Origin of the sequence: Kutzneria buriramensis, assembly GCF_003387475.1 — a bacterium.
In the GTDB taxonomy this organism is placed as follows: Bacteria; Actinomycetota; Actinomycetes; order Mycobacteriales; family Pseudonocardiaceae; genus Kutzneria; species Kutzneria buriramensis.
Genome location: NZ_QUNO01000007.1, coordinates 1 through 114,821 on the forward strand (window position 1 = coordinate 1; position 114,821 = coordinate 114,821).

General features: G+C 70.8%; 101 protein-coding genes and 1 pseudogene (1 of these 102 running past the window's edge). 57 read left to right on the top strand and 45 right to left on the bottom strand.

Features of this window, described 5'->3' with window-relative positions:
• A partial coding sequence (locus BCF44_RS20915; RefSeq protein ID WP_116176049.1) for a DUF222 domain-containing protein occupies positions 1-693 on the bottom strand: 693 nt, incomplete at its 3' end.
• A gap of 661 nt (positions 694-1,354) precedes the next feature.
• The gene (locus BCF44_RS20920; RefSeq protein ID WP_116176050.1) at positions 1,355-2,437 is read right to left on the bottom strand and encodes a glycoside hydrolase family 88/105 protein; all 1,083 of its coding nucleotides are present in this window, start codon (positions 2,435-2,437) and stop codon (positions 1,355-1,357) included.
• 284 nt (positions 2,438-2,721) lie between these two features.
• Between BCF44_RS20920 and pqqA the strand changes: the two genes are divergently transcribed.
• A complete protein-coding gene (gene pqqA / locus BCF44_RS20925) occupies positions 2,722-2,847 on the top strand; it encodes a pyrroloquinoline quinone precursor peptide PqqA (protein ID WP_116176051.1) in 126 nt (41 codons plus the stop codon).
• 48 nt (positions 2,848-2,895) lie between these two features.
• On the opposite strand, the gene BCF44_RS20930 is transcribed toward pqqA, so the two are convergent.
• The 3 genes from BCF44_RS20930 to BCF44_RS20940 all read right to left on the bottom strand — a co-directional run bounded on the left by BCF44_RS20930 (position 2,896) and on the right by BCF44_RS20940 (position 5,813).
• Positions 2,896-3,276 carry a DUF4440 domain-containing protein gene (locus BCF44_RS20930; protein ID WP_116176052.1) on the bottom strand — a complete coding sequence of 127 codons (381 nt, stop codon included), beginning with the start codon at positions 3,274-3,276 and terminating at the stop codon, positions 2,896-2,898.
• 29 nt (positions 3,277-3,305) lie between these two features.
• Positions 3,306-4,097 carry a polyphosphate kinase 2 gene (ppk2, locus tag BCF44_RS20935; RefSeq protein WP_116176053.1) on the bottom strand — a complete coding sequence of 264 codons (792 nt, stop codon included), beginning with the start codon at positions 4,095-4,097 and terminating at the stop codon, positions 3,306-3,308.
• Positions 4,098-4,166: 69 nt separating this feature from the next.
• Positions 4,167-5,813, bottom strand: a complete 1,647-nt coding sequence (locus tag BCF44_RS20940; protein ID WP_116176054.1) for a M28 family peptidase — start codon at positions 5,811-5,813, stop codon at positions 4,167-4,169.
• 156 nt (positions 5,814-5,969) lie between these two features.
• Between BCF44_RS20940 and BCF44_RS20945 the strand changes: the two genes are divergently transcribed.
• Positions 5,970-7,073: an acyltransferase family protein gene (locus tag BCF44_RS20945; protein WP_116176055.1), complete on the top strand. Its 1,104-nt coding sequence runs from the start codon at positions 5,970-5,972 to the stop codon at positions 7,071-7,073.
• Here the strand turns inward: BCF44_RS20945 and BCF44_RS20950 are convergent.
• Positions 7,064-8,974, bottom strand: a complete 1,911-nt coding sequence (locus BCF44_RS20950) for a hypothetical protein (RefSeq protein WP_116176056.1) — start codon at positions 8,972-8,974, stop codon at positions 7,064-7,066. The genes BCF44_RS20945 and BCF44_RS20950 overlap by 10 nt on opposite strands.
• 264 nt (positions 8,975-9,238) lie before the next feature.
• On the opposite strand from BCF44_RS20950, the gene BCF44_RS20955 reads away from it, so the two are divergent.
• The 4 genes from BCF44_RS20955 to BCF44_RS20970 all read left to right on the top strand — a co-directional run bounded on the left by BCF44_RS20955 (position 9,239) and on the right by BCF44_RS20970 (position 13,520).
• Positions 9,239-9,985: a 3-hydroxybutyrate dehydrogenase gene (locus tag BCF44_RS20955; protein ID WP_116176057.1), complete on the top strand. Its 747-nt coding sequence runs from the start codon at positions 9,239-9,241 to the stop codon at positions 9,983-9,985.
• A 17-nt stretch (positions 9,986-10,002) separates the two neighbouring features.
• Positions 10,003-11,301 (top strand): MFS transporter, encoded by a 1,299-nt coding sequence (locus BCF44_RS20960; RefSeq protein ID WP_116176058.1) that lies wholly within the window; start codon positions 10,003-10,005, stop codon positions 11,299-11,301.
• A gap of 4 nt (positions 11,302-11,305) precedes the next feature.
• Complete coding sequence (locus BCF44_RS20965; protein ID WP_116176059.1) at positions 11,306-13,141, top strand: helix-turn-helix domain-containing protein; 1,836 nt, start codon at positions 11,306-11,308, stop codon at positions 13,139-13,141.
• A 76-nt stretch (positions 13,142-13,217) separates the two neighbouring features.
• A complete protein-coding gene (locus BCF44_RS20970) occupies positions 13,218-13,520 on the top strand; it encodes an early set domain-containing protein (protein ID WP_116176060.1) in 303 nt (100 codons plus the stop codon).
• A gap of 277 nt (positions 13,521-13,797) precedes the next feature.
• Here BCF44_RS20970 and BCF44_RS20975 read toward each other — a convergent pair whose 3' ends face one another.
• Positions 13,798-14,424: a hypothetical protein gene (locus BCF44_RS20975; RefSeq protein WP_116176061.1), complete on the bottom strand. Its 627-nt coding sequence runs from the start codon at positions 14,422-14,424 to the stop codon at positions 13,798-13,800.
• Between the two features lie 113 nt (positions 14,425-14,537).
• On the opposite strand from BCF44_RS20975, the gene BCF44_RS20980 reads away from it, so the two are divergent.
• Positions 14,538-14,792: a Smr/MutS family protein gene (locus BCF44_RS20980; RefSeq protein ID WP_116176430.1), complete on the top strand. Its 255-nt coding sequence runs from the start codon at positions 14,538-14,540 to the stop codon at positions 14,790-14,792.
• A 1-nt stretch (position 14,793) separates the two neighbouring features.
• Here the strand turns inward: BCF44_RS20980 and BCF44_RS20985 are convergent, their stop codons facing one another.
• The 6 genes from BCF44_RS20985 to BCF44_RS21010 all read right to left on the bottom strand — a co-directional run bounded on the left by BCF44_RS20985 (position 14,794) and on the right by BCF44_RS21010 (position 18,287).
• The gene (locus BCF44_RS20985; RefSeq protein WP_116176062.1) at positions 14,794-15,255 is read right to left on the bottom strand and encodes a phage tail protein; all 462 of its coding nucleotides are present in this window, start codon (positions 15,253-15,255) and stop codon (positions 14,794-14,796) included.
• A 64-nt stretch (positions 15,256-15,319) separates the two neighbouring features.
• Positions 15,320-16,180 (bottom strand): class I SAM-dependent methyltransferase, encoded by an 861-nt coding sequence (locus BCF44_RS20990; RefSeq protein WP_170217657.1) that lies wholly within the window; start codon positions 16,178-16,180, stop codon positions 15,320-15,322.
• A gap of 59 nt (positions 16,181-16,239) precedes the next feature.
• Positions 16,240-16,692 (bottom strand): hypothetical protein, encoded by a 453-nt coding sequence (locus BCF44_RS20995; protein WP_116176064.1) that lies wholly within the window; start codon positions 16,690-16,692, stop codon positions 16,240-16,242.
• A 12-nt stretch (positions 16,693-16,704) separates the two neighbouring features.
• Positions 16,705-17,145, bottom strand: a complete 441-nt coding sequence (locus tag BCF44_RS21000; protein WP_116176065.1) for a VOC family protein — start codon at positions 17,143-17,145, stop codon at positions 16,705-16,707.
• 20 nt (positions 17,146-17,165) lie between these two features.
• Complete coding sequence (locus tag BCF44_RS21005) at positions 17,166-17,642, bottom strand: macro domain-containing protein (protein WP_116176066.1); 477 nt, start codon at positions 17,640-17,642, stop codon at positions 17,166-17,168.
• A gap of 45 nt (positions 17,643-17,687) precedes the next feature.
• Positions 17,688-18,287, bottom strand: coding sequence for a TetR/AcrR family transcriptional regulator (locus tag BCF44_RS21010; protein WP_116176067.1), 600 nt, complete (start codon positions 18,285-18,287; stop codon positions 17,688-17,690).
• 102 nt (positions 18,288-18,389) lie between these two features.
• On the opposite strand from BCF44_RS21010, the gene BCF44_RS21015 reads away from it, so the two are divergent.
• From BCF44_RS21015 to BCF44_RS21050, 8 genes are all read left to right on the top strand, one after another.
• Positions 18,390-19,184, top strand: a complete 795-nt coding sequence (locus BCF44_RS21015) for an SDR family oxidoreductase (protein WP_116176068.1) — start codon at positions 18,390-18,392, stop codon at positions 19,182-19,184.
• Entirely contained in the window at positions 19,181-21,208 is a 2,028-nt protein-coding gene (locus tag BCF44_RS21020; protein ID WP_116176069.1) for an acetate--CoA ligase family protein, read from the top strand. The genes BCF44_RS21015 and BCF44_RS21020 overlap by 4 nt, the downstream gene beginning before the upstream one ends.
• A 28-nt stretch (positions 21,209-21,236) precedes the next feature.
• Positions 21,237-22,421, top strand: coding sequence for an acyl-CoA dehydrogenase family protein (locus tag BCF44_RS21025; protein WP_116176070.1), 1,185 nt, complete (start codon positions 21,237-21,239; stop codon positions 22,419-22,421).
• Entirely contained in the window at positions 22,418-23,125 is a 708-nt protein-coding gene (locus BCF44_RS21030; protein ID WP_116176071.1) for an enoyl-CoA hydratase/isomerase family protein, read from the top strand. Before BCF44_RS21025 ends, BCF44_RS21030 begins: the two co-directional genes overlap by 4 nt.
• A 65-nt stretch (positions 23,126-23,190) precedes the next feature.
• Entirely contained in the window at positions 23,191-24,645 is a 1,455-nt protein-coding gene (locus tag BCF44_RS21035; protein ID WP_116176072.1) for a purine-cytosine permease family protein, read from the top strand.
• Positions 24,646-24,786: 141 nt separating this feature from the next.
• The gene (locus tag BCF44_RS21040; protein ID WP_116176073.1) at positions 24,787-25,446 is read left to right on the top strand and encodes an HU family DNA-binding protein; all 660 of its coding nucleotides are present in this window, start codon (positions 24,787-24,789) and stop codon (positions 25,444-25,446) included.
• Positions 25,447-25,827: 381 nt separating this feature from the next.
• Positions 25,828-29,052 (top strand): EAL domain-containing protein, encoded by a 3,225-nt coding sequence (locus BCF44_RS21045; protein ID WP_147328566.1) that lies wholly within the window; start codon positions 25,828-25,830, stop codon positions 29,050-29,052.
• Complete coding sequence (locus BCF44_RS21050) at positions 29,049-30,599, top strand: ABC transporter substrate-binding protein (protein WP_246015354.1); 1,551 nt, start codon at positions 29,049-29,051, stop codon at positions 30,597-30,599. The genes BCF44_RS21045 and BCF44_RS21050 overlap by 4 nt, the downstream gene beginning before the upstream one ends.
• A gap of 84 nt (positions 30,600-30,683) precedes the next feature.
• On the opposite strand, the gene BCF44_RS21055 is transcribed toward BCF44_RS21050, so the two are convergent.
• Positions 30,684-31,070, bottom strand: coding sequence for a VOC family protein (locus BCF44_RS21055; RefSeq protein ID WP_116176075.1), 387 nt, complete (start codon positions 31,068-31,070; stop codon positions 30,684-30,686).
• A gap of 128 nt (positions 31,071-31,198) precedes the next feature.
• On the opposite strand from BCF44_RS21055, the gene BCF44_RS21060 reads away from it, so the two are divergent.
• The 4 genes from BCF44_RS21060 (at position 31,199) to BCF44_RS21075 (ending at position 35,975) form a co-directional block, all read left to right on the top strand.
• Positions 31,199-31,822, top strand: coding sequence for a TetR/AcrR family transcriptional regulator (locus tag BCF44_RS21060; protein ID WP_116176076.1), 624 nt, complete (start codon positions 31,199-31,201; stop codon positions 31,820-31,822).
• Complete coding sequence (locus BCF44_RS21065) at positions 31,815-32,576, top strand: SDR family NAD(P)-dependent oxidoreductase (RefSeq protein WP_116176077.1); 762 nt, start codon at positions 31,815-31,817, stop codon at positions 32,574-32,576. Before BCF44_RS21060 ends, BCF44_RS21065 begins: the two co-directional genes overlap by 8 nt.
• 229 nt (positions 32,577-32,805) lie before the next feature.
• Positions 32,806-34,665, top strand: a complete 1,860-nt coding sequence (locus BCF44_RS21070) for a phosphatase PAP2 family protein (protein WP_246015357.1) — start codon at positions 32,806-32,808, stop codon at positions 34,663-34,665.
• Positions 34,662-35,975 (top strand): jacalin-like lectin, encoded by a 1,314-nt coding sequence (locus BCF44_RS21075; RefSeq protein ID WP_170217658.1) that lies wholly within the window; start codon positions 34,662-34,664, stop codon positions 35,973-35,975. The genes BCF44_RS21070 and BCF44_RS21075 overlap by 4 nt, the downstream gene beginning before the upstream one ends.
• Here the strand turns inward: BCF44_RS21075 and BCF44_RS21080 are convergent.
• The 4 genes from BCF44_RS21080 to BCF44_RS21095 all read right to left on the bottom strand — a co-directional run bounded on the left by BCF44_RS21080 (position 35,960) and on the right by BCF44_RS21095 (position 40,343).
• Complete coding sequence (locus BCF44_RS21080) at positions 35,960-37,207, bottom strand: cation:proton antiporter domain-containing protein (RefSeq protein ID WP_116176080.1); 1,248 nt, start codon at positions 37,205-37,207, stop codon at positions 35,960-35,962. The two genes, BCF44_RS21075 and BCF44_RS21080, sit on opposite strands and share 16 nt — an antisense overlap.
• 101 nt (positions 37,208-37,308) lie before the next feature.
• Positions 37,309-38,019, bottom strand: a complete 711-nt coding sequence (locus BCF44_RS21085; protein WP_116176081.1) for a DUF2306 domain-containing protein — start codon at positions 38,017-38,019, stop codon at positions 37,309-37,311.
• A 99-nt stretch (positions 38,020-38,118) separates the two neighbouring features.
• Positions 38,119-39,711, bottom strand: coding sequence for a long-chain-fatty-acid--CoA ligase (locus tag BCF44_RS21090; protein ID WP_116176082.1), 1,593 nt, complete (start codon positions 39,709-39,711; stop codon positions 38,119-38,121).
• A gap of 50 nt (positions 39,712-39,761) precedes the next feature.
• Positions 39,762-40,343 carry a PadR family transcriptional regulator gene (locus tag BCF44_RS21095; RefSeq protein WP_116176083.1) on the bottom strand — a complete coding sequence of 194 codons (582 nt, stop codon included), beginning with the start codon at positions 40,341-40,343 and terminating at the stop codon, positions 39,762-39,764.
• 93 nt (positions 40,344-40,436) lie between these two features.
• On the opposite strand from BCF44_RS21095, the gene BCF44_RS21100 reads away from it, so the two are divergent.
• On the top strand, positions 40,437-41,300 hold the full coding sequence (locus BCF44_RS21100) for an alpha/beta fold hydrolase (protein ID WP_116176084.1): 864 nt from the start codon (positions 40,437-40,439) through the stop codon (positions 41,298-41,300).
• 2 nt (positions 41,301-41,302) lie between these two features.
• Here BCF44_RS21100 and BCF44_RS21105 read toward each other — a convergent pair whose 3' ends face one another.
• Together BCF44_RS21105 and BCF44_RS21110 are read right to left on the bottom strand one after the other, a co-directional pair.
• The gene (locus BCF44_RS21105) at positions 41,303-43,156 is read right to left on the bottom strand and encodes a glycoside hydrolase family 9 protein (RefSeq protein ID WP_116176085.1); all 1,854 of its coding nucleotides are present in this window, start codon (positions 43,154-43,156) and stop codon (positions 41,303-41,305) included.
• A gap of 69 nt (positions 43,157-43,225) precedes the next feature.
• Entirely contained in the window at positions 43,226-44,221 is a 996-nt protein-coding gene (locus BCF44_RS21110; RefSeq protein WP_116176086.1) for a helix-turn-helix transcriptional regulator, read from the bottom strand.
• A gap of 60 nt (positions 44,222-44,281) precedes the next feature.
• Here BCF44_RS21110 and BCF44_RS21115 point away from each other — a divergent pair, with 60 nt between their 5' ends.
• On the top strand, positions 44,282-44,680 hold the full coding sequence (locus BCF44_RS21115; RefSeq protein WP_116176087.1) for a VOC family protein: 399 nt from the start codon (positions 44,282-44,284) through the stop codon (positions 44,678-44,680).
• 66 nt (positions 44,681-44,746) lie between these two features.
• Complete coding sequence (locus BCF44_RS21120) at positions 44,747-45,535, top strand: class I SAM-dependent methyltransferase (RefSeq protein WP_116176088.1); 789 nt, start codon at positions 44,747-44,749, stop codon at positions 45,533-45,535.
• Here BCF44_RS21120 and BCF44_RS21125 read toward each other — a convergent pair.
• Positions 45,489-47,744, bottom strand: coding sequence for a LuxR C-terminal-related transcriptional regulator (locus BCF44_RS21125; protein ID WP_116176089.1), 2,256 nt, complete (start codon positions 47,742-47,744; stop codon positions 45,489-45,491). The genes BCF44_RS21120 and BCF44_RS21125 overlap by 47 nt on opposite strands.
• 82 nt (positions 47,745-47,826) lie before the next feature.
• Here BCF44_RS21125 and BCF44_RS21130 point away from each other — a divergent pair, with 82 nt between their 5' ends.
• Positions 47,827-48,546, top strand: coding sequence for a DUF4386 domain-containing protein (locus BCF44_RS21130; RefSeq protein ID WP_147328567.1), 720 nt, complete (start codon positions 47,827-47,829; stop codon positions 48,544-48,546).
• On the opposite strand, the gene BCF44_RS21135 is transcribed toward BCF44_RS21130, so the two are convergent.
• Together BCF44_RS21135 and BCF44_RS21140 are read right to left on the bottom strand one after the other, a co-directional pair.
• Positions 48,527-50,635 (bottom strand): AfsR/SARP family transcriptional regulator, encoded by a 2,109-nt coding sequence (locus tag BCF44_RS21135; RefSeq protein WP_246015360.1) that lies wholly within the window; start codon positions 50,633-50,635, stop codon positions 48,527-48,529. The two genes, BCF44_RS21130 and BCF44_RS21135, sit on opposite strands and share 20 nt — an antisense overlap.
• A gap of 142 nt (positions 50,636-50,777) precedes the next feature.
• Positions 50,778-51,752, bottom strand: a complete 975-nt coding sequence (locus BCF44_RS21140) for a LysM peptidoglycan-binding domain-containing protein (protein ID WP_116176091.1) — start codon at positions 51,750-51,752, stop codon at positions 50,778-50,780.
• 167 nt (positions 51,753-51,919) lie between these two features.
• Between BCF44_RS21140 and BCF44_RS21145 the strand changes: the two genes are divergently transcribed.
• The 20 genes from BCF44_RS21145 (at position 51,920) to BCF44_RS21240 (ending at position 73,734) form a co-directional block, all read left to right on the top strand.
• The gene (locus BCF44_RS21145; RefSeq protein WP_170217659.1) at positions 51,920-54,610 is read left to right on the top strand and encodes a helix-turn-helix transcriptional regulator; all 2,691 of its coding nucleotides are present in this window, start codon (positions 51,920-51,922) and stop codon (positions 54,608-54,610) included.
• 83 nt (positions 54,611-54,693) lie between these two features.
• Positions 54,694-55,626, top strand: a complete 933-nt coding sequence (locus BCF44_RS21150) for a hypothetical protein (protein ID WP_116176093.1) — start codon at positions 54,694-54,696, stop codon at positions 55,624-55,626.
• 49 nt (positions 55,627-55,675) lie between these two features.
• Positions 55,676-56,872 carry a hypothetical protein gene (locus BCF44_RS21155; protein ID WP_116176094.1) on the top strand — a complete coding sequence of 399 codons (1,197 nt, stop codon included), beginning with the start codon at positions 55,676-55,678 and terminating at the stop codon, positions 56,870-56,872.
• A gap of 12 nt (positions 56,873-56,884) precedes the next feature.
• Positions 56,885-57,346, top strand: coding sequence for a hypothetical protein (locus tag BCF44_RS21160; protein ID WP_116176095.1), 462 nt, complete (start codon positions 56,885-56,887; stop codon positions 57,344-57,346).
• 16 nt (positions 57,347-57,362) lie between these two features.
• On the top strand, positions 57,363-57,569 hold the full coding sequence (locus tag BCF44_RS21165) for a hypothetical protein (protein ID WP_116176096.1): 207 nt from the start codon (positions 57,363-57,365) through the stop codon (positions 57,567-57,569).
• The gene (locus BCF44_RS21170; protein WP_116176097.1) at positions 57,566-60,220 is read left to right on the top strand and encodes a hypothetical protein; all 2,655 of its coding nucleotides are present in this window, start codon (positions 57,566-57,568) and stop codon (positions 60,218-60,220) included. The genes BCF44_RS21165 and BCF44_RS21170 overlap by 4 nt, the downstream gene beginning before the upstream one ends.
• Positions 60,217-62,079 (top strand): hypothetical protein, encoded by a 1,863-nt coding sequence (locus BCF44_RS21175; protein WP_116176098.1) that lies wholly within the window; start codon positions 60,217-60,219, stop codon positions 62,077-62,079. Before BCF44_RS21170 ends, BCF44_RS21175 begins: the two co-directional genes overlap by 4 nt.
• Positions 62,076-62,567 (top strand): hypothetical protein, encoded by a 492-nt coding sequence (locus BCF44_RS21180; RefSeq protein ID WP_116176099.1) that lies wholly within the window; start codon positions 62,076-62,078, stop codon positions 62,565-62,567. Before BCF44_RS21175 ends, BCF44_RS21180 begins: the two co-directional genes overlap by 4 nt.
• A gap of 10 nt (positions 62,568-62,577) precedes the next feature.
• Positions 62,578-63,096: a hypothetical protein gene (locus BCF44_RS21185; protein WP_147328568.1), complete on the top strand. Its 519-nt coding sequence runs from the start codon at positions 62,578-62,580 to the stop codon at positions 63,094-63,096.
• 15 nt (positions 63,097-63,111) lie between these two features.
• Positions 63,112-65,124: a hypothetical protein gene (locus BCF44_RS21190; protein WP_116176101.1), complete on the top strand. Its 2,013-nt coding sequence runs from the start codon at positions 63,112-63,114 to the stop codon at positions 65,122-65,124.
• A complete protein-coding gene (locus tag BCF44_RS21195; RefSeq protein ID WP_116176102.1) occupies positions 65,124-65,483 on the top strand; it encodes a hypothetical protein in 360 nt (119 codons plus the stop codon). Before BCF44_RS21190 ends, BCF44_RS21195 begins: the two co-directional genes overlap by 1 nt.
• 10 nt (positions 65,484-65,493) lie before the next feature.
• Positions 65,494-66,036 (top strand): hypothetical protein, encoded by a 543-nt coding sequence (locus BCF44_RS21200; RefSeq protein WP_116176103.1) that lies wholly within the window; start codon positions 65,494-65,496, stop codon positions 66,034-66,036.
• A complete protein-coding gene (locus BCF44_RS21205; RefSeq protein ID WP_116176104.1) occupies positions 66,033-67,502 on the top strand; it encodes a baseplate J/gp47 family protein in 1,470 nt (489 codons plus the stop codon). The genes BCF44_RS21200 and BCF44_RS21205 overlap by 4 nt, the downstream gene beginning before the upstream one ends.
• 3 nt (positions 67,503-67,505) lie before the next feature.
• On the top strand, positions 67,506-69,785 hold the full coding sequence (locus BCF44_RS21210) for a hypothetical protein (protein WP_116176105.1): 2,280 nt from the start codon (positions 67,506-67,508) through the stop codon (positions 69,783-69,785).
• On the top strand, positions 69,782-70,579 hold the full coding sequence (locus BCF44_RS21215) for a hypothetical protein (RefSeq protein WP_116176106.1): 798 nt from the start codon (positions 69,782-69,784) through the stop codon (positions 70,577-70,579). The genes BCF44_RS21210 and BCF44_RS21215 overlap by 4 nt, the downstream gene beginning before the upstream one ends.
• Before the next feature lies 1 nt (position 70,580).
• Complete coding sequence (locus tag BCF44_RS21220) at positions 70,581-71,276, top strand: hypothetical protein (RefSeq protein ID WP_116176107.1); 696 nt, start codon at positions 70,581-70,583, stop codon at positions 71,274-71,276.
• Complete coding sequence (locus BCF44_RS21225; protein ID WP_116176108.1) at positions 71,273-72,232, top strand: ATP-grasp domain-containing protein; 960 nt, start codon at positions 71,273-71,275, stop codon at positions 72,230-72,232. The genes BCF44_RS21220 and BCF44_RS21225 overlap by 4 nt, the downstream gene beginning before the upstream one ends.
• Positions 72,229-72,966 carry a hypothetical protein gene (locus tag BCF44_RS21230; protein ID WP_147328569.1) on the top strand — a complete coding sequence of 246 codons (738 nt, stop codon included), beginning with the start codon at positions 72,229-72,231 and terminating at the stop codon, positions 72,964-72,966. Before BCF44_RS21225 ends, BCF44_RS21230 begins: the two co-directional genes overlap by 4 nt.
• A 61-nt stretch (positions 72,967-73,027) precedes the next feature.
• Positions 73,028-73,492 carry a DUF2975 domain-containing protein gene (locus BCF44_RS21235; RefSeq protein WP_116176110.1) on the top strand — a complete coding sequence of 155 codons (465 nt, stop codon included), beginning with the start codon at positions 73,028-73,030 and terminating at the stop codon, positions 73,490-73,492.
• Positions 73,492-73,734, top strand: a complete 243-nt coding sequence (locus BCF44_RS21240; protein ID WP_116176111.1) for a helix-turn-helix domain-containing protein — start codon at positions 73,492-73,494, stop codon at positions 73,732-73,734. Before BCF44_RS21235 ends, BCF44_RS21240 begins: the two co-directional genes overlap by 1 nt.
• Here BCF44_RS21240 and BCF44_RS21245 read toward each other — a convergent pair.
• Positions 73,706-75,172 carry an aldehyde dehydrogenase family protein gene (locus BCF44_RS21245; RefSeq protein ID WP_116176112.1) on the bottom strand — a complete coding sequence of 489 codons (1,467 nt, stop codon included), beginning with the start codon at positions 75,170-75,172 and terminating at the stop codon, positions 73,706-73,708. The two genes, BCF44_RS21240 and BCF44_RS21245, sit on opposite strands and share 29 nt — an antisense overlap.
• Positions 75,169-76,794 carry a GMC family oxidoreductase gene (locus BCF44_RS21250; RefSeq protein WP_116176113.1) on the bottom strand — a complete coding sequence of 542 codons (1,626 nt, stop codon included), beginning with the start codon at positions 76,792-76,794 and terminating at the stop codon, positions 75,169-75,171. Before BCF44_RS21250 ends, BCF44_RS21245 begins: the two co-directional genes overlap by 4 nt.
• A 94-nt stretch (positions 76,795-76,888) precedes the next feature.
• On the opposite strand from BCF44_RS21250, the gene BCF44_RS21255 reads away from it, so the two are divergent.
• Positions 76,889-78,112 (top strand): PucR family transcriptional regulator, encoded by a 1,224-nt coding sequence (locus BCF44_RS21255; protein WP_170217660.1) that lies wholly within the window; start codon positions 76,889-76,891, stop codon positions 78,110-78,112.
• Positions 78,113-78,116: 4 nt separating this feature from the next.
• Here BCF44_RS21255 and BCF44_RS21260 read toward each other — a convergent pair whose 3' ends face one another.
• Together BCF44_RS21260 and BCF44_RS58565 are read right to left on the bottom strand one after the other, a co-directional pair.
• A complete protein-coding gene (locus BCF44_RS21260) occupies positions 78,117-78,887 on the bottom strand; it encodes an NYN domain-containing protein (protein ID WP_246015362.1) in 771 nt (256 codons plus the stop codon).
• Between the two features lie 85 nt (positions 78,888-78,972).
• The gene (locus BCF44_RS58565; protein ID WP_116176115.1) at positions 78,973-79,707 is read right to left on the bottom strand and encodes an RICIN domain-containing protein; all 735 of its coding nucleotides are present in this window, start codon (positions 79,705-79,707) and stop codon (positions 78,973-78,975) included.
• A gap of 104 nt (positions 79,708-79,811) precedes the next feature.
• Between BCF44_RS58565 and BCF44_RS21270 the strand changes: the two genes are divergently transcribed.
• A complete protein-coding gene (locus BCF44_RS21270; RefSeq protein ID WP_116176116.1) occupies positions 79,812-80,600 on the top strand; it encodes an SDR family oxidoreductase in 789 nt (262 codons plus the stop codon).
• On the opposite strand, the gene BCF44_RS21275 is transcribed toward BCF44_RS21270, so the two are convergent.
• The 3 genes from BCF44_RS21275 to cysD form a co-directional block, all read right to left on the bottom strand.
• A complete protein-coding gene (locus BCF44_RS21275) occupies positions 80,561-81,730 on the bottom strand; it encodes an HNH endonuclease signature motif containing protein (RefSeq protein WP_116176117.1) in 1,170 nt (389 codons plus the stop codon). The two genes, BCF44_RS21270 and BCF44_RS21275, sit on opposite strands and share 40 nt — an antisense overlap.
• 346 nt (positions 81,731-82,076) lie before the next feature.
• Positions 82,077-83,885 (bottom strand): adenylyl-sulfate kinase, encoded by a 1,809-nt coding sequence (gene cysC, locus BCF44_RS21280; RefSeq protein WP_116176118.1) that lies wholly within the window; start codon positions 83,883-83,885, stop codon positions 82,077-82,079.
• Positions 83,885-84,796: a sulfate adenylyltransferase subunit CysD gene (gene cysD, locus BCF44_RS21285; protein ID WP_116176119.1), complete on the bottom strand. Its 912-nt coding sequence runs from the start codon at positions 84,794-84,796 to the stop codon at positions 83,885-83,887. The genes cysC and cysD overlap by 1 nt, the downstream gene beginning before the upstream one ends.
• Positions 84,797-84,901: 105 nt before the next feature.
• Between cysD and BCF44_RS21290 the strand changes: the two genes are divergently transcribed.
• Complete coding sequence (locus BCF44_RS21290; protein ID WP_116176120.1) at positions 84,902-85,378, top strand: nuclear transport factor 2 family protein; 477 nt, start codon at positions 84,902-84,904, stop codon at positions 85,376-85,378.
• On the opposite strand, the gene BCF44_RS21295 is transcribed toward BCF44_RS21290, so the two are convergent.
• The gene (locus tag BCF44_RS21295; protein ID WP_116176121.1) at positions 85,347-86,246 is read right to left on the bottom strand and encodes a helix-turn-helix domain-containing protein; all 900 of its coding nucleotides are present in this window, start codon (positions 86,244-86,246) and stop codon (positions 85,347-85,349) included. The genes BCF44_RS21290 and BCF44_RS21295 overlap by 32 nt on opposite strands.
• A 71-nt stretch (positions 86,247-86,317) precedes the next feature.
• Here BCF44_RS21295 and BCF44_RS21300 point away from each other — a divergent pair, with 71 nt between their 5' ends.
• The 3 genes from BCF44_RS21300 to BCF44_RS21310 are packed head-to-tail and all read left to right on the top strand — an operon-like array spanning position 86,318 to position 89,387.
• Complete coding sequence (locus BCF44_RS21300) at positions 86,318-87,514, top strand: hypothetical protein (protein ID WP_116176122.1); 1,197 nt, start codon at positions 86,318-86,320, stop codon at positions 87,512-87,514.
• Between the two features lie 4 nt (positions 87,515-87,518).
• The gene (locus tag BCF44_RS21305) at positions 87,519-88,679 is read left to right on the top strand and encodes a sulfotransferase family protein (RefSeq protein ID WP_116176123.1); all 1,161 of its coding nucleotides are present in this window, start codon (positions 87,519-87,521) and stop codon (positions 88,677-88,679) included.
• 15 nt (positions 88,680-88,694) lie between these two features.
• Positions 88,695-89,387 carry a TSUP family transporter gene (locus BCF44_RS21310; RefSeq protein WP_116176124.1) on the top strand — a complete coding sequence of 231 codons (693 nt, stop codon included), beginning with the start codon at positions 88,695-88,697 and terminating at the stop codon, positions 89,385-89,387.
• Here the strand turns inward: BCF44_RS21310 and BCF44_RS21315 are convergent.
• Positions 89,377-90,366 (bottom strand): LacI family DNA-binding transcriptional regulator, encoded by a 990-nt coding sequence (locus BCF44_RS21315; RefSeq protein ID WP_116176125.1) that lies wholly within the window; start codon positions 90,364-90,366, stop codon positions 89,377-89,379. The two genes, BCF44_RS21310 and BCF44_RS21315, sit on opposite strands and share 11 nt — an antisense overlap.
• A gap of 138 nt (positions 90,367-90,504) precedes the next feature.
• Between BCF44_RS21315 and BCF44_RS21320 the strand changes: the two genes are divergently transcribed.
• From BCF44_RS21320 to BCF44_RS21340, 5 genes are read left to right on the top strand one after another with little or no spacing between them, the layout of a single operon-like run.
• Positions 90,505-91,422 (top strand): carbohydrate ABC transporter permease, encoded by a 918-nt coding sequence (locus tag BCF44_RS21320; RefSeq protein ID WP_170217661.1) that lies wholly within the window; start codon positions 90,505-90,507, stop codon positions 91,420-91,422.
• A 50-nt stretch (positions 91,423-91,472) separates the two neighbouring features.
• Positions 91,473-92,282 (top strand): carbohydrate ABC transporter permease, encoded by an 810-nt coding sequence (locus tag BCF44_RS21325; RefSeq protein ID WP_379797680.1) that lies wholly within the window; start codon positions 91,473-91,475, stop codon positions 92,280-92,282.
• A 31-nt stretch (positions 92,283-92,313) separates the two neighbouring features.
• Positions 92,314-93,660 (top strand): ABC transporter substrate-binding protein, encoded by a 1,347-nt coding sequence (locus BCF44_RS21330; protein WP_116176127.1) that lies wholly within the window; start codon positions 92,314-92,316, stop codon positions 93,658-93,660.
• 40 nt (positions 93,661-93,700) lie between these two features.
• On the top strand, positions 93,701-95,452 hold the full coding sequence (locus BCF44_RS21335) for a glycoside hydrolase family 35 protein (RefSeq protein WP_116176128.1): 1,752 nt from the start codon (positions 93,701-93,703) through the stop codon (positions 95,450-95,452).
• Positions 95,453-95,463: 11 nt separating this feature from the next.
• Positions 95,464-96,462, top strand: a complete 999-nt coding sequence (locus BCF44_RS21340; RefSeq protein ID WP_116176129.1) for a glycoside hydrolase family 5 protein — start codon at positions 95,464-95,466, stop codon at positions 96,460-96,462.
• On the opposite strand, the gene BCF44_RS21345 is transcribed toward BCF44_RS21340, so the two are convergent.
• The 5 genes from BCF44_RS21345 to BCF44_RS21365 all read right to left on the bottom strand — a co-directional run bounded on the left by BCF44_RS21345 (position 96,463) and on the right by BCF44_RS21365 (position 103,689).
• Positions 96,463-97,053, bottom strand: coding sequence for a TetR/AcrR family transcriptional regulator (locus BCF44_RS21345; RefSeq protein ID WP_116176130.1), 591 nt, complete (start codon positions 97,051-97,053; stop codon positions 96,463-96,465).
• A gap of 8 nt (positions 97,054-97,061) precedes the next feature.
• Positions 97,062-98,105 carry a hypothetical protein gene (locus BCF44_RS21350; protein WP_116176131.1) on the bottom strand — a complete coding sequence of 348 codons (1,044 nt, stop codon included), beginning with the start codon at positions 98,103-98,105 and terminating at the stop codon, positions 97,062-97,064.
• A complete protein-coding gene (locus BCF44_RS21355; RefSeq protein ID WP_116176435.1) occupies positions 98,102-99,535 on the bottom strand; it encodes an FAD-dependent oxidoreductase in 1,434 nt (477 codons plus the stop codon). Before BCF44_RS21355 ends, BCF44_RS21350 begins: the two co-directional genes overlap by 4 nt.
• Positions 99,536-99,599: 64 nt before the next feature.
• Entirely contained in the window at positions 99,600-101,828 is a 2,229-nt protein-coding gene (locus BCF44_RS21360) for a hypothetical protein (RefSeq protein ID WP_116176132.1), read from the bottom strand.
• Positions 101,829-101,940: 112 nt separating this feature from the next.
• Positions 101,941-103,689 carry a coagulation factor 5/8 type domain-containing protein gene (locus BCF44_RS21365; protein WP_211353137.1) on the bottom strand — a complete coding sequence of 583 codons (1,749 nt, stop codon included), beginning with the start codon at positions 103,687-103,689 and terminating at the stop codon, positions 101,941-101,943.
• Between the two features lie 394 nt (positions 103,690-104,083).
• On the opposite strand from BCF44_RS21365, the gene BCF44_RS21370 reads away from it, so the two are divergent.
• Both BCF44_RS21370 and BCF44_RS21375 read left to right on the top strand, forming a co-directional pair.
• Positions 104,084-105,937 (top strand): glycoside hydrolase family 3 protein, encoded by a 1,854-nt coding sequence (locus BCF44_RS21370; protein ID WP_116176133.1) that lies wholly within the window; start codon positions 104,084-104,086, stop codon positions 105,935-105,937.
• Positions 105,938-105,956: 19 nt separating this feature from the next.
• Entirely contained in the window at positions 105,957-106,715 is a 759-nt protein-coding gene (locus BCF44_RS21375; protein WP_116176134.1) for a ThuA domain-containing protein, read from the top strand.
• A 2-nt stretch (positions 106,716-106,717) separates the two neighbouring features.
• On the opposite strand, the gene BCF44_RS21380 is transcribed toward BCF44_RS21375, so the two are convergent.
• The 3 genes from BCF44_RS21380 to BCF44_RS21390 form a co-directional block, all read right to left on the bottom strand.
• Positions 106,718-108,022 carry a S8/S53 family peptidase gene (locus tag BCF44_RS21380; RefSeq protein WP_170217662.1) on the bottom strand — a complete coding sequence of 435 codons (1,305 nt, stop codon included), beginning with the start codon at positions 108,020-108,022 and terminating at the stop codon, positions 106,718-106,720.
• Positions 108,023-108,114: 92 nt separating this feature from the next.
• On the bottom strand, positions 108,115-109,953 hold the full coding sequence (locus BCF44_RS21385; protein WP_116176136.1) for a hypothetical protein: 1,839 nt from the start codon (positions 109,951-109,953) through the stop codon (positions 108,115-108,117).
• A gap of 93 nt (positions 109,954-110,046) precedes the next feature.
• Positions 110,047-110,520 carry a hypothetical protein gene (locus tag BCF44_RS21390; RefSeq protein WP_147328571.1) on the bottom strand — a complete coding sequence of 158 codons (474 nt, stop codon included), beginning with the start codon at positions 110,518-110,520 and terminating at the stop codon, positions 110,047-110,049.
• Positions 110,521-110,842: 322 nt separating this feature from the next.
• On the opposite strand from BCF44_RS21390, the gene BCF44_RS21395 reads away from it, so the two are divergent.
• Positions 110,843-111,847, top strand: coding sequence for a trypsin-like serine peptidase (locus tag BCF44_RS21395; RefSeq protein WP_147328572.1), 1,005 nt, complete (start codon positions 110,843-110,845; stop codon positions 111,845-111,847).
• Positions 111,848-111,851: 4 nt separating this feature from the next.
• Here the strand turns inward: BCF44_RS21395 and BCF44_RS57675 are convergent, their stop codons facing one another.
• From BCF44_RS57675 to sbnA, 5 genes and pseudogenes are all read right to left on the bottom strand, one after another.
• Positions 111,852-112,022, bottom strand: coding sequence for a hypothetical protein (locus BCF44_RS57675; RefSeq protein WP_246015364.1), 171 nt, complete (start codon positions 112,020-112,022; stop codon positions 111,852-111,854).
• Positions 112,023-112,107: 85 nt separating this feature from the next.
• The gene (locus BCF44_RS57680) at positions 112,108-112,266 is read right to left on the bottom strand and encodes a hypothetical protein (RefSeq protein ID WP_246015366.1); all 159 of its coding nucleotides are present in this window, start codon (positions 112,264-112,266) and stop codon (positions 112,108-112,110) included.
• Positions 112,227-112,670, bottom strand: a pseudogene (locus BCF44_RS57685) (APC family permease); the annotation flags it as partial. The gene BCF44_RS57680 and the pseudogene BCF44_RS57685, both read right to left, overlap by 40 nt.
• A 121-nt stretch (positions 112,671-112,791) precedes the next feature.
• Positions 112,792-114,021, bottom strand: a complete 1,230-nt coding sequence (gene txtE / locus BCF44_RS21405; protein WP_246015370.1) for a 4-nitrotryptophan synthase — start codon at positions 114,019-114,021, stop codon at positions 112,792-112,794.
• Positions 114,022-114,256: 235 nt separating this feature from the next.
• Positions 114,257-114,821 carry the 3' portion of a 2,3-diaminopropionate biosynthesis protein SbnA gene (gene sbnA, locus BCF44_RS21410; RefSeq protein ID WP_116176139.1) on the bottom strand. 437 nt of this gene lie beyond the right edge of the window, so 565 of the gene's 1,002 nt are visible here — the last part of the coding sequence; its start codon lies beyond the right edge, outside the window; the stop codon is at positions 114,257-114,259.

Below are 114,821 nucleotides of genomic sequence, written 5' to 3' on the forward strand. Positions count from 1 at the left end.
GCCGCCTTCGTCGGGCAGCTTGTCGCTACCGGCCGCGAGCTCGATGATGTCGGTGAAGGCGTCGCCTTGTCGCTGCGGGGTGGTGCGGGTGTCGTCGGCTTTCGGCTTGGCGAGGGGGCTGATCAGTGCGGCGAGCAGTGCGCCGCTCTCGGGGTCGATGGTGCCTCGGAAGGCGACGGACCCGTCCACGCGGTTGCTGTAGTGGAACTCCCGCTTGGGTTGTGCGAGGTCGTCTTTGGGTTCTGGTCCGTCCTGATCGAGCAGGACCAGGATTCGTTTGGCGGCCAGGCGGAACTGGTGTAGTGGAAGGTCGCTGTGTTGAAGGAGCTCCGCTTCGACCCTGTCGCGGTCCGGAATCGGCGCTTGGGTCAGGGTCTGGTCGAGAACGGTGAGCCGGTCCGCGTCCAGATCACCCGCGCGTGCCGCGTCCCGGACCGCCTCCCTGCCGAAGAGCTGCGCGTGGGCAACGATCTGCAACGCGTCCTTCTTGGTGACGCGCAACTGAGTCTGGACCTGCGCGACCAACGACACCCGGTCTTCTTTTGACCGCCCGGTGCGGTTCCACAGCTCCGCGACCATCTCGACCAAGCGCGTGTAGGCGGCGCGGCGGAGGTCTTGGGCTTCACCGCAGGCGTGCCAGAGCGACGCGTCGTCCATCCGCCATGCGGCGGTGGCGTCCCGGGTCGCTTCCATGCTCCTATTCTACCGTGCTGATCAGGCTTTTTTCGTTGCGTGGACTGGGAATACCCGTTCGAGTGAGGCAATGGAAAGCGCTTTCCTCAACCTGTCGGCGTCCCCGACTTCCTCACCCGTCCAAAGCCCTCTGTAGAAGCAACCACCTACGGAGCAGGCCGCAAACCACCTGGCGTGCTTCCCGCCTGAAATGAGCGAACTGGGCAACTATCACGCAGGCCCGTAACCACGGTCTGGGTGGTGGTGGCGAACATGGTTGGTGGTGAGAGATGGGGCGGGTGGGTGGGAAACCGGCGCACTACGGCCGGAGTGTGTGGTGGGGTAGGTGGTCGGCAATGAGTGATGGAGTAGGTGGGTGGGAAACCGGCGCACTACGGCCGGAGTGTGTGGTGGGGTAGGTGGTCGGCAATGAGTGATGGAGTAGGTGGGTGGGAAACCGGCGCACTACGGCCGGAGTGTGTGGTGGGGTAGGTGGCCGGCAATCAGAGATGGAGCAGGTGGGCGGGAAACCGACGCACCACGGCCCGAGGGCGGGGGCCTGACCTACCGAGGGCGCAACCGTTGGTGCCTGGTGTTGCGGTGCTTGGGGCAGTAGGCGGGAACCTGACGCAACCGAGGTCTCGGTCGCCGGTGGCTTCACATCCACCGCCACCTGAGTCGGTCACAATCCGCACAGTTGTCCGAGTTGGCTGCCGGCGAGCAGGAAAGCGCCGACTCCGTAGTTCGCCGTGGATCCAGCCGGCGCCTTTGCCGGCGCGCTGCCGACCGGTTGTACGTATCCGAGAAAACCGTCGGAGTGCACCGATGTGCCGGCCATTGCCTGCCATGCCCGTGTGACGACGGGTGTGTACGTCGCTGCGTCGAGAACACCGTGGTTGATGCCCCACGCAATGGCGTAGGTGAACAGGGCGGTGCCGCTGGTCTCGGGGCCCGGGAACTGCGACGGGTCGCGCAGGCTGACGTACCAGAATCCGGACGGCTGCTGCAGGGCTTTCAACGCGGCGGCCATCTGACGGAGCGTCTGCACGTATTCGGCACGGTGCTGATCGGTCGCGGGCAGGACCTCGAGGGTGCGGGCCAGCGCGGCGGCGGCCCAGCCGTTGCCGCGCGACCAGTACACGTTCTTGCCGACGAAGGTGCCGTCGCGCCACCACAGCCCGACGGCCGGGTTCCACAGCCCGCGGGTCTGCTTGGTGTCGTGGAACAGCCCGTACAGCTTGGCCAGGTCGGCCGGGCTGTTGTCGACCTGGGCCAGCTCGGCGAAGGCCGGCATGGCCATGAACAGGGCGTCGACCCACCACCACTCGTTGACCGCCGGCCGGTTGACCATGGTCCGCACGCTCTGCCGGATCTGAGTGAGATCCGCGGCCGGGTGGGCGGGATCGTGCTGGTAGAGCTGGATGTACGTCTGCGCGGCGGCCTGGCTGTTGGCGTCGGACGTGGTCGGCCCGCCGTCGAGGGCGAACCGCTGTGCCCGGGCCCACCGGGCCGCGTACTCGAGGTACGGCTGGTCGCCGAGCGCGTCGGCGGCGGCCATGTCGCCGGTGAAGTACGTGCCGACGGTCCAGTCCCGCGACGCCGGGACGGGGTTGTGGGACTGCCAGTAGTCGTTGACCAGCCGCATGGTCGACCCGATGCCGGTCGGGCAGGAGGCCGGCGGGCTCGGCGCCGCGGCGGCCGGGGTGACGCCGCCGGCCGCCACGCCGACGATCGCGCATATCGCTGCGACGCATTTCTTGATCACGGGAGTTTCCTCGTGTCGATTGTGACGTTGACGAGTGGTCAAGTCGTGCAAACGATGGTGAAACCGGGTGGGCCGATTTCGGATTGCGTCTGGTGCAACGGGGTCGGGCTTATCCCCGTCGACCTGGGAGCGCTTCCCTGTCGAGTGGGGAAAGGGTAGCCGCACGGCGCGAGGCTTGTAAACAGGCCATTCCACGGTGTCAATTGTGTGCGGGTCGGAGCTGGCGGAAGCCGCCGCCGCGGCTCTACCGTGAAAGCGCTATCCCGTCGTGAGAGGAGCGAGCGATGTCCGCACGGAAGATCGCCAAGCCGGCCCGCAGGCCCGCGCCGGTCCGCAAGTCCTGGGTCAAGCCCGATTTCCGCGACTACGACACGCCGATGGAGGTCACCGCCTACGCCGCCCGGGCCTGACCCGACGGCGCGAAGACGAGGATGTCTCGAGCCGGCGTGGCGGCAGGATCACGCCGGCTCGCGGACGGCTGTCTCGTGCACGTACGCCCACCGCCACGCGCTGCCGACGGCATGCAGCAGCGCAGTGGTGAGGCGGACGGCCCGTTCTTCGTGCGCGACATGTGTCTCCGTGAACCGAACCAGCACGAAGTCGTCCATGCGAGCCACAACCACGACGTCGGAGACGTCGATGCGCAGCCCGGGCCTGGCGCCGGCGGACGCCTCCAGCGCGGCGAGCAACTCGTCACGATCGAGCACACTTCCGCGGGCAGTCACCAGGGTGAAATCGGCTGTGTGCGCGGCGCGCAGGTCGGCCAGGACTGTCGCCGGGGCGGACGATCCCAGCCACTGGGCCAGCAGGTGGTGGTGCGCAGCTACCACGTCGTACATGGTCGGAGTCCAAGGCCTCGCGTCTGTGGTCACAGCGTCGCCGCGTGGTCGGGCACGAAGTGCTGACTGCTCATCGGCGGCCGCACGTAGCCGGTGGACGGCGGCCGGGGCGGCAGGTGCACCGGCCGCTGCTTCACGTCGTGATACGGGATCGTCGACAGCAGGTGGGCGATCATGTTGATACGGGCGGCCCGCTTGTCGTCGCTGTGCACCACGTTCCACGGCGCCTCGGGGATGTCGGTGTGCACGAACATCTCGTCCTTGGCCCGGGAGTAGTCCTCCCACCGGGTGATCGACTCCATGTCCATCGGGGACAGCTTCCACTGCCGCATCGGGTCGTCGAGCCGGGCCTTGAACCGCTTCTGCTGCTCCTCGTCGGACACCGAGAACCAGTACTTGCGCAGCAGCAGCCCGTCCTCGACGAGCAGGCGCTCGAAGATGGGGCACTGGTGCAGGAAGCGCCGGTACTCGTCGGGGGTGCAGAAGCCCATCACGTGCTCGACGCCGGCCCGGTTGTACCAGGACCGGTCGAACAGCACGATCTCGCCGCCGGCCGGCAGGTGCGCGGTGTAGCGCTGGAAGTAGAACTGGGTCCGCTCGCGCTCGGTCGGGGCCGGCAGCGCGGCGATCCGCACGACGCGGGGGTTGAGGTACTGCGCGACCCGCTGGATGGCGCCGCCCTTGCCGGCGGCGTCGCGGCCCTCGAAGATCACCGCGACCCGGGCGTTCTCGGCCCGCACCCACTCCTGGAGCTTGACCAGCTCCGCCTGGAGGCGGAACAGCTCGGGCTCGTACAGCTCTCGGGCGAGGCGCTTGCTCATGCTCAGATCCCTCCGACGACACGCGACCACGTCACGCTAGCCGTGACGTGGTCGGCGCGCCGCCGGAGGTCAGCTGGTCGGGGAGTGCGGCGCGGGCGCGATGCTCGCGTGCGCGGGTTTGCTGCCGGGGTGCAGCACCGACCGGTTGAACGCCATGTCGACGACCATGGTGGCGAAGCCCCGCGAGATGAAGGTCATCACCTTCGGATCGTTGTTGGCGAGGTTGTCGCACCAGCGGAACGGGTTGTCCACGCAGCCGCCGTCGGTGCCGGGCACGGTGCCCTCGAAGTTGCCGGTGGTGCCGCCGAACAGCGCGACGTCGCCGTCGGTCTTGCAGCAGTCCTGGCCGGTCAGCACGCCGCTGGCGGGGATGCCCGCCTGGTTGAAGTTGAACGCGTCGGTGCCGACCGGGGAGAACAGCTCGTTCTTCAGGCCGATCGAGGTGAAGTAGCCGATGCCCTGGTCCCGGGCCACCGTCGACGGCTGGTAGACCTGCGGCGGGAACTGCGTCGTCACGGTGCGGCCGAACAGGTCGACGCCGGCCGGATCGAGCACGCCGACCACGTAGTTGCGGGTCGCGGTGACGTCCGCGTCCAGGTCGTAGCCGATCTTGGCCAGGTCGGTCGGGCTCAGGCTGTTCACGTACGCGGTCGAGCCGAGCAGGCCGAGTTCCTCGCCGCCGAACCAGATGAAGCGCAGCTTGTTGAGCGGGTGCACCTTCCGCATCTGCTGGGCGATGTCGAGGATCGTCGCCGAGCCGGACGCGTTGTCGAGCATGCCGGCGCCGTAGATCGCGTCCAGGTGCGCGTCGACGACCACGACGTGGTTCGGGTCGCCGCCGCGCGAGTCGGCGATGACGTTGTAGTCGTCGGCGTTCGGGTTCACGACCGCCTTGATGGCGATGCTCATCGTCGGCGGCGTGCCGGAATTGGCCTGGGTGAGCAGGTCGCTGCCGGCGGCGAAGGACGTGAAGGCGACGGGGATCGTCGGCACGATCCGGTTGCCGGCGGCGTCGCTGAGGGAGCCGTTGAGCACGGCGGTGCGCCCCGGGTTGCCCTCGTTGAAGATCACCACGCCGGAGGCGCCGGCCGCCTGGGCGTTCTGCACCTTCACGCCGAACGGGCAGGTGCCGCGCTGGATCAGGGCGATGTGGCCGGGCACGAAGGTGGCGAAGTCCGCCGCCGTGCAGCCGCTGGACGAGGTGGGTGTGGGCGTCGGCGGGACGATGATGCCGCCGGCCGGCTGAAGGGTCGCGGTGGCTGTTCCGGTGCTCTGCCCGGAGTTCCACTCGCTGACGATCGTGTAGTCGTGCGTCGTCGGCGACGTCTCGCTGAACGTCGGGATGGCGGTGTAGGCGAAGTAGAAGAACTTGTACGTCTGGATCGAGACGTCGTAGCCGGCCTGCCGCATCTGCCTCGCGACATAGTCGGCCGACGCCTTGTACCCCGGCTCGCCGGAGTTGCGCGACGGGTGGCCGTCCGGGCCGGGGTTGGCGTCGGCGATGGCCTGGAAGGCCCGCATGTGCCGCCAGAGATCGTCGGTTCGGATGCACGGCACCAGCTTCTTCGCGGTGTCGTTGACCCGGTGGTCGCAGCCGTTGTGGTCGGGCGACGCCGGCTGTGCCGTCGCCGGCGCGGCCGCCGCGCCGGCGACGAGGGCGACGGCGGCGCCCAGAACCAGGAGCAGACGGGACGTGCTTCGAGGACGACGGGACATTCGGCCAAGCTCCCCTCGCTAGCCGCTGGAATCGGCTCACGGTGGCACACATCCGGCCGACTGGGCAGGAGCTCCTTGCGCCGATGGTCGTTACGGCCGGAGGGTTTCCCGCAGTCGGCCTGTTGCGCGGTACTGTCCACTCGCGGGAGGTCCGTGATGAGCGCCGGTCGGTTCCACAGCCTCGACGTGCTGCGCGCGGTCGCCGTCTGCCTGGTCGTGTACTGCCACGTGGTCGGCGTCTGGCTGCACCAGCACGACGTCCGCTCGACCGCGGGATCGATTCTGGAGGGCTTCGCGGCCGATCCGCTGGCACTGGCGCTGAACGTCGGCAACCTCGGCGTGGTGATCTTCTTCCTGGTGAGCGGATTCATCGTGACGCACACCGGTTTCGCCGAGAGCCCCGGGCAGTACGCGGTCAAGCGGCTGCTGCGGATCTACCCGATGCTGGCGGTCGCGGTCCTGCTGTCGGCGGCGCTGTTCACCATCGGCCTGCACCCGCTGTCCACCGGCGACGGCACCGACGTCGACCCGATGAGCCTGCTGACCAACGTGTCGCTGGCCAACTACCTCATGGCGCCGCGCGTCGTGCTCGTCGACGTCGGCTGGACGCTCGTCATTGAGGTCCTGTTCTACCTCCTGTTGCTGGCCGCGCTTCCGTTGCTGCGCCGCGCGGTGTGGCCGGTGATCGTCGGCGAGGTCGCCCTCGTCGCCGCCGTGCTGGCGACCACCCATCTCGGCGGGACGTCGTACGGGCTGCTCGCCGTGAATGTCGGCTATCTGCCGGCTTTGCTGCTGGGGCAGGTGGTCTGGGCCGTGTGGAGCCGTCACGTCTCGCCGGGGACGGGTGCGGCGCTCGGGATTGCCGCCGTGGCCGAGTACGTCTGGGCCGGACTGCCCGGCATGGGACGGCAGCCGACCGTCTACCACTACAACCTCACGCTGGCGGTCGGCTTCGGGGTGTTCCTCGCCGTGCTTCTCGCGGAGCGGCGACTGCGTCCGATCGGCGTGGTCGGCTACCTGGCCGACCACAGCTACTCGCTGTACCTGCTGCACGGCCTGCTCGCCATCGCGCTGATGAACGTGTTGTACCCGCTCGTCGGATACCCCGGGGCGGTATTCGGCGGCCTGGCCGCGACGGTCCTCGGCGCGCACCTCGGCTACCGCTGGGTGGAGCGCCCGGGCATGCGGCTGGCCCGCCGGCTGGGCCGGCACTGGACCGGGCTCGACGTCCGGGCGTCCCACCCACCGGGTCACCGATAGAGCTCCTCGATGTGGTTGTCCACCCGCCGATAGACGACGTGCTCGGTCTTGTCGACACTCCAGGTGTAGCCGGTGGGCTTGCCCACCGCGAGACCGGGATTGCCGGCGGCGCTGGTCAGGTCGTTGTAGTTCCAGACGCCGTTGAACCACAGCTCGTGGATGCGGCCGTCACCGCCGCGGTAGACCACGTGCTCGGTGCTGTCCACGCTCCACGTGTAGCCGATCGGGTCGCTGCCGGCCAGCGGCGGTCCGCCGGCGGCCCGGGTCAGGTCGTTGTGGTGCCAGGCGTTGTTGAACCACAGCTCGTGGATGTGCCCGTCGACGCCGCGGTAGACGTTGTGCTGGGTATTGTCCACGCTCCACGTGTAGCCGAACGGGTCGCCCGCCGAAAGTGGCGCGCCGCTGGCGGCGTTGGTCAGGTCGTTGTGGTGCCAGGCCCCGTTGAACCACAGCTCGTGGATGTGGCCGTCCGCGCCCCGGTACGTCACGTGCTCGGTCTTGTCGACGTCCCAGGTGTAGCCGGCCGGCACCCCGGTGGCGGGCGGCGCGGCCGCCGCGACGGTGAGGTCGTTGTGGTGCCAGGCGCCGTTGAACCACAGTTCGTGGATGTGGGTGTCGATGCCCAGGTACACAACGTGTTCCGTGCTGTCCACGGCCCACGTGTACCCGGTCGGCTTGCTCGCCGCGAGCGGCGCGGACGCGGCGACGGTGAGGTCGTTGTGGTGCCAAGTGCCGTTGAACCAGAGCTCGTGGATGTGCCCGTCGAGGCCCCGGTACACCACGTGTTCCGTCTTGTCGATGCTCCACGTGTAGCCGATGGGATCGCTGGACGCGAACGGCGCGCTGGTGGCGTTGGTCAGGTCGTTGTGGTGCCAGGCCCCGTTGAACCACAGCTCGTGGATGTGCAGGTCGTAGCCGCGGTAGACGTTGTGCTCGGTGCTGTCGACGTCCCAGGTGTAGCCGGCCGGGTCGCCGGCGGCCAGCGGCGCGCCCGCCACGGCCGTCAGGTCGCTGCGGGCCCAGCCGGCCTCGCCGCGGTAGCTCAGCTCGACCTCGCCGTTGGTCGACCCGTCGACGGCGATCACCGTCTTCTGGCCGCAGTCGGTGACCGAGTTGTTGACCGACCAGTTCAGCGCCGGCGCGGTCGCGCCGGTCCGGATGGCGATCTGGGTCATCGGCGTCGTGTCGGTGGCCGGGTAGTCCGAGCACCTGGTGATGTTGTAGGCCTCCAGCGTCTCCGTTGCCCACGTCAGCTGCGGGTTGTTGGCGACGGTCAGCGAGGTGTTGGCGACGTTGGTGAACGTCGAGGTGTAGTTGAAGCTGTTGCCGCTCTGGCTGTTCAGCGTCATCACGCCGACCAGCACGTCGCCCTCGTTGACCGGCACCAGCGTGGAGTGGAAGGCGTTGCCGCCGCCGACGTACCAGGAGGCGACGGCCCAGAAGTTGCCGCCGCCGGCCGCGGACGGCCCCCACTGGAGCACCGGCTGCAGGATGTGGCTGCCGTCGTTGGGCTCGATGCCGTTGAACAGGAAGATGGTCTGGCCGGAGTGCGTGCTGGGCGCCCGGGGCACGGTCCAGGTGGTGGTGAACGAGGAGATCGGCGTGCCGGTGCCGTTCAGCCAGCTGGAGAAGGTGATCCAGCCGGAGCCGAAGGCCGGCGTCACGTTCTCGCCCACCGGCTCCCGCAGGGTGAAGCGGGTCAGCAGCGTGCTCGCGGCGTCCAGCAGGTGCAGCTCGCCGTCGACGCGGGCCAGGCGGTGGCCCTGCTCGACCAGGTGCACGGTGGATCGGCGGCGCGGTCCGCCCGGGGTGATCACCAGGTCGGCGTCGGCCAGCACGTGGGCGCCGGCGTCGTCGACGTGGACGGTCTGGCCGGGCTCGACCTGCGTGACGGTGGACATCGATCGCGGACCGCCAGGTGCGACGACCCGGTCGTCTGAACTATCGGTCATTGCGCTACCCCCGTACGTGTTGGTCCGTCAGGATTTGCGCGCGCCATCGGGTTAGTTCGTCCCATTGGCCGGGTGTGCAACGGGGCCCGGCCGTTCCTCACTCGTTCAGCGGCAGGGTCCGCCCGATGTGTGGTTCGGCACCATAAGGTCACCGCTGACCGTGGTTGTCGGCCACATGGTCAGCCGGGCGTGAGCTGCCTACGGTGGGCGACCATGACGAGCCCACTCGACGGCAGGACCGCCCTGGTCACGGGCGGCGGCAGCGGCATCGGACGGGCCTGCGCCGAGGCGCTGGCGGCGGCCGGCGCCAAGGTGCTGGTGGTCGACATCGACCCCCACACCGCCGCCGAGACCGCGGCCCGCGTCGGCGGCACCGCGCACGTCGCGGACCTCGCCTCGGGGCGCATCGGCGACCTGCCGTCGGACATCGACATCCTGGTCAACAACGCCGGAGTCCAGACCATCGCTCCGGTGCACGAGTTCCCGCCGGACCGGTTCGAGCACATCCAGCGGCTGATGGTGACCGCGCCGTTCCTGCTGGCCCGGCACTGCCTGCCGCACATGTACGCCAACGGCTGGGGCCGGCTCGTGCACGTCTCCAGCGTGCACGGGGTGCGGGCCAGCCCGTTCAAGGCGGCGTACGTGGCGGCCAAGCACGGCCTGGAGGGGCTGAGCAAGGTTATCGCCCTCGAGGCGGCCGAACACGGCGTGACCAGCAACTGCGTCGCGCCCGGCTACGTGCGGACGCGGCTGGTGACGGGCCAGGTCGCCGACCAGGCCGCCACCCACGGCATCGACCCCGACCAGGTGCTCACCGACGTGCTGCTGCGGCGGTCCGCGATCAAGCGGCTGATCGAGCCGCGCGACGTGGCCGCGCTGGTCACCTGGCTCTGCGGCGAGCATGCCGCCCACCTCACCGGCGCCAGCCTGCCCGTCGACGGCGGCTGGACCGCGTCCTGAAAGGCGTTGAGTCAACGATGACCCAAACCCTGTCCCCGTCCAGAGAACGCATCGCCCGAGTCGTCACCGCCAGCCTGATCGGCACCACCGTGGAGTGGTACGACTTCTTCCTCTACGGCTCCGCCGCGGCCCTGGTGTTCAACAAGGTCTTCTTCCCGACCGCCGACCCGCTGACCGGCACCCTGCTGGCGTTCGCCACGTACGCCATCGGTTTCGGCGCCCGGCCGCTCGGCGGCCTCGTGTTCGGCCACTTCGGCGACCGCCTCGGCCGCAAGCGGCTGCTGGTGCTGAGCCTGCTCATGATGGGCGGGGCGACGTTCCTGATGGGCCTGCTGCCGAGCTACGCCTCGATCGGCATCGGCGCGCCGCTGCTGCTCACCGCGCTCCGGCTGGTGCAGGGCTTTGCGCTCGGCGGCGAGTGGGGCGGCTCCGTGCTCCTCGTCGCCGAACACGGCAGCGCCCAGCACCGGGGATTCTGGGCGTCGTGGCCGCAGGCCGGCGCACCCGGCGGCAACCTGCTGGCCACCGGCGTGCTCGCGGTGCTGGCGGCCGTGCAGTCCGAGCAGGACTTCGTGTCCTGGGGCTGGCGCATCCCGTTCCTGCTGTCCGGTGTGCTGGTGGCGATCGGCCTGTGGATCCGGCTGCGCGTCTCGGAGACGCCGGTGTTCGAGGCGGCTGCCTCGCGGGCCGCGGAGGGCGTGGAGCGGCTGCCCATCGTCACGGTGCTGCGGACGCAGTGGCGCGAGGTGCTGGTCGCGATGGGCGCGCGGATGGGCGAGAACATCTCGTACTACGTGATCACCTCCTTCATCCTCGTCTACGTCGTCGAGACGTTGAAGCTGCCCAAGCAGACGGCGCTGAGCGCGGTGCTGATCGGCTCGGCGGTGGAGCTGGCGGCGATTCCGTTGTGGGGCGCGCTGTCCGACCGGATCGGCCGCCGCCCGGTGTACCTGTTCGGGGCCATCGGCATGGCGGTGTGGGTGTTCGTGTTCTTCGCGCTGCTCGGCAGCCGCTCGCCCGGCGCGATCATCGCCGCCACCACGGTCGCCCTCGTGCTGCACGGCGCGATGTACGGGCCGCAGGCCGCGTTCTTCTCGGAACTCTTCGGCACCCGGGTGCGGTACTCCGGCTCGTCCATCGGCTACCAGCTGGCGTCCATCCTGGCCGGCGGCCTCGCGCCGTTGATCGCGACCGCGCTGCTGGCGGCCTTCGCCTCCGCCACGCCGATCGCGCTCTACGTCGCGGCCGGGGCGGCGATCTCCGTGCTGGCCGTCGTGCTGTCGCGTGAAACCACCGGCGGGTCGTTAGAGTCCTGAGCCGATGGAGGCATTGTGGCGACTGCTCGAACTGCTCGACCGAGGCGGCTCGGCCGAGCAGTTCGCGCAGGTCGCCACCTCCGCCGGCCCCGACGAACTCGCCGACGTCAAGCGGGCCACCGAGGCCGCGCTGCGCATCCGCGCCACGCTTACCCAGCATCGCCGCCGAGAGGCGGAGCTGGCCGCGTTGTTCGACACCGCCAGCGACCTGGCCAAGCTGCGCGACACCGACGGCGTGCTGCGGGCCATCGTGCACCGGGCCCGCATGCTGCTGCACACCGACGTCGCCTACCTCAGCCTCAACGACGTCGCCGTCGGCCAGACCACCATGCGAGTGACCGAGGGCTGCACCTCCGCCCTGTTTCAGCAGGTCATCCTGGGGATGGGGGAGGGGCTCGGCGGGTTGGTCGGGCAGACGGCGCGGCCGTACGCGACCGTCGACTACCTGCGGGACCCGCGGTTCGAGCACACCGCCACCATCGACGCCGCCGTGCAGGACGAGGGCCTGGTCGCGATCCTCGGCGTACCGCTGCAACTCGGCAGCCGGGTCCTCGGCGTGCTGTATGCCGCCGACCGCACGCCCCGCGAGTACACCACCGCCGAGGTGGCACTGCTCGGTTCGCTGGCCGACCACGCCGCCATCGCGCTCGACGCCGCGCAGCGCATGGAGGAGGCGCGTTCCGCGCACGAGACGATCCGGCAGCACAACGAGGCCATGCGACGGGCGGAGGACGCCCACGACCGCCTGTCCGACCTGGTGCTGCGCGGCGGCGGCGTGGTGCAGGTGGCCACCGCTTTGGCCGATGTGCTGCGCGGCGGCATCGTCATGCACGACGCGGCCGGCGGCGAACTAGCGCGCGTCGGCGTGGAGCCGATGGCGCAGCCGATGCCGCTCGTGGAGGAGTCGCGGACCAGCGGACGCGCGGTGGCACACAACGGGATCTGGGTGTGTGCCGTGCTGGCTGGGCCGAAACCGTTGGGCAGCATCACGTTGACCGGTCACGGTGAACTCGGAGACGCCGACCGACGGCTGTTCGAACGCGCCAGCGTCGTGACGGCGCTGCTGTTGCTGCTGCGGCAGTCCGTCGCCGAGACCGAGGACCGGGTGCGGGGCGAACTCGTCACGGATCTGTTGACGGCGCCCGATCGCGATCCCGCCGGCTTGATCGCCCGGGGCAAGCGGCTCGGCGTCGACCTCACCGCGCCGCACGTGGTCGCCGTCGCCCACGCCGCCCAGGAATCCCGGCACCGCCTCGCCACCGCGGCCTCGTCGCGCGTTCCTCGTACGAGCCTCATCGGCACGCACGCGGACCGGTTGGTGCTGCTGGTGCCCGGCACGGTGTCGGCGTCCGACCTCGCCCGCCAGCTCGGCGACGCCCTCGGCCGCCCCGTCACCGTCGGCGTGGCCGGGCCCGCCGCCGGTCCGGCCGACCTCGCCGCCGCCCACGCCGAGGCCGAACGCTGCCTGCGGGCCCTGCTCCAGCTCGGCCAGATCGGCCGCGGCGCCGACCTCGCCGGGCTCGGCTTCGTCGGCGTGGTGCTCGGCGACCGCGCCGACGTCGACGGCTATGTGCGGCGCACCCTCGGGCCGGTGCTGGACTACGACGCCGAACGCGGCTCGGAACTGATCGCCACGCTGCACGCGTACTTCGACAGCGGCGGCAACCTCAACCGGGCCAAGGATGTGCTGCACGTCCACGTGAACACCGTGACCCAGCGGCTGGAACGCGTCACCGCGCTGCTGGGTCCGCGCTGGCGTGAACCCGAGCCCGCGCTGGAGGTCCAGCTCGCGCTGCGGCTGGCGCGCGTCATCCACGGCCCGGATCACCCGATGCGGTGATTGGCCGGGGCGGCGCGGGCCGTGGCGCTACCATCCGACGCAGGCGCCCACGACCCCGATCCGAGGGATTCTGCCCGTGCTGCATCGCATCGAGCCCATCGACGCCCAGTCCTGCACCGTCCGCTTCCGCCTCGACCGCTCGCAGATCGACCGCGCCGGCACCACGTCGGTCGTCGGCGACTTCAACGGCTGGCGGCCCGGCCACGCCCCGTTCGTCTACCGCGGTTTCGGCGGTTACCAGGCCGCGATCGTCGTGCCCGCCGGCACGACCATCCGGGTGCGGTATCTGTCCGAACGGGACGGTTGGGGCAACCCCGGCAACGTCGACGACAGCGACGGTCCCAACTCGGTCATCCACGTGACACCCGGCCGAAGCTGAGGATCACTCGCGATCCGGCGAGGCTGACGTCGCGGAACTGGCTGGTGGTAGGGGCGTTCGCCGTCAGGTGGTGGCGGTGACGAGGCGGTGGAAGGCTTCGGCGTCACCCTCGAGCTCGACGCAGTCCTCCGCGTCGAGCGGCCGGCCCAGGATGAACACCATGCGGAACGTCGCGGTGTCGGCGGCCTTGAGCGGCGACCGTCGACCCCAATCGCCGAGGGCCAGCAGGAGGGGTTCGAGCTCGCGGCCGCGGTCGGTCAGCTCTGCGCACCGCTTATCACGGCTCCATCACGTAGTACGCACGACGGCCCTTGCTGACCGGAGCCGCGTGCAGCACCTCGAACAGGGCGCCGGCATCGCTGTTCCTGCTCGCCAGAATCTTCAGCACCTGGAGATCCTCGACCTTCTCGACTGGATCCACCGCCAGGAGGTAGCAGAGGGTGTAGATGCCGAACAGCATGACGGCGTCGCCCGCCATCTCGGGCGTGAACGAGCCGTCCAATCGGGACTCCAGCTCGCCCAGCGTCAGCATCAGCTTGGTGACGAACTTCGGCCTGGTGTTGTCCTCCGGCACCAGGTAGTCGAACAGGCGGTTGTCGGAGTACAGCATCGTGAACAGGCGGTCCCGGGCGGAGGTGACCACCTGTTGCTGGGCCGGCGTGAGGGAGTCCTCCAGTCCGAAGCGTTGGACCACTTCCCGCAGCAGGAGAACGGTGTTCCGCAGCTGGTTGACCGTTCGCTCCCGGTCGGCCCGGTCGCTCACGCTGCGCAGGAGGCGCGCCCTCGTCGTCTCCTGGCGGCGGAAGAGCAGGATGGGAATCACGATGCCCGTCGCCGCTATCGCCGCGGCGACCAGGGGCACTATGACCGATTTGACCAGATCGCTGACGGGCATCGTGATCACGACCCTCTTGTCGCCGTCCCTGCGTTACCCGGGAATCGACGGGCGCGGACAGGGCGTTAGCGCGCGGAGGTCGGCGCTGCGGGATCGTCACGTCGGGGAGCATGATGGCCGGCATGAAGTTGAAGCTGGACCTGCACGACATCTACAACCGCGGCGGCGAGATCGACCGGGCTCTGCGGGCTGTGATCGACGAGGCCGTGGCGAAGAAGGCGCCGCTGGTGGAGATCATCCCCGGCAAGGGCTCCGGGGCGCTGAAGAAGCACGTGCTGCGTTTCCTGGACCGCAAGGAGATCAAGGCGCTCTACCACCGGGTGGAGAAGGACTCCGACAACTTCGGCCGGGTCTTCGTGCATTTCCGGTGGAAGTAGGTCAGTGCTCGTTCTTGATGACGAAGTAGGAGCCGCGGATGGTGCCGGCGAGCTTCGACTTCTGCCGGGCGAACTTGAACGAGGACAGCTCCGAGGGGACCTCCATCCCGTCGGAGAGCTTGAACCCGACCGCCCGCTTCCCGCCGTCGTCGAGGGTGTACATCACGTTGATCGACAGGCCGTCCTCGTAGAAGACGTAGGCCATCCGGATGTTGTCGACCTGGAACTCGGTCGCCTCGAGCGGGCGGGCGGAGATGACGATGCCGCGTTCGTCCTTGAGGATCCCGTGCACCCAGTCGATCGTCGCGGTGGCGTCGCTCGCGGGCTCGGTCGTGAAGACGTGGTCGTACTTGTTCTTGAAGTACCGGGCCTCGTTCGCCCGCAGCCCGGCCAGCGCGGTCGCGGCCGGCGAGGACTCCAGGCCGACGGTCGACACGGTGTCGAAGTCCACGGCGTACGACATGGGGTTCCTCCACGTGTGTGTCCGGGCGCGGCCAGCGTACGCGCTGGTCACGACCCGTCTTGGATCACGGCTGGTCGCGCCGGGGTTTCGTGCCCACTATGCACCGCGCCAGGCCCGGAACCCGCACTGCGCCGTCGCTCTCGTAGGCGCGCACGGTCGTGACGGCGTGTGCCCGAATCCGCTCCCGCGCCGGCTCGTCGACCTTCTGGAGCGCCGCAACGGCCAGCGAGACGTGGTCGCTGATCATCTGCCAGTACTGCTCGGGCGATTCCGTCACGAGCTCGACCGGGACGTCCCACTCGGCCGTGTCACGCAGCCCGGCGGCCTCGTACAGGGTGGTGACGTATCCCGGGGCGGCGCACCGGAACATGTTCGGCGCGTCCGGGGCTGGCGGCGCCACCTCCGCCTCGCTGGCGATCGCCTGCATCGCGATCGCGGTCCACGGGTTCTCCTCGGGCTTGATCCACACCGACGCGCACACCCGCCCGCCCGGCTTGAGCACCCGTGCGAACTCGGCCGTCGCCTTGGCCATGTCGGGGAAGAACATGTACCCGAACCGCACCGAGACGCTGTCGAAGGTGCCGTCGTCGAACGGCAGATCGTCGGCGCTGCACACCTTCGTCTCGACATTGTCGACGCCCCGGGCCCCGGCCCGTCGCGCCGCGATGTCGAGCATCTCCGGCACCAGGTCGGTCAGCACCACCCGCCCCTTCGGCGCCAGCTTCGCGATGGTCAGACCCGGCTCGCCCGTGCCGGACGCGATGTCGAGGTGCCGCTGGTCGTCGGCGACGCCGAGGCCGTCGATGATCGCCGCGCCGACCGGGCCCAGCTGATCCATGATCACCGAGTCCCACTTCTCCCAGCCCGCGGCCAGCCCCGCCCACGTCGTCCGCTGGACGTCCCGGATCTCGTCGGAACTCGGCATCGGCCCTCCTCGCGGTGTGCACGCATGATGCCCGCCGCGGGCCGAGTCCGCCCGGCCGGTCAGTCGCCGGAGAAGCCCCAGATGACAACCTGGGTCGGCACACCGTTCTCGTGGAGGGTGGTGAAACGGCCGCTCCATCGCGGGAATTCGTCGATGAGATCGTCCCCATCCGCGTAGACGGCGTCGAACTGCTCGCGGGTCGGCGTGTCGGTCGTGAACACGGCCCGAACCCGCTCCGGGGACAACGGCAGGATCGTGCCGTAGTCGTCCGGCGCGCCCGCGGGGCCGACGTTGTAGACGTCGAGGATGGAATGGGTTCCCTCCTCGGACAGGTACTGCGTGTTCTCGTCGCGGTACAGGTCGTGCAGCGCGCTCAACGTGGCCGGCCGAGGCACATCGGCGTCGAACCAGTAGTAGTCGCCCTCGTCCAGCACGCGCTGATGCAGGGCGGCCAGAAGCGCCCGCGGATCGGCCTGATAGTCGACGTAATAGGTCCAGCCTGATGCGCCCATGGTGATCCCCCTTCAGTCGATCTGCTCGGCCAGGCCGACGATGATGCCTTCCGGCCCGCGGACGTAGCAGAGCCGGAACATGTTCTCGTACTGCTCCACCGTGCCCACGAGCTCGGCGCCGTGGGCGCGCACGCGGGCGATCGTGTCGTCGATGTCGTCGACGGCGAACATGACGCGGCGGATGCCGAGGGTGTTCGCCGGCGCGTCCTTCGGCTCCGGGGTGATGACCGCCGGCTGGTGGAACTTCGCCAGCTCGATTCGCCCGTTGCCGCCGGGGACCCGCAGCATGGCGACGTCCTGCTGGACGTCGGTGAGGCCGACGACCCGTTCCGCCCCGCGCCAGTCCAGCGGCCCCTTGCCCTCCAGCTCCATGCCCAGTTCGACGAAGAACGCGATGACGGCATCGAGATCGTCGACGACGATGAGGACGTTGTCCATGCGCTGGATCGCCACGCCGGATCTCCTTCGCGGGGTCAGTCGAAGTCGTACACGGTGGTGGACACGTTACGGGTCAGCAGCGTGTCGGCGATGATCGGCTCGATGCGCTCCCAGCGGCCGCCGGCCAGCCCGCAGCCGATCCGGGGCATGTGCACGCCGGCGCCGAGCCGGACGGCGTGGTCGGCGAGCGCGGTCAGGCACTGCGCCACGGCGTCGTAGCGGATCGGGGGTCCCTTGCTGCCGGTGCGCATGCCGCGCTGGCCGATCATGTTCGCCACCCACGTGTCGGGACGAACCGGCACGAGCTGGGTGGCGCCGAGGCCGAAGTCGTTGGCCGCGCGGTGCCGGTGCCAGTCGCGGTAGGCCCGCTCCGGTTCGGGCCATCGCCGGGAGACGGCCAGCACGAAGCCCTTGCCCCAGCCCCCGAGGTCGTTGCAGACGTGGGCGATGATCTTCGGCCCCTTGGCCTGCGGGTTGGTCGCGTCGCCCTTGAGGATCCGAATCGCCGCCATGGCCGAGATGCTGCCAGCGTCAAGATCAAGCGTCGACGGGATTTGTCAGACGGGCGCGCCGGCGACGAGTTCGCGGCGGGCGAAGTCCACGAGCAGCTCCCGCATCACGGTGACGGTGACGGCGGGGGAGCCGGTGAGGACCTGGATGGCGAGCCCGTCGGTGAGGGCGGTGAGCCGCAGCGCGACCTGGTCGGCGTCGACGTCGCGGAAGACGCCCTGGCGCAGCCCGCGCCGGACGATGCGCACGACGGTCTCCCGCCAGCGGGCGTAGAACTCGTTGTGCACGGGGCGCAGTTCCGGCCGGATGGCGGACTCGGCCCAGTACTGGAGCCACACCGACCACTCGTCGCGGACCGGCCCGACCTTGGGCAGCTGCATGTCGATCAGCTTGAGCAGCCGCTCGTAGGCGTCGTCGATCTGCCGCAGTTCCTGGCTCTGCCGCGCGAAGGCGTGCTCGACGCAGTGCTTGAGCGCCTCGGTCAGCACGTCGTGCTTGCCGGGGAAGTAGTAGTGCACGGTCCCGGTGCTGGTGCCGCACACCTTGGCGATGTCGGCGATCCGGACGGCGTGGTAGCCGCGCTCGGCGATCAGCCGCCAGGTGGCGTCGAGTATCGCGGCGCGTCTGTCCTCATCCTGCTGCCCCATGCCGTCAGCCTAACTGACGGGCCAGTCAAACGCACTACGGGCCCTTGACAAGCGCTGTTTACTGAGTCTGACTGACGCGTCAGTTAGACGGAGGAGGCGATAGTGGCGGGTGTTCTCCGGCCGGACGTGCACGCGGGCAAGGTCGCGGTGGTCAGCGGTGGCGGCACCGGCATCGGCCGGGCGGTCGCGCTGGACCTCGCGGCGGGCGGCGCGAAGGTGGTGGTCTGCGGCCGACGAGCCGAGCGGCTCAAGGCCGTGCACGACGAGATCGTGGCGGCCGGCGGGCAGTGCCTGACGCAGGTCGCGGACATCCGCGAGGACGTCACCGGCGTGGTCGACGCGGCTCTCGACGCGTACGGCCAGGTCGACGTGCTCGTCAACAACGCCGGTGGCCAGTTCGCGGCCCCGGCCGAGGACATCAGCCCGTCGGGCTGGCGGGCCGTGCACCGGCTCGCGGTGGACGCCACCTGGGCCATGACCAGGGAAGTCGCCACCCGGACGATGATCCCCCGTCGACAGGGCGTGATCATGTTCATGGCCTTCTCGCCACGGCGCGGCATCCCGGGCATGGTGCACGCCAGCGCGGCGCGGGCGGCGTTGGAGAACCTCGCCTCGGGCCTGGCGTTGGAGTGGAGCCGCTACGGCATCCGTTCGATCTGCGTCGCCCCCGGCACGATCGCCACGGAGGCGTTGGACGAGAACTACACCGAGGCCGACCGGCAGAAGTGGGCGCAGGCGGTTCCGCTGGGACGCCTGGGCACACCCCAGGACGTCTCGGGCCTGATCTCCTTCCTCGCCTCGGACGGCGGCGCGTACGTCACCGGCACGACGATCGTCGTGGACGGCGGCGCGGACGCCTGGGGCGCCGGCTATCCCGCGCCGGCGGTGACGCCGTGAGGAGCCTGGACACGCTGTTCACCCCGCGCACGGTGGCGATCCTCGGGGCCAGCAACGACGAGGCCAAGTACGGCAACTGGATCAGCGTGCAGGCGCTGCGGATGAGCCGGCCGGTGTACCTGATCAACCGCCGGGGCGAGAAGGTGCTCGGCGAGCCCACCTACCGCCGCATGGCCGACGTGCCGGAGCCGGTCGACCTCGTGGTGATCACGGTGCCGGCCGGGGGTTTCGAGGAGGCGGTGGACGACGCGCTGGCCGCCGGGGCGACGGCGATCGTCGGTATCACCTCCGGCTTCGCCGAACTCGGCGACGAGGGCCGGGCGGCGCAGGTCGCGGTGGCGGCGAAGATCCGCGCGGCCGGCGCGGTGCTGCTCGGCCCGAACTGCCTGGGCGTGCTGGACACCACCAGCGACCTCTACCTGGTGTCGAACCCGCTGCCGCGCGGGCCGATCGGGCTGGTCTCGCAGAGCGGCAACATGGCGTTGGAGCTGAGCAAGTTCCTCGCCGACCGCGGCCTGGGCTTCTCCCGGTTCGCCTCGCTCGGCAACCAGGCCGACCTCGGCGCGGCCGACCTGATCCGGGCCTACGCCCACCACCCCGGCACCGAGGTGATCGCGGCGTACTGCGAGGACTTCCAGGATGGTCGAGCTTTCGTGGCGGCCTGCGGCGAGGCCGTCGCCGCAGGCAAACCCGTCGTGCTGCTCACGGTCGGTCGGAGCACCGCGTCCACCCGCGCCGCCCGCTCCCACACCGGCTCGCTGACCAGCGACAGTGCGGTGATCGACGCCGCCTGCCGCGCGGCCGGCGTGGACCGGGTGCGCAGCCCCAGGGAGATGGCCGACCTGGTCACCGCGCTGCACCGGCACGGCTCCGCGCCGGCCCGGCGGGTCGCGGTGATCGCCGACGGCGGCGGGCACGCGTCCACCGCGGCCGACATCGCCGACGCCAACGGCCTTGCGGTGCAGGAATTCCGGCCGGAACTACAGGCCGCGCTGAAGGCCGACCTGCCGCCGTCCGCGGGCGTCGCCAATCCGGTCGACCTGGCCGGGGCGGGTGAACAGGACATCGCCTCGTTCGCCCGCACGATCGACCGGGTGCTGACCGATCCCGACATCGACTCCGTGCTGGTCACCGGCTATTTCGGCGGCTACGGCGATTACGGTCCCGACCTGGCCGCCCGCGAGATCGCCACCGCCACTGCGATGGCCGAACACGTGCACCGGCACGGAAAGCCCCTGGTCGTGCACACGATGTGCTCCGACAGCCTCGCCGCCGACGAACTCCGCCGGCACGGCATCGGCGTGTTCCGGACCGTCGACGACGCCGCCCGCACGCTGGGCATGCTGGCCGATCACGCCGAACACCGCCCGGTGACGAAAACGCTGCCGGAAGCCGCGCAACCCGTCACCGAGAGCGGCTACTGGCACGCAAGAGAGCTGCTGAAGGCCGGCGGCCTCACCTTTCCCGACGCGCGCCTGGCCACCGATGTCGTGCAGGCCGCGGAGGAGATCGGCTACCCGGTCGTGCTGAAGGCGATGGGCCTGCTGCACAAGTCCGACGCCGGCGGTGTCGCGATCGGACTGTCCGATCGGGACGAACTGTGCCGGGCCCACCAGGACATGGTCAAGCGGCTCAACGTGTCGGAGTACTGCGTCGAACGCATGGCCGGCGGGGGAGTGGAGCTGATCGTCGGCGTTCGCCGGGACGCCGGCTTCGGGCCGGTGCTGATGGTCGGCCTGGGCGGCGTGTTCACCGAAATCCTCAAGGACGTCACGTTCGCGCTCGCGCCGGTCACGCCCCAGGAAGCCGAAACCATGCTCCGTTCCCTGCAAGCAGCGCCGTTGCTGCACGGGGCCAGGGGCCGCGAGCCGGTCGACCTCGCCGCCGCGGCCGAGGCCGTCGCGGCGATCAGCGAGGTCGGGGCCGCGCACCCGGAGATCGCCGAACTCGAAGTCAACCCCCTGCTGGCCACGCCGAGCGGCTGCCTCGGCCTGGACGCCCGAATCGTGCTCGTCGAACGCTGAAGTCGGTAGCCGAAAAGGAGAAAGCACCGTGGAGTTCGCCTACACCCCGAGGCTGGCCGAGCTGAAGCAGCGCGCCGCCGACCTCACCGCCAAGATCATGCAGCACGAGGACGCGTGCGAGGCCGACAACGGCCTGTCCGCGGCCGCGCTGGACGCGATCCGCCAGGACGTGCTGGCCAGCGGCCTCCAGGCGGTCAACATGCCGGTCGAGTGGGGCGGCGCCGGGCTGTCCGTGCTGGAGCAGGTGGTGGTCCAGGACGAGCTCGGCAAGTTGACCAACGCCCTGTGGGACACCGTGTGGCGGCCGGCCAACTGCCTGCGCGCCTGCACCCCCGAGCAGCGGGAACGCTATCTGGTGCCGGACATCCAGGGCCGCCGCCGGGATGCGGTCGCGATCACCGAGCCGGGGGCCGGCTCCGACCCGTCGGCCATCGCGACCACCGCCGCGAGGGACGGCGACGGCTACGTGATCAACGGCGAGAAGTGGTTCGTCACCGTCGGCGACACCGCCGACTTCCTGATCGTGCTGGCCACCGTGGGCGGTGCGCCGACGTTGTTCCTGGTGGACAAGGACCTCCCCGGCGTGTCGGTCAAGCGCACGCCCCGCTACACGCACACCTTCGTCTACGAGCACCCGGAGTTCCTGTTCGAGGACGTGCGCGTCGGCGCGGACGCGGTGCTGGGCGGCGTCGGCAACGGCTACGACCTGACCAGGGACTGGTTCACCGAGGAGCGCCTGATGATCGGCGCGCGCACGATCGGCGCCGCCGAGCGGTCGCTGACGCTGGCCACCGAGTGGGCCTCGCAGCGCGTGCAGGGCGGTCAGCCGCTGATCGAGCGGCAGCTGATCCAGGGCATGATCGCCGACTCGGTGGTGGACATCGCCACCAACCGCGCGCTCACGCACCAGGTGGCCTGGGAATTCGATCACGGCGGCCAAGGGGGAGATGACACAGCCCGGAAGACCCTGCACGCCAAGGCCGCCACGGTGAAGCTGGCCGCGTCGGAGGCGTCCAACCGGGTCGCCGACCGCGCGGTGCAGATCTTCGGCGGCCGCGGCTACATCCGGGACTACCCGGTCGAGCGGCTGTGGCGGGAGCTGCGGGTGGACCGGATCTGGGAGGGCACCTCGGAGATCCAGCGGCTGGTGATCGCCAACGAGGTGGCCAAGCGCGGGCTGTCCGGCCTGCTGACCTTCACCTCCGGCACGTGATCGGGGACGTCGAAGTCGCCCGGCACGGCGACGTCGCGGTGCTCACGCTGCGGCGTGAGGCCAAGCTCAACGCGCTGTCCACGCACATGGAGTCGCGCCTGCTCGACGCCGTGCGAAGCGTCGGGGACAGCCGAGCGGTGGTGATCACGGGCGGGGACAAGGTGTTCTCGGCCGGCGCGGACACGTCCGAGCTGAAGGAGATGACGCCCGCCTCGATCGCCCGGTACTACCGGGAGAGCGGCGCCGTGTACGAAGCAATCGCCGCCCTGCCGCAGCCGACCGTCGCGGCGATCGCCGGCTACTGCCTCGGCGGCGGCTTCGAACTCGCGCTGGCGGCCGACTTCCGGGTCGCCGACGAGACGGCCGTGTTCGGTCTGCCGGAGGTCGGGATCGGCATCCTGCCCAGCTCCGGCGGCGTCACGCGGCTCGTGCGGGCCGTCGGCCCGGCCCGCACCCGTGACCTGGTGCTGAGGTGCCGTCGCATGTCCGCCGCCGAGGCCCACTCCTGGGGCCTGCTCACCGAAACGGTGGGATCCGGCGAACACCTGGCCAAGGCGCTGGAGATCGCCGGCGAGCTGGCGGAACATCCGCCGCTGGCCGTTTCCACGGCGAAACAGGTGATCACGGCCGCGGCCGACGCCTCCCGCGAAACCGGACTGTTGCTCGAACAACTCGCCTACGCCACGCTCAACCGCATCGGTTGAGCCGGGCGTCCGAACTGGGGGACGCACGCCTTCCGCCACCACGGCAGCTCAACGAGGAGAACCCTATGGCGGCCAATCCACCCACCATCGTCCGACCCGACCAGGTCCGGCACACGCCGGGCATCGAGACCCGCTCCATCGACTACGTGCCCATCGCCGAGCGGCACGGCAAGGTGTGGCACCTGTTCCCCGTGTGGTTCGCGGGGGACGCGCACCTGGCCACCATCGCGACCGGCATCATCGGCGTGGCGCTGGGCGGCAACCTGATCTGGACGGCCATCGCGGTCGTGCTGGGCAACGCGTTCGGCACGTTCTTCATGGCGTTCCACTCCACCCAGGGCCCACAGCTGGGCCTGCCGCAGATGGTGCAGTCGCGGCCCCAGTTCGGCTTCGTCGGCGCGCTGCTGGTGTGGGTCGTCGCGCTGGTGACCTACATCGGCTACACCGGCTTCAACCAGATCCTGGTCGGCAGCACCATGGGACACCTGGTCAACCTGCCCACGCCGGTCAGCTACATCGGCTACGCGGTGATCAGCGTGGTGCTGGCCATCGTGGGCTACGACTTCATCCACAAGGCGTCGCGCTGGCTGACGTACCTGATGCTGGTGCTGCTGGTCGTGTTCACGATCGGCCTGCTCGTCGCGCAGCCGTTCAACGCCGAGCAACTCGACCTCGGCGCGTTCGCGCTGACCCCGTTCCTGGTGCAGTTCTTCACCGCCGCCGTGTACCAGCTGTCGTGGTCGATCTACGTCTCCGACTACTCGCGCTACCTGCCGCGCGATGTCGGCGTGCGGTCCTCGTTCTGGTGGACGTACACGGGCGCGGGCCTCGGCGGCGCGTGGATGATGCTCGTCGGCACCGTGGCGGCCGGCCTGTTCCCGAAGGCCGACACCGTCGACGCCGTGCTTTCCGCAGGTGACAAGGCGATTCCGGGCTTCGGCCTTGTGCTGCTGATCGGCTCGGTGCTGCCGCTGATCACCATCGGCACGCTGAACTTCTACGGCGCCAGCCTGACCCTGCTGTCCTGCGTGGATTCCCTCAAGCGGTTCCGGCCGACCACCGGGAAACGCGTGGTCGCGCTGCTGGTCGTCGGCGTGCTGGCCACCGCGATCGCCTTCGCCGCCAACGACAGCTTCCTGGAGGACTTCGGCTACTTCCTGACCGTGCTGGGCTACCTGTTCACGCCGTGGACGGCCATCAACCTGGTCGACTTCTACGTGGTGCGGCGCGGGCACTACTCCATCCGCGAGATCTTCAACCCGCGCGGCATCTACCGCCGCTGGAGCTGGCGCGGACTCCTCGCCTACGGCGTCGGCTTCGCCGCGATGATGCCGTTCGCCGTCGTCGGCGAGCTCAAGGGGCCGGTCGCGAAGGCGTTGGGCGGCGCGGACATCTCCATGCCGATCGGGCTGATCGTGGCCGCCGGCCTGTATCTCGTGCTGTGCCGTTCGCTCGATCTCGTGGCGGAGCGGGAAATCGTCGCCGTCGCGGACGCCGGACTCGACCCGGATGCCGCCTGACGAACCGGAATCCACCGCGTAGACGTCCCTCGAAGGAGTGAAATCCGCCGATTCGCAACGTATTTCGCGTCGGAATGCGTGCGTGTCGGCGGTTTCTCTGCTTACCGTGCAGGAAATCCGTCCCGCACAGGAAGGCAGCAGATGAACAAGGGACAGCTGATCGAGATGCTCGGCATGCGGCTGGGCATGGACAAGAAGGCCGCCGCCGCGGCGGTCGACGGCATGTTCGACATCATCGTCCGCAACGTCAACCAGGGCGAGAATGTGACCCTCACGGGATTCGGCGTGTTCGAGAAACGCGTCCGGGCGGCCCGCACCGCCCGCAATCCTCGCACCGGCCAGGCGTTGCGGCTCAAGCGCACCAATGTGCCCAACTTCCGGCCCGGCACGCTGTTCAAGGAGGTCGTGGACGGCACGCGGAAACTGCCGCGCGTCGGCGCGATGCCGGCCGCGACGGCCAAGCCGGCCGCCAGGCCCGCCGCGAAGCCGAAGGCCGCGGCGACCAGGACCAAGGCCGCGGCGACGAGGTCCACGGCGACCAGGACGGCGAGGACGGCGACGACGAGGACCGCGACGACGAGGACCGCGGCGGCCCGCACCACCACCAGGTCGACCAGCACGGCGGCCAAGCGCCCGGCGGCGACGACCCGGACGGCGGCGGCGAAGAAGACCACGCGCGCGGCCGCCGGAAAGGCGACGGCGAAGGCGAGCCGGCCGGCCACCAAGAAGGCGGCGACCGTGAAGAAGACGGCCACCGCGAAGAAGGCGAAACCGGTCGCGAAGAAGCGCGCCAAGAAGTGATCCGAGGTTGACGCAGCGGCGGCGGGTCCGGTCGGCGAAGGCCGGTCGGACCCGCCGCCGCATTCGTGAACGTTCCCGGGGTCAACTTGCGGCCGTCAACTTGCACGTATTTCGGTGACCGACGGTGTCCGGTGGTCGGCCACCGGCTCCGCACCGTTATGCTGCGCCGGGTGTCGCAGCCGTTCGGCGAACTGATTAGGCCAGGTGCTTCCGTGTCGAAACCGCCGAACCCTAAGGTGGGCGGGGCCACATTCTGGAAGCCGATGGGGTGTTGAACCTGTGACGAGGTGTCCCGGTCCGCGCGGCGTGCGCCCGGCCTGGTGGCGGCCGCGTGTCTGGCACAGACTTGCGATCATCGGACTGGCGTTCACGCTGCCCCTGGTGACCTCCACATATCTGTTGATGGTGAACAACGGCCAGCGCATCGAGTTCAGCCGGAACGAGCTGCGCGGCCTGGACTACCTGCGGCCGCTCCAGGCGCTGCTGGTCGACGTGACGGCGGACAAGACGCTCGACCGGCGCGCGGCCGCCGGGCAGTCCGAGCCGCTGCACGACGCCCAGTCCAAGGTCGACGCCGACTTCGCCGCGCTGCTGGAGGTCGACGCCCGGGTCGGCGACGACCTGCGCACGACCGGCGCGCAGCTCAACGCCAACGTGCTGCCGGCGACGCTGGCCAAGAACTGGCGGTCCTGGGAGGCCGGGCAGCACGATCCCGGCACCGACGCGGCGTTCCACTCGCTGATGGTCGCCAACCTGGGAACGCTCGTCTCCTACGTCGGCGTGACCTCGAACCTGGTGCTGGACCCGGAACTGAGCCCCTATCACATCGCGGACGCGCTGGCGGTGCGCGCGCCGGCGATCGTCGTGCACACGAGGGCGGTCGGGGACACCGTCGACGGGATGCTCGCCGACGGCCGCGTGATGCTGTCGGACCGGACCGATGTCGCCGCCACCGTGGCGACGCTGACGTCCGATGCGGACGGCTTGCAGTCCGACCTGTTCACCACGTTCCAGGACGGCGGCGGCTCGTCCGCGCGCGCCGTGCAGAACGCGCTCGGCCCGCTGCTGACGTCCACGTACCTCAACGTGGCCAACCTCGGCACGATGATCACCCGGAACTTCGTGCAGGCGGCCCAGATCCAGTTGGGACGGCCGACCCTCAACCAGGCCGTGGACAGCGCCGTCGCGTCCGTGTCCGCGCTGACGACGGCACTGTCCCAGCACGAGGCCGAGATGCTCCAGGCCCGCATCGACATGGACTCGATGAGCCGGGAGCTGGCCCTGGCGGCCGTGTTGGCGGTGCTGGCGGTCACCGTGCTGCTCACCGTCTGGCAGTCTCGCCGGATCACCACCGACGTCGGCACCGTGTCCCGCGTCGCGGCCTCGCTCGCCGACGGCGACCTGACCGGCCGGGCGCAGGTGCGCAGCCGGGACGAGGTCGGCGTGATGGCCACGGCCTTCAACGGCATGGCCGAGCGCCTCCAGCACATGGTCGAGGAGCAGCAGCGGGCGGAGCGGACGCTGCGGTCCGAGCGGGACTTCGTCGACGCCGTGCTGGAGATCGCCGGCAGCCTGGTGCTGGTGATGGACCGCGACGGCCGCATCGTGCGGTTCAACCGGGCCTGCGAGCTCACCACCGGCTACACCGCCGAGGAGGTCCTCGGGCGGCTGTGCTGGGAGCTGTTCCTGCTGCCCGAGGACCGGCCCTGCATCGAGGCGCACTTCGCCGACCTGACGCCGGCGAAGTTCCCCCAGACCTTCGAGTGCCCCTGGCTCACCCACGACGGCGGGCAGCTGCGGATCGCCTGGTCCAACACCGCGCTGGTGGACGACAGCGGCGCCGTCACGCACGTGATCGCGACCGGCATCGACGTGACGGCGCAGCGCACCGCCGAAGCCGCGCTGCGGGAGGCGAAGGAGCGGTTCCAGAAGGCGTTCGACCACGCGTCGATCGGCATGTGCCTGGTCGACATGGACGCCGGGTTCCTCCAGGTCAACCGGGCGCTGTGCGAGATGCTCGGCCGCAGCGAGCAGGAGCTGCTGACGCTGCGGGTCTGCGACGTCACCCACCCCGACGACCAGGCGGCCAGCATGGCGGTCGTGGCGGTGGCGAAGCAGCGCGACGCCGTGCCGCACCGGCTGGAGAAGCGCTACCTGCGGCCCGACGGCCGGGTGGTGTGGGCGCAGGTCACGGCCTGCACGATCCACGCCGAGGACGGCGAGGCCTCGTACCTGGTCACGCAGGTCGAGGACGTGACCGAGCGGCGCGAGGCCGAGGCCCGGCTGGTGCGGCAGGCCATGCACGACCCGCTCACCGGCCTGCCCAACCGGACGCTGCTGATGGACCGGCTGCGGCAGGTGCTGGCCCGCGCGGACCGGCATCCGGAGCTGACGGCCGTGCTGTTCATCGACCTGGACGGCTTCAAGGACGTCAACGACAGCCTCGGGCACGACGTCGGCGACGAGGTGCTGCGCGAGGTCGGCCGGCGGTTGCAGGGCAACATCCGCCCACTGGACACCGTCGCGCGGCTCGGCGGCGACGAGTTCGTGGTGCTGTGCCAGGACCTGGCCGGCGAGCAGAACGTCGTGGAGATCTCCGAGCGGCTGGCCGGCGTGCTCGCCGAGCCGGTGGCCGTGGGCACGTTCGAGGTGGTCGTCACGGCCAGCGTCGGCATCGCGCTGGCCAACGGCCGGGTGCCGGCGCCCGAGGACCTGCTGCGCGAGGCCGACGCCGCGATGTACGGGGCCAAGACGCGCGGCAAGAACCGCTGCGAGATCTTCGACGCCGGGCTGCAGGCACGGGCCGTGGACCGGATCGCGATCGCGTCGGCGCTGCGCCGGGGCCTGCGCGACGACCGGTTCGTGCTGCACTTCCAGCCCGTGGTCGACATCTGCACCGGCGACACCGTGGCCGTGGAGTCGTTGGTGCGCCTGGACGATCCCGATCGCGGGCTGCTCGCGCCCGGCACGTTCATCCAGGTCGCCGAGGACAGCGGGCTGATCGTGCCGATCGGGACGTCCGTGCTGGAGCAGGCCTGCCGCGAGCTGGTGGCGTGGCGGGCCAGCGGCGCGGCCGGGCCGGGCCTGCGCACCGCCGTCAACCTGTCGGCCCGCCAGGCGACCCGGCCGGACCTGGCCGAGACGATCGAGCACGCGCTGGCCCAGGCCGGGCTCGAACCGTCCGCGCTGACCCTGGAGCTCACCGAGACGGTGCTGATGGAGGCCGACGCCGCGACGCTGCGGCAGCTGGAGCGGATCCGGGAGCTCGGGGTGGGGCTGGGCATCGACGACTTCGGCACCGGCTACTCCTCGCTGACCTACCTCAAGCGGCTGCCGGTCAGCTTCGTCAAGATCGACCGGTCGTTCGTCGCCGGCCTGATCACCGACCCGTCCGACCGGGAGATCGTGACCGCGGTGATCCGGCTCGGCCAGGCGCTGGGCCTCACCACGATCGCCGAGGGCGTCGAGGAGCCCGCCCAGTTCGACGCGCTGCGGCAGCTCGGCTGCGACCAGGCGCAGGGATTCCTGCTGGGGCGGCCGAAGGCCGGGCCGCCCGGCGACATCGCCGCGGTGCGGGCGATGCGGACCGCGGCGCGCGTGTCGTGACCGTCTCGCGGCGCGCCGTGCTGCGGGCCGGGGCGCTGCTCGGCGTCGGCGCCTTAGCCGCCGGCTGCGCCGACGACCAGGACACGCGGTCGGTCAGCGCGGCGGCGCTCGGGCCCAGCAAGCACGGGGGAGTGCTGCGGGTGGGCATCACCGGCGGCAGCGCCGCCGACGGCCTCGACCCGCACCACCCGCCGACCTACACCGACCAGGCGCGGGTCTCCAACCTGTACGAGCCGCTGTTCGTGCACGACGTGGCGTACAACATCCTGCCGGTGCTGGCCGAGTCGATCGAGCCGTCGGATCACGGCCGCACCTGGACGCTCCGGCTGCGCGACGGCGTGGAGTTCCACAACGGCAAGCGGTTGGACGTCGACGACGTGATCTTCACGTTCCACCGCATCATCGGTACGTCGGCGAACAACGGGGCCGCGGCGCTGAGCATCATCGACCTCGCGGGCCTGCGCCGGCTGGACGCCCGGACCCTGCGCATCCCGCTCACCCAGCCGTACGCGCTGTTCCAGGACGAGCTCGCGCAGTACTACAACGCGGTGGTGCCGGTCGGTTTCGATCCGGCGAAACCCGTTGGCACCGGGCCGTTCCGGCTCGGCGCCTTCACGCCGGGGGACCGCAGCTCCTTCCCCCGGTTCACCGGCTACTGGCGCGGCGACCAGCCGTACGTCGACGAGCTGGTGATCATCGACTTCGCCGACGACGAGGCGCAGCTGGAGGCGTTGCTGCGCGGCGAGGTGGAGGCGATCGACAACCTCGCGCCGGAGCGCATCGCGACCGTGAAGGCGGCCGGCGGCAACGTGTTGGTGTCCGAGACCGGCAACTGGACGCCGTTCACGATGCGCGTCGACACCCCGCCGCTGGCTGATCCCCGGGTGCGGCAGGCGCTGCGGCTGGTCGTCGACCGCGAGCAGATGGTCAGCCAGGCCCTGAACGGCCAGGGCCGGATCGGCAACGACCTGTACGCGCCGTTCGACGTATGTTACGCGAAGCAACTTCCGCAGCGGCAACAGGATCTGGACCAGGCCCGGTCGCTGCTGCGCAGCGCCGGCCACCCCGGTCTCCAGCTCGAAATCGTCACCTCCGACGCGATCGACGCCGCCGCCGTGGCCGCCGCCCGGCTGTTCGCCGACCAGGCCGCCGGCGCCGGGATCGACGTGCGGGTGCGCGTGGTCGACAGCGGCGTCTTCTACGGCAACGACTATCTGAGTTGGGACTTCGCCCAGGACTACTGGTACACGCGGAGCTACCTGCCGCAGGTAGGCCAGGGTTCGCTGCCGAACGCGCCGTACAACGAATGCCATTGGAACGACCCGACATTCAACTCCCTGATCGCCAGCGCCCGCGCCGAACTCGATTCCGCGCGGCGCAACCGGCTGCTCCAGGACGCGCAGCAGCTGGAGTACGACCACGGCGGATATGTCGTGTGGGGCTTCAAGAACCAGGTCGACGCCTACACCAACAAGGTCACTGGCTTCATTCCCGACCGCGGCCTGCCGCTGTCGTCGTTCCAGTTCCGCACCGTCTCGTTCGTCTGAGCGGCCCAACCGACCCAGCGGCATGCCCAACTACAACAATGAAGGCTTCTCGATGGCCGGCGCCGCGGCACCATCACCTGCTGACTATCCCCTGCACACGAACTCGAGGCTGTACCCGTCCGGATCGAGCACGTTGGCGGCGTAGTACCCGGGCCCGTAGTACACGCGATCGCCCGGCGCCCCATCGTCCGTCCCGCCAGAGGCAATCGCCGCGGCGTACGCGGCGTCAACCAGCTCCCTGGACGCCGCCGCGAAGCCGATGCGAACGGTCCCGGCGACACCCGCCCCCTCGCGCAGCCAGAACAGGTAGCGGTTGCCGTCGCTGTAGCCCTTGAGGTCAGGGTGGCCTTCAGGCCCGGCCGCGCCGTCGAAGTCGACGGCGTGGCTGATGCCGAGCGGTGCGAGGGTCTTGTCGTAGAAGGCGAGCGAACGGTCCACATCGCTCGCGGCGAGGATGACGTGATCGAGCATGGCGACCTCTTCCAGGTGTCGGTTTCGGCTGTCCCGAGGGACGCTAGAGCCCGACCAGGTCAGATCCTGTCCTGGTTGCCACTCACGCTTTCTGGACCGGGCGTTCTTGAATCTGTTACGGTGGGGGCATGGCGCGGCATCGGGAGTTCGACGTGGGCCGGGCCTGCGAAGCCGCGATGGAACTGTTCTGGCGCAAGGGATACGAGGCGACCTCGGTCAACGACCTCGTCGCCCACCTCGGCATCGCCAAGGCGAGCCTGTACGCGACCTTCGGCACCAAGCACGATCTGTACACGACGGCGCTGGGCCGGTACGTGGAGCGGACGAACGACCAGATCGTGCGGGACCTGTCGGGCCCGGGCTCGGCGCTGGCGGCGGTGCAGCGGCTGGTCGACCGGTTCGCGGACGAGATCCTCGCCGACGAGCAGCGGCGCGGCTGCATGGTGGTCAACGCGGCGACGGAGCGGCTGCCGGGCGACCACTCGGCGGTGCGCCTGGTGGAACACAGCTGGGACGTCCTGGAGACGTCGCTGACGATGGCGTTGTCGCGGGCGCTGGCCGAGGGCGAGCTGCGCGCCGGTAGCGACCCGCGGGCGTTGGCCCGCATGCTGATGGCCCTGTTGCAGGGCATGCGGGTGTTCGGCAAGAGCGAGTACGCGGCGGATCGCGTGCGGGACGCGGCGCGGGAGGCACGCCGCGTGGTGCAGCCCGATTCTGGTACGAATGGTCTTGAAATGAGGGGCGATGGCTGAACGGTTCACGGGCAAGGTCGCGCTGGTCACCGGGGGCAGCTCCGGCATCGGCCGGACCATCGCGGTGGCCTTCGCCCGCGAGGGCGCGACCGTGGTCGTCTCCGGGCGCAACGCCGAGGCGCTGGCGCAGACGGTCAAGGAGTGCGAGGCGGCGGGCGGCACCGCCACGGCGGTGGTCGCCGACGTCAGCGACGCCGCCGAGGTGGCGAACCTGGTGGCCACCACCGTCGAGCGGCACGGCGGCCTGGACATCGCCGTCAACAATGCCGGCATCGCCGCCAAGCCGGCCCCGACCGCCGACATCGACGACGACGTGTTCGCGGCGGTGTTCGCCACCAATGTCACCGGCACGTTCCTGTGCATGAAGCACGAGATCGCGCACATGCGCGGCCACGGCGGCGGCGTGATCGTGAACATCTCGTCGAGCATCGGCCCGCACGGCCGGCGGCCCGGCATGGCCGCCTACGCAGCGTCGAAGGCCGCCGTGAGCGCGTTGACCAGGACCGCGGCCCGCGATCACATCGGCGACGGCATCCGGATCAACGCGGTGAGCCCCGGCGCGAGCGACACCGAGATGTCCCTACGCCCCGGTGAGACCGACTCCGACCGGGCCGCCCGGGTCGCGTCGACGGTCCCGCTGGGCCGCGTCGGCACCACCGCCGAGGTCGCGAATGCGGTGCTGTGGCTGGCCTCGCCGGAGTCGACCTTCGCGGTGGGGCACGACCTCGTGGTGGACGGCGGCGTGACCGCCTGACGACCTCGGCCGATCCGACGTGAAAACGGCGAGGACGTCGAATTCGACGAATTCGAGATACCGTCAAATGTGTTTCGGCATACGGCAGGTTGCGGACCGGAGAATCCCTTCCGACGGTTCTTGACGGTCGGCTCCCGGCAGCTGATCATTCCTGGCGGCCCGCGGCGAATGTGAGCATCGGCTCCATTCCCGTCGGCCTGCCTGGGACGGTCGGCACGGGAGACGGAATTTGAGATCGGGAACCTTGGGGCGGCGGGCCTTGCTGCGCCGATCGGCCCTAGTCGCGGCCGGCCTGGCCGTCGCGCCGGCGGTGGATGTTTCCGCCGCACAAGCGGACGAGTCGGTATTGGCGTTCGTCGACAATTACCGCACCAACATTTCGGCGAACCGGACGGTGCAGAGCAATGCCGCCGTCCGGGCGCTCGCCGGAATGCAGCGGCTGTGGCGGACGGGAACCACCTGGAACGACGGCCGGGTGTTGGATTCGACGGTGCTGCGGGCGAATATCCGTCACGTCGTCGCCGTCACCCGATCGCGGACGGTGGCGCAGGCGAAGCGGGCGTTCGTCTATGACCGCCAGCACCAGTCGTACGCGGCGATCGGTGGCCTGGGGCCGCTGGCCGATCTCTACCGCGCGGGTGCGAAGGCCGTCACGAACATCGTCACCGCACCGGACGGCACGCCGCCGACCACGATCGACGACGCGATCCCGACGGGCGCGCCGGCGGGATCGGCGCTCGGAGCCGGCGCGGAGGACTCGGAGCTGGGCCTGGTGGCGCAGCTGGTCGACACGCTGCGCGGGCCGTACGCGTCGGGGAACCCGAGCAAGTACGCCTACCAGTACCCGCGGCCGTGGCGGCTCAACGCGGACAGCCGGGTCGTCGACACCGGACACCTCGACGCCTTCGGATTCCCCGTGTACCAGTCCGATGTGGTTGTGGCGCCGCAGTTGCTGCGGCAGCGGAACACCAGTCCGGTGGACGATGCGGGCTACCCGAGCGGCCACACCAACGCATTCCATCTGGCGTGCCTGGCGTTGGCGTACGCGATCCCGGAGCGGTTCCAGGAGCTGGTGGCGCGGGCCTACGACCTGGCCGACACCCGCATCGTCGCCGGCATGCACTCGCCGCTGGACGTGATCGGTGGTCGGATCCTCGGCACCGCGCTCGCGGCCGCGACCCTCGCCGACCCGGCCAACGCCGAGCTCAAGGCGGCCGCGCGCGATCAGGCGCTGCGGTACTTCACCTCGAAGACCGGCACCACCCCGGACACCCTGTACGCAAAGGCGCACACCGGCCCGGACGAGTACGCGAATCGCCGGGCGAACGCGGCGATGGTGGCCTCGCACGCCACCTACAACCTGCCGTGCGAGGGCACGAAAGCACCGATGACCGTGCCCAAGGGCGCGGAGGTGCTGCTGGAGACCCGGCTGCCCTACCTCGACGCCGGGCAGCGGCGGGAAGTGTTGCGCACGACGGCCTTCCCGGCGGCGAACGCGTTGCTGACCGGCCCCGAGCAGTGGGGGCGGTTGAATCTCTTCGCGGCGGCCGACGGCTACGGCGCGTTCGACGCGGACGTCCACGTCTCGATGGACGCGGCACGAAATGGCTTCTGTGCCGACGACAACTGGCGCAACGACATCGCCGGCGCCGGCGGCCTGACCAAGGCCGGCGCCGGAACCCTGACCCTCAGCGGAGACAACCGGTACTGCGGCGGAACTCGGCTCCAGGCCGGGACCTTGGTCGCCGCCTCGCCGAGCGCGCTGGGCACCGGGCCGGTGGAAGTCACCGGCGGCACCGTGAAACTCAACTGCGGCCTGCACGTGCAGAGCTACCGGCAGGTCGGGGGAGTGCTCACCCTCCGCCTCGGCGACACCCTCTCCGCCGCCGGTGGCTCCATGGTGATCTCGGGCGGCGTCCTGGAGATTCTCGTCGACGAAGCGTGCCCGCGAGGGCAGATCCGAGTGCTCACCGCGCGGAACCTGCACGGCCGGTTCGCCGCGATCAAGGTCACCGCCCCGGGGCTGCGCGCGGTCCCCACCTACACCCCGACCAGCCTGTCCGTCCGAATCCTGTGGGAGCACTCGTGAAACGCCTTGTCGCCCTGGTCGCCGCCGCGACGTTGCTGTCCCCGGCGGCCGTGCACGCCGACACCACCGACGGCGGCACGTTCTCCGTCCTGAGCTACAACGTCGCCGGCCTGCCCGAGGGGATCTCCAGCGCGCCGACGCCCCGCCAGTCGGCAACCACCGCGATCGGGCAGCGGCTCGGCCCGTACGACCTCGTGCACGTCGAGGAGGACTTCAACTACCACGCCGCCCTCTACGCCGCTGACAACCACCCGTACCGCACGCCCACCAGTGGTGGCGCGGGAGTCGGCAGCGGCCTGAACTCCCTGTCGTCGCTGCCGTACGACCAGGACGACTTCGAGCGCGTGCACTGGAACTCGTGCCAGCTCGACTCCGGGGACTGCCTGACGCCCAAGGGTTTCACCTTCATGCGGATGCGCCTCGCCGAGGGCGTCTACGTCGATGTCTACAACCTGCACACGAATGCCGGCGACAACAGCGGCGACGAGGCCTCCCGGGCGTCGAACCTGGCTCAGCTGAGCGACTTCGTCCAGACGCATTCCGCCGGCAACGCCGTGATCGTCATGGGCGACACCAACACCCGCTACACCCGCAGCGCCGACACCATCGCCAACTTCGCCGCCACCAACGGACTCACCGACGCCTGGGTGCAACTCGTGCGCGGCGGCAGCGCTCCCGCGCCGGGCAGCCCGGCGCTGCTGTGCGACGAGCAGAACATCACCAACGACTGCGAGGTCGTGGACAAGGTCCTCTACCGCAGCAGCAAGCTCGTCAACCTCAACGCCTCGTACTACAACAACGAGCACGCGAAGTTCCTCGACGACGCCGGCAAGATGCTTTCCGACCATGACCCGATCACCGTGAAGTTCAGCTGGAGCCGCAATCCCGCGCTCCAGCTGTCCGAGCAGTTCGGCGGCCCGCACGGCGACTACTTCACCGACGTCAACGCCATGCCGGCCGCTGTCCAGACGCTGACCATGCGCAGCGGCTCCCGCGTCGACCAGGTCGGTGTCAGGCTGACCAACGGCACCACGCTGACGCACGGCGGCAGCGGCGGCACGCAGTCGTCACTCACGTTGGGCAGCAACGAATACCTCACCTCGGTGACCCTGTGCGAAGGCAGCTACCAGGGCCACACGCGGATCTTCTCGGCGCAGTTCGTCACCAACCTCGGGCACGCGCTCGCCGGCGGTTCCACCACCTCGGACTGCGTCACCCGAACCGCGCCCACCGGCTGGCAGATCGCCGGTTTCCACGGCCGGTCCGGCGACGAGCTCGACAAGGTCGGCGTCATCTACACCGCACGCTGAACGGTGAGCAGCTGGGTGACCGGTCGCGCGCCGATGCCGTGCACCAGCACACTGCCGAGCACGCAGACCACCGTGATCACCAGGATGGTGTCGGCGGTCGACCCCTCCGGCAGCCGGTTGAACGCCAGCAGCCCGAACACGATCGAGGTAGTGCCGCGGGGCCCCAGCGCCCCGACGAGCAGCCGCTCACGCCCGGAGAACTTCGAGCCGATCAACGACAGGAGGACCGGTCCCACCCGGACCACGGTGAGGGCCAGCGCGCAGAACACGACCACCTGCCACGGGATCCCGATCAGGACGGTGAGCACGGCGGCGATGCCGACCATGAACCACATGATCATGGTCAGCACGGTGGTGATGTCCTCGAGCAGGTGGAAGTCCTGGCTCAGCGCGTGGGTCGCACCGGCCGGCGCGGTGCGAAGCCGGCGCGCCTTGACCAGCCGGTGCACGTACCGGAAGGCGACGCCGCAGATGAACGAGGCGACGAACCCGTTGCCGTCGATGCCGACGGTGACGGTGTAGGTCAGCAGCGGGGCGAGCAGCACGGTGATGCGGCCGGACTGGTCGGTCATCCAGCCGGCTCGCTCCGCCGCGTTGATCAGCAGCGCCAGCACGGTGCCGAGCACGACGCCGACGACGAGGGCCTTGAGCGCGAACGGCACGGCCGTGCCCAGGGCGTCCAGCGGCGTGCGCTGCTGGTCGTGATCGCCGGCGAGGATCAGCGCGAACAGGAACAGCGGCGACACGATGCCGTCGTTGTAGCCGCTCTCCACGTTCAGGGCGCTGCGCACGCGGGTCGGCAGCCCGCGGTCGCGGACGAGGCGCTCGGCCGGGGCGAAGTCGGTCGGCACCACGACCCCGGCGATCAGCAGCAGCACCGGCCACGGCAGGCCGGGGAACAGCAGCCAGCCGAACGCCATCGCCAGCAGCAGGCTCAGCGGCAGGGCGATCAGCAGCACCCGGGCGACCGGGCCGGCGGAGCCGCCGAACAGGCGGCCGCCGCGGACCTCGGTGGCGTCGGTGAACAGCAGCACCGCGAGGATGATCTCCGCGGCCTGCTGCACCGCCTGCGTGTTCAGCACGGCCGACAGCGAGTCCTCGTTGAGCAGGCCGACGGCGACGCCGGCCAGCACCATCACCACCGGCGCGCCGAGGTTCCACCGGTCCAGCCGGGCGGCCGCGAGCGACCGGACCATCAGCGCGACGGCGATCGCGAGGAAGAGGGAGTTCATTCGACCGATGCTCGTTTTCGTCGTCGGGCCGGGGCGGCTCGGATCATAATCGACCGGGTCCACATCGGACCTTGCCAGCCGGCCCTTTCGACGAATTCGAGTCACGTCCGCGCTGTGGCCTTCGGCACCCCGTAGCGGCGCTGGAGATACCACTCGGCGGCGACCACCGGGAGCACGATGCCGACCCAGACGCTGCCGCTGGCGATGTCGTGCGAGATCGCGAGGCCGTCGCCCCGGTAGATCGGCCCGGTGGCCTGCGACACGACGAGCATCGCGACCACCGGCGTCACGAGCCGGCTGAACAGCGAGGCGAACGTCAGCGCGTAGTTGCGGATCATCCACCGGCGGTGGTCGGCGAACCGGCGCTGCCGGGCGGCCCGGTAGCCGGCCACGGCGGTGATGATCCACGCCACGTCGATCGCCACCAGCCCGGCCTGGTTGGACACGCCGAACGCCGCCAGCGCGGCCATCGGGATCGCCAGCACCGAGGACGGGAACACGCCGAGGAAGAAGTAGGCGCGGCCGGTCCAGCGGTGCACCCGCGGGTGGTTGTTGCGCAGCCAGGGCCAGAACTGGGCCAGGCCCGTGACCGTGGCCACCGTGGCGGTGAAGATGTGGCCCACCAGCACCACGTATTCCCAGACCTGGTCGAAGTGCACCCGGCTGGTGCTCATCTCCGGCGGCACGTAGACCCGCACCATGTAGATCAGGATCGCGATGGTCAGCACCGCGAACGAGATGAGCGGCCAGCGGCGCCGGCGTCGGCCGCCGGCGGCGGTGGTGGTCGGTTCCGGTCGTGTGATCACGGACATCTGCGTGGCCCCCTTGGCTGTGTGCGCCTAGATCCTGCTGCGGCGCGGCCGGTGGGGGCACTGGTTCTGGGGGCCTTCGTCGGGGTGGTGCTAGACCCACTACCCGACGGGGTGGAACGGCGCGTCGGCGGCCGGGCGGTGCCAGACGGGATCGGCGCAGTCGAGGCCCTGCGCGGCGAGCGTGCGCTTCAGGACCTTGTACGTCGCGGTGCGCGGCAACTCCGCGGTGATCCGCACGTACCGCGGCGCCTGCTTGGGGCCGAGGTCGGGCTGCGCGGCGAGGAACGTCGCGAAGTCGTCGGGATCGAGCGTGGTGCCGGGGCGGGACACCACCGCCGCCATCACCTGGTCGCCGACGGTCGGATCGGGAATCCCGTACACGGCGACGTGCGCGATGTCCGGATGCCGGGCGATGATCCGCTCGATCGGCGCGGTGCCGAGGTTCTCGCCGTCGACCCGCAGCCAGTCGCCGGTGCGCCCGGCGAAGTAGCAGTAGCCGTCCTGGTCGACGTAGCCGAGATCCCCGCTGTGGTACCAGCCGTTGCGCAGCCGGGCGGCGTTCGCCTCGGGATCGCCGTAGTAGCCGGCGAACCAGCCCGCGCCGGAGGTGTTCACCAACTCGCCGACGGCCTGCTCGCCGTTGCGCAACCGGCCGTTGGCGTCGAATTCGGCCGGCGGGCAAGGTTTTCCGGTGTCCGGGTCGAGGACCACGGTGCCGTCGGTGAGCTTGCCGAGCGCGGCCGGCGGCGTGTCCGGCGTCCGGACGATCGCCACGCCGCCCTCGGTCGAGCCGAAGCCGTCGAGCACCCGGCAGCCGAACCGCGCGGCGAACCGGGGGATGTCCTTCTCGGCGGCCTCGTTGCCGTAGACGATGCGCAGCGGATTGTCGGCGTCGTCCGGACGTTCCGGCGTGGCCAGGACGTAGGACAGCGGGCGGCCGACGTAGTTGGCGTAGGTGGCGCCGAAGGCGCGGACGTCGGGCAGGAAGCCGGAGGCGGAGAACCGGCGGCGGAACGCGAGCGTCGCCCCGGCCGCGAGTCCGACCGACCAGCCGGCCATGATCGCGTTGGAGTGGAACATCGGCATCGACAGGTAGACGGTGTCCGATGTGGACAGAGCGAAGCGGTCTGCCAGCATGCGGCCGGGGAACGCGATCTTGCCGTGGGTGCACCGGACCGCCTTGGGATCGCCGCTGGTGCCGGACGTGAAGATCAGCATCAGCAGGTCGTCCGGGGTGGCGGGCGCCGGCGCCGGCGGCGCGTCCGCGGCTGTCATCTCCCGCCAGGCGGGGGAGTTCACGTCGATGATCCGGTCGGCGTCGACGCCGAGATCCAGGCCGGCCAACAGGTCCGCGTGCCGGGACTCGGTGAGGACGAGCTGGCAGTCGGCCAGCCGGACGTCGCGGGCCAGGGCCGGGCCGCGCCGGGTGGTGTTCAGGCCGACCAGGACCGCGCCGGCCAGCGCCGCGCCGCCGAGCGCGAAGGAGAACTCCGGCAGGTTGTCGGCCAGAATGCCGATGTGGAAGGGAAGTTCGGGCCGGCGCAACGCGCGGAAGGCCGCCGCGTAGGCGGCCGAGGTGCGGATGTGGTCGGCCCAGGACCACGAGGAATCCTCGAACCGCAGGCCCGGGTGGGCGTCGTCCGCTCGTGCCAGTAGCAGGTCGGTGACGGTGGGCGTGTCAGGGCCTGCCATGACCGGGACAGTACACACCGTTCACTCCGGTGGCAGCCCCCAGACGGTGATCACTCGCCTTGGTCACCGGCCAGCGCCGCGAGCTCGTCCTCCGTCCAGGCCAGCCGGCCGGCCGCCAGATCCGCCAGCGCCCCGCGTACCCAGGTCAGCTCGGCGGTGGTGATCGCCAGCAGGTAGTCCGAGTCCATGGTCAGAATCCGCGGCAACCCGTCGGTCTTCTTGTGGGCGGCCACCGCGGCCTCCAGCGCCGCGGCGCGGCGGGTCAGGGCGTCGGCGATGGCGTCCGGGGCCAGCATGGTCAGCAGCGACAGCGCGGCCGGGAACTCCGGGTACTCCTGTTTGGGCGTGGCCAGCATGGCGTCCAGCCACTCGTGGGCGGTCGCGCTGCCGGCCTCGGTCACCTCGTAGACCGTCCGCTCGGGGTACTGGGCGTCCCGGCCGGTCTCGCGGACGGCGATCAGGCCCGCGGCCAGCAGTCGCTCCATGGTCCGGTACAGGCCGGCCCGCTGGTCCACGTTGACGACCTGGTCCTTGCCCCACTCCTTGAGCAGCCGCTGCACGCCGTATGGATGCAGCGGCCGGTAGTGCAGCAGGGACAGCACGGTGAGGGCCAGCGGCGAGCTCTTGGTCATGCCGTCATGCTACCCACAATCGAACTAGTTGACATCAACTAGTCGCAGTGCAACTATTGGTCGCGAGCAACCACCAGCGGAGGGGGAGTTTCGATGTTCACCACGGGATCAGTGACTTCGGCCGACGGCACCACGATCGGCTACCGGCAGGTCGGCGCCGGCCCCGGCGTCGTGCTGCTGCACGGCTCCAACCAGCACGCGGGCAGCCACCTGAGCCTGGCGCAGGCGCTGGCCGACCAGTTCACCGTCTACCTGCCGGACCGGCGGGGCCGGGGCGCGAGCGGGCCCTACCCGGCCGACTACGGCGTGCGGCACGAGGTCGAGGACCTCGCCGCGATCCTCGCGCACACCGGGGCCCGCAACGTGTTCGGCGTCAGCGCCAGCGGCGTCGCCGTGCTGGAGGCCGCGCGCACGCTGCCCGGCGCCATCGACAAGGTCGTCGCCTACGAGCCGGCGTTGCTGATGGACGGCACGAAGCACACCGCCTGGCTGGCCCGGTTCGACGACGAGATGGCCCGCGGCAAGGTGGCCGCCGCGCTGATCACCAGCATGTTCGGGCTCGACCTGGCGCCGGCCGCCATGCGGATCATGCCGCGGTTCCTGCTCGAGGCCGTCACCGAGAAGTTCATGAAGGCCGAGGAGCGCGACGCCGCACCCGACGCTGTGACCATGCGCCGGCTGGCACCGACGCTGCACTACGAGGGCGTGCTGCTGGCCGAGATGGAGGGCACGGTCGACCAGTTCGCCGCGGTGAAGGCGCAGGTCCTGCTGCTGCGCGCGGGCAAGGGCCTCCAGTTCCTGCACCCGGCGATCGACCGACTCGCCGCCGTCGTGCCGAATGCGACAGTCGTCGACCTGCCCGGGCTCGACCACGGCAGTGCCGCCGACGTCAGCAAGGCCAACGCCGGCGGCCGGCCGGATGTCGTCGCCGCGCAGCTGCGGGCGTTCTTCTCCTGACGTCAGCCCGCCGCGGCCAGGCTGAGGGCGAGCGTGCCGGTCGAGGTGTAGTCGTCCGCGGGCTCGTTCGTCGCCCACGTGAGGATGTTGTCCAGGTACCGGACCGCGGTGGAGTCGTAGGTCTTGTACGAGGGGTCGCTGCACGCCCGGTAGCCGTCGGGCAGCGGGTCGATGGTGTCGAACTGGTGGGCGTCGGTCGGGCCGCTCGCCACGCCGCCGACCGCGATCTTGCCGCTGCCGGTGAGGCTGCCGGACAGGTTGGCCACCTGGTTGTGCACGCACTTCGGGAAGTTGCCGGAACCGATCAGCATCGAGATGCCCCACGCGTTGGATCCGAGGACGTAGTCGCGCTGCTGGGTGGCGAAGGCGTCGTAGTCGTGCTTGCCGGTCAGCCGGCCGTACAGCAGCGCGGTGGTCATCAGGCCGAAGGTGTGGGTGGCCCCGTCGCCGTCCTGCATCGGCCAGCCGGTGCGGAACGGGCTCTTGGCCGCCTGCGCGACCGCTGCCGACAGCTGACGGGCCAGGTCACCGGTCAGCTGGGACTCGGTGACGGCCAGCTTGGGGGCGCCTGCGCGACGCAGCAGCGTGACGAGGTCGGCGTGGGCGAGCGCGCTGGTGTCGTACAGGTTGAGGGAGTCGTGGTTGCTGCTGGCGATGTACGCCTTGGCGTACTTGCCGGCGTCGGTCGCCCAGCCGGTGGCGCGGTTGTCGCCGAGCGCGGTGGCGGCCAGGGAGAGCTCGGCGGCGCCGAGCTCCAGGTCGTCCAGGTAGGAAGACTCCGGGTAGTACTCGTGGGGGAAGACCGAGACGATGCTGCCGCCGGCGGTGTTGGCCAGCGCGTAGATCGTCGCCGCCGTGGACAGGTACTGAGCGGCCTTCGCCTTGTCGGTGGCGGCCAGGTTCTGGGCCGCCAGCGCGAACGACGCCGCCATGCGGCCGGCCAGGTTGGGGCTGATCTTCTCGCCGGGCTTGTTGGCCGCGAACACCGGCCGGTACTTGATGTAGTAGTTCTTGTCGCCGACCGGCGCGGTCAGGGCGTCGTCGGCCTCCGGCAGCCGCCACACCTCGTGGTCGCCGACGAAGTTGTCCTTGGGATTGCCGATGCCGATGCCGACCTGCGCGTACAGGACGCCGTTGCGGGCGTCCCACATCTTGTTCAGGTAGTCCAGGCCGTACTGCGCCTCCGCCGCCAGTGCCGCGTTCGGGTGAGCCCGTTGCGACAGCAGGAGATTCGTCACCGAGTACGAGGCCGTCGCGGTGAACTTGAGGAAGTCGCCGGCGTCGAACCAGCCACCCGAGGCGTCGATCGTCGTGCCGGTCTTGGTCATCTTGCTGGTGATCGTCTCGCCGTCGAACGTCGGCGTCTGGTAGACGGCGGCCGTCTTGTCGGTGAGGTGGCTCGGCTTGCGGTTCATGACGCCCGGGATGACGTCCGCGCCGTCCCGCTGCATCTGGAAGAACGTCACCGTGTCGTCGGCCAGCGGGGCGAACAGGGTGCTGGCGCTGTCCACCCGGAAGGCCGGGGAGACGGTGCCGCCGACCTTGATCTGGTACGTGCCGGCGGTCTTCAGCGCGGAGACGTCGATCGGGTAGACCGCCGAGTACGCGGTGCTCCACTTGCCGGTGCTGGCGCCGACCTTGCCGGTCAGCACCGACTTGCCCGCGGCGTCGGTGACCGTGAAGGTCGCGCCGGCGTTCGAGGTGGTGCCCATCAGGTAGGCGGCCTTGGTCTCGCCGGTCGCGTAGCCGACCTCGTCCACCCGGATCTGAGCGGTGGTCGCCGCCGCCGCGGGCACGGCGGCGCTCACCGACGCGACCGCGGCCATCGCCGCGATCGCTGCTGTCGCAACTCGCATGGGTTCCTCCGGTGCAGGGGCCGGCGGCAGGCCACAGTTAGGAAAGTTTCCTAATTATTGTGGAGGACGTTACTTGCTGCCAAGGGGCCGGTCAACGCGCCCGTCGGCGATGCTGTCGAGCAGCCGTTCGGCCAGCGCCAGGATGCCGTCCCGGAGTTCGGGTGGTTCCTCGACGACGAACGGCGAGTCGAGGCCGACGAGCACGCGGGGCACCCAGTCCAGGCGCTCGGCCCGCAGGCGCAGCCGAACCCAGCCCGGCTCCCCGTCGATGGGTTGGACCGACGCGATGCCGGCCGGCAGCCTTGAGCGGACGGCGTCGGCGTCTCCCCGTACCCGTACGGAGACCGAGTGCTGCCAAGGGGTTCGGGCGAGACCGTCGAGCACCCGGGCCGCCGGGTCGAAGTCGGCCGGCACCTCGAACGTGCCGTCGCCGACAGCGGTGTGAGCGATGCGGTCCAGCCGAAACGTGCGGATGTCTCCGCTGGCGGAGTCGGCGCCGGTCACGTACCAGCGGCCGGAATGAGCGACCACGCCGTACGGGTGCAGGGTCCGGTCGGTGCGGCGGCCGTCGCGGCCGGTGTAGGCGATCGTCACGGGCCGGCGGTTGCGGGCGGCCTCGGCGAGCCGCAGCAGGATCGCGGTGGCCGGGGTGATCACCGGACGTGCCGGCGCGGTGAAGTCGGTGATCTGCAACAGCGCATCGAGGCGGGCCGCCAGCTGCTTCGGCAGCACTCGTCGCAGCTTGGCCACCGCTCCCTCGACCGCCGCCTCCGAGCTGGTCACCAGCCCGGCGCGGCGGCCGGCCACCAGCCCGAGCACGATCGCCAGCGCCTCGTCGTCGGTGAGCATCAGCGGCGGCATCCGGTAGCCGGCGGCGAGGCGGTAGCCGCCGTAGCGGCCGCGCACCGAGTCGATCGGGATGTCCAGGTCGATCAGGTGCGAGAGGTAGCGGCGGACCGTGCGCTCGTCCACGTCCAGCCGGTCGGCCAGCGTGGCCGTGGTGTGCGTGCCGCCGCCCTGCAGGATCTCCAGCAGGGCGAGGACGCGGGCGGTAGGGCGGGCCACATCGACATCGTGTCATATACCGGGCGGAATCTGCCCGGTATTGGTTCTAGCGTCGTGGGCATGAGGATTTCTTCGCTGCGCATGATCACCGACGACGTCGCCCGGCTCGTCGACTTCTACGAGCACGTCACCGGCCTGACCGCCGCCTGGGCCACGCCCGACTTCGCCGAGATCGCCACCCCGGCGTTCACCCTGGCCATCGGCGGCACCCGCACCGTCGCCCTGTTCGGGCCCGGCGCCGCCCGACCTGCCGACAACCACAGCCTCATCGTCGAGTTCCTCGTCGACGACGTCGACGCCGAGTACAAGCGGCTGGTCGACAGGTCGGTCGACGTCGTCGCCGAGCCCACCGACATGCCCTGGGGCAACCGGTCCCTGCTCGTACGCGATCCCGACGGCACGCTCGTGAACCTCTTCACCCCCGTCACCGAGCAGGCGATCGCCAAGTGGTCGGCCTGAGCGAACCCGGCGCTGCTGTGGGCAGAACGGCCGTCGAGGTGCCGCTGAGATGCCCAGACTGTCGCCATGGACCTGGGATTTCGGGGCGAGGTCGCCGACTTCTACCACCGGTTCCGCCGTGGCTATCCGCCGGCGGTGATCGACTCGCTGGTGGACGCGTTCGGGTTGACCGCCGACGACGTGGTGGTGGATCTCGGCTGCGGAACCGGCCAGCTGGCGCTGCCGATCGCCGACCGCGTGCGGTCGGTGGTCGCCGTCGACCCGGAGCCGGACATGCTGCTGCGCGGACGCCGGGCCGCCGCTGAGCGCGGGGTCGACAACGTGAGCTGGGTGATCGGGGCCGACACCGACATGCCGGCGCTGGGCGCGCTGCTCGGCGACCAGCGGGTGGGGATGGTGGCCGTCGGTCAGGCACTGCACTGGATGCGGCACGACGAGTTGTTCCGCGCGACGGTTCCCGTCGTCCGGCCCGGCGGCGGAATTGCCGTGGTCGCCAACGGAACACCGTTGTGGCTCCAGGATTCCGCGTGGTCCCACGCCTTGCGGGACAGCCTGGCTGACTGGTTCGGCAGCAAGCCGTCCGCCGCCTGCGGCACGGATGACGCCAGCCGACAACGATACGGCGACAGCTTGACCGCCGCCGGTTACGACGTGGCCGTCACCGCTGTCGACTACACCGACGAGCTCAGCTTGGAACAGGTCGTCGGCGGTGTCTATTCGGCGCTGCCCGTCGACCGGCTGCCCGCTCCGGCGGAGCGTCCACGGTTCGCCGAGCGGCTGGGCGAGGCGCTCCAACCGCATCGGCCGTTCATCGAGCGGGTTCGGGTGACGATCCTGACCGGCCGGCGTCGGTGATCCAGGTGGCGACCTGAGTCCGGGAGGTGCAGCCCAGTTTGACGAGGATGCGCCGGATGTGGCTGTCGACGGTGTGGTCGGAGATGTGCAGGCGGGTGGCGATCTGCCTGTTGCTCAGGCCCTCGGCGACGAGGTGGGCCACCTCGGCCTCGCGCGGGGTGAGCGGGCCGGCGGCTGTGCTGGTGGCGGCGGCCGGGGCGGGTTCGCCCAGCGCGAGCGCGATGGCGTCGGCACGGCTCAGGCGTCGGCCGTCCTCGAGGCACGCCTGGTAAGTGGTGTCGCCAAGGGCGGCTCGGGTGGCTGCACGGGCGGTGTCCAGCGCTGGAGTCAGGTACGGCCGCAGCGTGGTGCCGGCGCGGAGGGACTCGGTGGCGCCGAGCAGTTGGGCGGCGAGCCGCTGCTGCTGGGTTGCGGCGGCGTGGCAGGCGAGCGCGCCGAGGACGTGGTGCTGGGCGACCCGGTCGTCGAGGCGGCGGGCGATGTGCAGGGCCTCGGCGAGCAGCGGCCGCGCCTCGTCGAAGTCCGGCGTGGCCAGGGCGAGGTTGGCCAGCATCATCTCCAGCGCGTACAGGTCGTCGACCGCGCGGCACCGGCGGATTCCGTCGGCGGCCGCGGTCCGGACGGTGGCGAGGTCGCCGTCGAAGAGCCCGATGATCGACTCCGCCTGGCGCACGGAGATGGTGGACAGATGGTCGTTCGGCGCGAGACCGGCGGCGGCCTCGAGCAGATCGTGGCCGTCCTCGCCGGCGGTGTGCGCGACGATGGCGGCCAGCGTCAACGCATGCACCTGAACGGGGACGAGACCGGCCCGTTCGGCGGCGGCCGCGGCCCGTCGGAGCAGCGGACCGGCGGTGTCGGCATCGGCCTGGAGCACGGCGAGAAACCCGCGCATGAACTGGGCGAGGAGGTGCTCCCCGGCGTCCAACTCGTCGAGCCAGCGGACGCCTTCGCTGGTGGCGCGGGTGGCCCAGAACCACCCCGCGGCGGCGGCGAGATCGAGCCCGAGCCGCCGGTCGCCGCGGAGCACGCATTGCCCCAGCACGGACCGGATGTTGTCGATCTCGACGTCCATCCAGGCCAGCCACTCGAGCAGGCGGAAACGGACCTGCGGCAGCGACTCCAGGCAGCGGTCGCGGTAGTACTCCGCGCAGCGCCGTTCGAACGATTCCTGTTCACCGGCCTCGCGCAGCTTGATGCCGGCGTACTCGCGCATGGTCTCGTGCAGCCGATAACACGCCACCTCGCCGACGTCGTCGCGGATCAGCAGCGACTTGTCCACGAGCGACGCCACCGCATCCAACACGCCCGCAGCCGGAAGGTCCTGCGCGCAAACGGATTCGACGTCGTCCACGGTGAACCGTCCACCGAAGACGCACAGCCGCCGCAGCAGGGCCTGCTCGTCGGCGGTCAACAGGTCGTGGCTCCAGTCGATGGTGGCTCGCAGCGTGTGGTGGCGCGGCGCCACCGCCTGGCCACCGGTCAGCAGGGCGAACCGATCGGCGAGGCGGGGAAGGATCTGCGCCACCGACAGGACCCTGGTCCGGACCGCGGCCAGCTCGATCGCCAACGGCAGGCCGTCGAGCCGGCGGCACAGCTCGACCACCGCCGACGCGTTCGCGGCGGTCAGTTCGAACCGGCCGATGGCCGTCGCACGCTCCACGAACAGCTGTACGGCCTCGTTCTGGCGCACCTGTACCAGCGACGCCTGAGCCAACGGAAGATCGAGCGGCGGCACTGTGACGACATGCTCGCCCGCCACCGACAGCGGTTCCCGGCTGGTGACGACCACGCACACACCCGGCGCGGTGTGCAGGATCCTGCTCAGCAGCGCGGCGGTGGCCGCCAGCAGGTGCTCGCAGTTGTCCACCACCAACAAGAGCCGCTTGTCACGCAGATACGACAGCACCAGCTCCGCCGGTTCGGCGGCTTGATCCCGTAGGTCGAGCCCGGCCAGCACGGCGTTGGCCACCAGGCCTGGATCCCGTAGATCGGCCAGCTCGACCAGCCACGTCCCGTCCGGGAAACCGCGGGCCAGCTCGGTCCCGGCCCGCAGGGCCAGGCGCGTCTTGCCGACCCCGCCCGGACCCACGAGGCTGACCAGCCGCGCCTTGGCGAGCTTCTGCCGGACCTCGGCCAGCTCCCGGCGGCGACCCACGAAACTGGTCGCATCGGCCGGCAGGTTGCCCGGGCGGCGCGCAGGTCTGGCCATGACCCCTCGAACCCTACTATCCCGCGCCCATCACGAATTCCCGTGATACCGGGCGGCCGGCGCCGTTCCTACGGTGGCCGGTGTGACCACGGCAAACACCCTGATCGCCCCCGATGCAACGATGTCGCCCCGGGCGAGGGCGAGGCTGGCCGGCGTCTTCGAGGCGCTGGAGGGAACGGCGTCGGCCGGCGGCCAGGTGGTGATCCTCGGGCAGTTCGTCGTGCCCGGCGGGGACGCCGCCACGGCGCACAACATCCTGGCGCACGAGACCCTGTTCCGCTTCGGGTTCCTGCTGTCCCTTGCCGGCGTGGGGTTCCACCTCGCCTGGGGCCTGCTGATCTACCAGGTGCTCAAGCCGGTGAACCGCACGGTGTCGCCGGTCGCCGCCTTCATGGTGATCATCACCAGCGCCATGCAGGCGGTCACCGCGCTGCTCTACCTCGCTCCGCTGGTTGTGCTGAAGGGCGGCGGCGGTCAGGCTCCCGGGCTGGCCGCCGAGCTGGTCAAGCTGAACGGCGCCGCGTTCCAGGTCGACCTGACCTTCTTCGGGTTCTGGTGCGTGCTGACCGGTTATCTGGTCCTGCGATCGCGGTTCCTGCCCAGGCTGCTGGGCGTGCTGCTGATGGTCGACGGCGTCGGCTGGAGCCTGTATCTGTGGCCGCCGCTGGCCACCGCGCTGTTCCCGGCCATCGCGGTGGCCGCCGGGCTGGCAGAGGTGCCGATGCAGGTGTGGCTGATCGTCCGAGGCGTGAACAACGGGAGATGGTACGAACAGGCGGGGATCAGTCCAGCAACGCCGTGATCGACATGCCCAGCGCGGCCGCGTGCTCGGTGCCGGCGACGACTTCTCGTTCGCCGGCAGCCGCGTCGCCGGGCCGGCCGCGCAGCAGCAGCGCCTGCCCGTAGCGGATTCGACACACGACGACGGCGGGCCAGTGCCCGAGGGCGAGGTTGTGCTGGATCGCGGTGTGCAGATGTCGCACCGCGCGGTCGATGTCGCCGGTGGTGAGCGCGGCGATGCCCAGCGAGTGGTGGGCGGAGCCGAAGCAGGCCACGGCCAGGCTGGGCATGATCGGCAGGTCGGCGAACGGCCGGAGCTGCTCGTACACCTGGGTGGCGGTGGCGGTGTCGCCGAGCCGGTACGCGGCCTCGGCGATGCCGCTCATCGACACCAGCCACGTGCTCGACCGCGGCAGCGCGGCCAGGCCGTGACCGGTCAGGCGGGCCAGGGAGCTCGCGGCCTTGCGCTGGTCGCCGGTGATCGCCGCGGCGGCCGCCAGGGCGGCGAAGTAGGAGTTGTCGATGGTGCTGAGGGTGGTGGAGTGCACGAGTTCGTCCAGCATCGGCAGGACCTCGGCGAGCCGCCCCTGGAACCAGCGGATCGCCACCAGCTGCGCGCCGTACCAGCCCATCGCGTCGGCGTCGCCCGCCTCCTGCCCGAGCTCGGCGCAGGACAGGGCCAGCTTCTCCGCCTCCTCGAACCGGCCGGCGCGGATCGTCAGCATCACGCGCATCGCCGTCACGGCGAAGCCGACCGCCAGGTGCTCGCGGTCGGCCAGCAGGTGCTCCAGCTCGCCCAGCCGTCTCTCGGCGTGCGGGTCGGCCGCCATGAACAGGTCGATGGTGTGCCACAGCAGGCCCATCAACCGGTCGATGGGCCGCCCCGTCCGGTCGCTCTCGCCGATCAGCTCCAGGGCGAGCGTCTGTCTCAGCCGGCCGTGGTCGGGGCCGAGCACGCAATGGTGAGCGATGCTCAGCGCCTCGGCGTGCGCGACCGGGTCGCCGGCCAGGCGCGCCTCGGCGAGCACGGCGAGGATCTCGTCGTGCTCCGCGTGCTGGTACTGGGACTCGCCGGCGAGGCGGATCCGGAGCCGCAGCGCCAGCGGCGACCGAGGATCGACGGCAGCCAGCGCGTGCCGCAGCCGTGACCGCATCTGGTTCGCGGTGGTCGCCGTGCGATGTTCGTGCACCCACAAACCGCACAGTCCCAACACTGCCAGCGCCTGACCGGCGGCGTCGCCGGCCTGTTCGGCGAGGCGGAAGGTGATCTCGAACTGCTGCCGGCTGGTCAGCAGGCTGCCGTCGACGCACAGCGCCTGCGTGCCGGCGGCGAGCGCCGCTTCGAGCTGGTCGGTGTGCTGTGCGCGTTGTGGGCCGGGGCCGAGCAGGTTGTCGTCCTGGGTGAGGATCCGCCGGTGGATGTCGGTCAGCACCGGCGACGGCTCGACGCCGAACTCCTCGATCAGCACCAGCCGGGCGCGGCGGAACGCCTCCAGCGCGTCGGTCTGCCGGCCCGCGCGGTACAGCGCCGTCATCAGCTGGCCCCACAGCCGCTCGTTCTCGGGATGGCTCGTGGTCAGCCCCTCGAGCTCGGCGACGAGGTGCTGGCCGTGGCCGGTCGCCAGCTCGGCGTCGATCCGGTCCTGCACGGCGTCGTGGCGCAGCTGCGCGAGGCGGCGTCCCTCGGACGTCAGGGCGGGCAGACCCGGGAAGTCCTCGTAGGCGTCGCCCCGCCACAGGCGCAGCGCGGCCGCCAGCTGTCCGATCGCGACGTCCGGACGGCCGGCCTCCAGCGACCGATGGCCCGCCGCCGCCAGCCGTTCGAAGCGGACGGCGTCGACCAGGTCGGGGTCGCCCCGCAACAGGTAGCCGGGGGCGCGGGTGATGATCAGCTCCGGCGACCCGATCGCCTTGCGCAGCCGCGAGACGTAGGTGCGCACGGTCCGGTCCGCGTCCAGCGGCGCGTCCAGTCCCCACAGCAGCTCCACCAGCGCGGACACGGCGACCGGGTGGGCGTCGGCGGCGACCAGCCGCGCGAGTAGGGCCCGCAGCCGCGGCCCGCCGAGGTTCACCGGCACGCCGTCGACGTCGACCTCCAGACAACCCAGCACCCGGATGTCAACGACACGCGGAATATCGCCCACACCGCCCCCAGCACAGGTTGTGTCACCTGCCAGGACAGGAGCGGCGGCCCGTTTGTCGGATACGTCGGACCGTGCCGGCGCTGCTGATCGGCGGAGGGGTTGGCGCCGGTCAGGGGATGATCAGCACCTGCCCGGGGAAGATCACGTTCGGGTTGGCGATGCCGTTGGCCGCCGCGATCGCCTGGTACGTGGTGCCGAAGCGCGCGGCGATGCCCGACAGCGTGTCGCCGGGCTGCACGGTGTAGGTGCGGCGGGCCGGCTCGGGCCCGTCGATCAGCAGCACCTGGCCGGGGAAGATCCGGTTCGGATCGGCGATGCCGTTGATCTGCTGGAGATGCTGCCAGGTGGTGCCGAACCGGGCGGCGATGCCGGACAGCGTGTCGCCGGCCTGCACGGTGTACGTCCGACCGGACGGCGGCGGTGGGGGCGGGGGCACCGGTCCGGAGCCCCCGAGGGTGAGGTCGGCGAGGGTGAACGCGCCGACGGTGACGTCCCGGTCGACCGGCCCGGCGACACCCGGCACGACGCCTTCGTCGCTATGCTGGTGCAGGGCGAGCCGGGGATGGCTGTAGCCGCCGGTGTCGCCGGGCGCGCCGTTGAACAGGGCGAGCCAGACCGCCACATCGCCGTCGGCCCATTCGTCCGGACGCAGGGTGTTGCGCCAGGTGGACAGGCTGGCGTAGACCGCGACCCGCTGCACGCCGGTGGCCTCGCGCAGCAGTCGGATCCAGTCGGCGACGAATCCGTTGGCAGTGCCCGCATCCCAGTGGATGTGGTCGGTCGGCGAGTCCTCGATGTCCAGCATCGGGAGGAAGGAGCCGGCGCCGAGCACCCCGAGCTTGGTGGCCATGCCGGCGAACGTGTCGACGTTCGCGCCGACGCCCGGACCGGGGTCGCCGAAGTGGTAGCCGCCCGCCGCGATGCCCGCGCCCCGAGCGCCGTCCACCTGCGCGACGCAGGTCGGCGAAAAGTAGTAGTCCCCCTGCGTGAGCTTCACGGAAGTGTAGGAGATGTTGTTGCCGCTGACAGCGTTCCAGTCGGTGACGTTGTTCCACTGCGACACGTCGATTCCGAAGTCGGGCATGGATTCCCCTCCTGTTGCGGACGTCGGCGACGACCATGCCAACGCGCGTCGACAATCCGTCGACAACGCTCGTCAGAAACGCACCGCGGCGAGGGTTGGCTGTCGACGGATTGTCGACGGGTCGTGCGACCGTCCACGCCGGAGGAGGGCGGGGGAGGAGCGGGGGCATGGCTGTGTTGGGACGGACGCGGGAGGTAGCGGCGCTGCTGCGCGCCGTGACGGATGCGTCGGCGGGCAGCGGGTCGGCGCGGATTCTGTTGGGGGAGGAGGGGATCGGGCGGTCCACTGTGTTGCGGCACCTCGCGGACACGGTGTCGTGCCGGGTGCTGTGGGTGCGGGGCTGCCGGGCCGAGGCGGAGCTGCCGTTCGCCGGCGCCGCGCAGCTGCTCGGCGGCCTGGGGGAGCACTTCGCGCAGGTGCCGCCAGCGCGGCGGCGGGCGTTGGAGGTGGCGCTGGCGCTCGCGGACGGACCGGCGCCGAACGTGCTGGCGGTCTGCGCCGGGGCACTGGACGTGTTGGGTGCGGCCGCCAAGCGGGGACCGCTGCTGGTGCTGGTGGACGATCTCCAGTGGATCGACCCGGAGTCCCGGCTGCTGCTTGCCTACGTCGGGCGGCGGCTGGCGCGGGAGCGGATCGCGCTGGTGATGGCGCTGCGCGAGATGCCCGCCGACCCGGAGCCGGAGCTGCCCGTGGTGGCGCTGCGCGGCTTGAACGTTGCGGACAGTCGCCGGCTGGCCCGGTCGCACGGGTTGACCGCGCACGATCACGAGGTGGCGGCGGCTGTCGAGGCGACCGGCGGAAACCCGTTGGCACTGCTGGAGATGCTGACCGGTGCCTCGAAGCGGACGGTGTGGCACGACGTGCTGGCGGAACTGCCCGAGGCGACGCGGCGGGCGCTGTTGGTGCTGGCCGTGGCCGGGCCGCTGGAGCCGGCGTCGCTCGATGCGACGCTGGCCGAGCTGGAGCTTTCGTTGCACGACCTGGATCCCGCCGAAAGGCTGGACTTGGTGACCGTCGGCGACCAGTTCCGACTGCGGCACCCGCTGCTGGGGGCGGCGCTGACCGCGGTGACGCCGACCGCGACCAAGCGGGCGGTTCATCGCGCGCTGGCCGCTACATCGGAGCCGGATCGGCAGGCGTGGTACCAGTCGATGGTCACCGCAGGTCCGGATGACGAGTTGGCGACACGCCTCGCCGGGATCGCCCGGCGGGCGGGGGAACGCGCCGATCATGAGGCGGCGGCCCGGTTCATGCACCGCGCGGCCGATCTCACCGGGGCTTTGCCGGCAAAGGCGGAGCGGCTGCTCTCCGCGGCGGCGTCAGCGATGCGGGACGGGGCCGGCGAGCGGGCGGTGTCGTGGTGCCGGCACGCCATCGCAATCCGGGCCGATCCCGGTCTCCTGCCGGCCGCCACGGTGATCTCCGGACGTGCGCTGGCCGTGGCCGGCCGACACCGGGAGGCCTACGACACGCTCACCGATGCGGCATCGAGGGTCGCACGACACGACCCTGTGGCGGCGGCCGTGCTGCTGTGCGAGGCGACGGTGCCGGCAACAGTTCTGGGCCAGGGGCGACTGGCCTGCGAAGCCGCCGGCGAGGCCGAGTCGCTCGCCGGCGGCGCGCCGCTGCCCGCGCGGGCACGGTTGCAGGCCACGGCGGCACGCGTTTTGCACGGCCTGCCGGACAAGGCGGCATGGCCGGACGGCGAGGCGGCGTTGCCGTCGGTGGACGAGCTCGCCGGCGACACGATGTCGTTGGTGCAGGCGGCAACCGTGCACCTGTGGGCGGAACGGCCGGAGGCGGCGCGGATGGCGGTCAACGCGGCGATCGACCGCCTGCGGCGCGGCGGTTCGCAGTCGCTGCTGGCCGTCGCGTTGACGGTACGCAGCGACCTCGCCTTCCGCGCCGGCCGGTGGATGTCGGCACAGGCCGACGCCATGGAGGCCGTGAAGGCCGCTGAGTCCAATGGAACCGTCGCGTTCGGACTGATCGCGCTGGCGCGACTCGACGCCGTTCGGGGCGACGACACCCTGTGCGGCGAACGAATCGCCCGCAGCCGCCGGGAAGCCGGCCCGTACGGGATCGACCTGCGCCTGCTGCTGGAACCCGCGGTCGAAGGGCTGGCGGCGCTCGGCGCCGGCGAACCGGCAGCCGCGCTGGAGCCGCTGGAGGCCGCGTGGGCGCAGGCCCTCGAGGGTGGCGTGGGAAACCCGAACGTCGTGCCGTTCGCCGCCGATCTCGCCGAGGCAAATGTCCGATGTGGACATCGGAAGAGGGCGACGGAGGTGTTGTCCTGGCTGGAAGAACGGGCGGCCACGCTGCGGCTGGCCGGTCCCCTGAGAGGTGCGCTGCGCGGCAAGGGCCTGCTCGACGCTGACGTGGAACTGCTGGCCGCCGCCCGCCAGGCCTGCGACAACCCGTTCGAACTGGCCCGAATCCTGTTGTGCGAGGGCGAAGTCCTCCGCCGAACCCGTCATCCCGCCGCCGCCCGGCCGTCGCTGCGCAAAGCGCTGCGCCTGTTCGAAGGCCTCGGCGCAAAAGGCTGGGCCGAACGCGTCGCCACCGAACTGGCCGCCGCCGGCGAGCGCGACGTCACCGCTCCCGACAGGACCGTCGAAGTGCTTACCCCGCAACAGCTCCAGATCGCACGCCTGGTGGCGGCGGGCCGCAACAACGTCGAGACGGCCGAGGCGCTGTTCCTGTCCCGAAAGACGGTCGAGGGCCACCTCACCCAGGTGTACCGCAAGCTCCGCGTGCACTCTCGGACACAGCTGGTGAACGCCTTGTCACGCCTGGACAACACCCTTGGGGGAGCAGGGGCCGTGTTCGAGGGACACCACGTCGACATCGGACCGTGAGATCGAGGGAGCCACCCGATGCGGCCGGCCGGCTCCGGCAGCCAGAGTTGAGGAACAGCAACGCCAACGGCACGGGGAGAGACATGGACACCGCCAGCCAGATCGTGTTGCGCCTGGCCGATCCGTCGGCCCGACCGGGCGTGCTCACGGCTGACGCGCTGCTCGCCGTCGCCACCGTCGCCTACGACCTCGACCCGGCGCTGGCGACGGCCCCCGCGACGGCGGTCTTCGACCGGTTCGACCTGGCGGTGCCGCTCGGCTCGCACGTGAGCGCGACGGCGCAGTTCCGCCGCACCGGCGAGCCGATCCCGTGGGAGGTGGCCGCCAGCTGGGACACCGGCGCGGTGCCGCCGCCGGCCGCCGACGCGGTCTGGGCCGGCAGCATCGTGGTACGCACCGCGATCGTCACCGACACGATCGTCGGCGTCAGCACCGCCGAGCCCGACCTGGACGCCGCGTTCGCGGCCGCGCTGGCCGGACTGCCGGCGACCGCGACGCCCGACCAGGTCCGGGCGGCGCTGCGCGGCGCGGCCGCCACGGTGGACTCGCCGCCGCTGACCGACACCGAACTGGACGGGGTGCTGGCGGCCTTCGCCGCCGGTTCCACCGACGTCCGGGTCCTCGGTCGCGCGGTCGGCGGCCGCGAAACGCTCGTCACCGGCCTGCGGATGAGCCCGGCCGGACAAGATCCGGCCCCGGCCCCGGTGGCCCTGCCCGTCGTGGTGTCGTTCCTGGTCGCCGACGCGGCCACGAGCCCGCGAACGCTGTTGCAGGGCACCGTGGCCGCCCGGCTGGGCGCGGCCCGCTACCCCGCGGCGGCCGCCCCGGCCGGCGCCCCGGCACGCCTGCACGACCGCCTGGTCTGCTGGGTCGTGCCGGGGTCCCTGTTCGACGATCCCGGCTGGCCGGGCGGGGCGAGCGGCACCGCCGCCCAGCAGCGCGCCGCCCGGCTGACCGCCGCCCGGAGCTGGCTCGCCGGCCAGGGCGTCGCCGTCGTCACGGTGGATCTGCCGTGACGACGACCAAGTCCCGTCTCGCACGCCAACACCACGCCCGGAGACCGGCATGACATCTCTCGTCCAACCCGCCTTCCCCTTCGTCAACGTCACCGTCGACGCCAGCGCGCTGATCCCGACCGCGCAGCGCGCGCCGGGGGTCGTCGCGGTCGTCGGCAACGCCGACGGCGCCACCGCCCCGCCCTCGACGCCGCTCGTGGTGACCAGCCACGACGACGCCATCAACCTGTTCGGCAAGGCGAAGGCGGCCACCGCGCTGAGCAGCAGCCTCGACCTGGTGCTCCAGCAGGACCCGCAGCCGAGCAAGATCTACGGCGTCCGCACGCCGACGGCCGGCAACTACGCCGCCGCGCTGACCGGCCTGGAGGCCGCCGACGACGTCACGTTCGTCTGCCTGGCCAACGAGACGTCGATCGGCGCGGCCACCGCCGGCGCCACCGCGGCCACCGGCCTGCACGCGCTCACCGAGCACGTGGAGAACATGTCGGCCGCCGGCAGCCGCCGGATGGCTGTCGCGATGATCGACCCGACCCTGCCCCGCACCGCCACGTACGTCACCGACGTGCTGGCCACGACCAGCTACGGCTCGCTCAAGAGCCCGACCGGCCGGCTGATCCTCATCGCCGCCCGCGGCGCCACCACCAACGCGGCGGTCACGCCGGCTCCGGTGGCCGACGCCGCCGCGGCGGCGATGGGGGCGATCGCCGGCTACGCGCCCAGCACCAGCGTCGTGCTCAAGCAGGTGCGGGGCTTCACCGTCCCGGTCACCCAGCAGTACGTGCCGGCGGAGGTCACCGCGCTGGCCGCCGCGGGCGCGATCCCGCTGATCGACCCGGCGCTGATCCCGGGCTCCGGCCTGTTCTTCGGCGACGGCGGCGCCTTCTCGGCCGATCCCGCGTTCAACTACGTCGACGAGCGCCGGGCCATCGACCAGATCGAGTTCCAGCTGCGCGCCGGGCTGATCGGCACGGTCGGCGACGCGCGGATCACCAAGGCCGGCCTGACCACCGTGCGGGTGCGGGTGGAGAGCATCCTCGGCCCGCTGCTGCTCGGCGGCGTGATCGACGCCTTCTCGGTGAACATCCCACTGCTGTCGATCCTGACCCTGCCGGACAGCGCCCGCAGCGCCACCGACCAGGCCCAGGTCGTGACCGCCCGCCAGAACCGGCAGGTCTCCGTCCTCATCAGCGTCACCTACGGGCCGGCCGTGCACCGGCTCAACGTGACGCTCGCCCCCCAGTTCTGAGCAGGAGCCACGATGACGAATCCCGAGACCAGCTGGAACACCCGGCTGACGGTGCACTACACCGACGACAAGGGCGTCGATCACGAGATCTCGCCGATCCAGTCGTTCACCCCGACCTTCGCCACCACCGCGGAGCCGCTGCACAGCATCGAACGCACGCACGTCGGCGTGGTGGTGCAGCCCTACTCGCTGACGTTCTCCATGACGGTGAACGCGATCGGGCCGGCCAGCGCCCAGCTGACCGCGCTGGCGTTGAACGGCACCGAGTTCAGCATCTCGTTGCAGGAGAAGACCGGCAACGACTGGTCGTTCTCGACGATCGTGCTGCGGCGCTGCGTGCTCACCAGCGCCTCGCCGACGGCCGCCACCGTGACGGGTGCGCCGCAGGCGACGTTCTCCGGCTTCTCCATGCAGGTCGACGCCACCGACAGCCACGGCGCCAAGACGTCCGGGCCGCCGCAGGCGATCGGCTGACCAGAGGGGAACTCCCATGTCCGACGACTCGGCTCTCGACGACGGCAGCGGCGTGCTCGTCCCGCCGCCGCTGGACGGCCCGCCCGACGTGGCCGACGCGGACGGGCTGGTGCTGCGGTTCCCGGTGGAGATCGAGGTGCGGCTGGTGGCCCCGTTCGACCGGGAGCAGCTGGTCAGCGAGGCGCTGGATCGGCTGACCGCGGCGTTGGAGGGGCTGGCGTGACGACCGTGCAGGTGCCGGTGCGGATCCGGCTCGAGCTCGACGGCGACCAGCCGCATCCCGCGCTGGTGGAGTTGGTGGGCGCGGCGACGCAGAAGGCCACCACGCGCGCCCTGCGACGGGCCGGAGACGTGTCAGCGGTCGCCGGCTCGTCCTGGCCCGCGGAGGGCCCGGACGTCAGCGTGCGGTTCACCGGCGACCAGGCGCCGCAATGGTTGGCGGATCAGCTCACGGCCGGCGTGCACAGCGCCGTCGGAACCGCGGCGGCGCAGGCGCTCGCCGGTCCCCAGGCCCCGCCGGCCTACACCGTCACGCCGATCACCACCGCCATCAGCCTGCGGACGTTCACCACCGACGACGAGCTGGAGCTGGCCGCGCTGGCCTGGTACGGCGGCGCCCCGCCGGCGAAGTTCCTTGCCATCGCCCGAAACGGGGGCGGCGAGGCCTGGCAGTGGCTGGTCGAGCAGGGGCCGGGCGGCGAGTCGTGGGGCGTGCAGTCGCTCGGGTCGCTGCGGGAGTTCCACCTGCCGCCGGGGGCTGGGCCGGCCGAGGCCGTGGCCGGCTTCGGGCACCGCGCCGACGGGCTGCGTTTCGTGGACACCGCCGCCACCGCGGCCGCCCAGCGCCGGGTGTTGACCGGTCTGATCCTGGGGTACCTGCGCGGTGGATCCAGCCACGCGCCGGACAAACGGTTGGCGGCCAAGGCCGCCGAGCTCGCCGCCCGGTACCCGTGGACCCGGCCCGTGCTCGTCTACGAGTTCACCTACCGGGGCGCGGCGGTGACGTGGCTGCGAAGCCCGCACGACCTGACCCGCGGCACAGTGCCGGTGGCCATGCTGACCGAGGAGATCCCGGTCGAGCAGCTGCGCACCCGCGGCTACGGCGACTGCCCGCCGCTCACGCAGAGCCTGGTCGACCCGATTCCCGATGCCGGTTCCCCGTTCCTGCACGAACTCGCGCTGGAGGACTGGGACGCCGACGAGTACTCGGTTTTCAGCGACCTGATCGAGCAGATCGCCTTCGAGGCGGACGTGGCCCCGGGGCGGTTCGCCGCGTCGTTCGTGCTGGCGACGTTGGCCCAGATCGGCGACCAGCTCGAAGGGCTGGGCGAGCTGGACGCCACCTGGGCCCGGCAGTCGCAGCTCAAGCACGCCGCCACCGCGCTCGGGCTGATCAACGCCCTGATGTTCGCGGTCAGCAAGGCGATGCTCGACCGCGACCGCGCCAAGCGGCTGTCCTGCCCGCTCGCCGGCAACGCCGGCCAGTGGGCCACGCACCTCCAGAACCTCTACTTCCCGCTGCGGCAGCGGGTGATCGGCTCGATGTTCGTGGCGGCCTGCCAGGACGTGCTGCTGGCCAAGATGGAGAGCAGCGCGGCCGAGATCCAGCGCCGGATCACCGAGCAGGCCCAGTACATGGAGGTGACCCGGGCGACGCTGCTGATCCTGCTGTCCGACCTCGGCGAGCTGACCGACCTGCGGGACCGGATCAACGCCCGGGCGAGCGCCAACCGCCCTGCGGCCTACGTCGTCGGGCTCGCGCAGGGCTGGGACCGGGCGGCGTCCGACCTCGTCGCCCGCCTCGACCCGACCATCGAGTTCGACGCCGGGGACGGGGTGGTTTTCCGGGCCGGGGCGTACCGGATCCAGGACCGCCACGGCGTGTGGTGGTCCCGTGCGGACCTGGACGCGGCGATCGAGGCGATGCGCGCCGAGGCGTTCGAGATCGACCCGCTGCTGGCCCGGCTGACCGACATCCCCGACGTCGTGCGGCGCCTACGGGCGGCGCAGCAGCTGGACAGCGTCGGCCTGACGGGGCTGGCGACCGCCACCAACGCCGCGATCGACCGGGAGTTCCTGGGGCTGCTGGACGAGATCAGGGCGGAGAACGCCAAGCGCACCCCGCAGGTGCGCCGCGACCGTGAGATCGCGTTCGGGCTGGCCACGTTCCACGACACGGCCGGCAAGGGTGCAGCCGCCGAGCTCTCCGGCATCTACGCGAAGGCCGACGAGCTGCTGCGCCCGATGTTCGCCGACACGCAGATCTACCTCGACGGCCTGAACGCGTTGGCCAGGCACGAGATCGGCAAGGCCAACCTGCTGGAGTTCGTGAACCTGGCCGGGCTGCCGCTGCTCGGTGTGTTCTTCCCCGTGACGGCTTTCCTCATCGGCGCGGCCCAGGCGGTGTCGAACCTGCGGACGGCCTACCAGCACCGCGGCATCCAGGAGTCGCTGCTCGGCGGCGACGACATCATCTCGCGGGCCCAGGTCGAGGCCGAGCTGTGGGGCGCGTGGATCGGCGCGGTGCTGGCTTTCCTGCCGGAGCTGCCGAAGGGCGGCCGGGCGATCGGCTCGCTGTTCCGCGGCGAGCTCCGTGCCGGCCTGCGGGCCGGCATCCAGGAGCTCGTGACGCGGCTCGGCGAGGCCACCGTGCAGCGCCTCGTGCTCGCCTACGTCCGCGACGCCACCAAGGGCTGGCTGGTGAACCTGGCGCTGTCCGCCGCGATCGGGCGGTTCACCGCGGCGGTCGCGGCCCAGGTCGAGAAGGGCGGCGACGTCTCGGTGCTGGCCCTGCCGCAGCTGATCGACGACGCGCTGTCGCAGGCGGCGAGGGAGAACCCGCGGCCCGATGCCGACGGGGAGGGCCCGCGATGAGCCCGATCAATCTGCGTGACCCGCACATCCGCGCGCGGGTGCACTCGGCGCTGGGCGAGCATCCGCACCTGCCGGTGGCGATCGAGCGCATCTCCCGCGCGGCGGGGATTCCCGAGGAGCTGGTCAAGGGGCACCTCGAGGAGGCCGTGCTGGAGACGCTCGAGGTGTTGGGCGACCGGTACGTGAGCGAGATGGGCGCGGCGCTGGTCCGCGTGCAGCGGCTGCGCGATGCCGTGCACGGCTTCTACGAGCGAGCGTTGGCCGGCCAACTCGGGCGCGGCGACCGCTCCGGCCTGAAAGCGGCGCTGGAGTCGTTACGTGACGCCACCCGCGAGCTGGTGGACCCCAACGCGTGGGCGAAGCGGCGGGCGAGCGGCACGGGCCCGGTGCCGGCGGCCGCGCTGGAGGAAGGCGACCCGCTCGCCGGCGTGGAGAAGTTCGACGTCGACGCGCACCGGCCCGCCGCGGGACCGCCCGCGTCCCCGGCGAGACTGCGCGATGCGCGGCGGATCTCGTCGCTGCCGGAGGATCTGAGCAAGCCGTTCGTCCGCGCGCGGGAACTCGCGCCGGACGAGATGGCGGCCGCGCTTCGCGGCGACCCCGGCGCGCGGAAGGCGTTGCGGGACAAGCTACGCGGGCAAGTCGGCAGCGACGAACTGTCCCGAGCCCTGGACGCCGTCGACGCCGTTCGCGACCCCGACCCGGGTTACGCGCTCGGCGGCGGCGCCGACGGCCGCCCGCCGTCGGACGAGGTGCGGCAGGCCTTCCGCGACCTGCCGGCCCGGCAGCGCGACGCCGTCAAGCGCGCCGTCGCGATCGACCCGGAGTTCGTCCGCGGCCTCGTGCTCGCGGAGGTGGAGATCGGCCCCCGGCGCGGCGCGAAGGTCGTCGAGCGCTTCGCGGACCTGGACCGGTTCGCCGCCGAGAACGACATCACCGGGCAGCGGCGCGCGGATCTGGAGGAGGGCCTGCGCGCGCTGAACGAGGGGCATCGGGAGGCGCGCCGGGCGGCGGCGAAGGACGAGCTGGACAGCGCGACCGGCGAGCGGCGGGAGGTGCTGCTCGACGAGCTGGCGGAGCGGCTCGGGCTGCCGCCGAAGGGCGCGATCGTCAAGCAGCTGGGGGACAGCCAGCTGCTGCGCGACCTCGCGGCCGACTCGCCCACCCAGCTGCTCGACCTGGCCGGCGCCTGGCTCGAAGCCTCCGCCCGACGGGTCGCGGCGGGCAAGCGGCCGGTCCGGCTGCGCGGCTACGTGCTGGGCATCATGGGATCCCACGTCCGCGGCCTGTTCGGCGAGCTGGGGTCGGTGTTCCAGCTCGGCAAGGACTTCTGGGTGCTCAAGGCGCCCGACCTGCTGGTGACCGAGCCGGGCACGGACTTCGTCGTCGTCGCCCGGGCCACCGGCGAGATCTGGTTCTCCGACAACAAGACGCTGTCCTCGGCCGGGCTGTCCGGGGTGACCAGCCTCATCGAGAACTTCGGCAAGAACCTCGCGGAGGACGTGGCGGCGTTCGAGGAGATCCTGCGGCAGCGCGACCTGCCGCCCGCCCTGCGCAAGGCGATCGTCCGCGCCCGCGAGGCCTCGGCGCTGGTCAGCGACGAGGTCGACGGGCTGCCGCCCGAGCAGATCAAGTCGGACGTGGTGCAGGCGCGGATCGCGAAGATCCTGGCGCCACGCGGGATCCGGCGCGTGGTCAGCAACACCGGCGGCGAGCTGACCGAGCTCTCCGAGCGGCTGCAGAAGTTCCAGATCGACCTGGCCGACCTCGAGTCCGCGGTGCGCAAGTTGCCCACGCGACGGCTGCGCGGCTTTCGGCCCGCCGGCGAGAAGCCCGGCAATCGGAGGGGTGCGCCATGAGTTTTTTCGAGCCATACCTGCACACGCCCAGCGCGGTGCTGTCCGACGGCGTGGTGCCGGTGCCGCTGTGGGCGGTGTCCCAGCTGTCGATCGAGCAGTCGTACTTCGTGCCACAGGTCGGCGGTACGCGCCAGCGGGTGGCGGTAGTGACGCACGACGACACCATCTCGCTGAGCGCGACGCTGGTGGGGCCGCTGCGGTTCGCCTGGAAGGCAGCGCTGGAGAACCTGGCCGAATCCAGCCGTCAGGGCACCGCGCTGTCGCGGCTGACCCGGGGCGCGGTCGGCGGGCTGGTGCTGGTGACGACGGCGACCATCCGGACCGACCTGGCGGTGCAGTCGCTGTCGTTCTCCCTTACGTCGCAACGGCGGGACACGATCGACGTGAGCCTGCGCATGCTGCACCTGCCGCGCCCCAACGGGTTGGCCAAGTTGCTGGACGTGTCGTCCATCGGAGTCGGCGCGCTGACCGACGCGCTGCCGTTCTAAGGGGTCGAGGATGCCCGTGCTGCCCGCACTGATCAGCCGTCCGCTGCTGGACGCGCCCGCCGCCGGCGACGACGGTTCGCAGACCGTGCAACAGGAGTTGGCCGCCGGCCTGCCGGCCCGGATCGACCTGGACGGCAACCGCGGTCTGGTGCTGGCGCTGCCGCTGGGGGTGGCAGCGGCCGTGCTGAACGCGGATCCGACGGCAGTCGTGTTCGACACCGGCACGCCCAACCCGTCGGACCTCACCGCGCTGCGGGACGACTGCGGCGCGTGGCCGCGGCTGACCCTGGTGGTGGCCGGCGGGGTCGGGCAGACGGTGCCGGTGGTGCTCGGCGTCCCGGCCCGCCTCGCCGCGGTCGGCGTAGGGGTGGTCGAGGTGACCGTGGTTCGGCTGGTGATCACCGCCGGCACGCTGCGCAGTCCCGGCCGCTTCGGCAGCAGGATCGCGTTCCGCTGGCGCGACCTCACTCCCGCGCCGGATGCCGGACCACCGGCGCCGGTCGGCGACCCGAGCATCCCGCAACCGTAGCGGCAGGAGCTTCCGATGAGCCTGTTCAGCCTTGCCTCCGCCAACGCGGGCAGCGGAGCCGTCACCACGGGCACCGTCCCCGCCTGGGCGCTGGTGTTCCGCGACGAGACCACCGGGCAGACGCTGCGCACGATCGGCAGCGACGTCTACTACGGCTCGGTGCGCGCCACCCTGCCGACGGGGTTGGCCGGCGGCAGCTACGAGATCGTCGTGGAGGGCATGACCGACGACGACTACGCCCGGATCCGGCTGCCCGCGGGCCGGCCGGTGTCCGCGGACCTGCACCTGTGGTGGAAGAACGCGCCCAGCGGCGTGCTCGGCGACCTGGCCCGGTTCACCGGCCTGGACAGCCCCTTCGGCGCGGCCACCTCGGACCCGCCGCCGTTCAGCCTGGTGGCGGTGATCCGGGTGGACCGGCTGCGCCGGCGCGCCGGCGCCCGCTTCGTGGAGGCGGTGATCACCGGCCGTGAACTGGTGTGGTCGCGGCTGGCCGAGCGCCGGGTGGAGGGCCGCTGCTTCCGCGACCTGGCGGCGTCCGTCGCCGGCATCGCCCGCGACGCGATCTCCGTTGTCGGGCACGGGTTGGAGCGGGCCGCGCATCCCGATGAGGGAAGTGTCGACGTCGCCAAGATCGCCAACGTCGATCCGGGGACCGCGCTGAACGCGATGACCACTCAGATCGGGCAGGTGCGGGCGGTCCTCGGCCTGTACGGGCTCGAGGTCGGCATGATCCGGGACAACACGCTGCACGTGGGGGAGTGGACCGCCGGCGGGACCACGCCGAGGCTGGACGTGCTGCGGCCGCTGGACGACCGCAGCGGCCTGCTGCTGGTCGACCGCGGCACGGCCCGCGACCGCGAACTGGCCGTCGGCAACGGCCGACCGGACACACCGCCGGCCCGGCTCACGCTGTCCGTGACGGCGTTGGGTCGCCCGGACATCAAGCCCGGCGACCTGGTGGCGGTGGCGCTGCCGCCGGAGGACTTCCCGACCACGGAACCGCCGAGCATCGGCGCGACCCTGCTGTCGGCGGTGCCCAGCTCGCTGCTCGGCGGCGCGGGCCCGGACCCGGAGCCGTCGCTGTGTCGGATCGCCGACGTCACGCACACGCTGTCCCGTGAGCAGGGCTTCCTCACCACGTTCCACGCGATGGTGTTGGGCCCCAACGACGACGGCTGGGACCACGTCGGCCCCACCGAGGCCCGGCCGGCGAAGGCGCCGCAGAAGGCGGGCACGCCGTACTCCGACAGCGCTCACGGGGCGGCCACCGCCGTGCACTCGATGGTGCGGGGTACTGCCGCGCGGCTGTCGGCGGCGCGCCAGTCCCGACTCGGCATCGTGCACGATCACGTAGTCGGCGCCGCGCCTCGGCACACCAGCGACGTCTGGTACGCCGACGTGACGCCGGACGGCTCGCCCGGCGCGGCGCAACGCACCCCCATCACCGAGGAGCAACACGGGGAGCTGCAAGGGATTCCGTACCTGACGCCGTTCGCCTGGGGCAGCTACGGGCTGGTGCTGCCGCGCTATCCCGGCACGCGGGTGGTGCTGGGCAACGCCGGCGGCGGGCCCGGGGACTTCGTCGACATCGGCGCGGTATGGCCGCGTGACGGCGGCCCGAACGCCCAGCCGGGGGACTACTGGCTGGCGCTGCCGGTGAACATCGACCAGCGCGAACACCTTGCGGACAGCACGAAACAGTTGCCCACGGACGGCCCGGCGACGCACGACCTGATCGACGCCGGCGGCACGCGGGTGATCGAGACCGCGCGGTTCGTGCTGCGGGTGACCGACGGCCTGACCCGAGCCCCGGGCCGCCCGCAGCCCGGCGACGACGCCGCGGCCGGCAGCGTGGTGATCGAGAGCCGGTCCGGGGCGGACACCGTCGCACGGATCGTGCTCAAGGGCGACGGCAGCATCACCGTCACCGGCACCTCGATCACGTTCGAGGCGCAGGACGACATCGCCTTGAACGCCAAGAACGTCCGGGTGAAGCTCGACGCCCACGGCACCATGGACGTGAGCTGATGCCGTCGCCCGTGACGATCGCCGGCTCGGTCACCTGCGGCCACCCGGCGTCGAAACCGCCGCCCGATCACGGGAAGGCCGCGTTGTCCAGCACGGCAAAGCTCACCGTCGACGGGAAACCGGTGCTGCCGTTCACGGCCGCTGCCCTGCTCGGACCGTACGTCGGGTGCAGCTTCCAGGCCGGCACGGTCGTCGGCCCCTGCACGGTGACGACTCCGGTCAGTGGCGGCAGCTCGACGAAGGTCACCGTGGCGAACACGCCGGTGCTGCTGGATTCCCTCGTCGCCACCTCCCAGACCCCACCGCCTCCCGCAACCGTCACGGTGTCGGCCGGGCAGACCAAACTCACCGCCTCGTGAAGGAGCATCGATGACCTCGTTGCCACCGCCGCCGGCGCCGCCGGGCGCACCGCCCGGCGACGACTCCGCCGTCCGCCGCCGCGCGCTGCTGGGCATCGGCGTGCGGGCCGATCTCGTCTCCACCATCGACATCGCCCGCGACCTGGTGCTGCGCACCGCCGCCACCGGCGTCGACCTCGCCCTCGTGGACGGGGTGGACACGCTCGACCAGGACCTCGCGATCGGGCTGACCACCCTGCGCGGCAGCGACCCGTTCAACCTCCAGTTCGGCTTCCTCGGGCTGCGGCCGCTGGTCGACCAGACCTCGCCGGTGCTGGCGCGGGAGGCGCTGCGGGCGGCCGTGGTCCAGCTGGTGGCCGCCGATCCGAGGGTGCGGCGGGTGGTGGACGCGACCGTGTCGCCGCCCGACAAGGCGTCGCGGGTCATGAACGTCACCGTCACGTTCGAGTCCGTCACCGGCGATCCGGTGACCGTCGACACCGGCGGGTTGGCCTCGGGCGCGGCCTTCGGCGTGCTGGACACCCCCGGCGTCAACCTGGTGGTGACCCGATGACCGACGGCACGAGCCTCGACCTCACCGACGTGCTGGCCGTCGACGTGACGGTCACGCGGTCCTCCGCCAGCCCGAACTTCGGCGTCACCGCCGACGGCTTCCTGCCCAAGCCGTTCACCCGGCTGCTCGCCGAGAAGATCGCCCTGGCGCAGCAGCTGATCGACCCGAACCTCGACCTGTCCAGCGGCAGCGTGGTCCGCAAGCTGCTGGAGATCACCGCCCTGGAGGACGCGCGGACCTGGGCGTCGCTGGCCGCCGAGTACGACGACTGCTTCGTCGGCACCGCCCGTGGGCGCGCGCTGTCCGACCTCGGCGCGGAGCTCGGCATCGCCCGGCCGTTCCTCACCGCGACCGGCACCGTCACACTCACCCTCGCGCAGGCGCTGCCGACCGGCGTGACGCAACTGGTGCTGCCGCGCGGTTCTCGGCTGACCACCCCGGGCGGCCACCGGATCGCGCTGGCCGCGAGCGCGACCTTCGCCGGCGGCCTGACCTCGATCCCGGTCCCCGTGACGAGCTTCGATCCGGGCCCGGTCGGCAACATCGACCCGGCGGTGACCGACGCGACCGGCGGCCACCCGCAGCGCATCGACCGGTGGGAGATCGCCGACACGAAGCTGGCGGCGATGCTCGCGGCGGACGCGCTGGCCAAGTTCCCCGTCGGGGCGTCGGCGGTCGGCCAGGGCCTGGTCCGCATCCAGCACACGCAGGCGTTGACCGGCGGCAACGGGCAGTTCGACGACGACCGCTACCGGGCGCTGCTGCTCGCCGCGCCGAGGTCGGTGTGGACGCCGGAGTCGATCGCGGCGACCGTCGCGCTGGTGCCGGGCGTGCGGCAGGTCGCCGTGCGCGACGGCTGGGGCGGCCTGGACCTGTCGCAGTCCATCTTCGGCCAGTTCAACTTCCTGGAGCGGGTGTTCGCCGCCGACCGCGACCTGTCGTCGCCGTTCTTCGTCACGGTGCTCGTGGCGCCGACCGACGCGGCCGTGTTCGCCGGCCCGACCGGGCTGCGAGCCGCCGTGCAGCAGGCGATCCGCGACGTGCGGCCGATCGGCATCTTCCCGGACGTGGTGCAGGCCGAACAGGTCTTCTTCGCGGTGCAGGCCGATATCCAGACGTCCGGTGTGCCGCTGCCGGCGGGTTCGGTGGCGTCCCGCAACTCCAGCCCCAGCGCGCTGGCCCTCAAGCAGCGGCTGGCCGCCCGGCTGCACGCCGTCGTCGACGGACTGCAGCTGTCGCAACCGGTTCGGGCCGCCGCGATCACCGCCGCGCTGATGGCGGAGCCCGGCGTGGTCGACGTCGGCCAGCTGCACCTGGTGCGGTTCCCGAACCCGGTCGACGGGGTCGGGTCCGGTGGCCAGACCGCTCCGGACAACGGGGTCCTCGGCCTGGACGAGAACCTCCTGCTCGGCGCCGACCAGATCGCGGTCCTGGTCGACGCGCCCGACAAGCTGACGGTGCGGTGAGCCATGACCACCAACGTCCTCGATCCCAACGGCGTCGGCGCCGGGGCGCTCGCCGCGGCGGCCGCCGAGCTGATCGGGCCGCTGTCGGACGCGGCCACGCCCCGGCCGCTGACGCTGCAACCCTCGCCGGCGTCCTCGCCGAAGGGACAGGCCCAGGCAGTGGTGGACGTGTCCACCCGGTTCCCGCTGATCGTCGTCACGCTCCTCACCGACCTGAACGGCGACACCCTCACGATCACGCCCGCGCTCCAGCCCGCCACCGGCGCGCCGGTGCCCCAGCCGGTGGTGACGTTCGCGCCGCGTAGCGTCGCCGGCACCACGCTGGTGGCCGCCGTCCCGCCGACCACCGACGGCGTCGCGTCGCCGTGCACGGTGCTGGTGCAGGGCGTGCGGGCGGCGGCCACGCTGAGCGCGCAGGACCTGATCGCCACCGTGCGGATCCAGCTGGTGCAGGGCATCCTGGGCCGGCTGCTGACGGTCCTGCTGGACGAGAAGGGCCGGCTGCGGCGGGTCGCGCGGGACGTCCGGGCGACGCGGGCGCTGGCGACCGCGACCGGCAACGCGCTGGACCGCATCGGCGACGACCTGTCCTGCCCACGCTTCGCCGACGAGCTGTTCTGGGACACCACCCGACTCAGCCCCGGCACGCGGCCACTGCAACCGCCCGGCACCCGCGAGGACGACGCGTCCTACCGGGCCCGGCTCCGCGTGCTGCGTGGTTTGAGGCTGCCCAGCACCCCGTGGATCGACTCGGCGGTCAACGGTCCGGGGGCTGCCGGCACGCCCGGCACCGGCCTGATGGCCGACGTCGGCCTGATCACCCGGGTCACCGTGGACGAATCGGTCAACCCGCAGCTGCTGGCCATGCGCGTGATCGCCCCGGGCAGCCCGGGTTCGCTGGCGGCGCTGTTCGACGCGATCCGACGGGTGCACCTGATCTGGCCCGCCGGCAGCGCCACCGGCGACACCGTGCACGGACAGCGCCTGCTGCCGCCGGATGTCGTGGCAGCCACGACCAAGCAGCGTGCGGCCCTGGCGACGTGGCAGCTGCCGGACGGCCAGCCGGTCGCCCCGGCGCTGGCCGCCGCGCTGACCCGGCTCAACGACCGCTGCGTCCAGCTGGGCGCGCGGCCGTGGCCGAAGCTGCTCGGCGGCCAGAGCGACACCGGCGGCTCGCGTTTCGAACTGGGCCTCGGCGCCACGCTCGCCGCTCCGGTCGCGGCCCAGTTGGACGCCGCGGTGACCGCCGCGACGGCGTTGAAGGATCCGACCTTGGTGCCGCAGCCGAGGTCCGTGGACCCGGCCGGCGTGTGGCTGCTGAAGGCCAGTGGCCTGCGCACCGCCGAACAGGCCGCCGACGGGACGGTCTTCGTCAGCGCCGCGCTGATGGGATCGCTGGTCGTCGACGTGACCCCGGGCCCGGAGGCCGCCGTCCCGCTGACGTTGGCGGCGCGGCTGGTCTCCGGCACCGATCCCAACCACGACGTTCCCATGGTCGCGGTGATCCAGGCCCTCGCCGCCTCGCAGCTGACGCCGGTGGCGACGCCGGCCACCCTGCTGGCCACCGCGCAGTCGACGGCCGCGGTGACCGGGCTCGGCGCGGCGCTGGACAGTCGGGGCATACCGGGGGTGACGGCGGTGGCCGACTTCGTGCGGCAACTGGCGTCCAGATCGGACCGTGACTACGCGATCTTCGACCTCGGCGCCACTCTCACGGCGGCGGTGATCGCCACGCCGACCCAGCTGAGCCCGTTGCTCACCGCGGCGGCGCAGGCCGGCGCGAGCAGCGTCGTGGCGATCGCCACGAGCGCGGGCACGCTGGCGCTGATGTTCGGCGTGGCCGGACTTCCGTTGGGCGGCTGCAACTTGGCCGCGCAGCAGACGCTGATCCACCGGTGGCAGGTGCGGGCGCTGAGCACCTCGACGCCGGCCGGACTGGAGCCGCGGCGCGGGGTGCGCGTCACGGTTCCGTTCGCCGGCAACGGCGTCAGCATCGTGTCGTGCGTGGTCAGTCAGCGCACCGGCGCGAACGACCCGTACGTGTGGCGTCCCACCCTGCCCGACGGCGTGCTGCTGACCCTGCGCCAGTACGAGCACCTGCTCAACATCGTCGAGCTGGCCACGCCGGTGGGCGTTCGCGCCGACACCTTCGCGCTCCGCCGGCAGCACGTGGACGTGGACGGCACCGGCAAGGCCACACCGCTACGGCCCTCGGCGGCCCGTTCCTATCGGCATTACCGCCTGGCGCGCTCCGCGCCGGCAGGACAAGGAGAAACGACGTGAGCGAGCCCGCGGACCAACTCGTCTACGGCGTGCCGGCGGCCAAGGTCGTCGACGCGCTGCGCGCCACCGGCATGGCCGAGTCCGACGTCATCGCGCTGGTCGGGCGCGGCGTCGCCCGGTCGGAGGCGGTGGCCAAGGCGGCGGTCGTGACCCCGCCGTTCGTCTTTCAGACGCAGGTCGCCCAGACAGCCCCGGAGTGCGCGCTGACCTTCGTGCGGTCGTTCGTGCACCCCGACTTCATCGACGGCGTGACCGTGGTGCAGGGCGGGCAGACGCCCGAGGAGATCGGTTTCAACCTCCGGTTCCACAGCATCGAGGCCGACCTGGACCAGATCTCGCACGACCTGCACACCGCCAGCAACTGCACGGCGGAGCTGCGCCGCGAGCTGTTCGGCATCGTGCAGGAGCTCCAGACCAAGATCAACGAAATCGACGGCCGGCTGGACACCAAGGTCAAGGACAAGGCCGAGAAGGAGACCAAGGAGAAGGAGAAGGAGACCAAGGACACCAAGGAGAAGGCCGAGAAGGAGACCAAGGAGAGCAAGGACAAGGAGGGCAAGGACACCAAGGAGGTCAAGGACAAGGACCACAAGGAGAAGGACAAGGAGAGCCAGAAGGAGGGCGAGAAGGACGGGCACGGCAAGGAGCAGGCCGACCTGCACAACCCGGTCGCGGCCGAGGACGAGGGGCCCGAGCCGGCGGCCGAGGGCGAGGAGCGGACCTTCATCAAGCTGGAGGATCGGCCCGAGGTCGGCCGCGCCGCGCTGGCCGATCCCGACGACGAAGGGGCCTGAGGTGCGGCTGATTCTCACGCACCGCAACGACTTCCCGGCGCGGGCGCTGGCGACCCGGTGGGGGAGCGAGGCCCTGCTGCTGACGGTGGACGAACTGCACCGCACGCGGTGGAATCTGGAGCTGGACTCGGACGGACAGGTGCGGACGGAGTTGGCCGACGAGTCCGGTGCGCCGGTGCCGGTGGACGGCGTGGTGAACCGGTTGGGCGTCGTCCGGCCGTCGGACCTGCCGCACGTGCATCGCGAGGACCGGCCCTATGCTGCCGCCGAGCTGACGGCGTTCCTGTTGGCCTGGCTGGACGCGTGCCCCGTGCCGGTGCTGAACCGGCCGGACTCGGGGTGGCTGAGCGGGCCCGCCTGGTACCCCGAGCAGTGGGCGGCGGAGGCGACCGCACTGGGGCTGCGCGTGGCGACGCGTCGGCAGCGGGTCGCGCTCGCGGCGGCCGAGCCGGTTTTGGTGTGGGACAAGGCGATCAGCGCCAGCGTGGTCGGTGACCGGTGCTTCGGCGACGTGCATCCCGCGGTGGGGGAGCGGCTGTGCGCGCTGGCCGATGCCGCCGGGGCGACGTTGCTCGCCGCGACCGTGGCCGGCCCCCGACCGGATGCCCAGGTGCGGGATTTCTCGACGTGGCCGGACGTTTCCGACCCGATGGTCGCGGATGCCATCGCCACCACGCTCGTCGGGGTGGCCCGATGACGATCCTGTTGTGGGGCTTGATGCGTGACCTGCCGCTCGCCGCCGTGCACCGGCAGCTGCGACGACTCGACGCGCCGGTCCGGTTCCTCGACCAGCGGCTCGTCCTCGACATGGCGCTGGATATCGGCGACCGCGACAGTGTGCATGTCCGTGGCGAGGAATTCGACCTCGACGCCGTGCACGCGGCCTACCTGCGGCCACACGAGAGCGCCCGGCTGCCGGCCGTTCTCGCCACGCCACCGGGCTCGCCCGAACGCCGGCACGCCGTCCACGTGGATCAGGCGCTCAACGCCTGGTCCGACCGCACGCCGGCGTACGTGCTGAACCGGCCGCGGGCCGCCACCAGCAACGGCTCCAAGCCGTACCAGCTGCGTGCCGTCGCGGCGGTCGGCTTCCGGGTGCCGCACACGCTGGTCACCACGGATCCGTTGCGGGCGGCGGAATTCCTGCGCGAACACGAGGACGTCATCGTCAAGTCGGTCAGCGGGGTCCGCAGCCGCGTGCGGCGCGTGGGCCGGTCCGATGCCGACCGGCTGGCGGACGTCGCCAACTGCCCCACCCAGTTCCAGCGCCGGGTGTCCGGCGTGGACGTGCGGGTGCACGTGGTGGGGGCGGAACTGTTCGCCACCGAGATCTCCAGCGCCGCCGACGACTACCGCTACGCACGCCAGCTCGGCTGCGCCGAACCGACGCTGACCGAGATCGACCTGCCGGACGACGTCGCCGCCCGTTGCCGTGCGCTGTCGGCGCGGCTCCAACTGCCTGTGGCCGGCATCGACCTGCGGCGCACCCCGGACGGCGAGTGGTTCTGCTTCGAGGTCAACCCGTCGCCGGGCTTCACCTACTACGAGTCGTCGACCGGCCAGCCCATCGCGGCCGCCGTCGCCGGCCTGCTCGCCGCGGCCGCCCTGTGCCGGCGGCGCGATCCGCTCCACCGTGAGGAGGTTCCCGCGTGACTGCGATGCAGTCTCGAATCCTTGGCCCTGAGGTTGACCGGACCCGGTTCGGCCTCGGCAGCGCGTACACCGTCGAGTTGTTCACGCCGGACGAGGTGGCCGAGGTCAGCTCGGCCGTGCGCGATGTGCCGGCCGAGCTGCGCCACGAGTGCTGGCGCACGTCCGGCGACTGCGGCATGGCGACGATCGGCGAGCCGCTGTACCGCAACCGGGAGCGCCTCGACTACTACGCCGCGAGCGCCCGGAGGGAGAATCTCCCGCTGTACCGGCATTTCCGGTTCGCGCACGAGCGGGTGGCCGGCTTCTTCGAGGAACGCTACGGCGTCCCCGTTGTCTACGCCGAGTCGCTGGCCGTCCCCGGCTTCCACGTGTTCACCTTCGACCGTCCCGGTGAGTACGACGGCGGCGGCTGGCACGTGGACGGGCTCTACGCCCAGGTGCCCTACCTCGCCGCCCGGCAGCGCGAGGTCGAGGGCGTCGTCAACTTCACCCTGCCGATCGAGGTGCCCGACGGGGGCAGCGGCATGGATCTGGAGGACAACCGGCCCGACTCCTTCCAGCCGGGCGGCGGCCCGGCCGTCACGGTGCCGTACGTGCCCGGTTCGTTGATGTTCACGGAGTTCGACCACTGGCACCGGATCGCCGGCTCGCGGTGTTTCGAGCCGGGGCAGCGCCGGGTCACCATGCAGGGTCACGGCGTGCGGTTCCGGGGTCGGCTGCTGCTGTTCTGGTGACGCTTGCCCTATCTATCGAAAGTCGATAGATTCCCATCGCAAATCGATGGGAGGATCGGTCGTGGGAAAGTTGACCGTGCAGGCGCTGCGCGCCGTGCTCGTGCTGGTGTTCGCCGGCACCGTGTTCGTGCAGGTGGGCATGGTGTGGGCGTTGATCTCCAAGCCGGACGACGGGACGCTGCCGCTGACCGCGTTCCGCGCGTTCACGATCGTCGGGATGCTGTCGGTCCAGGTCGCGCTGGTCTGCGTCTGGCGGCTGGTGGCGATGGTGCGCCGCGGCACCGTCTTCTCCCACAACGCCTTCCGGTACGTGGACGTCATGATCGGCGCGATCGTGGCCGCGGCCCTCGTGTGGTTCGCGGTCACCGCCGTCAACGCGCCGGGCCAGCGGGACGACCCGGGCGTCACCCTCATCATGGGCGGGATCGGCCTGGGCATCCTCGGGGTCGCGCTCGTCGTGCTCGTGCTGCGCACGCTGCTCGCCCAGGCCGTGCAGCTCCGCGCCGAGCTGGACGAGGTGATCTGATGCCGATCATCGTCGACATCGACGTGATGCTGGCCCGGCGCAAGATGTCCGTGGGCGAGCTCGCCGAGCGCGTGGGGATCACGCCCGCCAATCTGGCGGTGCTCAAGAACGGCCGGGCCAAGGCGGTGCGCTTCGCCACCCTGGCCGCGCTGTGCGAGGCGCTCGAATGCCAGCCCGGCGACCTCCTGCGCTGGGAGGCCGCCGAGACCGACGTCAGTGACGGCCGTGCAGCAGCGTCATGATCTTGCCCACCAGGGCGTCCGACTTGGCCGTGCGCCCGAAGGTGGTCAGTGCGAGCGGCCCGGAGAACCGTTGGCGGGCAACGGACTGCGCGTAGCAGAACTCGCGTAGGCCGTCGGGGCCGTGGATCCGGCCGAAGCCCGACTTGCCGACGCCGCCGAACGGCAGCGACGGGATCTGCGGGTAGTTGAAGACGCCGTTGACCGCGACCATGCCGCAGCGCAGCCGGTCGGCGATCTCGTTGCCGTGCCGGGCGGAGTAGACCACCGCGCCGAGGCCGTACCCGGTGGCGTTGGCCAGCGCGACGGCCTCGTCCCGGTCCCGCACCCGCGTCACGGTCAGCGTCGGGCCGAAGGTCTCCTCGGTGACGGCGACGGAGTCCTCCGGCACGTCCACCAGCACGGTGGGCTGCACGACCTGGCCGGTGATCGCGTTCAGGCCGCCGAGGACGGCGCGCCCGCCGCGGGCCAGCGCGTCGCCGATGTGCGACCGGATGACCTCCAGCTGGGACGGCATGGTGATCGGGCCGATCTTGGCGTCGGGATCGCTGCCGGCGCGCTGCTCGCCGGCGACGGCCAGCAGCTTGGCCAGGAACTCGTCGTACACCGCGGCGTGCACGTACAGGCGCTCGGTGCCGATGCAGGACTGGCCGGCGTTGGCCATGCCGGCCCATACCGCGGCGTCGGCGGCCGCGTCGAGGTCGGCGTCCTCGTCGACGATGAACGCGTCCTTGCCGCCGCACTCGGCGACCAGCGGCGTCAGCCGCTCCGCGCAGGCGGCCATCACCTTCGCGGCGGTCGCGGTCGATCCCGTGAAGGCGATCTTGTCCACGGCGCTGCGGCACAGCGCCGCGCCGGTGCTTCCGTCGCCGGTGACCAGTTGCACCACCGGGTGTTCCGGCACCACCTGGTTGAACGCGTCCACCAGCCAGGCGCCGGTGCCGGGGGTGAACTCGCTGGGCTTGAACACGACCGCGTTGCCCGCCGCCAGTGCGTAGACGATCGAGCCGAGCGGCGTGAACACCGGGTAGTTCCACGGGCCGATGACGCCGATGACGCCCAGCGGCTTGTACTCGACGGTGGCCCGCTGGTTCGCGGTGAGCATTCCCACCCCGGCCCGGCGCCTGCCCAGCACCTTCGGCGCGTTCTTCGCCGCCCAGGCGATGTGGTCCAGCGACAGCGCGACCTCCAGCGCCGCGTCCGAGTGCGGCTTGCCCATCTCGTTGTGCATCAGGCCGGCGAGCTGCTGGGTCCGGCGGGCCATGACACCGCGGAACTTGGCGAGCCGCTCCGCCCGCTCGGCGAACGTGAGCCCGCCCCACCACGCCGCGGCGCCCCGCGCCCGTGCGACGGCGGCCTGCACGTCGGCGGCGGTGTGGACCGGATACTCGCCGGCCAGGTCGCCGGTGCCGGGGTTGCGGACCTCGAACCCTGTGGTCATCGGGCGATCTCCTTCGCGGCCATCGCGGCCGGCTGTCGGCCGCGGATCAGGTCGGCGGCCTTCTCGCCGATCATGATGGTGGGGGCGTTGGTGTTGCCCCGGGTGATGCGCGGCATCACCGACGCGTCGACCACGCGCAGGTTCTCCGTGCCCACCACCCGCAGGTCGGGGTCGACGACGGCGGTCTCGCCGGTGCCCATCGCGCAGGTGCCGACCGGGTGGTACAGCGTCTGGGTGTGCGACTCGGCGTGCTCCCGCAACTGCTCGTCGGTCGGATCCAGGCCGAGGTCGGGCAGGTAGGCGCCGTCCAGGTACCGCGCCAGCGGCGTCTGCCGGGCGATGTCCTGCAGCCTGCGCAGGCCCGCGACCATGGCGTCCAGGTCGGTCGGCTCGGCGAAGTAGGCCGGGTCGATCTCCGGCTTCCAGCGCGGGTCGGCCGACCGCAGCCGCAGGCGGCCCCGGCTGGCCACGTCGACCAGCGTGGTCGCGGCGGTGAACATCCGCGCCACGGGTTCGCGCATGCCGTTGTCGTAGAACCCGGTCGGCGCGACGTGGAACTGCATGTCCGGCGCGGCCAGCCCGTCCCGGGTGGCGGTGAAGCCGCCGGCCTCGCCGATGTTCGACGCGAGCGGTCCCCGTCCGAGCGTCTGCCACTGCATCAGCCGGGCCGGCGTCACGTGGTCGACGGCGAGGTCGGTGGTGCCCTTGGTCCGCCACAGCAGCGGCGTGGCCGGGTGGTCGTGCAGGTTCTCGCCGACGCCGGGCAGGTCCACCACGGGGTCGACACCGGCCTCCCGCAGGTGCGCGGCCGGGCCGATGCCGGACAGCATCAGCAGCTGCGGCGAGTTGATCGCGCCGCCGGAGAGGATCACCTCCGCCTCGGCGAACGCGGACCGCTGCTCACCGGCGGCGGTGTAGCCGACGCCGATCGCGCGGGTGCCGTCGAGCAGCACGCGGGTGGCCAGGGCGCCGCTGCGTACGGTGAGGTTGGGGCGGGGGAGCGCGGGCCGCAGGTAGGCGTCCGCGGTCGACCACCGACGACCGCGATGGCACGTGACCTGGTAGAGCCCGACGCCTTCCTGGCTGGCGCCGTTGAAGTCGTCGGTGGCGGGCAGCCCGGCGGCGACCGCCGCCGCCACCCACGCCTCGCTCAGCGGATGCGTGTAGCGGCGGTCCTCGACGTGCAGCGGGCCGGCAGCGCCGTGCAGCGGCGCGCCGAGGCGGGAGTTGGCCTCGGCCCGTACGAAGTACGGCAGCACGTCGTCGTAGCCCCAGCCGACCGCGCCGAAGTCGCGCCGCCAGCCGTCGAAATCGGCCCGGTGACCGCGGATGTAGATCATCGCGTTCATCGACGAGCAGCCGCCCCAGGCCTTCATGCGCGGCCAGAAGGCGGTGCGGCGGCCCATGTTCTTCTGCGGCGTGGTCTCGTAGTCCCAGTCCCAGCGCGTCTTGAACAGGTTCGCGAACGCAGCCGGGATCTTGATCTCGTCGGCGTCGTCCGGCGGGCCGGCCTCCAGCAGCAGCACCGACGTGTGCGGGTCCTCGGTCAGCCGGCCGGCCAGCACGCACCCGGCGCTGCCCGCGCCCACCACGATGTAGTCGTACGTCTCCCGCTCGGTCATGCGCACCAGGGTGGACCCCGGCGGCGGCCGTAGTCTTGGGCCGGACGCCAACGTTGACCGGCCGCGCTGTGCGTTCGCACAAAGGGAGGCGCACGTGGGCGAGGACGCGGACTGGATCGCCGGCTTCGCCCGGCGCGGGCAGCGGCCGGCGGAGCTCGAGCGGCTCGTCCGCGGCATCGACGCGCAGATCATCGACCAGGTGCCGGAGTACGCCGCCGACGAGGAGCTGCGCCAGGACCTGCACGCCAGCACCCGCGCGCACTGGCGGAACTTCCTCGCCGTCGTCACCCGCGACGTGTTCGAGGTGCAGGTGCCGCCCGAGGTCTTCGACCTCGCCCGCACGCTGGCCCGCCGCGGCCTGGACCTCGCCGTGCTGCTGAAGACGTACCGGGTCGGGCAGCAGGCCCTGTGGGCCCACATCACCCGACTGCTGGAGAACGAGGTCGCCGACCCCGAGCTGCGGTCCGCGGCGCTGGTCCGGTTCTGGGGACGGGCGAGCCGGTGGCTGGACACGTCCATGGAGCTGCTGGTCGGGACCTACAGCGCCGAGCGGGAGCAGTGGCAGCGTGGGGCGCTGGCCCGCCGGGCCGAGGCGGTGCACGCCCTGCTGCGCGGCGAGCCGTTCGACTGCGACGAGGCGTCCGCGCTGCTGCGGCACCCGCTGCGCCAGCACCACACCGCCGTCGTGCTGTGGGCCGAGGACAACACGGACGTGGTCGGTGCGCTGGAGGGCAGCGCCGCCGCGCTGGCCGGGGCGCTCGGCGCCGGCGTGCCGCTGAGCATCGGCAGCGGCGCCCGTGGCCTCTGGTGCTGGACGGCCACGCCCGGAGCCGCTGACCTGGGGCGGCTGGACGAGGGCCTGCTCCGTCCCGGCGTCCGGGCGGCGATCGGCGGCACGGCGTGCGGCCTCGACGGATTCCGGCGCAGCCACCGCGAGGCGCTCGCCGCGCAGGCCGTCGCGATCAACAGCAGCCGGCAGCCGGCGCTGACCCGTTACGGCGACGTGGAGCTGGCGTGCCTCGCCGCCGGGCTCGGCGACGTGGACGCGCTGCGCATCATGATCCAGCGGGAACTCGGCGGACTCGCCGCCCCCGACGCCGCGACCGTCCGGCTGCGGGAGACCGTCCGGCTGTTCCTCGCCAACGCCGGCAATGCCGACGCCACCGGCCAGGATCTGAGCCTGCACCGCAACACCGTCCGCTACCGGATCCACCAGGCCGAGCAGCTCATCGGCCACCCGATCGACCAGCGGCGGATGCACCTCGAGCTGGCCCTGCACTGCGTCGAGGTCTACGGCGCCGACGCCCTCATCCCGTGACGGATCAGGCCTTGGCGTTGCGGCGGCGGTCGCGCACGTAGACCGTGGACTGCTTGCCCTCCACCGGCGTGCGGCGGTCCACTTCGAACAGCGTGGTCGCGGTGATCAGGTCGCTGAGCTTGGAGTAGCCGTACGTGCGGGAGTCGAACTCGGGGCGCTGCTTGGTGATGATGTTCCCGACGGCCGACAGCGTGGCCCAGCCGTCGTCGTCGGACGCCGCCTCGACCGCGTTGCGCAGCAGGTTCACCAGCGTGGTGTCGCCCTTGAGCTGGCTGGCCGAGGTGGTCTTCTTCGCCGGCCGCTCCGCCTCGGCCGGCGCCTCCTCGGTGTAGGCGAGGTTCTCGACGTAGATGAACTTGTCGCAGGCGGCGACGAACGGCTTGGGCGTCTTGCGCTCGCCGAACCCGTAGACGGTCAGCCCGGACTCGCGCAGCCGCGCGGCCAGCCGGGTGAAGTCGGAGTCGCTGGAGACGATGCAGAACCCGTCGAAACGGTCGGAGTACAGCAGGTCCATCGCGTCGATCACCATCGCCGCGTCGGTGGCGTTCTTGCCGGTGGTGTAGGCGAACTGCTGGATCGGCTGGATGGACTGGGCCAGCAGGTGGTCCTTCCAGCCCTTCAGGTTGGTGCCGGTCCAGTCGCCGTAGGCCCGCTTGACGTGGGCGGTGCCGTACTTGGCGACCTCGGCCAGCAGCGCCTCGGTGATCGAGGGCTGGGCGTTGTCCGCGTCGATGAGCACCGCCAGCTTCGCGGCGTTGTCGCTGGTCACGGCCATCCGCCGCCTCCTGTGGTCCGAGCGTGCCGGCCGCCATTATCCGATCGGCGGTCCCGGTGCGCGCGATCAGGGGCCGCCGGCGGGCCTAGCGCCACTGCTGGTTGCTCTGGCCGTTGCACGTCCACAGCTCGACCTGGGCCCCGTTCGCGGTGTAGCCGCCGGTCACGTCCAGGCACAGTCCCGATTGGACGCCGGTGATCGTCCCGTTCGGGTTGATCCGCCAGCGCTGGTTGTCCTGGCCGTTGCAGGGCCAGATCGTCACCTGTGTGCCCGGTGCCGTGCCCTCTTGGTAGGCGTCCATGCACACTGTCGCGCCGGCCAGCGCAACTGTCAGCTGGCCGGAGGGGGTTCGCGTCCAGGACTGGTTGGGCCGGCCGCTGCAATCCGAGATCTGGAGCGGCGTGCCCGGCATGGTGGTGGAGTTCGGCACGTCCAGGCACTTGCCCGCGCCCACCGCCCGTATCTGGTTGCCGGCGGGTCGCTGCGTGGAGCCGGGCGGCGGTGGAGGTGGCGGAGGCGCCGGGTTCGGCCTGGTCGTGGTGGCCGGCGGTGCGGTGACGGTCGGGGCGGGGGCTTGCGGCGGCGCCACGGCGTCGAACGTGTAGGCGGGCGTGCCGGTGTCGACAGTGGACGTCGCCGTGGCCGGTAACGTCCACTCCAGCGACGGCACCGGTTCCGCCACCGGTTCCGGCGACGACGAGCTGGTCGCCAGGAAGATCACCACCGAGCACACCAATGCGCCGGCCGTCGCCGTCCACACCACCGCCGCGTCGACCCGCTGCCGCTCGTCGTGTCGTGGCTGATCTTCGAAGGGGTTCATAGCGCGCGGAGCATACCCACGCCCTTTCTTTCCCCCGCAACGAGATCGCCTCGTCGACAGATTCGACGTCCCGCGCCAAACTAGAACCTGTTACAGTTCTTGTCGTGATCTTCGATCAGTTGCGGGTGACGGACCACGTCGCGGTGGTCACCGGAGCGGGCCGTGGCATCGGTGCGGCGACGGCGGTGGCGCTGGCCGAGGCCGGGGCGGATGTGGTGATCTCCTCCCGTACCGAGGCCGATCTGCACGACGTGGCGGCCCGGATCGAGCAGGCCGGCCGCAAGGCGCATGTCGTGGCCGCCGACCTGAGCGACCCCTCCGCCGCCGCCGACCTGGCTCGCGCCGCCGTGGACGTGCTGGGGCGCCTGGACATCGTCGTGAACAACGTCGGCGGCACCTATCCGCGTCCGCTGCTGGACACCAGCGTCGAATTCCTCGAAGCCGCCTTCCGCTTCAACGTCTCGACCGCCCACGCCCTCACCGTCGCCGCCGTTCCGTCGATGCTCGCCACCGGCGGCGGCGCCATCGTGAACATCTCGTCGGTGATGGGCCGTGTCGCCGGCCGTGGCTTCGCCGCGTACGGCACCGCCAAGGCCGCCCTTGCCCACTACACCCGCCTCGCCGCCGCCGATCTCGCCCCGCGTGTCCGCGTCAACGCCATCGCCGTCGGCTCCGTCGCGACCTCCGCCCTGGACGTCGTCGTCGGCAACCCCGAGCTGCGGGCCAAGATGGAGGCCGCCACCCCGCTGCACGTCATCGGCGACCCCGACCACATTGCCGCCATGGTCCTCCACCTGGCCTCGCCCGCCGGCGGCTACATCACCGGCAAGGTGATCGAGGTGGACGGCGGCCTTCAGACCCCCAACCTGGAGTTCGGCCTCCCCGACCTGTGACCTGGTCTCAGCTCGCCGGGTGGTGTGAACACCGGCAGCCCGTCGACGATCTCCACCGTCCACCGGGTGTGGTGGATCATTCTGTGGTGCATCGAGCAAGCCAGTACGAGGTTGTCGAGGCGGGTGGGTCCGCCGTCGGCCCAGTGGATCACGTGGTGTGCGTGGCATTGCCTCGGTCGGCGATGGCATCCCGGGAACGCGCAGCCTTTGTCTCTGACGATCAAGGCCCTGCGCATCGGAATGGGCACGGTCCGGGAACTTCGGCCGATGTTGATGGGCGCGGAGTTTTCTTCGAGCACCATGCGGAAGGCTTTGCTGTCGCAGGCGATCCGTCGCCCAGTCTCGGCGTCGACCGGTTCGCCGTCTTCGAACTCGCCGCCGCGCAGTCCCTGGAGGAAATCCCGGATGTGCATCGTGATCGCCAGGTGCGGCCGCTCGCCACCCTCGTCGGGCAGGTTTTCACTCCCGGCCGCGAGTTCGATCATGTCGGCGAACGCGTCACCTTGCCGCTGTGGGGTGGTGCGGGTGTCGTCGGCCTTCGGCTTGGCCAGTGGGCTGATCAGAGCGGCGAGCATCGCGCCGCTTTCGGAGTCGATGGTGCCCCGGAAGGCGACTGACCCGTCCGGGCGGTTGTTGTAGTGGAACTCCCGCTTCGGCCGTGCGGGGTCGTCTCTAGGTTCGGGTCCGTCCTGGTCGAGTAGGACGAGGATCCGTTTGGCGGCTAGGCGGAAGTGATGCAGTGGGAGGTGGGTGTTGTTGATCAGTTCGGCTTCGACCTCGTCCCGGTCCAGGACCGGCGCTTGGGCAAGTGTCTGATCGAGGACGGTGAGCCTGTCGGCGTCCAGTTCGCCGGCGCGTGCCGCGTCCCGGACCGCTTCCCTGCCAAACAGTTGCGCATGCGCGACGATCTGCAACGCATCCTTCTTGGAAACGCGCAACTGGGTCTGCACCTGCGCCACCATCGACACTCGGTCTTCCTTCGAGCGTCCGGTGCGGTTCCACAGCTCTGCGACCATCTCCACCAGTCGGACGTAGGCAGACTGGCGGATCTTCTGGGCCTGATCGCAGGCGTGCCAGAGCGACGTGTCGTCCATCCGCCATGCGGCGGTGGCATCCCAGGTCGCTTCCATGTCCCCATTCTACCGCCCTGAACGGGCGGTTTTCGTTGCTGGACATAGATATACACGATGGAGTGAGGGTTCTGAACGCTTGTGGTAAGCGCTTTCCGAAATGCTGGAACCACCTAGCGTGCGCCCCGCCTGAAACGAGTGAACTGGGCAAGGAGTGCGCAGGCCCGCAACCACCGCACTTGGTGTCCGAAAGCGCGCGTGGTCAACCGGCAGCAAGGGCGGAGCGGTGGGCGGGGAACCTAACGCGCCGACGTCGCGGGCTACCGCCGGGCGGGGCGTGTGAATGCGTCAGAGGGAAAGAAAAGAGGTGGGAGAGGAAGGTGGAAGGAGAGAGAGGATGCCGGTCTTACCCTTCCCCGTCCAACAACTCCAGCACCTTCGCCGCTAGCGCCGCCGGATCGCCGTCTTCGGGCCGCAGCACCAGGGCGGCCTCGCTCGGCACCTCGTATGGAGCGTCAACCCCGGTGAACCCCTTGATCTCCCCGGCGCGGGCCCGCGCGTACATGCCCTTGGGGTCCCGGGCCTCGCACACCTCAACCGGCGTATCCACGAACACCTCGAAGAACGGAAGCCCGCCGGCCGTGTGCCGCGCCCGGACCAGATCGCGGTCGGCGCGGTACGGCGAGATCAGTGAGACGATGGCGACGACACCGGCGTCGGCGAACAACTGCGCCACCTCGCCGACTCGCCGCACGTTCTCAGCCCGGTCGCCGGCACTGAAACCCAGGTCGGCATTGAGCCCGTGCCGGAGGTTGTCGCCGTCGAGCAGATACGCCGGACGTCCGGCGGCGACCAGCCGGCGCTCGACCTCGGTGGCGATGGTGGACTTCCCTGAAGCCGACAAACCGGTGAGCCACAAGGTCATGCCCTGCGACGCGCGGTCGGATCTGCGGACGGCAGCGGGATGCCAGACGATGGACGCGCTCGGTTCGGAGATCATGCCGGCGGCGACGGTGTTGTTGGTCGCGTCGTCGACGAGGATGAAGCTGCCGGTGGAACGGTTGCGGCGGTAGGCGTCGAACAGCAGGGGAGTCTGGGTGCGCAGACGCACGCGGCCGATCTCGTTGAGGGACAACGATTCGGCTGTCTCGTCGCGGTGCAGGGTGTTGATGTCCATACGGTAGACGAGCTCCTGCACCTCCGCCCGGACGGAACGGGTGGTGTGCCGCAAGGTGTAGCGGGCGCCGGGAGTCAGCGCAGAACGCTCGGTGAGCCAGCAGACCATCGCGTCGATCTCCTGACCGACATGCGGCCTGTTGTGCGGGCGGCAGATCAGGTCGCCGCGCGCGACGTCCAACTCGTCCTCGAGTTGCACGGTGATCGCCTGCGGCGGGAAGGCCTCGTCGACGACATCGCCGCCAGGGCCCCGGACAGAGCGCACCCGTGAGCTGAAGCCGGCGGGCAGAACCACTACCTCGTCGCCGGGTTTGAGCACACCGCCGGCAACAGTCCCCGCATAGCCCCGGAAATCCCGCGTGCGGATCACGTATTGGACGGGAAGCCGCGCGTCGATGAGGTTGCGGTCGGAGGCGATGTGCACCTCCTCCAGGTGGTGCAGCAGCGAAGTTCCCTCGTACCACGGCATGTTGGCGCTGCGCTGCACGACATTGTCACCGTGCAGCGCGGAGACCGGCACGAACGCCAGGTCGGCGACGTTCAGTTTCATCGCGAACCGGCGGAAGTCCGCGCGGATCTCCTCGAACCGCTCGGCGGACCAGTCGACGAGATCCATCTTGTTCACGCACAGCACGAGGTGCGCGACGCCGAGCAGGCTGGCGATGAACGCGTGCCGCCGGGACTGCTCGACGACGCCCTTGCGCGCGTCCACGAGAATCAGCGCCAGGTCCGCGGTCGACGCGCCGGTGACCATGTTCCGGGTGTACTGGACGTGTCCCGGCGTGTCGGCGATGATGATCTTCCGTCGGGGCGTGACGAGGTAGCGGTACGCGACGTCGATCGTGATGCCCTGTTCGCGTTCGGCCCGCAGTCCGTCGGTGAGCAGCGCGAGGTTGAGCTCCGCCTCGCCGCGCTGACGGCTGGTGTGCTCGACCGCCGCCAGTTGGTCGGCGAGGATGGCTTTGGAGTCGTGCAGCAGCCGGCCGATCAGGGTGGACTTCCCGTCGTCGACGCTGCCCGCGGTGGCCAGCCGTAGCATCAGAAGTACCCCTCCTTCTTGCGATCCTCCATACCGGCCTCGGAAATCCGGTCGTCGGCACGGGTCGCCCCGCGCTCGGTGATCCGGCTGGCGGCGACCTCGGCGAGCACCGCGTCCGCGCTGGCGGCGGTGGATTCCACGCACCCGGTGCAGGTGGCGTCGCCGACGGTGCGGAACCGCACCGAGGCCTCGAACGGCTCCTCGCCCTCCAGCAACTCGATGAACCGACTGTGTGCCAACAACATTCCGTCCCGATGGAACACCGGACGCCGGTGGGCGTAGTACAGCGACGGGAGTTCGACGCCTTCGGCCCGGATGTACCGCCAGATGTCCAGTTCGGTCCAGTTGGACAGTGGGAACACGCGGATGTGCTCGCCCTTGCGGTGCGCCCCGTTGTACAGGTTCCACAGCTCGGGCCGCTGGTTGCGCGGATCCCACTGCCCGTACTCGTCACGGAAGCTGAACACCCGCTCCTTGGCGCGCGCCTTCTCCTCGTCGCGCCGCGCGCCGCCGAACGCGGCGTCGAAGCCGTTCTCGGCGATGCCCCGCAGCAGTGTCACGGTCTGCAACCGGTTCCGGCTGGCTCGCGGCCCGGTCTCCTCGACGACTCGGCCGGCGTCGATGTCGTCCTGGACGGCGGCGACCACCAGGCGCACGCCGAACCTCGCGACCGCGCGGTCGCGGAACTCCAGCACTTCGTCGAAGTTGTGGCCGGTGTCCACGTGCATCACCGGGAACGGCACCGGCGCCGGCCAGAAAGCCTTGGCCGCCAGGTGAAGCAGCACCACGGAGTCCTTGCCGCCGGAGAACAGCAGCGTCGGACGCTCGAAGGTCGCCGCGACCTCGCGCAGCACGTGCACCGACTCGGCTTCCAGCATCCGCAGCGGGGACAGTTCGTATGCAGTGGTCACGTTCGACCCGCCCTTCCCGTCGGAAGGAAATTAGAACAGGTTCTTGTTCTCGGTCAACCGAAGGCGGAACCTGGACGGCGCCACTTCCGCCAGAGGAGGACCCCGATGGACCTGATCGCGCTCGAGGAGATCCGCCGGCTCAAACACCGCTACCTGCGCAGCCTCGACCTCAAGCGCTGGACCGAGTTCGCCCTGACGCTGACCGTCGACGCCACCGCCGACTACGGCACCCCGGTGTACGGGGACCGGATCGCGCTGGCCGGCCGGGAGGAGATCGCCACGTACATGAGCCGCCGGCTGGGGCCGGAGGTGATCACCGTGCACTTCGCCGCCCAGTCCGAGATCGACGTCGACGGCGACGAGGCGACCGGCACCTGGAACATGCTGGACACGGTGATCGCGACCGAGCGCAAGGTGGTGATCCAGGGCTCCGCGTTCTACGAGGACCGCTACCGCCGAGGCGAGGACGGCGTGTGGCGGATCAGCCACACCGGCTACGACCGCACCTACGAGGCGATGTCCACGTTCGCGGACATACCGGGCTTCAAGATCACCGCCAACCGGTGGGCCGCCGCCCGCTGACCTGCTCGGTGACCGCGTCGGCGGCGGCCGCGAGCGCGTTGCCGCGCCGGGCGATCTCGGCGCCGGTGAGGGCGCCGCCGACGTACAGGGTGAGCACGAGTTCCTGGGCGCCGTCGGCGTCGAACGTCGGCGCCGCGATCAGGCTCACGGGATGTCTGCGCCGGGTGGCGAGGTCCGCGCCGAGGTACACCCGCTCGCCGAGGCTGGACACCATCTCGCCGACCAGGTCGCGCACCTGCGCCGGCAGGTCGTACGCGGCGACGCCGGCCATCAGCGAGTGCAGCCGCAGGCCGGCGGGGGACAGGCTTTCCACCAGATAGCCCCGTTCCCGGCACTCGTCGACGACCTGCCGCAGGTGCGCGCGGTCGATCCGGGACGGCAGCGTCGGCGGCCGGGCCAGCCACTCGTCCAGGGCCCGGTCGCCGCCCCACAGCACGTACATCAGGCCCACCGGCGGCGCGAACGGATAGGTCTGGCCGACCTTGATCGTGGCGGCGGCCCGCGTCGGACCGGTGCGTTCCAGCACCATGATCTGCTCGCCGACCACGGCGGACGCCGCGCACACGGTGTCGTAGCGGGCGCTCAACTCCACCAGCTCGGGTCGGGCCAGCGCCGACGCCGTGAAGTCGTTCTGGGCCGCCCGGCCGGCGGCGATCAGCGCCGGCCCCAGCCCGTACGCCTTGGTCACGGCGTCGTGCACCAGGTAGCCGCCGCGGGTCAGCGCGGTCACGATGCCCAGGCAGGTGGGCTTGGCCAGGCCGACGCCGCGGGCGAGTTCGGACAGGCCGAAGCGCTCGCCGCGGCGGGCGACCATGAAGTCCAGCACCGCGACGACCCGGTCGGTCGGCGGCGACTGCCGGCTCACCATTGCCAACGCCTAGAACGCGTTCTAGCCTGGCTGTGCTGCGTTCTGTACCGCATCGGTCCATATTTGTACCGATGCCCCGAGGCGTCAAGGGAGTCGCCCCCGTGCTCACCCAGCCGTTCGCGGACGCCGTCGTCGAGGCGGAGAAGGTCATCGCCGACGCCCCGCACATCCGGACCGAGCAGGACCTCGTCGAGGGCTACGACTACCTCGCCGGCAGCATCCGGGCGTCGCTGCAACTGGCCTGGGCCTACCAGCGCGACTTCCCGTACTTCGTCCGGTCCACCGGCCCGTACACCAAGCTGGGCCTGGACAACCCGGACACCCTCTACTTCCACGCCTATCTGCGCGACGACCGCGAGTACGTGGTGACGGGCCGGCGGGGGAGCACCGCCGACCTGAGCTTCCAGGTGCTCAACGGGGACTACTCCCCGGTCGACGTGCCGGACAGCCTGACCGCGTTCGACGACCGGGCGATCGAGATCGGCGACGACGGCGCCTTCGAGCTGCGATTCGGGCCGGCGAAAGCGAATCCCGGCCCGAACTACTTCACGCTCGGGCCCGGGTCGGCGATGCTTGTCGTCCGGGAGGTGTTCAGCGACTGGGACGCCGAGCAGCCCGGCAAGATCCGCATCCACCGGACCGGCGCGACCGACGCGCCGCCGCCGCTGACCCGAGACGTGCTCACCAAACGGTACGGCGTCGCCGGCAAGATCCTGCTCAGCCGGCTGCGGACGTTCCTCGCCTTCCCCGAGTGGTTCTACCTCAAGCTGCCGGTCAACACGATGACCGAGCCGCGGGCCACGCCCGGCGGGCTGAGCACCCAGTTCTCCTCGGTCGGCCACTACGACCTCGCCGAGGACCAGGCCATGATCGTCACCGTGCCGGCGTCGGACGCGCCGTATCAGGGCTTCCAGCTCGGCAGCATGTGGTACGTGTCGCTGGACTACATCAACCACCAGACCAGCCTCACCGCCGACCAGGCGCGGATCGACCCGGACGGCAAGATCCGGTTCGTCGTCGCCGAGCGCGATCCCGGGCTGGCCAACTGGTTGGAGTGCACCGGCCACGCCCGCGGCTATCTCCAGATCCGGTGGCAGCGACTGTCCAGGCAGCTGACCCGCGAGGACGGGCCCGAGGTGGAGGTGGTGAAGGTGGACGAACTCCCGGACCGGCTGCCGTTCCACGAGCAGGCGCGGGTCACGCCGCAGGAGTACGCCGCGCGGATCGCCGCGCGCCGGGCCGCCGTCGCCGACCGGATGCTGGGCTGAGGCGATGATCGTCGGACGGGAGAGTGTCGGCACCGTCGAGGATCTGCACGCGTCGGCGACGAAGATCACCGGACTCGAGGAGTTCGGCGACGACGACTACCGCGACGGCCTCGCGGTGCTGCTGGAGTCCTACGCCCGCGACGCGCGGCTGACTCCGTTGGGCAACAAGGTGATGCGCAGTTTCCTCCGGGGCGCGCTGGTGGCCCGGCTGGTCAGCGAGGCCGCGTGGCGGCAGCATCCGGAGCACGCCGAGGTGCCGATCGAGCGGCCGATCTTCGTGACCGGCCTGCCCCGCACCGGCACCACCGCGCTGCATCGCCTGCTCAGCGCGGATCCGGCGCACCAGGGCCTCCAGGTGTGGCTCACCGAGGTGCCGCAGCCGCGGCCGCCGCGGGAGACGTGGGCCGGCAACCCGGTGTTCCAGGCGATCGAGGAGAACTATCGCCGGCATCACGTGGAGCACCCGGAGTTCATGGGGCTGCACTACATGTCCGCCGACGAGGTGGAGGAGTGCTGGCAGCTGCTGCGCCAGTCGATGCGGTCGATCTCGTACGAGTGCCTGGCCCACCTGCCGACCTACTCGGCCTGGCTGGACGGCCAGGACTGGACCGGCGCGTACCGCCGGCACCGCCGCAACCTCCAGCTGATCGGGCTGCCCGACCGCGATCGCCGATGGGTGCTCAAGAATCCCAGCCACCTGTTCGCCCTCGACGCCCTGTTGGCCGTGTACCCGGACGCGCTGGTGATCCAGACGCACCGGTCGCCGCGGGTGGCCATCGCGTCGGTGTGCAGCCTGAACCAGCAGGCCAGCGCCGGCTGGTCGACCGTGTTCGACGGCGAAGTCGTCGGCCGGGACCAGTTCGAGTTGTGGGCCCGCGGCCTGGAGCGGTTCACCGCCGACCGCGCCAAGCACGATCCGGCGCAGTTCTTCGACGTGCACTACGACGATCTCGTGGGCGATCCGATGGGGACGGTGCGGGCGATCTACGCGCATTTCGGACTGACGCTGACCGAACGTGCGGAATCCGCGATGGCGGCGATGCACGCGGACAACTCCTCGGGCCAGCGCCGGCCGGCCCATCGCTACCTGTTGTCGGACTTCGGATTGACCGGCGAGGAGGTGGACGAGCGTTTCGCCGACTACCTGGGGGCGCACGGCCGGTGAGACACTGGCGCGGTGATGATCGTCCTGTTGGCGGTCGGCGCCGGCGCGGTCGCGCAATCGGTTGCGGGCTTCGGGTTCGCGCTGATCTGCGGGCCGGTGCTGATCGCCGCCCTCGGGCAGGCCGACGGGCTGCGGCTGATCGTGACACTGTCCACTGTGGTCAGTCTGGCGATCCTCGTGCCGACCTGGCGCGACGTCAAGCTGCGTGACGGACTGCTGCTCGCCGCGCCTGGGGTTGTGTTGGCGCCGCTGCTGGTGTGGCTGTTACGCGACGCCGACAAGAACGTGGTGACGATCGGCGCCGGCGTCACCACCTTGGCCTCGGCAGCCGCGCTCGCGCTCGGCCTGCGGCTGGATCGGCTGCGAGGCGTCGGCGGTGTGATCATGGCCGGCGGCACCAGTGCGCTGATGAACGTGCTCGGCGGCATGTCCGGCCCGGTCGCCGCGCTCTACGCCGTCAACGCCCGGTGGCCGGAGCGATCGATCCGGCCGACGCTTCAGGTCTTCGGCATCACACTCAACATCGCGACGCTGGTGTCCATCGGCGGGCCGGCGATCGACTGGTGGGCCGCACTGAGCCTGGTGGCCGGCTGGCTGGTCGGCAGCCTCGTCGCCAAGCTGCTGCCGGCCGGCCGCACCCGTCAACTCATCCTGCTGGTGGCCGCCGCGGGCGGGGTGTTCGCGGTGTGGCGGGGGATCACCGGCTGAGCGGCGGCGCGGTGCTGGACCGGACCACCAGCTCGGTCGGGACGTGGATCAACGTGGATTCCGGCTGCCCGGTGGCGATCTCGCCGACGAGGGCGGCGACGGCGTGCCGGCCGACGTCGTCGAAGGACTGGTGGACGGTGGTGAGCGGCGGCCAGAAGTTCGCGGCCTCGGCCATGTCGTCGAATCCGACCACGCTGACGTCGTCTGGCACCCGGCGGCCGACCTCGTGCAGGGCGCGGAGGACTCCCAGCGCCATCTGGTCGTTGGCGGCGAAGACGGCGGTGACGGAGGGATCGGCGGCGAGCCGCTGGCCGTGTTCGTAGCCGGAATCCGCCGACCAGTCGCCGATCAGCACCGGCGGCACGGGCCGGCCGGCCGCCTCCAGGGTCGCCTGCCAGGACTTGAGCCGGCGCTCGGCGGCGTAGGACTGGGGCGGGCCGGCGATGTGCCAGACGGTGGCATGTCCCAGCTCCAGCAGGTGCCGGGTGGCCGACGCTGCGCCCTCGGCCTGGGCGGTGTCGATCACCGGGGAGGGGTACCGCGCATTGGAGTCGATCACCACCACGGGCAGCCCCGCCGGCAGCTCGATCTCGCTCTGGTCCAGCTGGTGCTGCTCGATCAGGATGATCACGCCGTCCACGGCCTGCTCGTTGAGCCGGCTGAACGCCCCGGCGACCTCGCCCTGGGTGTGCCGCGGCACGGTCATCAGCACGATGGAGAAGCCCTCGTCGGCGACGGCCCCGGCGATGGCGTCCAGGGTGCGGCTGTTGCCGAAGGTGGACAGCGAGGAGATGATCACGCCGATGGTGCGGAACCGGCCGTTGCGCAGGGCGCGGGCGGCGCTGTTGGGCCGGTAGCCGACCCGGCGCATGGCGTCGAGCACCCGCTCCCGGGTGTCGGCGTCCACGTTCGTCCGGCCGTTGGCCACCCGCGACACGGTCTGCCCGGACACGCCGGCCTCCCGCGCCACGTCGGCCATGGACGGCCCCCGGCCGCGCTGGCCCGAACTCTGTCGCACTGGCTCATCCCCTCCGACAGCGACTCTAGACATGTTTACGTCAACAAGTTAGCCTCGCCGCACCTCATGTTGACGTAAACATTTCGATCCGGAGGGACGATGACGTCCACGGCGATGCCGGCGCGGTCACGGCCGGCCCGCGCGCTCACCCGGCGCCACCACCGGCGCGGCTGGGCGTTCGTGGCCCCGTTCGCGGCGGTGTTCGCGCTGACGTTCGTGGCCCCGCTGGTCTACGCCTTCGGCCTGAGCCTCTTCCGCGACCAGGCGTTCTTCGGCGGCACGGTGTTCGTCGGCCTCGGCAACTACACCCAGGCGCTGGGCGACCCCAAGTTCTGGGAGGCGTTCGGCCGGGTGCTGCTGTTCCTGGCCGTTCAGGTGCCGATCATGCTGCTGCTGGCCCTGGTCGCGGCCTTCGCCATCGACAGCGCCCGGCTGCACGCCGCCGGCTTCTTCCGGATGGTGATCTTCCTGCCGTACGCGGTGCCCGGCGTGGTGGCCGTGCTGATGTGGGGCTTCATCTACGGCGACCACTTCGGACTGGCCGCCGACCTCAACCACCTGCTCGGTCGCGACGCGGTGGAACCGTTGTCCGTCAACTGGATCCTCACGTCCATCGGCAACATCGTGACGTGGGAGTTCGTCGGCTACAACATGCTGATCTTCTACTCGGCGCTCAAGGTGGTTCCGCCCGACCAGATCGAGGCCGCCGCCATCGACGGCGCCGGCGCGCTGCGCACGATCGTCAGCGTCAAGCTGCCGGCCATCCGCGGCGCGATCGTGGTCGCCACCATCTTCTCCATCATCGGCAGCTTCCAGCTGTTCAACGAGCCCAACATCCTGCGCACCCTGGCGCCCAACGTGATCACCACCTACTTCACGCCGAACATGTACGCCTACAACCTGTCCTTCGGCGGCCAGCAGTACAACTACTCGGCCACCGTCGCGATCGTGATGGGCGTGATCACGGCGGTCATCGCCTACGCCGTGCAGCTGCGCGGCCAGCGGAAGGAGCGCTGACCGTGAGCTCCGTGCTGCGTCCCCGCCGCTCCCGCACCCTGACCGCCGTGATGGCGCTCTACCTGCTGTACTCGCTGATTCCGTTGGTGTGGCTGCTGATCAGCGCCACCAAGACCCAGCCCGACCTGCTGTCCACCCCGGGCCTGTCCTTCGGCGGCACCTTCGCCCTGTTCGACAACATCGGGTCGACGTTCACCTACAACAACGGGATCTTCCTGCGCTGGCTGGGAAACACGCTGCTCTACGTGGTGGTCGGCGCCGGCGGCGCGACCGTGCTGGCCACGGCCGCCGGCTACGGCCTGGCCAAGTACCGGTTCCGCGGCCGGCAGGCGGTGTTCGCCGTGGTGCTGGGCGCGATCGCGGTGCCGGGCACGGCGCTCGCGGTGCCGACCTTCCTGCTGTTCAGCCGGCTCGGCCTGATCGACACGCCGCTCGCGGTGATCCTCCCGTCGCTGATCAGCCCGTTCGGCCTGTACCTGATCTGGGTGTACGCCACCGACGCGATCCCCGACGAGATGATGGAGGCGGCCCGCATCGACGGCGCCGGCGAGCTGCGCATCTTCCTCGCCGTCACGCTGCGCCAGCTGGCGCCGGGCATCGTCACCGTCGCGCTGTTCGCGGTGGTGGCCACCTGGAACAACTACTTCCTGCCGCTCATCATGCTCAGCGACCCGAACTGGTACCCGCTCACCGTCGGGCTCAACCAGTGGAGCTCCCAGGCCGTCGGCGCCGCCGCGCAGCCGATCTACCACCTGGTGATCACCGGATCGCTGCTCACCATCGTCCCGCTCGTGATCGCTTTCCTGTTCCTGCAACGGTTCTGGCAGTCCGGTCTGACCGCGGGCAGCGTCAAGCAGTAACCCCTCACACCGTCGCGAAGGGATTTCTCCGATGGCACCACCGCGCCGCCACCGCGTCGTCGCCGCACTGGCCGCCGCCCTCCTGTCGACCGCGGCCCTGGCCGCCTGCGGCTCGCCCGGGTCGGATCCGGGCTCGGCCAAGGCCACCGGCACCCAGGACGCCGTCGACGCCGCGCTCCAGGCCGGCGGCACGATCACGTACTGGACCTGGACCCCGTCGGCCAAGGCCCAGGTCGAGGCGTTCGAGAAGGAGTACCCGAAGGTCAAGGTCAACCTGGTCAACGCCGGCACCGGCAACGACCAGTACACCAAGCTCCAGAACGCGGTGAAGGCCGGCTCCGGCGGTCCCGACGTCGCCCAGATCGAGTACCAGGCGCTGCCGCAGTTCGCGCTGACCGGCGCGCTGGCCGACCTGAACCAGTACGGCTTCGGCGCGTTCCAGAAGGACTACACGGCCTCGACCTGGAGCAGTGTCAACGTCGGCAACGGCCTGTACGGGCTGCCGCAGGACTCCGGCCCGATGGCGCTGTTCTACAACAAGGCGGACTTCGACAAGTACGGCATCGCCGTGCCGAAGACCTGGGACGAGTACGTGGACGCGGCCAAGAAGCTGCACGCCGCCGACCCGACCAAGTTCATCACCTCCGACACCGGCGACGCCGGCTTCACCACCAGCATGATCTGGCAGGCTGGCGGCCACCCGTTCGGCACGGACGGCCGCAACGTCAAGATCAACCTGAACGACCCCGGCGCGCAGAAGTGGACCAAGGTCTGGGACCAGCTGGTCCAGGGCAAGCTGCTGTCCACCGTCAAGGGCTGGAGCGACGACTGGTACCGCGCGCTCGGTGACGGCACGATCGCCACCCTGGTCACCGGCGCCTGGATGCCCGGCGTGTTCAAGTCCTCGGTGACCGCGGGCAGCGGCAAGTGGGCGGTCGCGCCGATGCCGACCTACGACGGCCAGCCGGTCAGCGCGGAGAATGGCGGCAGCGCGCAGTCGGTGCTCAAGCAGAGCCAGCACCCGGAGTTGGCCGCGGCGTTCGTGCGCTGGCTCAACCACGGCAACGGCGTCAAGCCGTTCATCGCCAGCGGCGGCTTCCCGTCCACCACGGCCGACCTGAACTCGCCGTCGTTCCTGGACGCCGCCGACCCGTACTTCGGCGGGCAGAAGGTCAACCAGGTGCTCACCGCCGCCAGCGGCGCGGTCGCCAAGGGCTGGAGCTACCTGCCCTACCAGCTCTACGCCAACAGCATCTACGTCGACACCGTCGGCAAGTCCTACCTCAACGGCACCGCCATCGGCGACGGCCTGAAGGCCTGGCAGTCCGCGCTCGTCGACTACGGCAACCAGCAGGGCTTCACCGCCAGCGCCGGCTGATCTACCTGGGCTGATCGATTTTGGGGAGGCACGACCACGCATGGCCGAGTTCGCGATCGGCGAGCGGGACTTCCTGCTCGACGGGCAGCCGTTCCGGATCCTGTCCGGCGCCCTGCACTACTTCCGGGTGCACCCGGAGCAGTGGGCGGACCGGATCGACAAGGCCCGCCGGATGGGCCTGAACACCATCGAGACGTACGTGCCGTGGAACGCCCACGCCCCCGAGCGCGGCACGTTCGACCTGTCCGGCGGCCTGGACCTGGACCGGTTCCTCGGCCTGATCGCGGACGCCGGCATGCACGCGATCGTGCGGCCGGGGCCGTACATCTGCGCCGAGTGGGCCAACGGCGGGCTGCCGGTGTGGCTGCCCGGCGAGGGTGTCCGCAGCTCGGAGCCCCGGTATCTCGACGCCGTTCGGGAATACCTGAGGCAGGTGTACCGCGTGGTCGTGCCCCGCCAGATCGACCGGGGCGGCCCGGTGATCCTGGTCCAGATCGAGAACGAGTACGGGGCCTACGGCAGCGACAAGCGCTACCTCGCGGAGCTCACCCGCTACACCCGCGAGGCCGGCGTCACGGTGCCACTGACCACAGTGGACCAACCGCTGGACGACATGCTCGCCGCGGGCAGCCTGGACGGGCTGCACCGGACGGCGTCGTTCGGGTCGCGCGCCGCCGAGCGGCTGGCGATCCTGCGCACCCAGCAGCCCACCGGCCCGCTGATGTGCAGCGAGTTCTGGTGCGGCTGGTTCGACAACTGGGGTTCGCACCACCACACGACGTCCGCGGAGGATTCCGCGGCGGAGTTGGACGCGCTGCTGGCCGCCGGCGCGTCGGTCAACATCTACATGTTCCACGGTGGCACCAACTTCGGGCTCACCAGCGGCGCCAACGACAAGGGTACCTACCAGCCGCTGGTCACGTCCTACGACTACGACGCGCCGTTGGACGAGGCCGGCAATCCCACCGCCAAATACCACGCGTTCCGGGACGTCATCGCGCGGTACCACAAGGTTCCCGACAGCGTGCCGCCGCCGGCGGGGCCGCTGCCCACGCCGGTCGCGTCCCTGCACGAGCCGATCCTGTTGCTGGCCAACGCGGAGCGGTGGGGAACGTGGCAGACGCACGAACAGCTGCCCACCTTCGACGAGCTGGCGCCCACTCCGCATCTGGCCCTGGCCCGCACCACGATCGACGACGACGGCCCCGGCGTGCTCGTCTTCGGCGAGATCCGGGACCGTGTCACGGTTTTCCTCGACGGCGTGCGGCTCGGGACGTTGCTGCGCGAGCACCACGACCGAGCCCTCGAGCTGCCGCTGACCGAGGGCGAGCTGACGCTGCTGATCGAGGACCTCGGCCGCGTCGACTACGGCCCGCGACTGGGGGAGCCCAAGGGGGTCATCGACGGCGTCAGCCTGAACGGGCGGCCGCTGACCGATTGGGACGTGCTCCCGATCGACGCCGCGGCGCTGCCGGATCGCCGTCCCGGCAGCGCCGACGGTGCCGAGGTCACCGGGCCGCTGGCCGGTCCGGTGGTCGTCAGCGGCCGGCTCACGGTGCCGGAGTCGACGGACCTGTTCCTCGACACCGCCGGCTGGGGCAAGGGAATGGTCTGGTTCAACGGGTTCCTGCTCGGCCGCTACTGGCGCCGCGGCCCGCAGCGAACGCTCTACGTGCCCGCACCGCTGGTCCGGGCCGGCGCCAACGACGTCGTCGTGCTCGAACTGGACACGATGCTCGACCCCGTGGTCCGCTGCGCGCCGCACGCGCATCTCGGCCACACCGAAGCCTGAGGAGATCCCCGATGAACTCTTCGCTCGCCCGACTGCTCGCCGCCGCCTGCTGCGCGGCGGGCCTGATCACCGTCGCCGGGCCCGTCGCGAACGCCGCGACCACCGGCGACTTCCGCGGCGTGAACTGGGCCGATCCGCGTGACAACTACGCCTCCGACGCGGTCGTGCCGTCCGGACTGTCCACGGCGGACAGCTACGCCACCACCTATGCCAAGGCCAGTGCGGTGATCGGCCAGTTCCGGTCGAAGGTCGGGGCCAACACGGTGCGCCTGCCGGTGAACCCGACCTCCGTCAACGGTCCGTTCTGGAACTCCTACACCGGGGCCATCGACGCGGCGACCGCCAAGGGCTTCAAGGTGATCCTGGGCTACTGGGAGGCGCCGAACGCCAAGGACGGCCGCATCGACGACACCACCACGTTCAACGCGATGTGGCAGCGGATCACCTCGAAGTACGCCGGCAACGGCAGCGTCTACTTCGAGCCGATGAACGAGCCGTTCGGCTACACCAGCCAGGAATGGACCGGGATCGTCGCGTCCTGGCTGTCCACGTACCGGAACGTGCCGCGCGACCGGGTCGTCGTCGACGGCACCGGCTACGCCGACGACGTCAAGTCGGTGTGCGCGGACAGTCGGCTCAACGGCACCCACCTCGCGCTGCACTTCTACGGCTTCTGGCACAGCACCTGGACCGACCCGCAGCAGTGGACGGCCGACTTCGACCAGCGGCTCGGGAACTGCTCGTCGCGCACGATCCTGGACGAGTTCGGCGCGAGCATGACCACCGGCCTGAACTACGACGGCCCGATCAACGGCTCCAACGAGATCGCGTACATCCAGTCCGTGACGAACCGGCTGCGCCAGCTCCAGATGGGGTCGGTGTACTGGCCGGGCCTGCGTACCGGCGACACCTACTCGCTGACCACGCTGCACGGCAGCGGCACCGCGCTGTCCCTGACCGTCAACAACGCCAGCGGCGCCGACCGGCTGGCCTGGGCCTGGCACCGGTAGTCAGCCGCGCAGCGCCGGTCCGAGCCAGCGGCCGACGAGAGCCCGCAGCTCGTCGTCGTGGTAGGACGGGTACTGGAGGAAAGACAGGAACAGCCGCATCAGGATCTCGGCCAGCCCGAGGAAGTCCTCATCGGTGCTGACTCCGGCGGCCGCCCAGTCGACCGGCACGTTCTGGAGGATGCGCGCGCCGAGGGCGAAGGACTGCGGCGAGGTGACCGCGCCGGTGAAGATGTCGCCCTCGCCGGCCTCCAGCAGCAGGCCCAGATGGGGCTCGCTGGGGACTGCCTGGAGGCTGAACAGCACCGATTCGACGGCGACCTCGGCCGGGCTGCCGAAGGTGGCGAGGTGCCGTTCCATCCGTTCGGCGAACGCCTCGACGCCGGCGATGGCGACGGCGCTGAGGATGTCCGGCAGGCGGGGGAAGTACCGGTAGACGGTCTGCCGGGTCACGCCGGCCTCGGCCGCGATGTCCGACAGGCTGGTCTTGGCCAGCCCGACCCGGTCGAGGCACGCCGTCGCCGCGTCGACGATACGGCGGCGTGCCTCGTCCTCGGTCCGGGGCGGGTTGCCCTGCCATCCGTGGTACCCCATGCGGCCCATCATCCCCGAGCGGGCTGCCTCAGACGGCGGCAGGTGCCCCGGCTCCGCACCCGGTAGAGCGCGGCCAGCACGAGTCCGGCCCCGACGAAACAGGCCAGCGCGTACAGGCCGCTGCCGTGGTCGACCGGCAGGGCACTGAGCCAGAACAGCGCCATGACTCCCAGGTAGACGGCGGGGTAGAACCGCGCGAAGGCGGACACCGGCTCGGCGGATCGTGGCGTGGTGGCGATGATCCAGCCGCCGGCCAGCCAGACCGCCGCCAGCTCGACGCCGAGCACCCAGGCCTGCGCCGTGACATTCCCCCGGAAGAGGCTGGACGGGATGCCGGCGATCGCCATCGCCAACGGCGTGAGGACACCGGCCAGCAGGATGCGTGGCACCAGCCGGCCGTTGCCGGCCAACCGCACGACGAGGTAGGTCAGGGCGGCGATCGAGACCGAGGCGAACAGCAGCATGCTGGTCATCGGCACCGAGGCCAGCGCCGGCTGGTTGACGATGACGTTGCCGGGGTTCCAGGCCCACCACCGCAGCTGCGGTCCGATCTGGTCGAAGACCTCGTAGAACACCTGGCATACGAAGGCGACCGCCACCGAACCGAGCAGCGGACCGCGCCTTCGGAAAACGCCGAGCGAACGCACGGTCTCGTAGGCGAGCTGGGTGAACATCGGGTAGAAGGCCACGATGTAGAGCGGCAGCCGGTCCCACATGAACTGCACGGTGAACCGGTTGTGGGCGAAGATGAAACCGTAGATCTGGTCGAGCCCGAACCACTCCGGGAAGTACAGCGGCGGCTCGGTGACGAGGAGATAGACCAGCGAGGCGAACCACAGCGCCAGGTTGACCCGATCACCGTCGCGGTAGCGGCGCACCGCGTGCACCAGCGCGAAGATCGCGCCGCCGATGACGAGCACCTCCAGCAGCGGCATCGTCCAGTTGGTCAGCTGCCACGGAAAGCGGACCGACACCACCGGCGAGACGTCCTGGCAGTCGAAGCCGAGGCCCCGGGTGACGGCCTCCGCCGCCGATCCGCAGTCGACGCTCATCGCGCCGCCACGGTGGAGTAGTCCTTGGCCGGCGGCTCGGCCTGGGGATCGAAGTCGAACGGAACCCGTTGCCGGCCCAGCGTCCGGCGGACGTAGTGGCGCAGGAATCCCGCGAGCACCCTGGGGTTGCGCATCATCTGGCCCAGCGACTCGTCCATGTTGAACACCTTGGCGAAGTGCTCGTCGACGACCTCGTCCTCACGGGCCGCGCCGACGATGAAGCTGAACGCCGGGCCGGACACCGCCGCGAGGAGGCGGCGTCGCCACTCGGGCGGCTTCTCGGTGCCCACCGCGCATTCGTAGCCCTGATCCCGGGCCATCGCGAGGGACCACGGCACGCGGAGCAGCTTCCGTTGCGCCGCAAGGAATCGCGCGGCGAAGTGGTCGTCGAGACCGCGGGCGAGGTGCTCCCGCAGCAACAGCGCGGACCCCGACGCGGAGCTGATGCCCTGGGCGTAGAACGGGTTGAACGCGCAGATCGAGTCGCCGATGAACACCAGGCCTCGCGGTGGCGTGCGCAGGCGGTCGTAGCGTCGCCACTTGTTGCCGGCCGACCGGGTCAGGTGCACCTCGGAGGTCGGGGTGCAGCGGTCCATCGCCGCCGCGAACAGCGGCGTCCGCACCCGGGTTGCCGACTCGACGAACTCTTCGGTACTGCGCGGCATGTCCAGGCCCCACGAGCCCATGCAGGCGATGACCCGGTTGCCCTCGATCGGGAAGAAGTTGACCAGGAACTCGTGCTCGGGCGGGTGCCGGCGCTTGTCCGGGGTCGGCATGATCACCAGGTGCTGCCACCACCAGGAGGCGGGGCGCGGCGTGGGCAGGTCGTACCAGCGTGAGGTGTAGGTGACCTTGGCGTCGAGGGTCTGCACCTCGGCTTCCGGCCAGCCCTTTGCCACCAGCCATTGGCCGACCGCGGAGCCACGGCCCATCGCGTCCACCACGAGGTCGGCGTCGAGATGCTCCTCGCCTAGGTCGACGCCGCTGACGCGGCCGTCGCGGGTGGTCAGGCCCGTCACCGTGACGCCCTCGCGTACGACCACGTTCGCCAGCGTTCGCACCTTGTCGCGCAGCACGCGTTCGATCAGGATCCGCGAGCCGTAGATCATCGTCATCGCGCTGCGTTTGCGGGCCGACCAGCCCGCCCCGTCGAGGTAGGCCGCGTCCATCGACGGCATGAGGTGCAGGCCGCCCGCCGCGATCAGGTCGTCCTCGAAGCCCGGGAACAGCGCCCCGATCGCACGCCGGCCGGAGTTCAGCAGGAAGTGCGGATGCTTGCTCTGCGGCACCCCGCGCCGGTGCTCGGCCGCCGCCGGCAGCACGTCGCGTTCCAGCACCAACACCTGGTCGAAGTACGGGGCGAGCGCCCCCGCGCTGCACAGGCCGGCGGCGCTGCCACCCAGGACGACGGCGGTCTTGCCGAGCTGCACCCGGACCAACTCCCTCGTCATTCATACAGACGGGCACCCAATGTATGAATGACGTCGGTGGGTGTCAACCCAGCGGCGGTAGGCCGAACTCGGTGCGGAAATCGTCGATCATGATGACGGCCAGGCGCGGATGGGCGCTGAGGGCCTGCCGGGAGTCGGCAAGCAAGTCCAGGTGCGCCTTGGCATCGGCAGCCTCCAGGTCGACAGAAGCCAGTTCGAGCAGGGTGGCGTCGTGGTAGGCGAACGCGGCGCTCTGCCGAGCCAGCGCCGACAGCTCGGCGACGGCGGTGTCGGCGGCGATGCCGTCGAGGACACGGGCGGCGTCCAGCAGTTCCTGCGGATCGGCCCGAAGGGACCTGATGACCCGCAGATAGTGGGTGGTGTCGTCGGTGTCGGGCACACGGCCCGCCGCCACCTGGAGGCCGTGGCCGACGCGGCGGAGGTCCTCCTCGACCAGCGCCGAGCACACGGCGGCCAGGCCAGGAGGGTTGGTCGGATGCCCGTGCCCGATCATCGAACGGGCCACCCGGACGACGTCGCGGGCCAGACCGCCGGACAGGCAGTGCACCAGGTCGAGAAACGGTTCGGGCACACCGACCACCCGGCGGCGCAGCAGGTCCAGGGTGTCGGCGAGCTTGAGGTGCTCGACGCGGACGATCTCGTCGAAGGCGCTGTCGAAGGCGTCCCGGACGGCGGTTCCCCGGCGTTCGTAGGCGGCCAGGGCGTCGTCGGAGACCGACACCCAAAAGCGCGTCCCCTCGACGCCGAACACGCCCTTGATCTCGTTGAGGAACTGCTGGGCCAGCTCGGCGGACTCGATCTTGTCCAGCTCGTCGACGGCGATGAGCACGACGCAGCCGGGTGCGAAGAGCCGGAAGGCCGACACCACCGACGCGAGGAAGTCCCGCAGCTCGGCCACGATCTCCGGGTAGGTCAGGGCGCGCTGGGCGGACTGGACCGTCCGGGTCCAGCCGGCCTCGGCGTTCACCGGCAGCGCGAGCTTGCCCGACCACCCGGAGGTGGTGGTCTGGAGGAAGCGGATCCGGGCGAGGTTCTCGCGGGCGGGCAGTCCGATTGCCGTGAGCAGGCCGGGGTGACTGACCTGACTGAGGAGCCTGCGCCGGGTGCGCCGCAGTCCGGCGATCAGTACGGGAATCATGACAAGCGCGGCGACGGCGACGACGGCGGAGAACAGCAAGGCGATCGTAGAGGACCGGCCGGTGTGAAAGGTGGTGCCGAACAAGTCGAGCGAGAAGATTCTGCCCGGCCAGGTCAACCACACGGCTGCGGCGCCGGTGGCGGCCAACACGGCCAGTGCGGCGGTCGACGCGGCGAGCCGCCGCTGTGCCGATCGCAAATCCGCCATCGTTCTCCTCGGGCAGACGAGGTCGATGACGGCGCTGCACAGGCAGGCGTAGAGGTGCAGGACGAAGTCGCGGGCCTCGTAGTGCACCGGGGCGGTGACGAAGAGTTTGACCGGGGCGGGATCGCGATTGAGCTCGTGTGCGATCAAGGTGCTCTTGCCGACGCCGCGCGGCCCCGCGATGCCGACGGTGCCGCCGTGCATCCGCCCCGCGATCTCCTGGAACCGGCGGATCGAGCTCGTCGGCGTGATGGTGGTCGCGTCGGTGGGGCGATCCAGGGCCGGCGCCTCCACGACGTTGAGAACGATGCGCAGGGGTGCGGGGAGCCGGTTGTTGACCAATGCCCGCAGGACGGGAAGGACGCCCTTGTCGAGCAGTTCCTGCTGCCATTCGGCGAGCAGTCGTGCGACGTCCTCATCGTGTGACCGCCGCGCCGCGGCCTCGTCGCTCCTGTTCCATGCCTTCAGGCCGAAGTACATGGCCACCGGGATCAGCAAGCTGATCGTCGCGGCCGCTCCTCTGGCGTCCTGCGACCAGGTCGCCGTCACACCGTCCCAGATGACGGAAACGGCAAACGCCACCGCGATGGCGGCGATGACCGGATGCCGGGGCAGCGCCCGGAGGGCTGCCAGCGCGAGGGTGGCGACGGAAATGCGGGCCGAGCCCAACACGTCGAGACTCAGCACCGGCGGCTCGACCAGCCGTCGCAGCGCGGCCTCGGCCGGGCCGAGCATTTCCTCGGGAGCCGCCATGGCCGCCGTCCGAACGGACTCGACGTCGATCTTCCCGCGGTCGAGCGCGGACTTGATCTCCTCGGTCGCGAGTCCCCGGTCGACCATGCGGGATAGGTTCTGTTCGACGATCGTCGCGCGGGACTTGTCCCGATCGGTGCCGGCTGAGATCCGCTGGAGCCCCTCGGCATCGGCCACGACGGCATGGTGTCACGCGGCAGCGTCCGGCGGCATCGGCGTGCACCCGGTTGGACGAGGGGGATGCCGAACCGCGCAGGTCAGACCTGCGCGGTTCGACAACCCCCAGGGGTCACGGGAAGCTGACGAGGTCCTGGACGGTGTGTCCCGGACCGGCCGCGGCCCCGGTGTTGTTGACGATGTGCGTGATCGTGCCGGCGTTGCTGCCGAGCATCACCGTCACCATGTCGTGGAACTTGACGCCGGTGCTCGGTGTCTCGATGGCGTGGGCGTTGGAGATGCTGGCGTCATTGAGGAACAGGCAGTAGACGCCGAGCCCCCACGCCTCGTGGCTGGTGACGTTCGCGCCCACCTTGTAGGAGGCCCAGCCCTTGGTCGAGCCGTTCATGTAGGCCGCCTGGTTCGGCGGGTCGTACGGCATCTCGCTCTGGTAGAAGATCGTCTTGCCGCCCTGGCCGTTCCAGATCGTCTGGTACTGCTGGTAGTGCTCGACGAACAGGCCGTACGCGGTGACGTTGTTGCCGTTGACCACCAGGCCGTTCGCGGCGGTGTTGGTGTTCCAGCCGACCGTGCCGCCGTTGCCGTGGTCGGCCCGCCAGATCCAGGTGTCGTCGGTGATCACGTTGTTGCTGTTGACGACCAGCGACTGCTTGGCCTTGCCGACGGTCGCGCCGCCGATGCGGAAGTGCACGTCGGACAGCACGGTCGGATCGGCGGCGTGGCTGGCCGTCGAGCCGGCCGGGCCGACCTGGACCAGCGACTGCGAGCTGGTGGTGCCGGCGTCGATCAGCAGGCCGGCGATCTTCACGCCGTTGACGTCGCCCACGGAGATGGCGGTGATGCCGTTGTCCGGCACGAGGGTCGCAATGCCCAGGCCCAGCACGACGGTGTCGGGGCGGCTGACATTCAGCGTCTGGTTGAGGTGGTAGATGCCGGGCGTGACGATGAGGTTCTTGCCGGCGGCCAGCTGCGCGTTGATCGTCGAGGCGGTGTCACCCGGCTTGACGATGTAGAACTGGCTGATCGGCAGCGAGTTGCCGGCCGGGTTGCCGTTCGCCCACGACGTGCCCGAGCTGTTGTTCCGCAGCGCCGGCACGAACACGTTGTAGTTGCCGGCACTGTCGACGTACAGGTACGGCTTCTCGGCGATCACCGGGGACTGCGCGACAGCGGTGTAGGGCGGGTTCGGGAACGAGTTCGACGGGGGAGCACCCTGCACGCCTGAGAACACCATGTTCCAGTTCTTGCCGGCCCAGCTGCCGATCTGGTCGTTGCGGGATAGCCATTGCTGCTGGCTGCCGGACTGCACCTGGCCCGTGACACGGGAGTCGGCGAGGAAGCCGCCGGAGGACCAGCCGCCGTCGTCCAGCTTGAGGTTGCCGTTGACCTGCACGCGCCGCAGCGGGTCGGCCTGGGACACGGCCCAGGTGTCGGTGCCGCCGGGCGGGTTGATGGTCAGGCCTTCGGCGTCACGCCAGAAGTTCAGCGTGGCGTTGCCGCCGTCCCAGTCGGCCTCGACGTGCACCTGGCCGTTGATGGTGACCTGGCCGGGGGTCAGGCCGAGGCCGGCGACCTCCTCGTAGAAGCCGAGGTTGGCGTCCACGTTGTACGAGCCCGGCTTGAACAGCAGCGCGGTGCGGGCGGTGCCGAACTGCGAGGACTGCTGCGCGTTGAAGACGGAGGTCAGCTTGCTCTGAATCGTAGATGCCGACATGGACGGGTCGAACACCGTCACGTTCGGGCCGAAGTCCGGTGTGGCCGAGGGGGTCTGCGGCGCGGCGCCGGCCGCCGGCACCGAGCCGAGCACGGACAGGGTCAAGGCGGCCACCGCGGCAAAGGCGATGGTTCCGTTACGGGCCACTGGGGTCCTCCAGCGTCGCGGGAGCGAGGACGGTGTCAGTTGGCGGACCCGACGAGGGCGAATGCTACGAGTGGTCGGGAGGTGCGTCAATACACGCCTTAAAATAAGACTGGAAAGCGCTGTCAACGGTTGACGTAGGGGAAACGAGCCGCGGGCGGCCCCAGGGTGTCTCGGCCGAGCGGGTCACGCCGTCTGCTCCACATCCCTTGTGTCACAACGGATCATGACGTCGAGCGAGGCTCATACCGCCTTCGCGGGCTGGTCATGCGGGCGGATCGCACGTATAGTGAGGATTCTATGGGAGCGCTTCCAGAGGCCGGGTGATCCGACCGAACCGATGCGCACGCCGCCTCTCATCTGGTACCTCGCGCACGTTCCGGCCAGGAGGTTTCCCATGACCCGCACTCGGCTGCGGCGATCGCTGATCACCGTGGGCGCGGCCCTGTTCGCCATCGCGTCCGTGACCGCACCCGCCACCGCGCAGGCGCCGCACGCCGGCCTGCCCTACCAGAATCCCGCGCTGCCGGTCGCCGACCGGGTGAACGACCTGCTGGCGCGGATGTCGCTGGACGAGAAGCTCGGCCAGATGACCCAGGCCGAGCGCACCGCGCTGAACCCGCAGAGCGACCTCGCGACATTCCGGATCGGCTCGGTGCTGTCCGGCGGCGGATCCGCGCCCAGCCCGAACAACGCGCAGTCCTGGGCGAACATGTACGACAGCTTCCAGCGCACCGCGCTGTCCACGCCGCTGGGCATCCCGATGATCTACGGCGCGGACGCCGTGCACGGCCACAACAACGTTGTCGGCGCAACGATCTTCCCGCACAACATCGGTCTCGGCGCGACCCGCGATCCGGCCCTGGTGCAGCAGATCGGGCGGGCCACCGCCGAGGAGGTCGCCGGCACCGGCGTCAACTGGGACTTCGCGCCGTGCCTGTGCGTGGTGCGCAACGACCGCTGGGGCCGCAGCTACGAGTCCTTCGGCGAGGTGCCCAGCATTCCCACCGCGATGACCACGATCATCACCGGGCTCCAGGGCACCACCCTGGGCGCGGCGCCGGCGTCGATCATGGCCACCGCCAAGCACTACATCGGCGACGGCGGCACCACCGGCGGCGTCAACGAGGGCAACACCCAACTGTCCGAGGCCGACCTGCGGGCCATCCACCTGCCGCCGTTCAAGGCCGCCGTCGACAAGGGGGTGGGGGCGGTGATGATCTCGTACAGCAGCTGGAACGGCGTCAAGGACCACGGCAACCACCACCTGATCACCGACATCCTCAAGGGCGAGCTGGGCTTCAGCGGCTTCGTGGTGTCGGACTGGGCCGGCATCGACCAGATCGACGGCCAGGCGGGCTTCTCCGCCGGCGACATCGACGCCAGCATCAACGCCGGCATCGACATGGTCATGGTGCCCACCGATTACAAGCTGTTCATCAGCATGCTGCGCACCGAGGTGAACAACGGGCACATCTCGCGCGCCCGGATCGACGACGCCAACCGCCGCATCCTCACCAAGAAGTTCCAGCTCGGCCTGTTCGAGCACCCGTTCGCCGACCGCTCCTTCACCGGCACCGTAGGCTCGGCCGCGCACCGGGCGCTGGGCCGCCAGGCCGTGCGCGAGTCCCAGGTGGTGCTGAAGAACGCCGGCGGCATCCTGCCGCTGTCCAAGTCCGCCAAGGTGTTCGTGGCCGGCAAGTCCGCCGACGACATCGGCATGCAGAGCGGCGGGTGGACCATCAGCTGGCAGGGCAGCAGCGGCAACACCACCCCCGGCACCACCGTGCTCCAGGGTATCCGCAACACCGTGACCGGATCGGGTTCGGTGCGGTACGACCGCAACGGCAACGGCATCGACTCCAGCTACACGGCGGCCATCGCGGTGATCGGCGAGACCCCGTACGCCGAAGGCGCCGGCGATCGACCCGGTGGCATGGGCCTGGACCAGGAGGATCTGACCACCCTGAGCCGGCTGCGGGCGTCCGGCGTGCCGGTGATCGTGGTGCTGGTGTCGGGCCGTCCGCTGGACATCAGCGCGCAGCTGCCCGGCTGGCGGGCGCTGGTCGAGGCCTGGCTGCCGGGCACCGAGGGGCAGGGCGTGGCCGACGTGCTTTTCGGGAACGTCGCGCCGACCGGCAAGCTGCCGGTGACGTGGCCGCAGAGCGCCTCGCAGGAGCCGATCAACGACGGCGACGGCAAGACCCCGCTGTTCCCGCTGGGCTTCGGCCTGACCTGGCCGGTCGGGTAGTGCGGATATGACGTCAGCCATGAGTTCCCGCCTGATCAACGCCATTGTCCTGGCGCTCGCGGCCGTTGTGGTTCTCGCCGGCACTCCGGCACGGGCCGCCGCGGCCCCGTTCCGGGTGCTGGTGTTCTCCCGGACCACCGGGTTCCGGCACGACTCCATCCCGGCCGGCATCGCGGCCATCCAGAAACTGGGCCGACAGAACAACTTCCTCGTCGACACGACGGAGAACGACGCGTTGTTCACCGACGCCAACCTGGCCCGGTACGCAGTTGTGATCTTCCTGTCGGCCACCGGCGACCCGGTCGGCACGCAACCGGAGAAGGACGCCTTCCAACGGTATATCGAGCATGGTGGAGGTTTCGTCGGCATCCATGCCGCCTCCGACGGCGGGTTCACCTGGCCCTGGTTCGGCAAGCTGGTCGGTGCGTACTTCAAGCAGCATCCGACGCAGCAGAACGCGCGTGTCCGGGTCGAGGATCCCAACCATCCGTCCACCCGGGGGCTGCCGGCGCAGTTCACCCGCTTCGACGAGTGGTACGACTTCCAGTCCAACCCGCGCGGCAGCGTGCACGTGCTGACCACTGTGGACGATTCGTCCTACACCGGATCGACGATGGGCGCCGACCACCCCATCACCTGGTGCCACAATTTCGACGGCGGCCGATCCTGGTACACGGCCATGGGCCACACCGTCGCCAGCTACGGCGAGGCCAACTTCCTGCACCTGCTACTGGGCGGGGTCGAAACAGCGGCCGGAGCCGTCGCCTCCGACTGCTGACGTCATTCGTTGGCGTCGAGCAGCCCCCGGGACGACGGCCGTGCGCGGCCATGGAGGTTCACGAGGTGCCAGAACCTGGTGTTTCCCTCGGCGACAAGGAGCGTCCGCTCTCGGCCGACTGTGCCGAATCCGGCCGATCCCTTGCCCACTAGGAGACGCGCCAGAACGCCCGTGAACACGGCGGCGGCGAGCGACGAGCCGTGACCGGCGGTCCGGTCGCCGTCGCCGCCGTCGTGGGCGAATGGCGCGTCGACGGTCCCTCCGGGCATGTGCCAGAACAGGTCGCCGACCTTGTCGCCGGTGCGTTCAGGCACCGGCACCAGGCGGCCGTCGGTGGAGCTGACCGCCACGACGTGGACGTCGTTGGCCGGGAATCCCATTGCGTCGAGGGGAGTCCGATGCTGTCCGGTGGCCGGCACGTGAATGTTGCCGCAGGCGGCGACGACCACCACGGGGTGGTTCTCCGCGCGGGCGGCGATGACCGTCCGCACCGTCATCTCGAACTCCGGCGCGAGGATTGCGCCCTCCCCGTTGAGGGTGGCGCTCACATTGAGCAGATCGAAGTCCTTGTACCGCTCGATGGCGTCATGCATCCAGGACGCCGCCAGCTGTTGCCGCAGCGGCGTCGGAAGGTCGTTAGCGACATCGATCACGTCGATGACGGCCTGCGGGGCGAGGGTCGCGATGATGCTGGTGATCAGCGTGCCGTGCCGGTGCGAGGTCCGTGATCGAGGCTCGTCGTAGGTCCGGTAGCCGTCCTTGCGTCGATGGGTCACGGTCATGCGGTCGGCGATGTGACCCAGGGCGTCCTCATGGACGCCGGCATCGAGCACGCCGATCTTCACCTGCCCGCAGTCGGGCTGTTGATCGAGGTCGACGCGTACCGATTCGAGCGCCGTTTCGAAGGCTCGGGTTGGGGTGAACCCGTGGCCCAGCACGATATCCGTCGAGAGGTCGAGCCAGGGCACACGGCTGGCGCGGAACGTGCCCGGAACCCAGCGGGCCCGTCGGCGTCGCAGGATCGAGCGCCCGGCCCGCAGCACCAGCCGCACCAGGTCGCGTTCGCGACCCGGCCGACAGGTGAGCACGAATACCCGGGGAGCAACGCCGGGCCGTTCCTCGCCACGGGCTTCCTGGACATCGCGCAGTCCACGTGCGCGGGCACCGCCCGCCAACGGTGTGCGGAGCAGGCGGATCAGTGCCTCGGACACCGCCCCGGTCCCCGGCTCTTGCAGCCAGCAGACCACGACCTCGCCCGGCACGAGCGGCAGGCGGCGTTCGGCCCGGCGACGGATGCCGAGCGTCACGAGATCCACAATCGTGTCCCACAAGGCCCAAACCGTCACGAGGACGGTCAGACGTAGGTCGACGGCCGGCCGCTCCCGTACCGCCGGGCTGCTCATGATCGGACCTCCGTGCGGCGGTCGGCGGCGTTCTGCGTGACCCGCTCAACGGCGTCGGCCAGCGGTCCGGCGACCACGCCGGCACCAAGACCCCACAGCAAAGCGGCGACCAGGTCGAGCACGGTGCCCCAGGGCTTGTCGACGTACCACAGGGTCAGCCCGCCCCAGACGGCCACCACGGCGGCGACCAGCAGCAGCCAACGATCCGTGATGCGCGTGCGCCGTACGAGCTGGTCGGGCGTCGGGGCCGGCCTGGCCCGGAACCGGTCGAACAGTCCCGGCACGCCGTCCGGAACGGGGGCGGCCGTGACCAGTTCGACGGCCGTAGCGACCTCGAAGCCTCCAGGGAGCGGCCGGGTGGGGTCCGGCAGGCGCAGGGCGATCTGGCGGGCCTGCTCCAGCTTGTGGTCCAGGTCGGCGGCGACGACGTCGGTGCCGGTCCTGGCCGTGCGCAGCGAGTCCAGGACCTCGTCCGTGAGGCCCCGCGCCTCGGCATACCAGATGCTCTGCCACGACTCGTATCCCGACAGACTCCCGGCGCGGGCCTGGAGTGCCGCGTCCAGCTTCGACACCGTGGGCAACAGCTCCAGCGCCGCCGCAGTGGCCTCTGCGTCGGCGAGAAACCCTTGGATCTCCGAGGTTTCCAGCTCGGCGGGTGAACCCGGGCCGAGGGCGCCGTCGGCGTGGTCCTTCAGCCCCGGGGCCAGCTCGTCGAGACCGGCCAGACCATCCACTGTGGACTTCAAAGCGCCGAGAACGGTCGCCGCACGGGAACGCCACTCGGCGATGGCCGCCGCCACGGCGGCGATGTCCTTGGTGATCGACTCGACGGCGGCCGCGTCGTCGTCGCTGGGGTGGCCCAACAGGTTGAACACTCCCGGGTAGCGTCGCTGGACGTCGGCGGCGCGCTCCGCGAGGGCGTTGGCCTCCCGCGCGGCACCGGGCGCGATCGCCCAGGCCACAGTGGGGTCGGCCTTCTTGACGGCCGTGTCGGCGGAGATTCCGGCGCGGGCCAACGCCTTCGCGCTCACGACCAGGCGGCTGATCGGACGGTGGTTGATCAGGTAGCCGCGTTGCAGCAGGCCGCCGAGTAGTCCGATCAGGGCGACAGCGATGGCCCATATCCAACCGGCGGCGGTGGTCACGGTGACCGTCACGCCGGATCCGCCGAGCTTGATCGTGCCGGTGTACGTGCCGTACGCCGGCGGTGCCGCACCGGCGAGGTCGAGCCGCGTCGCCGTGGGCCCGGAGCAGGTCGCGGTCACCGTCGCGCTGTACGTCGAGGACTGGAGAATCACCGGCGCGCTCCACCTGCCGGGGCAGGTGTTCGCCGCGATCGGCACGGAAAGCGCCACCGGCCGTTGTGGCACAACGGGAAGGTCCACCGGCCCGCGGAGATCCGTCGTAGCGGACGAGACCAGCCCGGCGGGGGAGCCGGCGGACAGGCTGACCGGCACGTGCTGGGCGGGGCCGGCCGGATTGGTGACCACGGTGATCACGCCGGACGTCCCGGCCGGCGCGTCCTTGCCGACCGTGATCGACACCGGCACCGTGCCGTGCCCCTTGACCTCGATGGGCGACGTCCCCGGGTGGCCGTCGACCGTGAAGGTCAACGGCCAGGCGCCGTGCCCCAGGGCGACTCCGCCGCCGAGCGTCACGCCGACCGGGCCGGCGGCGGGATTGACCAGCCACAGCTGACCGGCGCCGTTGGTCACCACGACCTGCCCCGGCTCGACGACCAGAGCGTCGTCGGCCCGCGCCACCGGCACCGGTCCGAGCAGGATCGCCGTCGCGCCGGCGATCGCCGTGCCCGCCCGACGCCACCAGGTCCTCATATGCCGCTCCCAGACGCGCTGATGACGACGGATTCGTCCAAGCGGGCGTGTCCGTTAGCGCCGATGCGCGAGGGAGTCGAGAACGTGACCCGGTCAGCGGGCCCCGTCGACGACCGTCCGCGCCCCCAGCGGTCGCTGGAGCGTCACGGTCGTGACGAACTGCGCGGCGAGTTGGGGCTGGTCGCCGGCGCAGTTCGCGCCGGGCAGCTGTCCGACCAGCACGGTCACGGTGACCGTGCTCGTGGTCTCGGCGACGTCGACCCGGCCGAGCGTGCTGCACCGGGCCAGTCCGGCGGTGGTGTAGTGGATCACCAGCTGTGGTCCGTCGCCGGCCTCGGCCCGACTCCACCGGAGCGGTCGCTGATCGATGACTCTGGCGTCGGGCCGGGCCACGTTGGGCTGTCCGACCGGCCCGGACACGCCGGTCGAGGTGGCCGGGCCGCCGGTGGGCGGGCTGCTTGTGCTCATCGCCGGGCCGGGGTCGCTGACGTTGCCGTTGGCGGCGGTGCCGCACGCCGTCGCGGTGACCAGCAGTCCGAGCGCGACGGTCAGGCGGAGTGTTCGCATCATGCCTCCTGGACGTCGAAAGACCCGGTTCGGGTTGGCTCGCTCCGCCGACTCCTTCGTGATGTTCACGTATACGTCAATGGTGGCGCAGATGCGTCATATGGTTGAACTGGCCGGGCCCGGATTACTCGCGCTGAATGGGTGCACGTGTGCATTGTTTTCGGGGCAGGGTTTAGACCGGAGGAGTGGTAATCGAAACCGGCCACTGACAGGTGTGCCGCGGTGAAACTAGGCTAAAGCGTGCATTTCGACATTTCATGTCGCTTCTAATCAGGTGGGGGTTTCAATGCGCGGTGAAAGACGTATGTTCCATGCGTTCGCGATGCCCGTCGTGATCGCGGTCGGGCTCGCCGGGTTCGTGATCGGGGGTGCAACGCCCGCCGTCGCGGGCCCGCAACCGCTGGCTACGAAACAATCCGTTCCGGTCGGTTCCGGGCTGGTGCCGGTCTACGACCCGACGACCAAGGCGGCCGGCATGGCCACGCCGCAGGCGGCCGCCACCATCATCTCGGCGTACTGGACGCCGGCGCGGAAAGCCGCGGCCAGGCCGGCGCCGCTGGACACCGGCGCCGTGCAGACGAGCAGCGGTCGGCAGCCCCAGGGGAAGCCGCAGAACATCGCCGACCCGACGCGTCCGGCGGCGGACGCGTTTCGCCCCGACGTGGCATTCACCAATACCGACGGAAAGGTGTTCTTCCACGATCCGGTGGACGGCAATGACTATGTCTGTTCGGGCGGCGCCATCAACAGTGGAAAGCGGCGGTTGGTGCTGACGGCCGGCCACTGCGTGCACCGCGGTGGCGGCGGCCAGTGGATGCAGAACTGGACGTTCGACCCCGGTTATCAGTTCGGTGTCGGCACGCCCGGCAGTTTCCCGGCATACCAGCTGTGGGCGCAGACGTCGTGGATCAACAATGACGACCACCACTTCGACTACGCGTTCGCCATCACCCAGAACGGCTCGCACGGCGGCAAGCTGGTCGACACGGTCGGCGGCAACGGCCTGACCGTCAACCCGGGCCGCCCGTTCATCACGTTCATCGGCTACCCGGACAACGTGTCCAACACCGAGCAGCAGGCGAACTGCCAGGGGCAGCTGAGCCGGCGCAGCATCTTCAACTCCGACCAGCAGCTCAACTGCAACCTGGGCGGCGGCTCCAGCGGCGGCCCGTGGCTCCAGAACTACAGCGACGCCAACGGTCTGGGCTGGGCGGTCAGCAACACCTCCTACGGCATCAACCCCGATCCGCAGGGCCCGGTGTTCGGCCCGTACTACGACGGCGACACCACGAACCTGTACAACGCGGCCGAGAACGCCTCGCCGTGACCGACTAGCGGCACACCATGTCTGCCCACCGGGCAGACGTGGTGCGCGAAACTCCCTCGGCGGGCGCCGGCGTCGTGAGGAACTCCTCCTTGATCTCCTTCGGCCCGAACGGCCAGACGCGTTCGGCGCGGGCCCAGATCGGGAACGAGACCACGCCCACGACCACCCAGGACACCGACACGATCTGGGGACAGCGGGTCGGTCGAGAACCGCACGTAGATCCAGCCGACGACCGCGATGATCAGCGGCACCGAGAAGAGTCACATCTTGTACGGCCGGTTCAGGTTCGGCTGCCGTCGCCGCAGCACCACCACCGCCGCCGCCTGCGCCAGCGCCTGGACCAGCACGATGGCGGCCGCGAGCGCGTTGATCACCACGGTCAGCGGCAGCAGCGAGCCGACGGCGCTGATGACGCCCATGACCAGCAGGCCGACAGTGGGGAAGTGCCCTTCGGGTGCAGCCTGGTGAACTGGGGGAGGAACAGCTTGTCGCGGGCGGCCTCGTGCGGCACCCGCGAACCGGCGAGCAGACCCGCGAACACGGACGCGAAAGCCGTCACCACGATGAGCACGGTCACGATGTCGGCGGCCGTCGGGCCCCACGCGCTGGACACCGCGGGCGTCGCGATCGATGACGACTTGACCACGTCCTGCCAGGGCAGCACGCCGAGGATGCCGACCTGGAGCAGCAGGTACAGGCACATGATGCCGACGATCGATCGCGGCAGCGTCTTGCCCGGCCGGCGCACCTCGCCGCCCAGGTAGGCGCTGGTGTCGTAGCCGAGGTAGTCGTAGACCGCGAGCACGAGTCCGGCTCCGAGGCCGGTGAAGAGCGTGCAGGGAACTGCCGTGCGGCTCGGCCCGTGGGGGCAAGTTCTCTGCGCGGGCGGACACGGCGATGGGCGGGTCCTCTCGGGAAGGACCCGCCCATCTGTGCGAACCCGGTCAGCGCAGCGACAGGGGCAGGGACTTCAGCGAACGGAACTCCAGGTTGGTGTTCCACACCGGCTCGCCGGCCAGGCTGATCTTCGAGTAGCGGTTGAACAGCGCGGTGTAGAACCACTTCAGCTGGAGGCTGGCGATCTGCCGGCCGAGGCAGGAGTGCACGCCGATGCCGAACGAGAGGGTCTTGTTGCTGTTCGGGCGGGCCAGGTCGAACTCGTCGGGCCGCTCGAACATCCGCGGGTCGCGGTTGGCCGCGCCCAGGAACAGCGCGACGCACTGGCCCTTGTCGATCGTGACGCCGCCGATCTCCAGCTCCGAGTCCGCGAGCCGCCAGGTGAACTGGTTCGACGCGTTGAACCGGACGACCTCGTTGGCGACGTTGTCGGCGGCGGCCTGGCTGCTGCGGAAGAGCTCCACCTGCTCGGGGTTCTCCGCGAACGCCTTCATGCCGCTGCTGAGCGAGCCGGGCGTGGTCGGCGCGTACAGCGCGATGAGCAGCAGCACCAGCTGGTGGATGGTCTGCTGGAGCGTCGAGTCGGTGTTGGTCGGTGCGGCAGCCGCGAGCCGGGCGATGACGGTGTCCGGCAGCACCTTGCCGCGCTTGCCCTCGACCAGCTCCACCGAGTACGTGTGCAGGTCGGTCAGGTCCTCGAGCAGCGCGTCGAAGTTGATCGGCTGGTCCTGCGGGCCCGACCAGTACGTCATCAGCTTGTCCACGCGGGGCACGACGAAGTCGAGGTCCTCCTCGGGGACGCCGAAGGCGTGCACCGACGAGTGGTAGGGCATCTTCAGCGCCAGCTCGGACACGGCGTCGATCTCGGTCTGGCCCTCGGGGATCGAGGCCACCAGCTCGGCCGCGATCTTCTCGATGACGTCGCTGTAGAACTTGTGCGCCGCGCCGGTGAAGCCGGGCGCCGTCGAGCGCCGCAGCGAGTCGTGCACCGGCGGGTCGGTGTACATCATGACGTTCTTGGTGAACTGGTAGTAGATGTTGTCCGTCTGCACCGCGCGGCCGTCGAACTTCGCCTGGAGGACCTCCTCCATGCGGTCGGCCTTCAGCGACGGGTTCTTCAGCGCCTTCGCGCAGTCGTCGTACCGCACGACTGCCCAGGCGTCGAGCCCCTCGCACCAGTGCACGGGGTTGGTCTCGCTCAGCTCGGCGTACACGGGGTAGGGGTCCGGCACGATGCTCGGATCGGACAACGGCGATGCATTTACCATCGACACCATTGGTCGGCTCCATCTTCGTTACGGCCGGATCCAGACTCGACAGGTCGCGTTCAGTCCGACTGTGGGGCGGTACAGGGAAACAGGGATGTGGCTGTGAGCAGTCGTCACTTCGGAAGGCGAGGGCAGCATCGCCATTCACTGCGCACAACGCTAGTCGCCGGGATTTTTGGTTCGTTATCGGTGAGCCGGGGGTCCGCCCCGGGAATCGATAACAGGGCAAAGGTCCCTGTACGGGTCACGCCAGTGACGTGCCAGCCGGCAGGCCGTTGGTGTGCAACACTTCCTCGTCGTCGACGCCGTGCTCGTCGATACCGTGCAGCCAGTCGCTCTGGTACACCGAGTCCAGGTAGCGCTCGCCCAGGTCCGGTGCGATCGCCACGGCGATGCCCCGCCAGTCCGGGCGTTCGGCCAGCCAGCCCAGCGCGCCGCTGATCACCGTGCCGGTCGACCCGCCGAACAGGAAACCCCGTGCGGCCAACCGGTGACAGGTGCGGACCGTGTCCGGCTCCGGCACCGTGATGACCTCGTCCACATAGGACTCGTCCAGCAGTGCGGGCCGCACGCTGGTGCCCAGGCCCGGGATCGTCCGGGGGGCCGCCGGCCCGCCGAAGGTGACGGAGCCGACGCTGTCCACGGCGACGATCCGCACCCGATCCCTTCTGGCGCGGAAGAACCGGGCGCAGCCCATCAGCGTGCCGGTGGTGCCGGCGCCGACGAACAGCACGTCCAGATCGGGGAACTGGCTGAGGATGGCCGGCGCCGTCGACTCGAAGTGCGCCTTCCAGTTGTTCGGATTGGCA

Bases quoted from the DNA above. Each gene is read 5' to 3' on its own strand.
- BCF44_RS21315 (WP_116176125.1), bottom strand. From the start codon at position 90,366: ATGGCCGACGTGGCGCGGGAGGCCGGCGTGTCCGGGCAGACCGTGTCG.
- BCF44_RS20950 (WP_116176056.1), bottom strand. From the start codon at position 8,974: ATGTCCACCGTCACGCAGGTCGAGCCCGGCCAGACCGTCCACGTCGAC.
- BCF44_RS21010 (WP_116176067.1), bottom strand. From the start codon at position 18,287: ATGGGGCAGCAGGATGAGGACAGACGCGCCGCGATACTCGACGCCACC.
- BCF44_RS21295 (WP_116176121.1), bottom strand. From the start codon at position 86,246: ATGGTGAGCCGGCAGTCGCCGCCGACCGACCGGGTCGTCGCGGTGCTG.
- BCF44_RS21100 (WP_116176084.1), top strand. From the start codon at position 40,437: ATGTTCACCACGGGATCAGTGACTTCGGCCGACGGCACCACGATCGGC.
- BCF44_RS21035 (WP_116176072.1), top strand. From the start codon at position 23,191: ATGGCGGCCAATCCACCCACCATCGTCCGACCCGACCAGGTCCGGCAC.
- BCF44_RS21335 (WP_116176128.1), top strand. From the start codon at position 93,701: ATGGCCGAGTTCGCGATCGGCGAGCGGGACTTCCTGCTCGACGGGCAG.
- BCF44_RS21155 (WP_116176094.1), top strand. From the start codon at position 55,676: ATGACATCTCTCGTCCAACCCGCCTTCCCCTTCGTCAACGTCACCGTC.
- BCF44_RS20980 (WP_116176430.1), top strand. From the start codon at position 14,538: ATGAAGTTGAAGCTGGACCTGCACGACATCTACAACCGCGGCGGCGAG.
- BCF44_RS20955 (WP_116176057.1), top strand. From the start codon at position 9,239: ATGACGAGCCCACTCGACGGCAGGACCGCCCTGGTCACGGGCGGCGGC.
- BCF44_RS21115 (WP_116176087.1), top strand. From the start codon at position 44,282: ATGAGGATTTCTTCGCTGCGCATGATCACCGACGACGTCGCCCGGCTC.
- cysC (WP_116176118.1), bottom strand. From the start codon at position 83,885: ATGCTACGGCTGGCCACCGCGGGCAGCGTCGACGACGGGAAGTCCACC.
- BCF44_RS58565 (WP_116176115.1), bottom strand. From the start codon at position 79,707: ATGAACCCCTTCGAAGATCAGCCACGACACGACGAGCGGCAGCGGGTC.
- BCF44_RS21370 (WP_116176133.1), top strand. From the start codon at position 104,084: ATGACCCGCACTCGGCTGCGGCGATCGCTGATCACCGTGGGCGCGGCC.
- BCF44_RS21090 (WP_116176082.1), bottom strand. From the start codon at position 39,711: ATGGCAGGCCCTGACACGCCCACCGTCACCGACCTGCTACTGGCACGA.
- BCF44_RS21320 (WP_170217661.1), top strand. From the start codon at position 90,505: ATGACGTCCACGGCGATGCCGGCGCGGTCACGGCCGGCCCGCGCGCTC.
- BCF44_RS20990 (WP_170217657.1), bottom strand. From the start codon at position 16,180: ATGCCGAGTTCCGACGAGATCCGGGACGTCCAGCGGACGACGTGGGCG.
- BCF44_RS21245 (WP_116176112.1), bottom strand. From the start codon at position 75,172: ATGACCACAGGGTTCGAGGTCCGCAACCCCGGCACCGGCGACCTGGCC.
- BCF44_RS21040 (WP_116176073.1), top strand. From the start codon at position 24,787: ATGAACAAGGGACAGCTGATCGAGATGCTCGGCATGCGGCTGGGCATG.
- BCF44_RS21085 (WP_116176081.1), bottom strand. From the start codon at position 38,019: ATGTCCGTGATCACACGACCGGAACCGACCACCACCGCCGCCGGCGGC.
- BCF44_RS21140 (WP_116176091.1), bottom strand. From the start codon at position 51,752: ATGCCCGACTTCGGAATCGACGTGTCGCAGTGGAACAACGTCACCGAC.
- BCF44_RS21195 (WP_116176102.1), top strand. From the start codon at position 65,124: ATGCCGTCGCCCGTGACGATCGCCGGCTCGGTCACCTGCGGCCACCCG.
- BCF44_RS21275 (WP_116176117.1), bottom strand. From the start codon at position 81,730: ATGGAAGCGACCTGGGATGCCACCGCCGCATGGCGGATGGACGACACG.
- BCF44_RS21345 (WP_116176130.1), bottom strand. From the start codon at position 97,053: ATGGGGTACCACGGATGGCAGGGCAACCCGCCCCGGACCGAGGACGAG.
- BCF44_RS21065 (WP_116176077.1), top strand. From the start codon at position 31,815: ATGGCTGAACGGTTCACGGGCAAGGTCGCGCTGGTCACCGGGGGCAGC.
- BCF44_RS21105 (WP_116176085.1), bottom strand. From the start codon at position 43,156: ATGCGAGTTGCGACAGCAGCGATCGCGGCGATGGCCGCGGTCGCGTCG.
- BCF44_RS21330 (WP_116176127.1), top strand. From the start codon at position 92,314: ATGGCACCACCGCGCCGCCACCGCGTCGTCGCCGCACTGGCCGCCGCC.
- BCF44_RS21165 (WP_116176096.1), top strand. From the start codon at position 57,363: ATGTCCGACGACTCGGCTCTCGACGACGGCAGCGGCGTGCTCGTCCCG.
- BCF44_RS20960 (WP_116176058.1), top strand. From the start codon at position 10,003: ATGACCCAAACCCTGTCCCCGTCCAGAGAACGCATCGCCCGAGTCGTC.
- BCF44_RS21175 (WP_116176098.1), top strand. From the start codon at position 60,217: ATGAGCCCGATCAATCTGCGTGACCCGCACATCCGCGCGCGGGTGCAC.
- BCF44_RS21250 (WP_116176113.1), bottom strand. From the start codon at position 76,794: ATGACCGAGCGGGAGACGTACGACTACATCGTGGTGGGCGCGGGCAGC.
- BCF44_RS21340 (WP_116176129.1), top strand. From the start codon at position 95,464: ATGAACTCTTCGCTCGCCCGACTGCTCGCCGCCGCCTGCTGCGCGGCG.
- BCF44_RS21200 (WP_116176103.1), top strand. From the start codon at position 65,494: ATGACCTCGTTGCCACCGCCGCCGGCGCCGCCGGGCGCACCGCCCGGC.
- BCF44_RS21120 (WP_116176088.1), top strand. From the start codon at position 44,747: ATGGACCTGGGATTTCGGGGCGAGGTCGCCGACTTCTACCACCGGTTC.
- BCF44_RS21205 (WP_116176104.1), top strand. From the start codon at position 66,033: ATGACCGACGGCACGAGCCTCGACCTCACCGACGTGCTGGCCGTCGAC.
- BCF44_RS21005 (WP_116176066.1), bottom strand. From the start codon at position 17,642: ATGGCGGCGATTCGGATCCTCAAGGGCGACGCGACCAACCCGCAGGCC.
- BCF44_RS21300 (WP_116176122.1), top strand. From the start codon at position 86,318: ATGCCCCGAGGCGTCAAGGGAGTCGCCCCCGTGCTCACCCAGCCGTTC.
- BCF44_RS20945 (WP_116176055.1), top strand. From the start codon at position 5,970: ATGAGCGCCGGTCGGTTCCACAGCCTCGACGTGCTGCGCGCGGTCGCC.
- BCF44_RS20965 (WP_116176059.1), top strand. From the start codon at position 11,306: ATGGAGGCATTGTGGCGACTGCTCGAACTGCTCGACCGAGGCGGCTCG.
- BCF44_RS21185 (WP_147328568.1), top strand. From the start codon at position 62,578: ATGCCCGTGCTGCCCGCACTGATCAGCCGTCCGCTGCTGGACGCGCCC.
- BCF44_RS21225 (WP_116176108.1), top strand. From the start codon at position 71,273: ATGACGATCCTGTTGTGGGGCTTGATGCGTGACCTGCCGCTCGCCGCC.
- BCF44_RS21310 (WP_116176124.1), top strand. From the start codon at position 88,695: ATGATCGTCCTGTTGGCGGTCGGCGCCGGCGCGGTCGCGCAATCGGTT.
- pqqA (WP_116176051.1), top strand. From the start codon at position 2,722: ATGTCCGCACGGAAGATCGCCAAGCCGGCCCGCAGGCCCGCGCCGGTC.
- BCF44_RS21375 (WP_116176134.1), top strand. From the start codon at position 105,957: ATGAGTTCCCGCCTGATCAACGCCATTGTCCTGGCGCTCGCGGCCGTT.
- BCF44_RS21060 (WP_116176076.1), top strand. From the start codon at position 31,199: ATGGCGCGGCATCGGGAGTTCGACGTGGGCCGGGCCTGCGAAGCCGCG.
- BCF44_RS21125 (WP_116176089.1), bottom strand. From the start codon at position 47,744: ATGGCCAGACCTGCGCGCCGCCCGGGCAACCTGCCGGCCGATGCGACC.
- BCF44_RS21260 (WP_246015362.1), bottom strand. From the start codon at position 78,887: ATGGCCGTGACCAGCGACAACGCCGCGAAGCTGGCGGTGCTCATCGAC.
- BCF44_RS21325 (WP_379797680.1), top strand. From the start codon at position 91,473: ATGGCGCTCTACCTGCTGTACTCGCTGATTCCGTTGGTGTGGCTGCTG.
- BCF44_RS20995 (WP_116176064.1), bottom strand. From the start codon at position 16,692: ATGGGCGCATCAGGCTGGACCTATTACGTCGACTATCAGGCCGATCCG.
- BCF44_RS21150 (WP_116176093.1), top strand. From the start codon at position 54,694: ATGGACACCGCCAGCCAGATCGTGTTGCGCCTGGCCGATCCGTCGGCC.
- ppk2 (WP_116176053.1), bottom strand. From the start codon at position 4,097: ATGAGCAAGCGCCTCGCCCGAGAGCTGTACGAGCCCGAGCTGTTCCGC.
- BCF44_RS21390 (WP_147328571.1), bottom strand. From the start codon at position 110,520: ATGCGAACACTCCGCCTGACCGTCGCGCTCGGACTGCTGGTCACCGCG.
- BCF44_RS20985 (WP_116176062.1), bottom strand. From the start codon at position 15,255: ATGTCGTACGCCGTGGACTTCGACACCGTGTCGACCGTCGGCCTGGAG.
- BCF44_RS21080 (WP_116176080.1), bottom strand. From the start codon at position 37,207: ATGAACTCCCTCTTCCTCGCGATCGCCGTCGCGCTGATGGTCCGGTCG.
- BCF44_RS21290 (WP_116176120.1), top strand. From the start codon at position 84,902: ATGGACCTGATCGCGCTCGAGGAGATCCGCCGGCTCAAACACCGCTAC.
- BCF44_RS21395 (WP_147328572.1), top strand. From the start codon at position 110,843: ATGCCCGTCGTGATCGCGGTCGGGCTCGCCGGGTTCGTGATCGGGGGT.
- txtE (WP_246015370.1), bottom strand. From the start codon at position 114,021: ATGGTGTCGATGGTAAATGCATCGCCGTTGTCCGATCCGAGCATCGTG.
- BCF44_RS21210 (WP_116176105.1), top strand. From the start codon at position 67,506: ATGACCACCAACGTCCTCGATCCCAACGGCGTCGGCGCCGGGGCGCTC.
- BCF44_RS21305 (WP_116176123.1), top strand. From the start codon at position 87,519: ATGATCGTCGGACGGGAGAGTGTCGGCACCGTCGAGGATCTGCACGCG.
- BCF44_RS21240 (WP_116176111.1), top strand. From the start codon at position 73,492: ATGCCGATCATCGTCGACATCGACGTGATGCTGGCCCGGCGCAAGATG.
- BCF44_RS20930 (WP_116176052.1), bottom strand. From the start codon at position 3,276: ATGTACGACGTGGTAGCTGCGCACCACCACCTGCTGGCCCAGTGGCTG.
- BCF44_RS57680 (WP_246015366.1), bottom strand. From the start codon at position 112,266: ATGGGCGTCATCAGCGCCGTCGGCTCGCTGCTGCCGCTGACCGTGGTG.
- BCF44_RS21190 (WP_116176101.1), top strand. From the start codon at position 63,112: ATGAGCCTGTTCAGCCTTGCCTCCGCCAACGCGGGCAGCGGAGCCGTC.
- BCF44_RS21055 (WP_116176075.1), bottom strand. From the start codon at position 31,070: ATGCTCGATCACGTCATCCTCGCCGCGAGCGATGTGGACCGTTCGCTC.
- BCF44_RS20940 (WP_116176054.1), bottom strand. From the start codon at position 5,813: ATGTCCCGTCGTCCTCGAAGCACGTCCCGTCTGCTCCTGGTTCTGGGC.
- BCF44_RS21180 (WP_116176099.1), top strand. From the start codon at position 62,076: ATGAGTTTTTTCGAGCCATACCTGCACACGCCCAGCGCGGTGCTGTCC.
- BCF44_RS21160 (WP_116176095.1), top strand. From the start codon at position 56,885: ATGACGAATCCCGAGACCAGCTGGAACACCCGGCTGACGGTGCACTAC.
- BCF44_RS21350 (WP_116176131.1), bottom strand. From the start codon at position 98,105: ATGAGCGTCGACTGCGGATCGGCGGCGGAGGCCGTCACCCGGGGCCTC.
- BCF44_RS21385 (WP_116176136.1), bottom strand. From the start codon at position 109,953: ATGAGGACCTGGTGGCGTCGGGCGGGCACGGCGATCGCCGGCGCGACG.
- BCF44_RS21095 (WP_116176083.1), bottom strand. From the start codon at position 40,343: ATGACCAAGAGCTCGCCGCTGGCCCTCACCGTGCTGTCCCTGCTGCAC.
- BCF44_RS21145 (WP_170217659.1), top strand. From the start codon at position 51,920: ATGGCTGTGTTGGGACGGACGCGGGAGGTAGCGGCGCTGCTGCGCGCC.